Annotated in this window: 118 protein-coding genes and 1 pseudogene (1 of these 119 only partly in view); 51 read left to right on the top strand and 68 right to left on the bottom strand. The window is 72.6% G+C overall.

Annotation, left to right across the window (positions count from 1 at the left end):
• The 6 genes from ACQPYE_RS39065 to ACQPYE_RS39090 form a co-directional block, all read left to right on the top strand.
• On the top strand, positions 1–224 hold the 3' end of the coding sequence (locus ACQPYE_RS39065; protein WP_498718119.1) for a sulfurtransferase. It extends 622 nt beyond the left edge of the window; only the last 224 of its 846 coding nucleotides appear in the window; its start codon lies off the left edge, out of view; the stop codon is at positions 222–224.
• A 2-nt stretch (positions 225–226) separates the two neighbouring features.
• Positions 227–529, top strand: a complete 303-nt coding sequence (locus ACQPYE_RS39070) for a DUF1416 domain-containing protein (RefSeq protein ID WP_230566272.1) — start codon at positions 227–229, stop codon at positions 527–529.
• Between the two features lie 215 nt (positions 530–744).
• The gene (locus ACQPYE_RS39075; RefSeq protein ID WP_498718120.1) at positions 745–1,380 is read left to right on the top strand and encodes a heme-binding beta-barrel domain-containing protein; all 636 of its coding nucleotides are present in this window, start codon (positions 745–747) and stop codon (positions 1,378–1,380) included.
• 106 nt (positions 1,381–1,486) lie between these two features.
• Positions 1,487–2,092: a 5-oxoprolinase subunit B family protein gene (locus ACQPYE_RS39080; RefSeq protein ID WP_498718121.1), complete on the top strand. Its 606-nt coding sequence runs from the start codon at positions 1,487–1,489 to the stop codon at positions 2,090–2,092.
• 86 nt (positions 2,093–2,178) lie between these two features.
• Positions 2,179–3,021, top strand: coding sequence for a 5-oxoprolinase subunit C family protein (locus tag ACQPYE_RS39085; protein ID WP_498723075.1), 843 nt, complete (start codon positions 2,179–2,181; stop codon positions 3,019–3,021).
• Positions 3,022–3,154: 133 nt separating this feature from the next.
• Positions 3,155–5,716 (top strand): glycosyl hydrolase family 18 protein, encoded by a 2,562-nt coding sequence (locus ACQPYE_RS39090; protein WP_498718122.1) that lies wholly within the window; start codon positions 3,155–3,157, stop codon positions 5,714–5,716.
• A gap of 108 nt (positions 5,717–5,824) precedes the next feature.
• On the opposite strand, the gene ACQPYE_RS39095 is transcribed toward ACQPYE_RS39090, so the two are convergent.
• Positions 5,825–6,667, bottom strand: a complete 843-nt coding sequence (locus ACQPYE_RS39095; RefSeq protein WP_498718123.1) for an aminodeoxychorismate lyase — start codon at positions 6,665–6,667, stop codon at positions 5,825–5,827.
• Positions 6,668–6,701: 34 nt separating this feature from the next.
• Between ACQPYE_RS39095 and ACQPYE_RS39100 the strand changes: the two genes are divergently transcribed.
• From ACQPYE_RS39100 to ACQPYE_RS39120, 5 genes are all read left to right on the top strand, one after another.
• The gene (locus ACQPYE_RS39100) at positions 6,702–7,145 is read left to right on the top strand and encodes a Fur family transcriptional regulator (protein ID WP_308199066.1); all 444 of its coding nucleotides are present in this window, start codon (positions 6,702–6,704) and stop codon (positions 7,143–7,145) included.
• On the top strand, positions 7,142–8,233 hold the full coding sequence (ygfZ, locus tag ACQPYE_RS39105; protein ID WP_498718124.1) for a CAF17-like 4Fe-4S cluster assembly/insertion protein YgfZ: 1,092 nt from the start codon (positions 7,142–7,144) through the stop codon (positions 8,231–8,233). Before ACQPYE_RS39100 ends, ygfZ begins: the two co-directional genes overlap by 4 nt.
• Before the next feature lie 103 nt (positions 8,234–8,336).
• Positions 8,337–9,185, top strand: coding sequence for a beta-keto acid cleavage family enzyme (locus ACQPYE_RS39110; protein WP_498718125.1), 849 nt, complete (start codon positions 8,337–8,339; stop codon positions 9,183–9,185).
• 60 nt (positions 9,186–9,245) lie between these two features.
• Positions 9,246–9,827 carry an RsiG family protein gene (locus ACQPYE_RS39115; RefSeq protein WP_498718126.1) on the top strand — a complete coding sequence of 194 codons (582 nt, stop codon included), beginning with the start codon at positions 9,246–9,248 and terminating at the stop codon, positions 9,825–9,827.
• 58 nt (positions 9,828–9,885) lie between these two features.
• Complete coding sequence (locus ACQPYE_RS39120) at positions 9,886–11,082, top strand: MFS transporter (RefSeq protein ID WP_498718127.1); 1,197 nt, start codon at positions 9,886–9,888, stop codon at positions 11,080–11,082.
• On the opposite strand, the gene ACQPYE_RS39125 is transcribed toward ACQPYE_RS39120, so the two are convergent.
• On the bottom strand, positions 11,035–11,916 hold the full coding sequence (locus ACQPYE_RS39125; protein ID WP_498718128.1) for a DUF8083 family protein: 882 nt from the start codon (positions 11,914–11,916) through the stop codon (positions 11,035–11,037). The two genes, ACQPYE_RS39120 and ACQPYE_RS39125, sit on opposite strands and share 48 nt — an antisense overlap.
• A 162-nt stretch (positions 11,917–12,078) precedes the next feature.
• On the opposite strand from ACQPYE_RS39125, the gene ACQPYE_RS39130 reads away from it, so the two are divergent.
• Positions 12,079–12,264, top strand: a complete 186-nt coding sequence (locus ACQPYE_RS39130; RefSeq protein ID WP_123745067.1) for a DUF3073 domain-containing protein — start codon at positions 12,079–12,081, stop codon at positions 12,262–12,264.
• A 75-nt stretch (positions 12,265–12,339) separates the two neighbouring features.
• Here ACQPYE_RS39130 and ACQPYE_RS39135 read toward each other — a convergent pair whose 3' ends face one another.
• Positions 12,340–13,401, bottom strand: coding sequence for an NADH:flavin oxidoreductase/NADH oxidase (locus ACQPYE_RS39135; protein ID WP_498718129.1), 1,062 nt, complete (start codon positions 13,399–13,401; stop codon positions 12,340–12,342).
• 346 nt (positions 13,402–13,747) lie between these two features.
• Here ACQPYE_RS39135 and ACQPYE_RS39140 point away from each other — a divergent pair, with 346 nt between their 5' ends.
• The 3 genes from ACQPYE_RS39140 to ACQPYE_RS39150 all read left to right on the top strand — a co-directional run bounded on the left by ACQPYE_RS39140 (position 13,748) and on the right by ACQPYE_RS39150 (position 15,767).
• Positions 13,748–14,434 (top strand): Crp/Fnr family transcriptional regulator, encoded by a 687-nt coding sequence (locus ACQPYE_RS39140; RefSeq protein WP_241828468.1) that lies wholly within the window; start codon positions 13,748–13,750, stop codon positions 14,432–14,434.
• A 105-nt stretch (positions 14,435–14,539) separates the two neighbouring features.
• The gene (locus ACQPYE_RS39145) at positions 14,540–15,385 is read left to right on the top strand and encodes a hypothetical protein (RefSeq protein WP_498718130.1); all 846 of its coding nucleotides are present in this window, start codon (positions 14,540–14,542) and stop codon (positions 15,383–15,385) included.
• A gap of 1 nt (position 15,386) precedes the next feature.
• Positions 15,387–15,767 (top strand): hypothetical protein, encoded by a 381-nt coding sequence (locus tag ACQPYE_RS39150; protein ID WP_498718131.1) that lies wholly within the window; start codon positions 15,387–15,389, stop codon positions 15,765–15,767.
• Here ACQPYE_RS39150 and iolD read toward each other — a convergent pair.
• The 9 genes from iolD to ACQPYE_RS39195 all read right to left on the bottom strand — a co-directional run bounded on the left by iolD (position 15,758) and on the right by ACQPYE_RS39195 (position 25,635).
• On the bottom strand, positions 15,758–17,605 hold the full coding sequence (iolD, locus tag ACQPYE_RS39155) for a 3D-(3,5/4)-trihydroxycyclohexane-1,2-dione acylhydrolase (decyclizing) (protein WP_498718132.1): 1,848 nt from the start codon (positions 17,603–17,605) through the stop codon (positions 15,758–15,760). The genes ACQPYE_RS39150 and iolD overlap by 10 nt on opposite strands.
• A complete protein-coding gene (gene iolB, locus ACQPYE_RS39160; protein WP_498718133.1) occupies positions 17,602–18,573 on the bottom strand; it encodes a 5-deoxy-glucuronate isomerase in 972 nt (323 codons plus the stop codon). The genes iolD and iolB overlap by 4 nt, the downstream gene beginning before the upstream one ends.
• Entirely contained in the window at positions 18,570–19,559 is a 990-nt protein-coding gene (locus tag ACQPYE_RS39165) for a Cgl0159 family (beta/alpha)8-fold protein (protein ID WP_498718134.1), read from the bottom strand. Before ACQPYE_RS39165 ends, iolB begins: the two co-directional genes overlap by 4 nt.
• Positions 19,560–20,010: 451 nt before the next feature.
• Positions 20,011–20,940, bottom strand: coding sequence for a 5-dehydro-2-deoxygluconokinase (gene iolC, locus ACQPYE_RS39170; protein WP_498718135.1), 930 nt, complete (start codon positions 20,938–20,940; stop codon positions 20,011–20,013).
• Positions 20,937–21,710: an ATP-binding cassette domain-containing protein gene (locus ACQPYE_RS39175; RefSeq protein WP_498718136.1), complete on the bottom strand. Its 774-nt coding sequence runs from the start codon at positions 21,708–21,710 to the stop codon at positions 20,937–20,939. The genes iolC and ACQPYE_RS39175 overlap by 4 nt, the downstream gene beginning before the upstream one ends.
• A complete protein-coding gene (locus ACQPYE_RS39180; protein ID WP_498718137.1) occupies positions 21,707–22,753 on the bottom strand; it encodes an ABC transporter permease in 1,047 nt (348 codons plus the stop codon). Before ACQPYE_RS39180 ends, ACQPYE_RS39175 begins: the two co-directional genes overlap by 4 nt.
• Before the next feature lie 11 nt (positions 22,754–22,764).
• Positions 22,765–23,757 carry a sugar ABC transporter substrate-binding protein gene (locus tag ACQPYE_RS39185; protein ID WP_498718138.1) on the bottom strand — a complete coding sequence of 331 codons (993 nt, stop codon included), beginning with the start codon at positions 23,755–23,757 and terminating at the stop codon, positions 22,765–22,767.
• Positions 23,758–23,776: 19 nt separating this feature from the next.
• A complete protein-coding gene (locus ACQPYE_RS39190) occupies positions 23,777–24,637 on the bottom strand; it encodes a TIM barrel protein (protein WP_498718139.1) in 861 nt (286 codons plus the stop codon).
• On the bottom strand, positions 24,634–25,635 hold the full coding sequence (locus ACQPYE_RS39195; RefSeq protein WP_498718140.1) for a Gfo/Idh/MocA family protein: 1,002 nt from the start codon (positions 25,633–25,635) through the stop codon (positions 24,634–24,636). Before ACQPYE_RS39195 ends, ACQPYE_RS39190 begins: the two co-directional genes overlap by 4 nt.
• Positions 25,636–25,784: 149 nt before the next feature.
• Here ACQPYE_RS39195 and ACQPYE_RS39200 point away from each other — a divergent pair, with 149 nt between their 5' ends.
• Positions 25,785–26,780, top strand: coding sequence for a LacI family DNA-binding transcriptional regulator (locus ACQPYE_RS39200; protein ID WP_498718141.1), 996 nt, complete (start codon positions 25,785–25,787; stop codon positions 26,778–26,780).
• On the opposite strand, the gene ACQPYE_RS39205 is transcribed toward ACQPYE_RS39200, so the two are convergent.
• Positions 26,767–27,075, bottom strand: coding sequence for a DMT family transporter (locus ACQPYE_RS39205; protein ID WP_498718142.1), 309 nt, complete (start codon positions 27,073–27,075; stop codon positions 26,767–26,769). The two genes, ACQPYE_RS39200 and ACQPYE_RS39205, sit on opposite strands and share 14 nt — an antisense overlap.
• A gap of 2 nt (positions 27,076–27,077) precedes the next feature.
• Positions 27,078–27,812, bottom strand: coding sequence for an SDR family NAD(P)-dependent oxidoreductase (locus ACQPYE_RS39210; RefSeq protein WP_498718144.1), 735 nt, complete (start codon positions 27,810–27,812; stop codon positions 27,078–27,080).
• An 83-nt stretch (positions 27,813–27,895) separates the two neighbouring features.
• On the opposite strand from ACQPYE_RS39210, the gene ACQPYE_RS39215 reads away from it, so the two are divergent.
• Positions 27,896–28,450 carry a TetR/AcrR family transcriptional regulator gene (locus tag ACQPYE_RS39215; RefSeq protein WP_498718145.1) on the top strand — a complete coding sequence of 185 codons (555 nt, stop codon included), beginning with the start codon at positions 27,896–27,898 and terminating at the stop codon, positions 28,448–28,450.
• Positions 28,451–28,498: 48 nt separating this feature from the next.
• On the opposite strand, the gene ACQPYE_RS39220 is transcribed toward ACQPYE_RS39215, so the two are convergent.
• Genes ACQPYE_RS39220 through ACQPYE_RS39230 form a run of 3 tightly spaced genes read right to left on the bottom strand, consistent with a single transcriptional unit; the run spans position 28,499 to position 31,549 of the window.
• A complete protein-coding gene (locus tag ACQPYE_RS39220; protein ID WP_498718146.1) occupies positions 28,499–30,031 on the bottom strand; it encodes a tripartite tricarboxylate transporter permease in 1,533 nt (510 codons plus the stop codon).
• Between the two features lies 1 nt (position 30,032).
• The gene (locus ACQPYE_RS39225) at positions 30,033–30,572 is read right to left on the bottom strand and encodes a tripartite tricarboxylate transporter TctB family protein (protein WP_498718147.1); all 540 of its coding nucleotides are present in this window, start codon (positions 30,570–30,572) and stop codon (positions 30,033–30,035) included.
• On the bottom strand, positions 30,569–31,549 hold the full coding sequence (locus ACQPYE_RS39230) for a Bug family tripartite tricarboxylate transporter substrate binding protein (RefSeq protein ID WP_498718148.1): 981 nt from the start codon (positions 31,547–31,549) through the stop codon (positions 30,569–30,571). Before ACQPYE_RS39230 ends, ACQPYE_RS39225 begins: the two co-directional genes overlap by 4 nt.
• 113 nt (positions 31,550–31,662) lie before the next feature.
• Here ACQPYE_RS39230 and ACQPYE_RS39235 point away from each other — a divergent pair, with 113 nt between their 5' ends.
• Entirely contained in the window at positions 31,663–33,210 is a 1,548-nt protein-coding gene (locus ACQPYE_RS39235) for a sensor histidine kinase (protein ID WP_498718149.1), read from the top strand.
• Positions 33,207–33,869 (top strand): response regulator, encoded by a 663-nt coding sequence (locus tag ACQPYE_RS39240; RefSeq protein WP_498718150.1) that lies wholly within the window; start codon positions 33,207–33,209, stop codon positions 33,867–33,869. The genes ACQPYE_RS39235 and ACQPYE_RS39240 overlap by 4 nt, the downstream gene beginning before the upstream one ends.
• Here the strand turns inward: ACQPYE_RS39240 and ACQPYE_RS39245 are convergent.
• The 8 genes from ACQPYE_RS39245 to ACQPYE_RS39280 form a co-directional block, all read right to left on the bottom strand.
• Positions 33,851–34,519 (bottom strand): class I SAM-dependent DNA methyltransferase, encoded by a 669-nt coding sequence (locus ACQPYE_RS39245; RefSeq protein WP_498723076.1) that lies wholly within the window; start codon positions 34,517–34,519, stop codon positions 33,851–33,853. The genes ACQPYE_RS39240 and ACQPYE_RS39245 overlap by 19 nt on opposite strands.
• Before the next feature lie 49 nt (positions 34,520–34,568).
• The gene (gene arfB / locus ACQPYE_RS39250) at positions 34,569–34,997 is read right to left on the bottom strand and encodes an alternative ribosome rescue aminoacyl-tRNA hydrolase ArfB (protein WP_498718151.1); all 429 of its coding nucleotides are present in this window, start codon (positions 34,995–34,997) and stop codon (positions 34,569–34,571) included.
• 9 nt (positions 34,998–35,006) lie between these two features.
• Complete coding sequence (locus ACQPYE_RS39255) at positions 35,007–35,795, bottom strand: hypothetical protein (protein ID WP_498718152.1); 789 nt, start codon at positions 35,793–35,795, stop codon at positions 35,007–35,009.
• Positions 35,792–36,286, bottom strand: a complete 495-nt coding sequence (locus ACQPYE_RS39260) for a SigE family RNA polymerase sigma factor (RefSeq protein ID WP_498718154.1) — start codon at positions 36,284–36,286, stop codon at positions 35,792–35,794. The genes ACQPYE_RS39255 and ACQPYE_RS39260 overlap by 4 nt, the downstream gene beginning before the upstream one ends.
• A 59-nt stretch (positions 36,287–36,345) precedes the next feature.
• A complete protein-coding gene (gene purM, locus ACQPYE_RS39265) occupies positions 36,346–37,422 on the bottom strand; it encodes a phosphoribosylformylglycinamidine cyclo-ligase (RefSeq protein WP_498718155.1) in 1,077 nt (358 codons plus the stop codon).
• A 59-nt stretch (positions 37,423–37,481) separates the two neighbouring features.
• A complete protein-coding gene (gene purF / locus ACQPYE_RS39270; protein ID WP_498718156.1) occupies positions 37,482–39,014 on the bottom strand; it encodes an amidophosphoribosyltransferase in 1,533 nt (510 codons plus the stop codon).
• Between the two features lie 115 nt (positions 39,015–39,129).
• Positions 39,130–39,861 carry a maleylpyruvate isomerase N-terminal domain-containing protein gene (locus tag ACQPYE_RS39275; RefSeq protein ID WP_498718157.1) on the bottom strand — a complete coding sequence of 244 codons (732 nt, stop codon included), beginning with the start codon at positions 39,859–39,861 and terminating at the stop codon, positions 39,130–39,132.
• A gap of 171 nt (positions 39,862–40,032) precedes the next feature.
• Positions 40,033–41,028 carry a hypothetical protein gene (locus ACQPYE_RS39280; protein WP_498718158.1) on the bottom strand — a complete coding sequence of 332 codons (996 nt, stop codon included), beginning with the start codon at positions 41,026–41,028 and terminating at the stop codon, positions 40,033–40,035.
• Between the two features lie 168 nt (positions 41,029–41,196).
• Between ACQPYE_RS39280 and ACQPYE_RS39285 the strand changes: the two genes are divergently transcribed.
• Complete coding sequence (locus ACQPYE_RS39285) at positions 41,197–41,502, top strand: DUF2563 family protein (protein WP_498718159.1); 306 nt, start codon at positions 41,197–41,199, stop codon at positions 41,500–41,502.
• A complete protein-coding gene (locus ACQPYE_RS39290; RefSeq protein WP_498718160.1) occupies positions 41,499–43,481 on the top strand; it encodes an alpha/beta hydrolase in 1,983 nt (660 codons plus the stop codon). Before ACQPYE_RS39285 ends, ACQPYE_RS39290 begins: the two co-directional genes overlap by 4 nt.
• On the opposite strand, the gene ACQPYE_RS39295 is transcribed toward ACQPYE_RS39290, so the two are convergent.
• From ACQPYE_RS39295 to ACQPYE_RS39320, 6 genes are all read right to left on the bottom strand, one after another.
• A complete protein-coding gene (locus ACQPYE_RS39295; RefSeq protein ID WP_498718161.1) occupies positions 43,478–43,819 on the bottom strand; it encodes a hypothetical protein in 342 nt (113 codons plus the stop codon). The two genes, ACQPYE_RS39290 and ACQPYE_RS39295, sit on opposite strands and share 4 nt — an antisense overlap.
• A gap of 14 nt (positions 43,820–43,833) precedes the next feature.
• Complete coding sequence (locus ACQPYE_RS39300) at positions 43,834–44,211, bottom strand: sterol carrier family protein (RefSeq protein ID WP_123745042.1); 378 nt, start codon at positions 44,209–44,211, stop codon at positions 43,834–43,836.
• Between the two features lie 167 nt (positions 44,212–44,378).
• Positions 44,379–45,185 (bottom strand): ESX secretion-associated protein EspG, encoded by an 807-nt coding sequence (locus ACQPYE_RS39305; RefSeq protein WP_498718162.1) that lies wholly within the window; start codon positions 45,183–45,185, stop codon positions 44,379–44,381.
• Between the two features lie 77 nt (positions 45,186–45,262).
• Positions 45,263–46,576, bottom strand: coding sequence for a PPE domain-containing protein (locus ACQPYE_RS39310; RefSeq protein ID WP_498718163.1), 1,314 nt, complete (start codon positions 46,574–46,576; stop codon positions 45,263–45,265).
• 83 nt (positions 46,577–46,659) lie between these two features.
• A complete protein-coding gene (locus ACQPYE_RS39315) occupies positions 46,660–47,052 on the bottom strand; it encodes a transcriptional regulator (protein ID WP_498718164.1) in 393 nt (130 codons plus the stop codon).
• 107 nt (positions 47,053–47,159) lie between these two features.
• Entirely contained in the window at positions 47,160–47,744 is a 585-nt protein-coding gene (locus tag ACQPYE_RS39320; protein WP_498718165.1) for a DUF3558 domain-containing protein, read from the bottom strand.
• Between the two features lie 153 nt (positions 47,745–47,897).
• Here ACQPYE_RS39320 and ACQPYE_RS39325 point away from each other — a divergent pair, with 153 nt between their 5' ends.
• Both ACQPYE_RS39325 and ACQPYE_RS39330 read left to right on the top strand, forming a co-directional pair.
• The gene (locus ACQPYE_RS39325) at positions 47,898–49,745 is read left to right on the top strand and encodes a glycoside hydrolase family 15 protein (protein ID WP_498718166.1); all 1,848 of its coding nucleotides are present in this window, start codon (positions 47,898–47,900) and stop codon (positions 49,743–49,745) included.
• Positions 49,742–50,764 carry a glucose 1-dehydrogenase gene (locus ACQPYE_RS39330; RefSeq protein WP_498718167.1) on the top strand — a complete coding sequence of 341 codons (1,023 nt, stop codon included), beginning with the start codon at positions 49,742–49,744 and terminating at the stop codon, positions 50,762–50,764. Before ACQPYE_RS39325 ends, ACQPYE_RS39330 begins: the two co-directional genes overlap by 4 nt.
• Here ACQPYE_RS39330 and ACQPYE_RS39335 read toward each other — a convergent pair.
• Together ACQPYE_RS39335 and ACQPYE_RS39340 are read right to left on the bottom strand one after the other, a co-directional pair.
• Positions 50,761–52,920, bottom strand: coding sequence for a putative bifunctional diguanylate cyclase/phosphodiesterase (locus ACQPYE_RS39335; protein WP_498718168.1), 2,160 nt, complete (start codon positions 52,918–52,920; stop codon positions 50,761–50,763). The two genes, ACQPYE_RS39330 and ACQPYE_RS39335, sit on opposite strands and share 4 nt — an antisense overlap.
• A 96-nt stretch (positions 52,921–53,016) precedes the next feature.
• Positions 53,017–53,838, bottom strand: coding sequence for an SAM-dependent methyltransferase (locus ACQPYE_RS39340; protein WP_498718169.1), 822 nt, complete (start codon positions 53,836–53,838; stop codon positions 53,017–53,019).
• A gap of 149 nt (positions 53,839–53,987) precedes the next feature.
• Here ACQPYE_RS39340 and ACQPYE_RS39345 point away from each other — a divergent pair, with 149 nt between their 5' ends.
• The gene (locus tag ACQPYE_RS39345; protein WP_498718170.1) at positions 53,988–55,103 is read left to right on the top strand and encodes a pentapeptide repeat-containing protein; all 1,116 of its coding nucleotides are present in this window, start codon (positions 53,988–53,990) and stop codon (positions 55,101–55,103) included.
• A gap of 1 nt (position 55,104) precedes the next feature.
• Positions 55,105–56,067 carry a pentapeptide repeat-containing protein gene (locus ACQPYE_RS39350; protein WP_498718171.1) on the top strand — a complete coding sequence of 321 codons (963 nt, stop codon included), beginning with the start codon at positions 55,105–55,107 and terminating at the stop codon, positions 56,065–56,067.
• Here the strand turns inward: ACQPYE_RS39350 and ACQPYE_RS39355 are convergent.
• Positions 56,011–56,895, bottom strand: coding sequence for a LysR family transcriptional regulator (locus ACQPYE_RS39355; RefSeq protein ID WP_498718172.1), 885 nt, complete (start codon positions 56,893–56,895; stop codon positions 56,011–56,013). The genes ACQPYE_RS39350 and ACQPYE_RS39355 overlap by 57 nt on opposite strands.
• Positions 56,896–57,004: 109 nt before the next feature.
• Between ACQPYE_RS39355 and ACQPYE_RS39360 the strand changes: the two genes are divergently transcribed.
• From ACQPYE_RS39360 to ACQPYE_RS39370, 3 genes are all read left to right on the top strand, one after another.
• The gene (locus ACQPYE_RS39360; RefSeq protein WP_498718173.1) at positions 57,005–57,850 is read left to right on the top strand and encodes an aldo/keto reductase; all 846 of its coding nucleotides are present in this window, start codon (positions 57,005–57,007) and stop codon (positions 57,848–57,850) included.
• 83 nt (positions 57,851–57,933) lie between these two features.
• Positions 57,934–58,746 (top strand): lysozyme, encoded by an 813-nt coding sequence (locus tag ACQPYE_RS39365; protein WP_498723077.1) that lies wholly within the window; start codon positions 57,934–57,936, stop codon positions 58,744–58,746.
• 110 nt (positions 58,747–58,856) lie between these two features.
• A complete protein-coding gene (locus tag ACQPYE_RS39370) occupies positions 58,857–59,666 on the top strand; it encodes a lysozyme (RefSeq protein WP_498718174.1) in 810 nt (269 codons plus the stop codon).
• Between the two features lie 47 nt (positions 59,667–59,713).
• On the opposite strand, the gene purL is transcribed toward ACQPYE_RS39370, so the two are convergent.
• The 3 genes from purL to purS are packed head-to-tail and all read right to left on the bottom strand — an operon-like array spanning position 59,714 to position 62,888.
• Positions 59,714–61,981 carry a phosphoribosylformylglycinamidine synthase subunit PurL gene (purL, locus tag ACQPYE_RS39375; RefSeq protein ID WP_498718175.1) on the bottom strand — a complete coding sequence of 756 codons (2,268 nt, stop codon included), beginning with the start codon at positions 61,979–61,981 and terminating at the stop codon, positions 59,714–59,716.
• Entirely contained in the window at positions 61,981–62,652 is a 672-nt protein-coding gene (gene purQ, locus ACQPYE_RS39380) for a phosphoribosylformylglycinamidine synthase subunit PurQ (protein WP_498718176.1), read from the bottom strand. Before purQ ends, purL begins: the two co-directional genes overlap by 1 nt.
• The gene (gene purS / locus ACQPYE_RS39385) at positions 62,649–62,888 is read right to left on the bottom strand and encodes a phosphoribosylformylglycinamidine synthase subunit PurS (protein ID WP_033428368.1); all 240 of its coding nucleotides are present in this window, start codon (positions 62,886–62,888) and stop codon (positions 62,649–62,651) included. Before purS ends, purQ begins: the two co-directional genes overlap by 4 nt.
• Positions 62,889–63,348: 460 nt before the next feature.
• Between purS and ACQPYE_RS39390 the strand changes: the two genes are divergently transcribed.
• Complete coding sequence (locus ACQPYE_RS39390; RefSeq protein ID WP_498718177.1) at positions 63,349–64,320, top strand: NAD-dependent epimerase/dehydratase family protein; 972 nt, start codon at positions 63,349–63,351, stop codon at positions 64,318–64,320.
• Positions 64,321–64,350: 30 nt separating this feature from the next.
• Complete coding sequence (locus tag ACQPYE_RS39395; RefSeq protein ID WP_498718178.1) at positions 64,351–64,962, top strand: MBL fold metallo-hydrolase; 612 nt, start codon at positions 64,351–64,353, stop codon at positions 64,960–64,962.
• Here ACQPYE_RS39395 and ACQPYE_RS39400 read toward each other — a convergent pair.
• Positions 64,884–65,603 (bottom strand): DUF2334 domain-containing protein, encoded by a 720-nt coding sequence (locus ACQPYE_RS39400; protein ID WP_498723078.1) that lies wholly within the window; start codon positions 65,601–65,603, stop codon positions 64,884–64,886. The two genes, ACQPYE_RS39395 and ACQPYE_RS39400, sit on opposite strands and share 79 nt — an antisense overlap.
• Positions 65,604–65,674: 71 nt before the next feature.
• Positions 65,675–66,571, bottom strand: coding sequence for a phosphoribosylaminoimidazolesuccinocarboxamide synthase (locus tag ACQPYE_RS39405; RefSeq protein ID WP_498718179.1), 897 nt, complete (start codon positions 66,569–66,571; stop codon positions 65,675–65,677).
• A 62-nt stretch (positions 66,572–66,633) separates the two neighbouring features.
• On the opposite strand from ACQPYE_RS39405, the gene ACQPYE_RS39410 reads away from it, so the two are divergent.
• The 4 genes from ACQPYE_RS39410 to ACQPYE_RS39425 are packed head-to-tail and all read left to right on the top strand — an operon-like array spanning position 66,634 to position 69,552.
• Positions 66,634–67,485, top strand: a complete 852-nt coding sequence (locus ACQPYE_RS39410) for an ABC transporter substrate-binding protein (protein ID WP_498718180.1) — start codon at positions 66,634–66,636, stop codon at positions 67,483–67,485.
• The gene (locus tag ACQPYE_RS39415) at positions 67,482–68,312 is read left to right on the top strand and encodes an amino acid ABC transporter permease (RefSeq protein WP_498718181.1); all 831 of its coding nucleotides are present in this window, start codon (positions 67,482–67,484) and stop codon (positions 68,310–68,312) included. Before ACQPYE_RS39410 ends, ACQPYE_RS39415 begins: the two co-directional genes overlap by 4 nt.
• Positions 68,309–69,058 (top strand): amino acid ABC transporter ATP-binding protein, encoded by a 750-nt coding sequence (locus ACQPYE_RS39420; protein WP_498718182.1) that lies wholly within the window; start codon positions 68,309–68,311, stop codon positions 69,056–69,058. Before ACQPYE_RS39415 ends, ACQPYE_RS39420 begins: the two co-directional genes overlap by 4 nt.
• 56 nt (positions 69,059–69,114) lie before the next feature.
• The gene (locus tag ACQPYE_RS39425) at positions 69,115–69,552 is read left to right on the top strand and encodes a hypothetical protein (protein WP_498718183.1); all 438 of its coding nucleotides are present in this window, start codon (positions 69,115–69,117) and stop codon (positions 69,550–69,552) included.
• 31 nt (positions 69,553–69,583) lie between these two features.
• On the opposite strand, the gene purB is transcribed toward ACQPYE_RS39425, so the two are convergent.
• The 7 genes from purB to ACQPYE_RS39460 all read right to left on the bottom strand — a co-directional run bounded on the left by purB (position 69,584) and on the right by ACQPYE_RS39460 (position 74,738).
• Positions 69,584–71,017 (bottom strand): adenylosuccinate lyase, encoded by a 1,434-nt coding sequence (purB, locus tag ACQPYE_RS39430; protein ID WP_498718184.1) that lies wholly within the window; start codon positions 71,015–71,017, stop codon positions 69,584–69,586.
• Positions 71,018–71,064: 47 nt separating this feature from the next.
• The gene (locus ACQPYE_RS39435) at positions 71,065–71,862 is read right to left on the bottom strand and encodes a hypothetical protein (protein WP_498718185.1); all 798 of its coding nucleotides are present in this window, start codon (positions 71,860–71,862) and stop codon (positions 71,065–71,067) included.
• Entirely contained in the window at positions 71,859–72,389 is a 531-nt protein-coding gene (locus ACQPYE_RS39440) for an RNA polymerase sigma factor (protein WP_498718186.1), read from the bottom strand. The genes ACQPYE_RS39435 and ACQPYE_RS39440 overlap by 4 nt, the downstream gene beginning before the upstream one ends.
• Before the next feature lie 47 nt (positions 72,390–72,436).
• Positions 72,437–73,021 (bottom strand): TetR/AcrR family transcriptional regulator, encoded by a 585-nt coding sequence (locus tag ACQPYE_RS39445; RefSeq protein ID WP_498718187.1) that lies wholly within the window; start codon positions 73,019–73,021, stop codon positions 72,437–72,439.
• A 13-nt stretch (positions 73,022–73,034) separates the two neighbouring features.
• The gene (locus ACQPYE_RS39450) at positions 73,035–73,358 is read right to left on the bottom strand and encodes a DMT family transporter (protein ID WP_498718188.1); all 324 of its coding nucleotides are present in this window, start codon (positions 73,356–73,358) and stop codon (positions 73,035–73,037) included.
• An 85-nt stretch (positions 73,359–73,443) separates the two neighbouring features.
• Positions 73,444–74,202: a hypothetical protein gene (locus ACQPYE_RS39455; protein ID WP_498718189.1), complete on the bottom strand. Its 759-nt coding sequence runs from the start codon at positions 74,200–74,202 to the stop codon at positions 73,444–73,446.
• Positions 74,203–74,219: 17 nt separating this feature from the next.
• Positions 74,220–74,738: a SigE family RNA polymerase sigma factor gene (locus ACQPYE_RS39460; RefSeq protein WP_498718190.1), complete on the bottom strand. Its 519-nt coding sequence runs from the start codon at positions 74,736–74,738 to the stop codon at positions 74,220–74,222.
• A 153-nt stretch (positions 74,739–74,891) separates the two neighbouring features.
• Here ACQPYE_RS39460 and ACQPYE_RS39465 point away from each other — a divergent pair, with 153 nt between their 5' ends.
• The gene (locus ACQPYE_RS39465; protein WP_498718191.1) at positions 74,892–75,911 is read left to right on the top strand and encodes a threonine aldolase family protein; all 1,020 of its coding nucleotides are present in this window, start codon (positions 74,892–74,894) and stop codon (positions 75,909–75,911) included.
• A gap of 1 nt (position 75,912) precedes the next feature.
• Positions 75,913–76,494: an HAD family hydrolase gene (locus ACQPYE_RS39470; RefSeq protein WP_498718192.1), complete on the top strand. Its 582-nt coding sequence runs from the start codon at positions 75,913–75,915 to the stop codon at positions 76,492–76,494.
• A gap of 92 nt (positions 76,495–76,586) precedes the next feature.
• On the opposite strand, the gene ACQPYE_RS39475 is transcribed toward ACQPYE_RS39470, so the two are convergent.
• The 12 genes from ACQPYE_RS39475 to ACQPYE_RS39530 all read right to left on the bottom strand — a co-directional run bounded on the left by ACQPYE_RS39475 (position 76,587) and on the right by ACQPYE_RS39530 (position 87,954).
• Positions 76,587–77,339: a potassium channel family protein gene (locus tag ACQPYE_RS39475; protein WP_498718193.1), complete on the bottom strand. Its 753-nt coding sequence runs from the start codon at positions 77,337–77,339 to the stop codon at positions 76,587–76,589.
• Positions 77,340–77,408: 69 nt separating this feature from the next.
• Positions 77,409–77,582, bottom strand: coding sequence for a hypothetical protein (locus ACQPYE_RS39480; RefSeq protein ID WP_498718194.1), 174 nt, complete (start codon positions 77,580–77,582; stop codon positions 77,409–77,411).
• Positions 77,583–77,649: 67 nt separating this feature from the next.
• Positions 77,650–78,804 carry a pyridoxal phosphate-dependent aminotransferase gene (locus ACQPYE_RS39485; protein ID WP_498718195.1) on the bottom strand — a complete coding sequence of 385 codons (1,155 nt, stop codon included), beginning with the start codon at positions 78,802–78,804 and terminating at the stop codon, positions 77,650–77,652.
• Positions 78,805–79,428: 624 nt separating this feature from the next.
• Positions 79,429–79,959, bottom strand: coding sequence for an ESX secretion-associated protein EspG (locus ACQPYE_RS39490; RefSeq protein ID WP_498718196.1), 531 nt, complete (start codon positions 79,957–79,959; stop codon positions 79,429–79,431).
• Positions 79,960–80,064: 105 nt separating this feature from the next.
• Positions 80,065–80,832, bottom strand: coding sequence for an ESX secretion-associated protein EspG (locus tag ACQPYE_RS39495; protein WP_498718197.1), 768 nt, complete (start codon positions 80,830–80,832; stop codon positions 80,065–80,067).
• 1 nt (position 80,833) lies between these two features.
• Positions 80,834–82,108, bottom strand: a complete 1,275-nt coding sequence (locus tag ACQPYE_RS39500) for a PPE domain-containing protein (protein WP_498718198.1) — start codon at positions 82,106–82,108, stop codon at positions 80,834–80,836.
• A gap of 10 nt (positions 82,109–82,118) precedes the next feature.
• Complete coding sequence (locus ACQPYE_RS39505; RefSeq protein ID WP_498718199.1) at positions 82,119–82,721, bottom strand: DUF3558 domain-containing protein; 603 nt, start codon at positions 82,719–82,721, stop codon at positions 82,119–82,121.
• Complete coding sequence (locus ACQPYE_RS39510; protein ID WP_498718200.1) at positions 82,711–83,163, bottom strand: hypothetical protein; 453 nt, start codon at positions 83,161–83,163, stop codon at positions 82,711–82,713. The genes ACQPYE_RS39505 and ACQPYE_RS39510 overlap by 11 nt, the downstream gene beginning before the upstream one ends.
• A gap of 148 nt (positions 83,164–83,311) precedes the next feature.
• Complete coding sequence (purD, locus tag ACQPYE_RS39515; RefSeq protein ID WP_498718201.1) at positions 83,312–84,568, bottom strand: phosphoribosylamine--glycine ligase; 1,257 nt, start codon at positions 84,566–84,568, stop codon at positions 83,312–83,314.
• 28 nt (positions 84,569–84,596) lie between these two features.
• On the bottom strand, positions 84,597–85,589 hold the full coding sequence (locus tag ACQPYE_RS39520; RefSeq protein WP_498718202.1) for a TAXI family TRAP transporter solute-binding subunit: 993 nt from the start codon (positions 85,587–85,589) through the stop codon (positions 84,597–84,599).
• Entirely contained in the window at positions 85,570–87,567 is a 1,998-nt protein-coding gene (locus tag ACQPYE_RS39525; protein WP_498718203.1) for a TRAP transporter permease, read from the bottom strand. The genes ACQPYE_RS39520 and ACQPYE_RS39525 overlap by 20 nt, the downstream gene beginning before the upstream one ends.
• A gap of 126 nt (positions 87,568–87,693) precedes the next feature.
• The gene (locus ACQPYE_RS39530; RefSeq protein WP_498718204.1) at positions 87,694–87,954 is read right to left on the bottom strand and encodes a UBP-type zinc finger domain-containing protein; all 261 of its coding nucleotides are present in this window, start codon (positions 87,952–87,954) and stop codon (positions 87,694–87,696) included.
• A gap of 28 nt (positions 87,955–87,982) precedes the next feature.
• Here ACQPYE_RS39530 and ACQPYE_RS39535 point away from each other — a divergent pair, with 28 nt between their 5' ends.
• Both ACQPYE_RS39535 and ACQPYE_RS39540 read left to right on the top strand, forming a co-directional pair.
• Entirely contained in the window at positions 87,983–89,533 is a 1,551-nt protein-coding gene (locus ACQPYE_RS39535; protein WP_498718205.1) for a Na+/H+ antiporter, read from the top strand.
• 138 nt (positions 89,534–89,671) lie between these two features.
• Complete coding sequence (locus tag ACQPYE_RS39540; RefSeq protein ID WP_498718206.1) at positions 89,672–90,775, top strand: glycerophosphodiester phosphodiesterase; 1,104 nt, start codon at positions 89,672–89,674, stop codon at positions 90,773–90,775.
• Between the two features lie 124 nt (positions 90,776–90,899).
• Here ACQPYE_RS39540 and ACQPYE_RS39545 read toward each other — a convergent pair whose 3' ends face one another.
• The 5 genes and pseudogenes from ACQPYE_RS39545 to ACQPYE_RS39565 form a co-directional block, all read right to left on the bottom strand.
• On the bottom strand, positions 90,900–92,102 hold the full coding sequence (locus tag ACQPYE_RS39545) for an LLM class flavin-dependent oxidoreductase (protein ID WP_498718207.1): 1,203 nt from the start codon (positions 92,100–92,102) through the stop codon (positions 90,900–90,902).
• Positions 92,099–93,052 carry an ABC transporter substrate-binding protein gene (locus ACQPYE_RS39550; RefSeq protein WP_498718208.1) on the bottom strand — a complete coding sequence of 318 codons (954 nt, stop codon included), beginning with the start codon at positions 93,050–93,052 and terminating at the stop codon, positions 92,099–92,101. Before ACQPYE_RS39550 ends, ACQPYE_RS39545 begins: the two co-directional genes overlap by 4 nt.
• Positions 93,036–93,737, bottom strand: coding sequence for an ABC transporter ATP-binding protein (locus ACQPYE_RS39555; RefSeq protein WP_498718209.1), 702 nt, complete (start codon positions 93,735–93,737; stop codon positions 93,036–93,038). The genes ACQPYE_RS39550 and ACQPYE_RS39555 overlap by 17 nt, the downstream gene beginning before the upstream one ends.
• A pseudogene (locus ACQPYE_RS39560) lies at positions 93,722–94,545 on the bottom strand (ABC transporter permease). Before ACQPYE_RS39560 ends, ACQPYE_RS39555 begins: the two are co-directional and overlap by 16 nt.
• Positions 94,546–94,697: 152 nt before the next feature.
• A complete protein-coding gene (locus ACQPYE_RS39565) occupies positions 94,698–95,984 on the bottom strand; it encodes an adenylosuccinate synthase (protein WP_498718210.1) in 1,287 nt (428 codons plus the stop codon).
• A gap of 95 nt (positions 95,985–96,079) precedes the next feature.
• Here ACQPYE_RS39565 and ACQPYE_RS39570 point away from each other — a divergent pair, with 95 nt between their 5' ends.
• The 3 genes from ACQPYE_RS39570 (at position 96,080) to ACQPYE_RS39580 (ending at position 97,774) form a co-directional block, all read left to right on the top strand.
• A complete protein-coding gene (locus ACQPYE_RS39570; RefSeq protein WP_498718211.1) occupies positions 96,080–96,751 on the top strand; it encodes a hypothetical protein in 672 nt (223 codons plus the stop codon).
• 108 nt (positions 96,752–96,859) lie between these two features.
• Positions 96,860–97,519: an HNH endonuclease family protein gene (locus ACQPYE_RS39575; RefSeq protein ID WP_498718212.1), complete on the top strand. Its 660-nt coding sequence runs from the start codon at positions 96,860–96,862 to the stop codon at positions 97,517–97,519.
• Between the two features lie 6 nt (positions 97,520–97,525).
• Entirely contained in the window at positions 97,526–97,774 is a 249-nt protein-coding gene (locus ACQPYE_RS39580; RefSeq protein WP_498718213.1) for a hypothetical protein, read from the top strand.
• On the opposite strand, the gene ACQPYE_RS39585 is transcribed toward ACQPYE_RS39580, so the two are convergent.
• Entirely contained in the window at positions 97,771–98,868 is a 1,098-nt protein-coding gene (locus ACQPYE_RS39585) for an FUSC family protein (protein ID WP_498718214.1), read from the bottom strand. The genes ACQPYE_RS39580 and ACQPYE_RS39585 overlap by 4 nt on opposite strands.
• A gap of 4 nt (positions 98,869–98,872) precedes the next feature.
• The gene (locus ACQPYE_RS39590) at positions 98,873–99,280 is read right to left on the bottom strand and encodes a DUF3151 domain-containing protein (protein ID WP_498718215.1); all 408 of its coding nucleotides are present in this window, start codon (positions 99,278–99,280) and stop codon (positions 98,873–98,875) included.
• A gap of 294 nt (positions 99,281–99,574) precedes the next feature.
• Here ACQPYE_RS39590 and ACQPYE_RS39595 point away from each other — a divergent pair, with 294 nt between their 5' ends.
• A complete protein-coding gene (locus ACQPYE_RS39595; protein ID WP_498723079.1) occupies positions 99,575–100,690 on the top strand; it encodes a hypothetical protein in 1,116 nt (371 codons plus the stop codon).
• An 85-nt stretch (positions 100,691–100,775) separates the two neighbouring features.
• Positions 100,776–101,957 carry a serine hydrolase domain-containing protein gene (locus ACQPYE_RS39600; RefSeq protein ID WP_498718216.1) on the top strand — a complete coding sequence of 394 codons (1,182 nt, stop codon included), beginning with the start codon at positions 100,776–100,778 and terminating at the stop codon, positions 101,955–101,957.
• 63 nt (positions 101,958–102,020) lie between these two features.
• Here the strand turns inward: ACQPYE_RS39600 and fbaA are convergent, their stop codons facing one another.
• Complete coding sequence (gene fbaA / locus ACQPYE_RS39605; RefSeq protein WP_498718217.1) at positions 102,021–103,055, bottom strand: class II fructose-bisphosphate aldolase; 1,035 nt, start codon at positions 103,053–103,055, stop codon at positions 102,021–102,023.
• Between the two features lie 94 nt (positions 103,056–103,149).
• Here fbaA and ACQPYE_RS39610 point away from each other — a divergent pair, with 94 nt between their 5' ends.
• Complete coding sequence (locus ACQPYE_RS39610; RefSeq protein ID WP_123744985.1) at positions 103,150–103,437, top strand: DUF427 domain-containing protein; 288 nt, start codon at positions 103,150–103,152, stop codon at positions 103,435–103,437.
• On the opposite strand, the gene ACQPYE_RS39615 is transcribed toward ACQPYE_RS39610, so the two are convergent.
• The gene (locus ACQPYE_RS39615; RefSeq protein WP_498718218.1) at positions 103,434–104,258 is read right to left on the bottom strand and encodes a TIGR03620 family F420-dependent LLM class oxidoreductase; all 825 of its coding nucleotides are present in this window, start codon (positions 104,256–104,258) and stop codon (positions 103,434–103,436) included. The genes ACQPYE_RS39610 and ACQPYE_RS39615 overlap by 4 nt on opposite strands.
• Before the next feature lie 109 nt (positions 104,259–104,367).
• On the opposite strand from ACQPYE_RS39615, the gene ACQPYE_RS39620 reads away from it, so the two are divergent.
• Positions 104,368–105,300 (top strand): aldo/keto reductase, encoded by a 933-nt coding sequence (locus tag ACQPYE_RS39620; protein WP_498718219.1) that lies wholly within the window; start codon positions 104,368–104,370, stop codon positions 105,298–105,300.
• Between the two features lie 72 nt (positions 105,301–105,372).
• Positions 105,373–106,236, top strand: coding sequence for a short-chain dehydrogenase/reductase (locus tag ACQPYE_RS39625; RefSeq protein ID WP_498718221.1), 864 nt, complete (start codon positions 105,373–105,375; stop codon positions 106,234–106,236).
• On the opposite strand, the gene ACQPYE_RS39630 is transcribed toward ACQPYE_RS39625, so the two are convergent.
• Complete coding sequence (locus tag ACQPYE_RS39630; protein WP_498718222.1) at positions 106,233–106,511, bottom strand: YciI family protein; 279 nt, start codon at positions 106,509–106,511, stop codon at positions 106,233–106,235. The genes ACQPYE_RS39625 and ACQPYE_RS39630 overlap by 4 nt on opposite strands.
• A 66-nt stretch (positions 106,512–106,577) precedes the next feature.
• Here ACQPYE_RS39630 and ACQPYE_RS39635 point away from each other — a divergent pair, with 66 nt between their 5' ends.
• The 5 genes from ACQPYE_RS39635 to ACQPYE_RS39655 all read left to right on the top strand — a co-directional run bounded on the left by ACQPYE_RS39635 (position 106,578) and on the right by ACQPYE_RS39655 (position 110,618).
• Entirely contained in the window at positions 106,578–107,156 is a 579-nt protein-coding gene (locus tag ACQPYE_RS39635; protein ID WP_498718223.1) for a SigE family RNA polymerase sigma factor, read from the top strand.
• A gap of 443 nt (positions 107,157–107,599) precedes the next feature.
• Complete coding sequence (locus ACQPYE_RS39640; protein WP_498718225.1) at positions 107,600–108,499, top strand: ROK family protein; 900 nt, start codon at positions 107,600–107,602, stop codon at positions 108,497–108,499.
• Positions 108,496–109,680 carry an N-acetylglucosamine-6-phosphate deacetylase gene (gene nagA, locus ACQPYE_RS39645; protein ID WP_498718226.1) on the top strand — a complete coding sequence of 395 codons (1,185 nt, stop codon included), beginning with the start codon at positions 108,496–108,498 and terminating at the stop codon, positions 109,678–109,680. The genes ACQPYE_RS39640 and nagA overlap by 4 nt, the downstream gene beginning before the upstream one ends.
• Before the next feature lie 4 nt (positions 109,681–109,684).
• Positions 109,685–109,870 (top strand): hypothetical protein, encoded by a 186-nt coding sequence (locus ACQPYE_RS39650; RefSeq protein ID WP_498718227.1) that lies wholly within the window; start codon positions 109,685–109,687, stop codon positions 109,868–109,870.
• Positions 109,871–109,880: 10 nt separating this feature from the next.
• Positions 109,881–110,618, top strand: a complete 738-nt coding sequence (locus ACQPYE_RS39655; RefSeq protein WP_498718228.1) for a DedA family protein — start codon at positions 109,881–109,883, stop codon at positions 110,616–110,618.
• Positions 110,619–110,653: the final 35 nt, after the last annotated feature.

Here is a 110,653-nt window from a genome sequence, read left to right on the forward strand (position 1 = left end):
TCCGGTCCAACGAGGAACTGGCCGAGATCTACGGCGAGGCCGGCTTCGACGGCTCCCGCAAGACGATCGCCTACTGCCGCATCGGCGAGCGCTCGTCGCACACGTGGTTCGCGCTGCACGAGCTGCTCGGTCACGAGGACGTGAAGAACTACGACGGTTCCTGGACCGAGTACGGCTCGCTCGTCGGCGTGCCGGTCGAGCTCGGCAGCGGCAAGGAGGCCTGATCATGAGTCTGGACGGTTGCGGCGCGCCCGAGCAGGGCGTGGACATCCAGGTCGGCGCGAACGAGGTCGTGCTGTCCGGCAAGGTCCGGTCCGAGGGCGCTCCGGTCGGCGGGGCGTTCGTGCGCCTGCTGGACGCCTCGGGCGAGTTCACCGCCGAGGTCGTGTCCTCGGCCGACGGCGACTTCCGGTTCTTCGCCGCGCCGGGCACGTGGACCATCCGCGCGCTGCACCGTTCGGGCAACGGGCAGGCGTCGGTCAGCGCGGAGGGGCCGGGCGTGCACCCGGTCGAGGTCGCGGTGGCCTGAGACCACGTCCTCTGAGACACGGGGAGCGCACGGGCTGCCCCGGCGCTACCCCTCGCCGACCCCGGTGGCGTTCGCCACCGGGGTCGGCGGCGTCCGGGGGCAGGTGCCTAAACTGGGCGGGTGGAACACTTCTTCACAGGACTCCTGGTCCTCGTGTCCCTGCTGGTCGTGTGGTTCGCCGGGTACGTGGTGTACCGCCTGTTCTCCGACCAGCGGTGAGCGACAACGGGCCCGTTCCGGGCAGTGGTGACGCGGCCGTGCAGGCCGCCGCTTCGCGCGCCTCGGTGACCGGGGCGCGCAACCTGCCGCAGTTCGACGACCTGCCGATCCCGGCGGACACGGCGAACCTGCGCTCCGGTCCCTCCCTGCACGACGCGTGCCTCGCGCTGCTGCCGCTGGTCGGCGTGTGGCGCGGCGAGGGCGAGGTCGTGTACCCGACGATCGACGGCCCGTTCCGGTACGGGCAGCAGATCACGTTCGCCCACGACGGCCGGCCGTTCCTGTACTACGAGGCCCGCGCGTGGCTGCTGGACGCCGACGGCGGCGTGATCCGCCAGGCGGCGCGGGAGACGGGCTTCTGGCGCCCGCAGCCGGACGACACGATCGAGGTGCTGATCACGCACAACACCGGGATCGTGGAGCTGTACTACGGCAAGCCGCGCAGCCAGACGTCGTGGGAGATCACCACGGACGCGGTGGTGCGCACGGCGACCGCCAAGGAGGTCACCGGCGCGCAGCGGCTGTACGGCGTCGTCAACAACGGCGACCTGGCGTACGTCGAGGAGCGGGCCATGGTGGGCCAGCCGCTCCAGCCGCACACCTCGGCGCACCTGAAGCGCATCGTCGGCTGAGGTCGACCGCGCCGCCCCCCGGCGTCGCGGGGTCGGTCGCCCGGAACTCGCGGGGTCGGCCGACGTCGGATTGGATTGTTCAACAATCCTCATCTAATCTGGACCCATGCGGCTGCGGCAGTGCGGCGACGACGCGGTGCTCGTCGAGGTGGGCTCGCTCGGCGAGGTGGAGGCCGTGCGCGCCGCCGTCGAGGCCGCCGGGCTGCCGGACGTGGTCGAACTCGTCCCGGCCGCCCGCACCGTCCTGGTCGTCACCCGGCCGGGCGGGCTGCGCGCCGTCCGCGAGGTCCTGACCACTGCGGACCTCGTCCACCGCGCGGGGGCCGTCGGCGACGAGGTTGTCATCGGCGTCCACTACGACGGTCCCGACCTGGACCTGGTCGCCGAGACGGCGGGCCTGAGCACGGCCGAGGTGGTCGCGCTGCACACCGGCGCGGACTACCGGGTCGCCTTCTGCGGTTTCGCGCCCGGCTTCGGCTACCTGACCGGCCTGCCCGAGCCGCTGCGCCAGCCACGCCTCGACTCGCCGCGCACCAAGGTCCCGGCGGGCTCGGTGGGCGTGGCGGGCGAGTTCACCGCCGCCTACCCCCGCGCCACCCCGGGCGGCTGGCGGCTCATCGGCCGGACGGACGCGCCCCTGTTCGACCCGCGCCGCCCCACCCCGGCCCTGCTCACCCCCGGCGACCGCGTCCGCTTCGAGGCCCTCCGATGACCACCCGCTCCCGCGAGAGTCCTACGTCCACGCCGCGAGAGTCCTACGCCCAGGACCCCCGAGTTCGCCGCTCGCGCACCCTCACCGTGCTGCGCACCGGCCCGCAGGCCCTGGTCCAGGACCTGGGCCGGCCGGGCAACGCGCACCTGGGCGTCCCGCCCTCCGGCGCCCTGGACCGGCCCTCGCTCACGCTCGCCAACCGCCTGGTCGGCAACCCCGAGGACGCCGCAGGCCTCGAAGTGCTCCTCGGCGGCCTCTCCCTGCGCGCCAACGCCTCCTGCACGGTCGCCGTGACCGGCCCGGCGACACCCGCCCTGGTCAACGGCGTCCCGCGCGACTCCCCGCTGCACCTGGCGCCCGGTGACACCCTCACCCTCGGCCCGCCCGACGGCGGCCTCCGGACCTACGTCGCGGTCTCCGGCGGCATCGCGGTCCCGGCCGACCTGGGCAGCCGGTCGACCGACCTGCTCTCCGGCCTCGGCCCCGCCCCGCTGCGGCCCGACGACGAACTGCCCCTCGGCGACCCGACCGGCGTGCCGGTGGGCGTGGACGTGCTGGTCGGCGTCCGGGTGCCCGCGGAGCTGGTCGTGCCCGTCCTCCTCGGTCCGCGCGACGACTGGTTCGACGACCCGGCACGCCGGCTCCGGGACGGCCGCTGGACGGTGTCCGACCGCAGCAACCGCGTCGGCCTCCGCCTCACCGGCACCGCGCTGGACCGGACCGCGCGCCGGGTCGGGCAGGAGCTGCCGAGCGAGGGCCTGGTCACCGGCGCGGTGCAGGTCCCGGCCGACGGCAACCCCGTCGTGTTCCTCGCCGACCACCCGACGACCGGCGGTTACCCGGTGATCGGCGTGGTCGCCGCACGCGCCCTCCCGCTGCTCGGCCAGGCGCCGCCCGGCACGCGGCTGCGCTTCGCCCCGCAGGGCTGAACGGGCGCAATTGGTCTAGACCCATTGTCAACGACCGGCGCACGACCTACGTTCGGAGGAGTTCCGGGAAAGACCGGCACGACACCAGGCCGCCGTGGTTCTCGACCGTCCCCGTATCGAGAGGCACACCCTGATGCGCCGACCCGCCATCGCGCTCCTGGCCTTCCTGCTGGCCACCGCAGCGCTGTCCGCACCGGCCGCCGCGGCGACCGGCCTGACCGCCGCCTTCGGCAGAACCGGGACCACCGGCAAGTTCGTGGTCGCCAACCCGACGACCACCGCCGTCTCCGGCTGGACGATCAGGTTCGACCTGCCCGCCGGCGTCACCGTCAGCGGCGCGCAGCACGCCACCACCACCCAGACCGGCACGCGGGTGACGCTGACGCCCGCGTTCTACATCGCCACCCTCCAGGCGGGCCGCACCACCGACCCGTACAGCCCGACGTTCACCCTCAGCCAGGCCGTCGACCCGACGACGTGCACGGTCAACGGCGCGAACTGCGACGGCAGCGGCCCACCGCCGCCGCCACCCGCGCCGACCACGGCCGAGTTCAGCCTCACCGGCTCGACCGGCAAGTTCGTGGTCACCAACAACACCGACGCCGTGCTCGCCGACTGGTCGATCACCTTCACCCTGCCCGCCGGCGTCACGGCGAGCGGCGCGCAGCACGCCACGGTCGGCCAGACCGGCAACGCCGTCACGCTCAACCCGGTGCACTACAACCGCAGCGTGGGCGCACGCCGTTCCACCGAGCCCTACAGCCCGACCTTCACGCTCAGCCGGGCGGCCGAGCCCGTCACCTGCCGGGTGAACAACGCCAACTGCGACGGCACGCCCGACACACCGCCCACGCCGCCGGCCACCCTGCACTCACCGGTGAAGACGACCAAGACCGTCTCGCTGGCATGGACCGCCTCGACGCCCGGCTCCCTGCCGATCGCCGGGTACGAGGTCTACCAGGGCACGACCCCGGCCACCACGGTCACGTCGACCAGCGCCACCGTCACGGGCCTCGTCCCGAACACCGCCTACAGCTTCACGGTGAAGGCGAAGGACACCAAGGGGACGTTGTCCGCGGCGTCCAACGTGCTGACGACGACCACCAACAACCCGGCCGACGACACCCAGCCGCCGACCACGCCGGCGAACCCGCGCGGCACCGCGAAGGACGCCGGCAGCATCACCTTGAGCTGGGACGCGGCCACCGACAACCGGGGCGTGGCCAACTACGACGTCTACCAGGGCGCCGCCGTGAAGGCGACCGTCACCGGCACGACCGCGCGCGTCGACGGCCTGTCGCCGTCCACCGCCTACACGTTCACGGTCCGGGCCAGGGACCTGTACGACAACGTGTCCACCGCGAGCAGCCCGATCACCGTGTCCACCTCGGACCTCGTCGACGGCTACGCGCGCGTCGGCTACTTCGTCCAGTGGGGCATCTACGGCCGCCAGTTCTTCGTGAAGAACCTGGACACCAGCGGCACGGCGGCCAAGCTCACGCACCTGAACTACGCGTTCGGCAACATCGACCCGGTCAACCTGACCTGCCTGCACGGCGTCACCAAGGGCACCTCGCCCAACCCGCAGGACCCGAACCAGGGTGACGGCGCGGGTGACGCGGAAGCCGACTACAGCAGGCCGTTCGGCGCGGCGCAGTCCGTGGACGGCGTCGGCGACACCGGCTGGGAGCCGCTGCGCGGCAACTACAACCAGCTGCGCAAGCTCAAGGCCAAGCACCCGCACCTCAAGATCCTGATCTCGCTGGGCGGGTGGACGTACTCGAAGTACTTCTCCGACGTCGCGGCCACGGACGCGGCGCGCGAGAAGTTCGTCAGGTCCTGCCTGGACGTCTACATCAAGGGCAACCTGCCCCTGTACAACGCCGCGGGCGGGCCGGGCACGGCGGCCGGCGTCTTCGACGGCATCGACCTCGACTGGGAGTGGCCGGGCGCGGAGGGCCACGCCGGCAACCACGTCGGGCCGGACGACAAGCGCAACAACACCCTGCTGATCGACGAGTTCCGCCGCCAGCTCGACGAGCTGGGCGGGCAGACGGGCAGGCGCTACGACCTGACCGCGTTCACCCCGGCCGACCCGGCGAAGATCGAGGCGGGCTGGGACCTGCCGCAGGTGGCGAAGTCCCTGGACGTCTTCAACGTGCAGGGCTACGACTTTCACGGCGCGGGCAGCGACGACTCGTGGGAGCCCGACCGCACCGGCCACCAGGGCAACCTCCACGCCGACTCCGACGACCCGTACCCGTTCCGCTTCAGCGTGGAGAACGCGGTGGACGCCTACACGTCGGTCGGGGTGCACCCGCGCAAGATCACCATCGGGCTGGCGTTCTACGGCCGCGGCTGGCAGGGCGTCCAGGCCGGCGCGAAGAACGGCGAGTGGCAGTCGGCGACCGGGGCGGCTCCGGGCCAGTTCGCCGAGGAGGCGGGCACGCGCGGGTACTCGAACCTGCTCGCGAGCGTGCCCGGCTGCGCGGTCCACCACGACGAGGCGGCCGTGGCCACGTCCTGCTTCACCGGCAACGGCGGGCAGTGGTGGACGTTCGACGACGTGTGGGCGATCCAGCGGAAGACCGCGTGGCTCAAGCAGCGCGGCCTGCTCGGCGCGATGATCTGGGAGATGTCCGGCGACACCGCCGCCGGCACCCTGATCAACGCCGTGGACGCCGGCCTGAGGTGAGGCGTCGGGGCCCCGGGCGCGGAGGTCCGGGGCCCCGGCTCCGCGAGGACGCGAACGATCGACTCCCAGGCGACCGAGCCGCCGTCTGCGAAGCAGCGGCCATCGAACTCAGTACTCCGACTCGTAGAGGTCGGCCAGCTCGGCGTGCAGGTCGGCGGCGTCCGGCAGCGTCTTGCCGTCCAGCGTGTGCACGCGGGTGATCTTGCGGACGCTCGACACCAGGAACACGCCGTCCGCCGAGTACAGCTCGTCCACCTCGACCGGCCGCACCTCGACCGTCCAGCCCTCGCGCTCGGCGGCCCGGAACAGCGCGGCCTGCGTGGTGCCGGGCAGGATGCCCAGCTCGGCGGGCGGCGTGGTCAGGGTGCGACCGCGGGCCGTGATCAGGGTGGAGGTAGGGCCCTCCAGCACCGAGCCGGACGACGTGGCGAACACGACCTCGGCCGCGCCGCGCCGTTCCGCCTCGCGGAGCGCCGCCATGTTGACCGCGTAGGACAGCGACTTGGCGCCCAGCAGCAGCCACGGCGCGCGGTCCACCAGACCCGGCTCGACGCCCCGGTCGAGGGTGACCGCGGCGATGCCCTCGGCCCGCTGCGCCAGCACCTTCGGCGAGATGTCCGCGCCGAGCGCGAAGCCGGTCGGCGTGCCGTCGCCGCCCTCGACCCCCCGCGTGTGGACGAGCTTGAGCGCGACCTCCGCGCCGCCCGTCCAGTTGGTCAGCACGAGGTCGACGGCGCGTTCGAACGCCGCGCGGTCGGGCTCGGGCAGGTCCAGCATCGCCGCCGAGCGGGCCAGCCGGTCCAGGTGCGGAGCCAGTTCCCGGGGCTTGCCGTCGACGACGAGGATGGTCTCGAAGACACCGTCGCCGCGCATCAGGCCGAAGTCGTCGACCCGGATCAGCGGGGCGTCGGGGTCGGCCAGCGTTCCGTCCAGTAGTGCGAGCACGCGCATACCGTGAGACTACTCACGGCCTACCATCGGTTTCGTGGACACCGCCAGCGCTCCGAAAGCCCTGCGCAAGACGCTGCACGAACGCGGCATGCGGATGACACCCCAGCGCCAGCTCGTGCTCGACGCCGTGCGCGAGCTGGGGCACGCCACGCCCGAGCAGATCTGCCAGCGCGTCCAGGTCACCGCGCCCACGGTCAACATCACCACGGTCTACCGCACGCTCGACCTGCTCGACCGGCTCGGCCTGGTCCGGCACACCCACCTCGGGCACGGCGCGCCCAACTACTCGGTCGACGCGCACGAGCACGTGCACCTGGTCTGCCACCGGTGCGGCCGGGTGGACGAGGTGCCGTGCGAGTTGCTCTCCCCGCTCGGGGGAACACTGCGGGACGAGTACGGGTTCGAACTTGATGCGAGCCACCTCGCGCTGTCCGGCACGTGCCGCGAGTGCCTGAGCGCACCGAAGGAGTCCGAGTGAACTCACCGCTGTTGACCGCCCCCGGCGCCGTCGCCCCGTTCGAGGGAGCGCCCGACCAGGGCGTGCCGTGGCACTTCGGCGACCCGTTCGCCGAGCAGCGCTCGGCGGCGCGGTCGGTCGCGGTGTTCGACCGGTCGAACCGGGCCGTGCTCGCGGTGCCCGGCGCCGACCGGTTGACCTGGCTGCACTCGCTGACCAGCCAGCACTTCACCGCGCTCGGCGAGGACGAGGGCACCGAGGCGCTGATCCTGGACGTGCAGGGCCGGGTCGAGCACCACGCCGTGGTGGCGAACGTCGGCGGCGTCGTCTACCTCGACACGGAGGCGTCGCGGGCGGCCGAGCTGCTGGCGTACCTGACCAAGATGGTCTTCTGGTCGAAGGTCGAGCCGCGGGACGCGACGGCCGAGCTGGCGGTGCTGACCGTCGTCGGCCCGGAGGTCGTCCGCCTGTTCGAGGAGCTGGACCTGCCGCTGCCCGCCGGCCCGCACGGCGTCCTCGCCCTGGGCGACGGCTTCGCCCGCCGCATGACGTGGCCGGGCCAGGACGCGGTCGACCTGGTCGTCCCGCGCGGCGAGATCGCCGACTGGTGGGCCAGGCTCACCGCCGCGGGCGCGCGCCCGGCCGGCAGCTGGGCGTTCGAGGCGCTGCGGGTGGAGTCCCTGCACGCCCGGCTCGGCGTGGACACCGACGAGAGGACCATCCCGCACGAGGTGAACTGGATCGGCGAGGCCGTGCACCTCGACAAGGGCTGCTACCGGGGCCAGGAGACGGTCTCGAAGGTGCACAACGTCGGCCGGCCGCCGCGCCGGATGCTCCTGCTCCACCTGGACGGGTCACGCGAGGTGCAGCCGGAGACCGGCGACCCGGTGCTGGTCGAGGACCGCGTGGTCGGCCGGGTCGGCAGCGTCGCCCTGCACCACGAGCTGGGCACCGTCGTGCTGGCGCTGGTCAAGCGGTCGGTCTCGCCGGACACCGAGCTGCTGGTCGGCGCGGAGGACCGGCGCGTGCAGGCGAACGTCGACCCCGACTCGGTGCCGCCGGACACCCCCGGTCTCGGCCGCGAGGCGGCGCGCAACCTGGGCCGCTGATCATCCGGACCGGAAAACCGGCGACCTCGCCCGCCTGCGGTTCCCGGCCCGACGGGCCCCGCTGACCCGCTGGTCCGAACGGGTTCTGTGCCAGGATCACGACATGTCCCGACCCGGATCCCACGGCACGCTGATCACGGTCGCGCCCACCGGCGCCGAGCACGCGAAGGCCGACGTGCCCCAGCTGCCGGTCACGCTGGAGGAGCTGGTCGCCGCCGCACGGGCGTGCGAGCAGGTGGGCGCCGCGATGGTGCACGTGCACATCCGCGGCGCGGACACGAGGCCGTCGCTGGACCTCGGGCTGCTCAAGGAGTCGGTGGCCGCGCTGCGCGAGCAGACGGACCTGGTCGTGCAGCTGTCCACGGGCGGCGCGGTGACGGACCCGGAGGCCGACCGGCTCAAGGTGCTCGACGCCCTGCCCGACTCGGCGTCCTGCACCATGGGCACGGTGAACTTCGGCGACGACGTGTTCCTGAACCGCTGGGAGTTCGTCGTCGCGTTGCACAAGGGAATGCAGGAGCGGGGCATCGTCCCGGAGTACGAGATCTTCGACATCGGCCAGCTGGCGTCGCTGCGGCGGCTGCTGGACCAGCACGGGCTGCCCGCGGGCGGCAAGGTGCACGTCGACCTGGTGATGGGCGTGCCGGGCGGCATGCCGGGCGACGCGGAGACGCTGGTGGCGGCGTTGCGGCTGCTGCCGGAGGGCGCGTCGTTCTCGGCGACGGGCATCGGGCGGACCACCCTGCCGGTGATGCTGACGGCGTTGGCCGCCGGCGGTCACCTCCGGGTGGGCATGGAGGACACCGTGTCGTACGCCAAGGGCCAACCGGTCCGGGACAACGCGCAGCTGGTCGCCCGGGCGGCGGGGCTGGCGAAGATCGCCCAACGACCGCCGCTGTCGCCCGCGGACGCACGTGCACTCCTGGGCGTGCGCAGTCCGGTACAGGTTTGAGACAACTTTGGAAGCAGGTTTGTGTTGGCGGGTGGACACGAACTACCTCAGGATGAGTACGTGATCGAGGTGCGTCCTGGCGGGCGCCGCCGTATCGACCGGGTGCTCGCCCCCGACTACGCCGAGGGGGTCGAGCGGCTCCCGCTCGCCGAGGTGCGCGCGCTGCGCGACGAGGCGGCGCAGGAGGAGACCGACCTGTCGTACCTGCGGCGGCTGCTGCACGCGCGGATCGACATCGTGCGGGCCGAGCAGGAGCGCCGGACGTCCGGCGGTTCGGCGGTGGTCGACCAGCTGGCGACCATCCTCGCGTCGAACGCCGTCGGGCCCGCCACGGGCCTCGGGCGTTACCAGACGCAGGAGCCGTCGCGGGCGGAGGCGCACCGGCGGCACGTCGAGGCCCTGGTCTCCGACGTCGACCTGTCGGACGTGAGCGCGCTCACGGACGACAAGCTGATCATGGCGCTGCGGGTGTTCATCGGCGAGGAGGCCTCGGTCTCGTCACGGCGGCGCGAGGTGCAGGCCGTGGTCGACTCCCTCAACGCCGAGATCGCCGGTCGTTACCAGAGCGGCAGCGCCTCGGTCGACGAGCTGCTGGCCGCCGAGCGCGGGTGGCCCGCCAACCCGGGCCGCACCAAGGAGTAGTCCACCCACCGGGAAAGGCCTCCCGCCATCTGGACGGGCCGCTTATCGTGGCCGGTTGATGGCACAACAACGGTCCGCCTCGCCCGGTTACCGGTGGGTGGTGCTCGCGGTCGGCGCGGTCGCCCAGGGCGCCAACGCCGCGGTGTTCCTGGGCCTGCCGGCGATCACCCCGCAGCTGCGCGCCCACTTCGGGCTGTCGTTGCCGCAGGTCGGGATGCTGCTCGGCGCGGTCAACCTGGGCACCATGCTCACCCTCGTGCTGTGGGGCACGGCGGCCGACCGGCGCGGTGAGCGGCTGGTCATGGCCATCGGCGGCTTCGGCGCGGCCGGGTGCCTGGCCCTGGCCGCGTTCGACGGGCCGGTGGTGGCCGGGGTGGCGCTGGTCGGCGTGGGCCTGTTCGGCGCGAGCGTGAACGCGGCCAGCGGCCGGGCGGTGCTCACCTGGTTCCCCGCGCGGCGGCGGGGGCTCGCCATGGGCATCCGGCAGACCGCCACCCCGCTCGGCGCCGCCCTGGCCGCCGCCGTGCTGCCGGTGGTCGTGCTCCGGGCCGGCGTGCCGGTGGCGTTCCTGGTGCTGGCGGGCTTCACCGGGTTCGTGGCGGTCGCGGTGGCGCTGTGGGTCCGGGAGCCGCCGTGGGCCGTGCGGTCCGAGCGGGGGCGGCACGGGGTCGTGCTCAAGGACCCCGACCTGATCCGGCTCAGCGCGGCCAGCGGCTTGCTGGTCGTGCCGCAGTTCACCGCCGCCGCCCTCATGGTCGAGCTCCTGCACGACCACCGCGGCGTGGCCGTGGGGCTGGCGGCCGGGTTGTTCGCCGTCGCCCAGGTCAGCGGCGGTGTCGGCCGGCTGGTCGTCGGCGTGTGGTCGGACCGGTCGGCCACCCGGGTCCAGCCGCTGAAGGTGCTCAGCGTGCTGATCGCGATCGGGTTCGCGCTGTGCGCCGCCCTGGACCAGGCGCCGGTGTGGCTCCTGGCCGCGGTGTTGATCCCCACGGCCGCGCTGGCGCTGTGCTGGAACGGCGTCGCCATCACCGCCGCGGGCGAGCTGGCGCCGCCCGGCCGGACCGGCATCGCGCTCGGCATGCAGAACACCGCGAACTACCTGAGCGCCACCGTCACGCCACCGCTGGCCGGGTTGGTCGCGGTGGGCATCGGGTGGCCCGCCGCCCTGCTCGTGGCCGCGGCGGCGGCCGTGGGCGCCCGCGTGCTGCTAGCCGTGCCGTTCGCGGCGCGCGAGCTCGCCCCAGAACTCCCGTAGCCGCTCGTACCGGAGGGCGACCTCCTCGGCGTCACCGGTCTCCAGGGCGTCCAGGATCGCGTTCACGTCGGTCGCGGAGCTGTCCTCCAGCAGGTCCTGGTCGTCGATGAGCTGCACCAGCCCGCCGTAGTCGAGCTCGACGGCCGAGTCCGGCGCGAAGTGGTCGAGCCAGCGCCCGGTGTCGTGGAGCACCTTGGCCGGACCCGCCTCGCCCAGCGAGCCGGTCACCACCCGGTGCGCCCTGGCCACCCGCGCGCGGGCGTCCGCCATGGACACCCGCCACGAGACCTGGCGCTCCGGGTCGGACTTCGGCGCCGGCACGATCCGCCGCGCCTCCGGCTCCACCAGCGCGAACCAGGGCAGCGGCACCGTCCAGGTGGTGGAGATGACGTGCACCGCGCCCGCGGTCAGCTCGGCCATCACCGCCGACGCCCGGGACCGGATCGCCTCCGGCTCGACCGCCACGGCCTCCTCCCGCAACGGGCCGGTGGCCGTGGCCAGGAACCCCACCAGCGCGGCGGCCGACCTGGCGCGCAGGTCGAGGGGGCAGACCAGGGGACCTGGTCCGACCTCCCCCGGCACCTCGGCGGGGCTGATGGTCATCACGTCGAACGGCGCGTCGGGCGGGACGCTGCCGTCCGACCGCTCACCGGGCAGGAGGCGGCGCGGCCGGGCGAGTTGTGATCGCAACCACAGCTCCCGTTCGCGCGCGCCGACGTCCGCCCGGCTCAAGACCCCGTTTTCCAGGGCTTTTCGCACCTGATCCGCCAACGGTGCGTCAAGAGCCGACAGCGGTTCGTACACCCTGAGGTAGGCGACGAACGGTCTAGGCACCCGCGCATCCTCCCACGGTGAGATTTGGCGGCACGTGTCACGCCTACCGCGTCGCGGGGAACCCCTTCGACACGGTACGGTAGTTACCAGGAACTAGTTGTCGAGACGAGTGGGGCCGCCGTTCCCCCGGCCGCCCCCGTCCCTGTGCGAGGGGGTCGAGCCATGGGGCGCGGCCGAGCGAAGGCCAAGCAGACCAAGGTGGCGCGGGAGCTCAAATACAGCTCTCACAACATCGACGTCGACGCCTTGCAACGCGAGCTGTCCGGCGGCGAGTCCGCAGGTGTTCGCCGAAGCGAAGAACGCTTCGACGACCCGTCGGACGACGAATACGACGACTACCGTCGCTGACACACACAACACCCGCTGCTGAGGTTGGGCTGCCGGTTATCCAGACCGGCAGCCCGACCTTTGCAGCGGGTCCAACTACGCCCTGGCGTACTGCCTCGGCGGGCTGACCTGCACCCCCAACTGCTGAGCCGCGTGCAACGGCCAGTACGGGTCGCGCAGGAACTCCCGGCCGAGCAGCACCAGGTCGGCCGAGCCATCGGCGAGGACCTGCTCGGCCTGCCGGGCGTCGGTGATCATGCCGACGGCCCCGGTGGGCACGTCGGCCTTCCGCCGCACGGTCTCGGCGAACGGCACCTGGTAGCCGGGGCCGGTCGGGATGTCCGCCGTGGGCGTGTTGCCCCCGGTGGACACGTCGACCACGTCGGCGCCCAGGGCCGCGAGGTCGCGTGCCAGCACGACGCTGTCCTCCGCGGTCCAGCCGCCCTCGACCCAGTCGGTGGCGGAGATGCGCACGAACACCGGCACGTCCTCGCCGACGGCCTCCCGGACGGCGGCCGTGACCTCGCGCACCAGGCGGGTCCGGTTCTCCGGGGAACCGCCGTAGGCGTCCGTGCGGTGGTTGCTGAGCGGCGACAGGAACTCGTGCAGGAGGTAGCCGTGCGCGGCGTGCACCTCGACCACCCGGAAGCCGGCCGCCAGCGCGCGCCGCGCCGCCGCGGCGAAGTCGGCGACCACCCCGGCGATGCCCTCCTCGTCCAGCTCGACCGGCGTCCGGTAGGTCTCGTGGAACGGCACGGCGCTCGGCGCGACGGGTGTCCAGCCGCCGTCGGCGTCCGCGACCCCGCCCCGTCGTTCCGCGAACGGCGCGTAGGTCGAGGCCTTGCGGCCGGCGTGGGCGAGCTGCACGCCGGCGACGGCGCCGTTCGCGTGGATGAAGTCCACGATCGGCCGCCACGACTCGACGTGCGCGTCGTCCCACAGCCCGGTGTCCTCGGGGGAGATGCGCCCGACGGCCTGCACGGCGGTCGCCTCGGTGAGCACCAGGCCCGCGCCGCCGACCGCGCGCGAGCCGAGGTGCACGAGGTGCCACTCGTCCGGGTGACCGTCCTGCGCCGAGTACTGGCACATCGGACTGACCGCGATGCGGTTGGGCAGCGTGACGGTGCGGAGGGTCAGCGGGCTGAACAGCAGGCTCACGTGGGGCTCCTGGAGACGTTCCGGTATGACAACGGCCCTGCGGCGCGTCACCAGGTCCAAGCCCGCCGGATCGGCCCCTTGTTCCCCGGTGTGGCGGCCGTCCCACCTCGCGGGAGCTGCGCAATTCCATTCGGATCGGTATTGCGCGTGCATTCGCACGTGATCTTCAATGGGAGGTCGGCGGGCAAAACGCCGAACATGAGGACACCAGTTACGCCCATTCGGGTGTACTGTCCGCATCACGTTCGGGGAGACCATCACTTGCCGCCCGACGCGGGTCGGCCCATTGGAAGTTCCCGCCGGTCACGACAGTAACAGGATCCACATGCTGCCCATGCCGACCACGATGACGCAGGATCCAGGGTGGCCCAGCAACAGCCTCCTGGGTCGCCTCCGAGACAACACCCGACAAGAGCTGCTGAACATCGGCACGGTCGTGCGGTACACGGCCGACCGCGAGGTCATCGAGCAGGACGCGAAGGACACTCACGTCCTTCTGCTGCTCGACGGCGTGGTCAAGGTGCAGACCACGGACGAGACGGGCGACACGGCGCTGCTCGCGATCCGGGTCGCGGGCGACCTGGTCGGCGAGATGGCCGCGCTGGACCAGAAGCCGCGCTCGGCCACCGTCGTCACGTGCGGCGACGTGGTCGCGAAGCTGATCACCAGCGGTGAGCTGATGAGCTTCCTGCACCGGCGCAACGACGTGTTCGTCGAATTGATCGGGATGATCAACGACCGGCTGCGCTGGGCGAACCAGCGCCGGCGCGATTTCCTGTCCCACCCGGCCGCCGAACGGGTGGCCCGGGTGCTGGCCGAATTGGTGCAGACCTACGGGCGCGAAGAGGCGCACGGGTGGACGTTGGGAATTCCGCTGACGAAGGTGGAACTCGCCTCGATCGCCGGGATGAAGCCCAGAACGGCCGAGAAGGCCTTCTCCGATCTGCGAAAAGCGGGGGTGGTGGTGAGTCACCTGAGGCGTGACGTGCTGGTGCCGGATCTGGCGGGGCTGAGGAAATTCGCGGGCTTCTGACGCGAGACCGCAATTCTGCGGTATTCCCGCCGATGCAGTAGTCCACAGTGACTCTGCGCAGTCGTGTGTCCGCAGTGCGTCAGCACCCGTCGAAAGGCTTGGCCCATGAGCTTCCAGCGCAGTCTGCTGGTGTGTTGTGACCTGAGGAGCTACGGCTCGGCCGACGACCTGCTCCAGCGCGAGCTCCAGGAGCTGCTGGTGCGCAGCCTGGACCGGGCCGGGGAAGCCGCCGGTCTCGACCGCTCGACGTGGCGGCGGCAGGCCAAGGGTGACGAGGAGTGGGCCGTGCTGCCCGCCACGGCGTCGGAGGGCGACGTCGTGGACCGGTACGTGCGCGCGCTGGACGCCGAGCTGTCCGCGACCAACCGCTACCGGGTGCCGGAGGCCAAGCTGCGGATGCGGATGGCGATCCACTTCGGCACCACGGTCGAGGGCGCCAACGGCTACCCCGGGCAGGACGCCGTGCTGGTCAGCAGGCTGCTCAACAGCGAGCCGGCGCACGCGGCGCTGGAGCAGTCGCCGGGCTCGGACCTCGTCGTGGTGCTCTCGGACACCCTGTTCACGTCGCTGGTCGCGGCCCGGTACACCACGCTGCGACCCGAGGACTTCCGGCGCGTGGACGTGCGGGTGAAGACCTTCCGGGGGCACGGGTGGATGTGGCTGCCGAGCGGTGACGTGCACTCGCTGGTCCTGGCCGGCGCGCCGGACGCCGAGCCCGTCGGGGTGGCCGAGCCGGGTGTCGCGGCCGGCCCGGTCTCGCCCGTGGTCGACTCGCCGGCGTCGGTGAACCAGCACGCGGTGGCCTCCGGCGGGTCGACGGTGATCCAGTCGGGCCGCGACGCGCACGTGACCAACCAGAAGGCCGACGTGATCCAGCACTTCGACCGCAACGACCAGCGGGGCTCGCACTTCGGCCCGACCTACCGCAGGGACACCGACGAGAGGGCGTGAGGTGCGCGAGCAACCGCTGAGACTCCTCGCCGGCGCCGCCGCGGGCGCGCTGGCGACGGTGGCGGACACCGAGCAGTGGCCCGACCTGCGGACGCGAGTGGCCGTGGCCCTCGCGCCCGACCTGGTCGAGCTGGTCAGCGCCCGGATGGACGAGGCGCGCAGCCGGCTCGTCGCCGTGCCGAGGGTGCGGCTGGAGCTGGCGCGGGCCGAGTTCACCACCGAGTGGCGCGGTTCGATCCACACCATGCTGTGGGAACGCCCGGAGGCCGCCGGCCCGCTGCGCGCGGTGCTGCACGACGTGAGCCCGGCCCTGCCGCGGGTGGCCGAGGACTTCGCGGCGGACGCCGCGGTGAGACCACCGGTCCGCTCGGGTCAGAGGTAGCGGAGCTGCTTCGCCTTGCCGCCGGCCACGTCGTCGTGCGCCGCGGTGATCTCCGGGCGGTGCGCCACGTCCGGCACGCCGACTTCCCACCACGCGCCCGCCTCGGTCCACGCGGACGGGTGGGTGCGGATCACGACCACGGCCGGGCGGTGTCCGGTCCTCGCGACTTCCCGCGCTTCGCGGTAGGCGGCGCGGAGGCCGTCGAGGTCGTCCACCGGGAAGGTCGCGCACCCCATCGAGGCGGCGTGCGCGGCGAAATCGGTGCGAGGTGGGTGCGCGTGCCGTGTCGTCACGTCGTCGTAGAGGTTGTTGAAGCCCGCGCCGCCCTGACCGGTCTGGAGGCGGTGGATCACGGCGTAGCCGTCGTTGTCGCACACCACGGCCACGAAACCGTGCCCGGCGAACGCCGCCGAGAACAGCTCCGAGTTGAGCATCAGGTAGGAGCCGTCGCCCAGCAGCGCGGTCACCACGCCGTCCGGGCGGGCGATCGCCGCGCCCCACGCGCCGGCCAGCTCGTAGCCCATGCAGGAGAAGCCGTACTCGACGTCCACGGTCGCCTCGCCGACCGCGCGCCAGCCGCCGATCAGCTCGCCGGGCAGGCCGCCGGACGCCGTCAGCACGTAGTCCTCCGGCGTGGACTCCTCGTTCACCACGCCGACGACCTGCGCGTACGTCGGCGTGCCGCCGGGGGCGCGGAGGCCGTCGACGTGCACGTCCCACTTGCCCCGCTCCTCGGCCGCGCGGGCGGCCCAGACCGGGTCGGCCCGCCAGTCGCCCAGGTCGTCGGTGAGCTCGCGCAGGCCCTCGTCGGCGTCGGCGACCAGGGACAGCGCGCCGTGCTTCACCGCGTCGAACCGGGCGGTGTTGAGGGAGACGATCCGGACGCCCGGCGCGAAGACCGTCCACGACGCGGTGGTGAAGTCCTGCAGGCGGGTGCCGACGGCGAGGACGACGTCGGCCTCGGCGGCCAGGGCGTTGGCGGAGGCCGAGCCGGTGATGCCGAGCGGTCCGGCGTGCAGGGGGTGCTCGTGCGGGACCTCGGTGCGGCCGGCGGTCGTCTCGGCGATGGGGACGGCGTGCCGTTCGGCGAAGCGGATCGCGCGGCCGGCGGCGCGGGAGTAGCGGACGCCGCCACCCAGGACGAGCAGCGGTCTGCGCGCGGCGCGGAGGGTGGCGGCGGCCTCGGCGAGGGCCCGGGTGTCGGGGCGCGGGCGTTGCGGGCGGTGCAGGACGGTGGCGAACAGGGCGTCCGGGAAGTCGAACGACTCGGCCTGCACGTCCTGCGGGAGGGCGAGCACGACCGGGCCGCAGTCGGCCGGGTCGGTGAGCACGCGCGCGACCTGCGGGAGGGTGTTGAGCAGCTGCTCGGGACGGGTCACGCGGTCGAAGTAGCGGCTGACCGCGCGGAACGCGTCGTTCACCGTGGTGGTCGGGTCGCCGAAGTGCTCGACCTGCTGGAGCACCGGGTCGGGCGCGCGGCTGGTGAACGTGTCGCCGGGCAGCAGGAGCAGGGGCAGGCGGTTGGCGTGGGCGACGCCGGCGGCGGTGACCATGTTCAGCGCGCCCGGGCCGATGGAGGACGTGGCGACCCCGACCTGGCGGCGGTGGGTGGCCTTGGCGATGCCGACCGCGGCCAGGGCCATGCCCTGCTCGGTGTGGCCGCGCCAGACGGGGAGGGTGTCCCTGACCTCCTCCAGGGCGTTGCCGAGGGCGAGGACGTTGCCGTGGCCGAAGATCGCGAAGACGCCGGGGAACAGCGGTGCCCGCCGGCCGTCGGGCAGTTCGGTGTGCTGGGCGGTGAGCCAGCGGACCAGGGCCTGCGCGGTGGTGAGCCTCATTCCACCCGTCCTCCGGCGGTCGTGCCTCGGGCCGTCGTTCCTTCGGCGGTCGTGGCTTGTGCGGTCGTGGCTTGTGCGGTCGTTCCTTCGGCGGTCGTTCCTTCGGCGGTCGTCACGGGACAGCGGGGATCGAGGTCCTGGCTCGCCCAGGTGTCCCGGATCCAGGTGTGCGCCGGGTCGTCGCAGAACGCCATGGAGCGCTCGGCGTTCGGACCGGCCAGGACGTTCAGGTAGTACATGGGGTAGCCGGGGGCGGCGACGCAGGGGCCGTGGTAGCCGCGCGGGATGAGGAAGACGTCGCCGTCGCGGACGAGCACGTCCTCGTCGATGTCGCCGTCGTCGGTGTAGGTGCGGTGGAAGCCGAACCCCTCACGCGATGGGGTGATCTTGTCGCGGCCGGCGATGCGGAAGTAGTAGATTTCCTCGTTGACGACGTCGCAGGTGTGGTCGTGCTTGTGCGGCGGGTAGGAGGACCAGTTGCCGTCAGGGGTGATCAGCTCGCAGGCGATGAGCTTGTCGGCGTGGTCCCAGACGCCGGGCACGCCGAAGTTGGTGACCTGGCGGGTGGCGTTGCCCGCGCCCCTGACCTCGACGGGGACGTCCTCCGCCGGACCGTACTTCGGGTCGAGCCTGCGGTCGCACCGGGCCATCGGCAGCGCGACCTCGACACCGTCCTTCGTGGACAGGCGGACGGTGGCGTCCCGCGGCAGGTAGGCGAAGTCCGTGACGCGGGTGAAGACGGAATCCCGTCCCCGCACCTCGAACCGCTCGCCGTCGACCTCGACCACGCAGCCGCCGGAGAGCGGAAGCACGAATGCCTCGTAGCCACCGGTCTCGAACGTGGTCACCCCACCAGCGGGCAGCAACAACACACGCAACCCTGCGTGATCCCACCCGGCAGCGTCAGGGGTGAGCTCGACCGCGTTCTCCCCTCGCGCCAACGTGCCCAACGGCCGATGCAAGCTCATCCCGCCACCCCCTCTCCCACTCCGCCCTCTCCCTCTTTCGCTCCCTCCTCCTCTCTCGCTCCCTCTCCCGCAGCCTTACTTCCCGCCATTCCGCTCTCTTCTCGCGCCGTTCTCAACACCCGCGCCGCCGCCTCGACCGCCGCCGCCACGTCACCGTCCGGCGGGTAGAGCAGTGCCCGCCCGACCACCAGCCCGCGCACGGTCGGGTGACGCAGCGACCGACCCCACGACGCCAGGTCATCACTCAACCGGGCCGACGGCACACCACCGAGCACGAGCGCGGGCAACGTCGTCGCACCCAACACCTCATCGGGTGACGGTGGCAGCTTCAACCAGGTGAACGCCGACGTCGCCCCCAACCCGGCCGCGACACTCCCGGCCCGCGCCAACGCGGCGGCGTCCCTCTGCAACTCCAACTCCCCCACCGCGTTCCGCGCGTACGGCAATGGCTCGACCAACGCCATCAACCCGCGTTCCGCCAACGCCGACACCGCCGCCGCGCAGCCCTCCAGCGTCGCCGCGGTGCCGGGATCGGAGTCCACCAGCCGCAGCAACATCTTCCCGCCGTCCAACCCGTTGCCCGCGATCGACGTGGGGTCGTAGGCCGTGAACCGGTCGTCGATCTCCCACTCCGCCCCCGCCAACCCACCGCGGTTCATGGAGCCGATGACGACCTTGTCGTGCAGGCCGTCGAGCAGCAGCAGCTCTTCGATCACGTCCGGCGTGCCGAGCACCCCGTCCACCGCCGGGTTCGCCAGTGCGGTGAGCAGGCGGTCCAGCAGGGAGCGGCGGTCGGCCATCGCCAGCGGGTCACCGCCGACGCCGAGCGCGCCCCGGGCCGGGTGGTCGGCCGCCACCAGGAACAGGGTGCCCTGATCGGACAGCAGCTGCGTCCGTCGGCGGCGGGCCTGGTAGGCGCGGCGGATGGCGGCCGGGTCGGTCGCCCTGGTGTCCAGCAGCGCCGTCCACTGCTCGTCGGCGATCATCTGCCACCTCCCGCCGGGACCGGTGGCCGTGCTGCGGTCGGCGGGGCCGGTGGGTTCGGCAAGCGCGTTGCGGTCGCCTGGATCAGTGCGGCCGGCAAGTGTGCTGCGGCTGGCGGGAGTGCTGCGGTGGCTGTGGTAGCTGGGCGCGGTTGGGAGGTGGTCGGGTTGGACGGGGTGAGGGTCGGGGTGGTTGTGGAGGAGGTCGGGGTGGAGGGGGGAGCGGGGGTCGGGGTGGGAGTGGGGGTGGCGATGGTCGGGGGGTGGGTGGGTGATCGGGGGGTTGTGGGTGGGTATGGGGGGTGGTTGTCGGGCGCTCGGTCTTCGTTTAACCGAGGGGCGGTAACGGTGTTTCCGTACATTTTCGGGCCATGTTCACCCGATCGTGTCGCCAGGTGGATCGGGGGCGATTGATCTTGGCACGGGGTGGGGGTTGGTGCCTGTCGAGGTGTTCTCACAGGTGGGCCTCGATCTCGGGCTCGGTCGGCATGGCGTCGGCGCAGGCCAGGCGGGCCGCGACCAGGGCGCCGGCGACGTTGGCGTAGCGGGCGGTCCGGTCCGGGGGCCAGCCCGACAGGAGGCCGTGGGCCAGGGCTCCGCCGAACGCGTCGCCCGCGCCCAAGCCGCAGACCACGTCCACGGGATGCGGCGGAACGGTCCAGGAGTCGGTGGCGGTCGCGACGAGGACGCCCGAGCCGCCCAGCTTCACGACGGCCAGGCGGACGCCGCGGGACAGGAGGCGGGTGGCGGCTTCCTCCGGGTCCGACGTCCCCACCGCCACCTCGACCTCGGTCCGGTTGCCGACGGCGACCGTCACGTGGTCGAGCATCCAGTCGATCTCGCGGCGCGCGGTCGAGGGGTCCGGCCAGAACATCGGGCGGTAGTCCAGGTCCAGGACGGTGTGGGTGCGGCGGGAGCGGTGGCGCAGGATCTGTCGTTGGGTTTCCCGGGCGGGTGAGGCGGAGACGCCCGTGCCGGTCACCCAGAGCAGTGGGACGTCGGCCACCAGGTCCCACGGCACGTCCTCCGGGGTGAGGGAGAGGTCCGGGGCCAGGGGCGCGCGGTAGAACAGCAGTGGTGGGTCTTCCGGTGGGTCCAGGGCGCAGAACACGACCGGGGTTTGCAGGTCAGGGGCGGTTCCCACGTACGAGGACGACACGCCGAAGGATTCCAGCGCCGAACGCACGTAGGGGCCGAAGCCGTCCGGCCCGACCTTCGTCAGCACCGCCGACGAGCGGCCCAGCCGCGCCGCCGCCACCGCCACGTTCGTGGCCGTCCCGCCGAGCGACTTGGCGAACGTCCGCACCTCCGCCAGCGGCACGCCGCTCTGCTCGGGGTAGAGGTCCACCCCGACCCGGCCCACGGTCAGCACCTCGACCGTCATCCGTCGACCCCGCGCAGCTCGTGGGCCAGCGCCTCCAGCTCCGCCCCACCCGCCATCTGCCTGGTCAGCTCCTCCAGGCCGATCCGCGACTTCTCGTGCGTCCCCAGCGCACGCCCCCGCTTGAGCAGCAGGAACCGGTCGCCGACGGGGTAGGCGTGGTGCGGGTTGTGGGTGATCAGCACGACCCCGAGCCCGCGGTCGCGCGCCCGGGCCACGTGCTTGAGCACCACCCCGGCCTGCTTCACGCCGAGCGCGGCCGTCGGCTCGTCCAGGATCAGCACCTTCGCCCCGAAGTGCACGGCCCGCGCGATCGCGACGCACTGCCGCTCGCCGCCGGACAGCGTGCCCACCGGCTGCTCGACGTCCCGCAGGTCGATGCCCAGCTCGGCCAACGCCGTGCGCGTCACGTCGCGGGCCCGCCGCCGGTCGAGGAAGCCGAACCGGGTGGTCGGCTCCGACCCGAGGAAGAAGTTGCGCCACACGCTCATCAGCGGCACCACGGCCAGGTCCTGGTGCACGGTGGCGATGCCCCGGTCGAGGGCTTCGCGCGGCGACGAGAAGCGCACCGGGGAGCCGTCGACCAGGAGCTCGCCGGCGTCGTGCCGGTGCACGCCCGCCAGGACCTTGATCAACGTCGACTTGCCCGCGCCGTTGTCGCCCAGCACGCAGGTGACCTCGCCGGCGTTGACGACGGTCGACACGTCCCGCAGCGCGATCACGCTGCCGTACGTCTTGCCGATCCCGCGCGCCTGCAGCAGTGGAGCCGTCATCGCCGCACCCTCTCCGCCCGCCGCCGCAGGGCGTTGTTGACGAGCACGGCGGCCAGCAGCATCACGCCGAGGAACAGCTGGAACCAGTCCGAGTCCCAGTTGGCGTAGACGATGCCCTGCCGGGCCATGCCGAAGATCAGCGCGCCGATCGCCGCGCCGACGGCCGAGCCGAACCCGCCGGTCAGCAGGCACCCGCCGATCACGGCGGCGATGATGAACTGGAACTCCAGCCCGATGCCCTGGTTGGCCTGCACGCTGGTGAACCGCAGGATGTTGATCGACCCGACCAGCCACGCCGCGCCGGCGGTGGTCATGAACAGCAGCACCTTCGTGCGCGCCACGGGCACGCCGACCGCGCGTGACGAGAGCGGCGACCCGCCGACGGCGAAGATCCAGTTGCCGAACCGCGTGCGCAGCAGCACGGTCGCGGCGACGACCGTGCACAGCACCCACCACGCGATGGACACGTAGAACCCCGTGCCGCCCAACGTGAACGTCGACGCGAACAGGAACCCGGCCGACGCGTAGCCTTCCGCGGCTCGCATGCCGGACACCTGGACGGACCCGGTGACCAGGCGGGTGATGCCGAGGTTCAGCCCTTGCAGGGCGAGGAACGTCCCCAGCGTCACGATGAAGCTGGGCAGCCCGGTGCGCACCACCAGCCACCCGTTCAGCGCGCCGACCGCCAGCGCGAACACCAGCGACGCGAGCAGCGCGAGCCACACGTTCCAGCCGAGGCGGGTCGCGAGGATCGCCGTGACGAGGGCGGTGGACGCGGTCAGCACGCCGGCCGACAGGTCGAACTCGCCGCCGATCATGAGCAGCGCCACCGCGACCGCCATGATGCCGAGCGTGGACGCGTCGTCCAGCCAGGTCGCGACCCCGCCGGCGCTGAGGAACCGCTCGGTCGCCGCGGAGAAGAACGCGAAGACCAGCACGGCGCCGAGCAGCGATCCGATCTCGGGTCGCAGCACCAGCCGGTCGAGCAGCCGGGCGGGGCCGACCCGCTCGTCCGGGGGCGCCGCCGCGGGCGCTGTGGTCACCGGTGTCCTCCTCAGCGGGTGCCGCGCTCGGCGTACTCGGCGACCTTGTCCACGGTGGACCGGTCGACGAAGCCGGGTCCGGTGAGGACCGGCTTGCCGCCGCCGACGGTGTTGGCGTTGTCGCGGTAGAGCTTGAGCATCACGACGGGCAGGTAGCCCTGCTCGTACTGCTGCTGGTCGACGGCGAAGAGCACGTCGCCTGCCTTGATCGCGGCGGTGACGTCGGCGTTGAGGTCGAACGTGGCCACCACCGCCGTCGAGGACGCGCCCTTGACCGCGTTCACCGAGGACACCGCGACCTGGGGGTTCAGCGCGAGCACGCCGTCGACCGACGGGTCGGTCTGCAACGCGCCCTTGATCCGGGACTCCACGTCGGTGGGGTTGTTGATGTCGACCTGGAGGGTGGTGACGGCGCCGCCGAACCCGGCGCGCGCGCCGTCGCAGCGGTCGTTGAGGCCGACGTTGCCTGCTTCGTGGATCACGCAGAGCAGCTTGGTCCGGCCCGCTTCCTTGAGCTTGCGCCCGGCCTGCTCGCCGGCGACGGCCTCCTCCTGGCCGACGTGGGCGAGCGCGCCGAACGACGCGCTGCGGTCGGAGCCGGAGTTGATGGTGATGACCGGGATGCCCGCCTTGACGGCGTTCTCGACCGAGGTCTTCAGCGCGTCGGGGTTGGCCATCGAGACCACGATGCCGCCGACCCGCTGCGACACCGCGTTGTCGATCAGGGTGGACTGCCGGCCGGGGTCGCCGTCGGAGTTGTAGTCGACGGTGACGCCGAGCTGCTCGCCGGCGGCGGTGGCGCCGTTCTTCACCACGTTCCAGAAGGCGTCGCCGGCCGTGCCGTGGGTGACGACGGCGACGCGCAGGTCACCGGTGGGCGCCTGGGCCGGCGCGGCGCCGGTGGTCGCGGCGGTGTTCTCCGCGCCGGGGCCGCTGCACGCGGCCAGCAGCGCGAGCCCGGTCAGGGCCAGTCCCGCGCGCAGGGCCGTTCGAGTGGACGTCATTGTCTCTCCTCGCTGGGATTCAGGCGGTGATCCGGGTGAGGTGCGCGAGGCTGCGCGCGGTGTCCCGCAGCGGTGTGCCGGGCGGGGTGTCGTCGCCGAGCGCGGTGTCCTGCTCCAGGACGTACCAGCCGGTGTAGCCGGCGTCCCCGAGGAACGCCACCAGGGCCGCCACGTCCACGTCGCCGTCGCCCAGGGGCACGTACATGCGCTGCCGCACGGCGGCCGTGTAGCCGATGCGCCCGTCACGGACGTCGGCCGCGATGTCGGCGCGGACGTCCTTGAGGTGCACGTGCCCGATCCGCCGGGGGTGGCGGCGGGCCAGGTCGACCGGGTCGGTGCCGCCGATGAGGAGGTGGCCGGTGTCCAGGCAGAGGTCGAGGTCGGAGTCGGCGAGGAAGCGCTCGACCTCGGCGGCGCGTTCGACGTGGGTGCCGACGTGCGGGTGCAGCGCGGTGCGCAGGCCGTGGCGGGCGGCGTGGTCGCGGATGAGGGCGGCGGTGTCGACCAGGGTGCGCCACTCGTGGTCGGTGAGGGCGGGGCGTTCGTCGTAGCCGTCGAGGCCGGTCGCGGCGGCCAGCACCAGGACTTCCGCGCCGGCGGCGGCCAGCAGCGCGGCCACCCGGCCGGCTTCGTCCACCGCGGACTCCGCGCCGGTGTGCAGCGGGACGGCCAGGAAGCCGCCGACGAGCGCGAGGCCGTGCTCGTCCAGCAGGGACTTCACCGACGACGGTTCGGCGGGCAGGTAGTCGGGCGGACCGAGTTCGGTGGCCCGCAGTCCCAGGGACGCCATCTCCGCCAGCACCGAAGCGGGGTCGAGCACCTCGCCCCAGCCCGGCACCTCGCACACACCCCACGAGATGGGCGCACCGGCGATCTTCACGCGGCGACCTCCGTCCCGATCCGGACGGGTGCGCCCGAGCGCCGCGACCGCTCGCACGCCTCGGCGAGCCGGAGGCTGACCAGGCTCTCCCGGGCGGGCGACGGGTTCGCCGCGGCGCCCGCCACGACCCGCGTGAACACGGACACCTCGGCCAGGTAGGCGCGGTGGAAGCGCTCGGCGAAGCCGGGGTAGGCGTCGGCCGCCTTCGGGCCGTCCGGCTCCAACGACGTCAGCGGCGTGCGCGGGTCGAGGCCGACGGCCAGCGAGTCGCGGCTGCCCAGCACCTCGATGCGGTGGTCGTAGCCGAGCGGGTCGTGCCGGCCGCCGGCCAGCACGGCGTGCGCGCCGCCCGCGAACTTCAGCAGCACCACGGCGTTGTCCACGTCGTCGGCGTCCGCGAACGCCTGGTCCACCAGGACGGACCCCGACGCGTACACCTCCACCACCGGTTCGCCGACCAGCCACGGCACCGCGTCCAGGTCGTGGATGAGCAGGTCGCGGAAGATGCCGCCGGACCGCGGCAGGTAGGACGGGTCGGGTGGTCGGGCGTCGTTGCCGAGCGCGCGGACCAGGTAGAGGTGGCCGACGTCGCCCGCGCGGACGCGCCGGTGCAGTTCGGCCACCGCCGGGTCGAACCGGCGCTGGAACCCGACCAGCACCTCGACGCCGGACGCCTCCACGTCGTCCACCAACGCGCGCATCTCGTCCAGGTGGCTCGCGATCGGCTTCTCGCACAGCGCGGGCACGCCCGCCGCGACGGCCGCGCGCAGCAACGCCGGGTGCGTGGTGGTGGGCGTGGCCAGCAGGACGCCGTCACTGCCGGTGAGCAGGGTGTCGAGGTCGGGCACGCTCCTGGTGCCGGGCAGGAGGGCCGACGCCCGCGCCGCGCGGCCGGGCGCCGGGTCGAACAGCAGCACTTCGTCGACCTCGTCGAGGGTGGCCAGGTTGGTGGCGTGCATGGTGCCGATCCGACCTACTCCGGCGACTCCGATGCGCATCCCGCTCGTCTCCGTCCTGGTAGAGGTGCTCGTGCGTTAGAGCGCTCTATTCGTTGGAGCGCTCTAAGGCTGTAGCGTCCGTCACACGGGTGTCAAGGGTGCGTTCCCCGCTCGTGACGTCCGCCGGCGCGCCCGGGAGGGAGACACCGTTGGCCAGACCCACGATGGACGACGTCGCGGCGCGCGCCGGGGTGTCCCGGGCTCTGGTGTCGTTGGTGATGCGGGGGTCACCGAAGGTGAGCGCCCAACGGCGGGCGGCCGTGATCGAGGCGGCCGGCGAGTTGGGGTACTCGCCGCACGCGATGGCGCGCTCGTTGGCCAGCCGCACCTCGCACGTGCTCGGCGTGATGGTGTCGGACCTGCACAACGCGTTCTTCGCGGAGGTCGTGGACGGGCTGGACGCGGTGGCGACCGGGCACGGCTTCGACCTGATCCTCAACACGGGCGGGCGCGGTCCGGCGCGGGAGCGGCGGGCGTTGCTGAGCCTGCTGTCGTTCCGGCCAGCGGGGCTCGCCCTGCTCTCGCCCGTGGTGCCGGCGGCGGACATCGGCCGGGCGGCGGAGCAGACGCCGGTGGTGCTGGTGGCGCGGTCGTCCCGGCTGGCCACCGTGGACACGGTGAACGACGACGGCGAGCGCGGCATCGCGTTGGCCGTCGACCACCTGGTGTCGTTGGGGCACCGGCGGATCGCGCACCTCGACGGCGGCGGGGGCTCGCAGTCCGCGCCCCGCCGGCGCGGGTACCTGGCCGCGATGGCGGCGCACGGGCTCGCGCCGCGCGTGGTGGCCAGCGAGTACACCGACGTGGGCGGCGCGCGCGCCGTGCGGGGGTTGGTGGGCGACCTGCCGACCGCGATCGTCTCGTGCAACGACTTCAACGCGGTCGGCGCGATCTCGGCGCTGGAGGAGGCCGGGTTCCGCGTGCCGCGGGACGTCTCGGTGGTCGGGTACGACAACACCTCGCTGGCGGCCCTGCGGCACGTCTCGCTGACCACGGTCGACCAGCCGCGCAACGAGTTCGGCCGGCTCGCCGCCGAGGCCCTGCTGCAACGGGTGCGCGGCGAGCGGACCGAGCCGGTGCGCCACCTGCTGCACCCGTCGCTGGTGGTCCGCTCGACCACGGCCCCACCGGTCAGGTCAGCTTGAGCCCCACCACGCCGAGGACGATCAGCGCCAGGCACGCCAGTCGCAGCGGTGACGTGCCCTCGCCGGCGGCGATGCCCACCAGGACCACGCCGACGGCGCCGAGCCCGACCCACACCGCGTAGGCCGTGCCGACGGGCAGGTCGCGCATGGCGGTCGCGAGCATCGCGAAGCTCGTCACCGCCGCCGCGATCCCGATCCCGGTGGGCCACGGACGGGTGAAACCGTCCGACCGGCCCACCGCCGTGGCCCACACGACCTCCAGCAACGCCGCGCCGAGCAGCAGCCACCAGGCCACGGCTACGCCACCGCCCCCGCGTCGACCACGAACGCCGCGCCGGTGATGTTGCGCCCACCGTCGCCGACCAGGTGCGCGACCGTCGCGGCCACGTCCTCCGGGTCGCAGTACCGGCCCAGCGCGGTGTGGCGGCGCTCCTCGTCGGCGTCCGGGCCGTCGGCCGGGTTCATCTCGGTGTCGGTGGAGCCGGGGTGCACGAGGTTGACCGTGATGCCGCGCGGGCCGAGGTCGCGGGCCAGGCCCTTGGTCAGCCCGATCAGCGCCGACTTGCTCATCGCGTAGAGCGCCCAGCCCGGGTACGGCACCCGTTCGGCCAGGCTGCTGCCGATGCCGACGATCCGGCCGCCCGCCGTCATGTGCGGCACGGCGGCCTGGGCCAGCACGAACGCCGCCCGGGCGTGGATCGCGAGGACCCGGTCGACCTCGTCGGCGGTGACGTCCTCGAACGGCCCGCTGACGGCGACGCCCGCGTTGCTCACCAGGACGTCCAGCCCGCCGAACGCGGCCACCGTGCGGGTGACGGCGGCGCGCAGGGCGTCGGCGTCGGTCGCTTCGGCTCGCACCGCGAGCGCCCGCGCGCCCATCGCCGTGATCTCGTCGACCACTTCCTCCGCGCGGTCGGCCGAGCGCGCGTACGTGATCACGACGTTCGCGCCGTCGCGTGCCAACCGCTTGGCGATCGCCGCCCCGATGCCGCGGCTGCCGCCCGTGACCAGTGCCGATCTCCCTGCGAGCATGTGCTTCCCCCAATAACCGGAACTGGTTCCGCTTGAGCTTAAACGGAACCAGTTCCGGTTGTCGAGGTCGTTAAGCTGCCGAGGTGACGCGCGAGCGGGCCGACGCCGCCAAGAACCGGGCGAAGATCCTGGCCGCCGCCGCCGACATCGTGGCCGACCGGGGCATCGAAGGGCTCGCGATGGCCGAGGTCGCCGCCGCGTCGGGCGTGGGCGTCGGCACCCTCTACCGCCGCTTCGGCGACCGCTCCGGACTGGCCCACGCGCTGATCGACGCCTCGGAGCGGGAGTTCCAGGCCGCGTTCCTCACCGGCCCGCCGCCCGTCGGCCCCGGCGCGCCGCCCGCCGAGCGCGTCCGCGCCTTCCTGCACGCGTTGGTCGACCGCACGCTCGCCCAGCTGGACCTGCTGCTGATGGCCGAGACCACCGGCCCGTTCGCCCGCTTCGGCGGCGCGTACGACGCGCACCACCGCCACCTGACCGCGCTGATCGCCCAGGCCCGCCCGGACGTGGACGCCGCGTTCACCGCGGACGCCCTGCTCGCCCCGCTGGCCGCGAACCTGGTCTCCCACCGGGCCGACGGGGCCGCCAGGATCAAAACCGGCCTGGACGTGCTGCTGGACGGCCTGCTCACCGGCTAGGCCGAGGCCGGCCGGGCTCCTGGCACGGAGCCCGGCCGGCGGGTCGGGTCAGGCGTCGACCTTCGGCCGCTCCGGTTCGGGGGAGGCCCCGGTCGGCGGGGTCGGCTTGCGGAGCAGGCGGTGGATCAGGGGCCAGAGCAGCAGGACCACCACGATGCCGTAGACGACCAGCGCGAACGGGGTGTTGACCAGGCCCGTCAGGGAACCGTCCGACAGTTGCAGGGCACGGCGCATCTGCTGCTCGGCGGCCGGGCCGAGGATCACGCCGATGATCGCCGGCAGCACGGGCAGGCCGTAGCGCCGCATCACGAAGCCGAGCACGCCGATCACGAACATCACCAGCAGGTCGAACACGTCGGCGTTCACCGCGTACGCGCCCACGCTGGCGAAGAACAGGATGCCCGCGTACAGGTACGGCCGGGGGATGCGCAGCAGCTTCGCCCACACCGGCGCCAGCGGCAGGTTGAGCACCAGCAGCAGGCACAGGCCGATGAACAGCGACGCGATCAGGCCCCAGACCAGCGCGGACTCCCGTTCGAACAGCAGCGGCCCCGGCTGGATGCCGTACTGCTGGAACGCCGCCAGCATCACCGCCGCCACCGCCGTGGTCGGCAGGCCCAGCGTCAGCATCGACACCAGCGTGCCCGCGGCCGACGCGCTGGCCGTCGCCTCCGGACCGGCCACGCCCTCGATCGCGCCCTTGCCGAACTCGTCGCGGTGCTTGGACAGCCGCTTCTCCGTCACGTACGACAGGAACGTCGGGATCTCCGCGCCGCCGGCCGGGATCGCGCCGAACGGGAACCCGATCAGCGGACCGCGCAGCCACGGCTTCCACGACCGCCGCCAGTCCTCCCGCCCCAGGAACGCGCGGCCGACCGGGATCGGCCGGGCCGGGTTGCGCCGCAGGTGGGCGGCCACCCACAACGACTCGCCGACCGCGAACAGGGCCACCGCGACCACCACCACGTCGATGCCGTCGGCCAGGTGCAGCGAGCCGAACGTGAGCCGCTGCTGGCCCGTCATCTCGTCCAGCCCGACCAGGCCTATGGTCAGGCCGATCAGCAGGGAGGCGAAGCCGCGCACCCGGGACGCGCCGAGCACGGACGTGACCGCGATGAACGCCAGCACCATGATCGCGAAGAAGTCCGGCGCGCCGATGTCCACCGCGAACTCCGCCACCGTCGGCGCGAGCAGGACCAGCAGGACCGTGCCGATGAGGCCGCCGACGAAGTGCCCGATGGCCGCCGCGGCAAGCGCTTGCGAGCCGCGGCCCTTCCGCGCCATCGGGTTGCCGTCGATCGCCGCGACCACCGCCGCGCTCTCACCCGGCGTGTTGAGCAGGATGGACGTGGTCGAGCCGCCGAACATGCCGCCGTAGTAGATGCCGGCGAACATGATGAACGCCCCGGTCGGCTCCAGGCCGTAGGTGACGGGCAGCAGCAGCGCCACCGCCATCGCCGGGCCGATGCCCGGCAGCACGCCGATCGCCGTGCCCAGCAGCACGCCCAACGCCGCCAGCGCCAGGTGCGTCGGCGTCAGCGCGGTCGCGAAACCCTCGATGAGGTTGGTGAACGAGTCCACGTCAGAACATCCCAATCAGCGGCCCGCCGGGCAGCGGCACGCCCAGGAGGTTGTTGAACAGCACGAACGTCGCCACCGACAGCCCGGCGGCGAGCAGCGGGTCGCGCACGAAGGCGCGGCTGCCCAGCGCGTAGGCCGCGCCCCAGAACAGGATCGCCCCGGAGACCGGGAAGCCGACCACCCCGATCAACGCCGCGTTGGCCAGGAACGCGCCGCACAGCAGCAGCACCGTCCGCCAGTCGGCCGGCGCGGAGAGGTCGACGTCCTCGCCGCCCTCCGCCTCGCCGCGCCCGCCGCGCAGCACGTCCCGCGCCAGCAGCGCGGCGACCACGACCAACCCGACGCCGACCACCACCGGCACCGCCTTCGGCCCCACCGGGCCGCGCTGCGCGAAGTCGGTGTGGATCCGGATCGCGTCGACCAGGACCAGCACGCCCAACCCGACCAGCACCGCGGACACGCCCAGCTCCGACCGCTCCCGCAGCCACGCCCGGCTCAAGGGCTTGTTCACCGCCTTGCGCACGCCCAACCCTCCACTCATGCCAACCCCAGGTCCTTGAGCACGGTCGCCACCCGGTCGTTCTCCTCGCGCAGGAACGCGCCGAACTCGTCACCCGGCGCGAACGCGTCCGTCCAGCCGTTGCGCGTCAACGCCTCCCGCCACTGCGGCGTGCCGTGCAGGTCGGTGAACAGGTCCACCAGCCGGGCCCGGTCCGCGTCGGAGATGCCCGGCGGGGCCACCACGCCGCGCCAGTTGTTGAACTCGACGTCCACACCGGACTCGCGCAACGTCGGCGCGTCCACGCCGGGCAGCCGGTCGCCGCTGGTCACCGCCAGCACCCGGAGCTGCCCGGCCTCGATCTGGTCGCGGTACTCGCCGACGCCGGACACGCCGAACGCCACCTTCCCGCCCAGCACCGACGCCAGCAGCTCGCCGCCGCCGTCGTAGGGGATGTAGTTGACCCGCCGCGGGTCGAGCCCGACCGCCTTGGCGATCAGCATCGGCGCCAGGTGGTCCGGGCCGCCGGGCGACGAGCCGCCGCCGACCGTGACCCCGCCCGGGTCCGCCCGCCACGCCCGGACCAGCTCGTCCAGCGTCCGGTACGGCGAGTCCGCGCCGACCACCACGATGTCCGGCTCCTCGATGAGCTTCGCGATCGGCGTGGTGTCCAGCAACGACGACGGCGCCTTGTTCGTGTAGACGCTGCCGACCACGCCGAGGCCCATGGACATCACGAGCTTGCCGTTGCCGCGCTCGCTGACCGTCCGGCCGAGGCCGACCGTGCCGCCCGCGCCGGGCAGGTTGAACACCTCGGTGTTGCGGATCAGCTCCGCGTCCTCCATCGCCTTCGCGGCGGTGCGCGCCGTGACGTCGTAACCGCCGCCCGGCGCATTCGGCACCAGCACGCGCAGGCTGCGCAACGACGCCGTGGTGTCCGCGCCGGACGTCAGCAGCGGCGGCACGAGGACGACGACCGCCAACGCCCCGGCGACCGCGACCCAGTTCCTGATCCGCACTGTGATCCCCACCTCTCTTCCGCGTGGTTGGACATGTTGCACTCGTGTAAACAGGGATGTCCCGCTTGCGCGCCTAAGGGTTCTTTTGTTCTTTCTGGTCACGGGAGGTGCTGATGGGTGCTCGGGGATCGCTGGCCCGTCAGCTGCTGGTGTGGCAACTGGTGGTGGTCGTGGCGCTGCTGTGCGCGGTGGGGGTGCTGTCGGTCGTCCAGGCGGGGAACAACTTCCGCACGACCGAGGGACGCCGGATGCTGTCCGTGGCCGAGGACGTGGCCGCGACGGCGGGCGTGCGGGCGTCGCTGGCCGACCCGCTGCGGCACTACGCGCTGGCCCCGTTCGCGGCGAGCGCCCGCAGCCTGTCCGGCGCCAGCTACGTGATCATCACCGATCCCGACCGCGAGGTCCTGACCTCGCCCGATCCGAGCCAGGTCGGCGAGGTGCTGGACGTCGGCGGCAGCACGGCGGCGCACGGCCGGTCGTGGGTGGGCGAGCTGGCCGGCGCGACCGCGGCGCACGTGCCGGTGATCGGCGACGACGGCGCGGTGATCGGGCTGGTCGCGGCCGGCCGGCAGGCGCCGGGGTTCTGGGACGGTGTGCTGGACTCGCCGGACAACGCGCTGCGGCTGCTCGGCGTGGCGCTGGTCATCGGCGTCACGGGGTCGCTGCTGCTCGCGCGCCGGGTGAAGAACCAGACGCTGGGCTTGGAGCCGCACGAGATCACCGCGCTGGTCGAGTACCGGGAGGCACTGCTGCACGGCATCAAGGAGGGCGTCGTCGCGCTCGACCCGCAGCACCGGATCACGCTGGTCAACGACCACGCGCGCGACCTGCTGGCGCTGCCGCCGGACGCGGTCGGCCGGTCGCTGCCCGAGCTCGACCTGGACGAGCGGCTGCGCGACGTGCTGACCGGCCGGGCCACCGGCGTCGACCAGCTCGCGCTGACCGGCGGCCGGGTGCTCACGCTGAACTACATGCCGCTGGACGTGCACGGCGCCGTGGTGACCCTGCGCGACCGGACCGAGCTGACCACGTTGCGCGACGAGCTGGACGCGAACCGGCACGCCACCGACACCCTGCGGGCGCAGGCGCACGAGTTCAGCAACCGCCTGCACACCATCGCGGGCCTGGTCGAGCTCGGCGAGTACGACGAGGTGCGCGGCTTCATCAGCCGCCTCAACAAGGCGCAGGGGGCGTGGCGCGCGGAGGTCGGCTCGAAGGTCGCCGACCCGGCCGTGGCGGCGTTGCTGATCGCCAAGTCCAGCCTCGCCGCCGAACGCGGCATCGGGCTGCGGATGGCGCCGGACAGCGCGCTCGGCGAGGTGGACGAGGCGTTGTCCACGGACCTCGTGACGGTGATCGGGAACCTGGTGGACAACGCGCTGGACGCGCTGTCGGAGCGCGGGTGGATCGAGGTGGCGGTGCGGTCGACGTCCGGGGAGGTCGTCGTCGTGGTCCGGGACTCCGGGCCGGGCGTGGCGGCGGGGCTGGCCGAGGAGGTGTTCCGGCACGGGTTCACCACCAAGGCCGCCGAGCACGGCGGGCGCGGGCTCGGCCTGGCGCTGACCCGGCAGACCTGCCTGCGGCGCGGCGGCTCCGTGCGGGTGCACAACGAGGACGGCGCGGTGTTCACCGCCCGGCTGCCCGTGGAGGTGCCGGCGTGATCAGGGTCGTGGTGGTGGACGACGACTTCATGGTCGCGAAGGTCCACAGTGGATACGTGGCGCGGACGCCCGGGTTCGAGGTCGTCGGCGTGGCGCACAACGGCGCGGACGCCGTGCGGCTGGTGCGCGAGCTGCGGCCGGACCTCGTGCTGCTGGACGTGTACCTGCCCGACGTCGACGGGTTGGCCGTGCTGCGGGAGCTGCGCGGGGTGGCCGACGACGTGGACGTCATCGTGATCACGGCGGCGACGGACGTGGAGACGGTGCGCAGCGCCATGCGCGGCGGGGTGCTGCACTACCTGATCAAGCCGTTCGAGTACGCGGCGCTGCGCGACCAGCTCGCCCACTTCGCCGCGCTGGACCGGCGGCTCGACCAGCTCACCTCGGCCGGGCAGGCCGACGTGGACCAGGTGTTCGGCGCACGGCCGAGCAGCGCGCCCGTGCTGCCCAAGGGGTTGACCGCGCAGACCGCCGCCCTGGTGGAACGCGTGCTGCGGGAACGCCCGGTGACGGCCAGCGAGTGCGCGGACGCCACCGAGCTGGCCCGGGTGTCCGCGCGGCGGTACCTGGAGCACTTCGTGAGCACCGGGAAGGCCGAGGTGCGGCTGAAGTACGGCGGCACCGGGCGGCCCGAGCGCCTCTACGCCTGGCTGGGCTGACCGGACGCGTCGGGCTCACCGGACGGGTCGGGCCGACCGCCCTTGCGCACGATCAGGTAAGCCTGCGGCGTCTTCTCCCACTTCGGGTCGAGCGGCTCCCGCTCCAGCCGGGTGTGCGGCTCGAACCCGGCCTCGACGAGCTGGGCGAGCACCCGGTCGGGGTCGAGCCGGAACACGTCCAGCAGGATGTCGTGCCCGTAGCCCTGCTCGTACCGCCGCACCTCGTCGCCGACCTGGAACGCCAGCACCAGCAGGCCGCCGGGCGCGAGCACCCGGTGGAACTCGGCGAACACCTCCGGGTGCCGCTCCCACGGCACGTGGATCACCGAGTACCAGGCCAGCGCGCCGCCCAGCGAGCCGTCCGGCAGGTCGAGGTCGAGCATCGAGCCCACCTCGAACCGCACGTCCGGGTGGTCGCGGCGGGCGACGGCGACCATCCCGGGCGACAGGTCGACGCCGAACACGTCCACGCCCAGCCGCTTGAGGTGGCCAGAGATCCGGCCGGGGCCGCAGCCGACGTCCGCGACGCGGCCGCGCACCAGCTCGGCGAACAGGCCCAGCACCGCCCGGTCCGCCGGGATCTCCGCGAGGAGGTCGCGCGCGAGGTCGGCGTAGCTGTCGGCGACGGTGTCGTAGGCGGTGCGCGCCATGGTGAGGAACTCCGGCTCGGTCACGCCCCGACGGTACCGACCCCGCCGGCTAGTCCCAGCCACCGCCGCGACGGCCCTGCTTCGTCTGGGCGCGGCGCTTCTTCTCCGCGATGCGGCGCTCCTTCGAGCCCCTGGTCGGCTTGGTCGGCCGGCGCACCGGCGCGGGCGCGGCGGCGGCGTCACGCAGGAGGCGGGCCAACCGCTCGCGAGCCGCCTGCCGGTTCTGCAACTGCGCCCGGTGCTCGCTCGCGGTCACCGTGAGCACGCCGTCCACCAGGCGTTTTTCGAGGCGGCCGAGCATCCGGGCGCGCAACCACTCCGGCACGGACGGCGAGGCAGCCAGGTCGAAGCTCAGCTCGACCCGGCTGTCCGCCGTGTTCACACCCTGGCCACCGGGGCCGGAGGACCGGGAGAACCGCTCGCTCAACTCGGCCGCCGGTATCACCAGCGTCCGCGTCACGGTCAAGTCCTCGGCCACCCGTACAGGTTAGAAGACCAGACCCGGGACGGTCGCCAGCTTTACCAGCTCGTCCATCGTCAGCGGTTGCGAGCCGACCGAGCCGGGCATCCGGTCGTAGGGCCCGTTGCTGCGGTCCTCGATCCCGGAGGAGGACACCATCAACGTGTTGCCGTCCGGGAGTCTCAGGATGACCGCGAAGGGCTCACCCGGGAAGTCCGGGGCCGACTCCACCTTGTACTCGCGGCCGTCGTCCGTGGTCCGCTCCTCACACGTCTCGGCACCCGATGTCGGGAAGCTCGACTCCTCGCAGCCCTTGTAGGCATACCGGGACAGCCTCACCCACACCTGGACGCTCCCCCTGGCGCCGAACATCTCGGCCCCGGCCTGGTAGTCGGACTCCGACGGCTCGAACTCCCAGTTGTCGGCCGTCGCCTTGGGCGAACGCGGCACCGGGGTGAAGCCCTCCGGGATCACGCCGGCCCCACGCAGGATCTCCGTCAGCTCCGCCGCGTGCTCCGCCGTGGCGGGATAGGGGTTCGGGGGAGGCCCGATCAGGTCCGAAGGCGTGACGACGCGGGCCGGCGACGGCGTTGTGCTCACCTGCCCCGCGTCCGGACCTCCACCACCACCGCCGCCGCCGGGCATCGTCACGGCGGGCACCACCACCACGGCCACCGCCGCGACCGCGGCCAGGGCGACGAACGCGTAGCGGGTGGTGACCCCACGCCTGCCCGCCTTCACCAACGCGGGCTTGTCGATGGTCATCGGCGGCTCGTCGACGAACGCGGTGGCCAGGACTTCCTTGATGTCGCTCATCGCTGCTCCTCCAGGACGTCGTGCCCGAGAAGGTCGCGCAGCGCGGCCAAGCCCTTGGCCGACTGGCTCTTCACGGTGCCTTCGGTGCGACCGAGGAGACGCGCGGTCTCGGTGACGCTCAGGTCTTCCCAGTAGCGCAGCACCACCACCGTCCGCTGCCCCACCGGTAACGAGGCCAGCGCGCGGCGCACGTCGAAGTCGGACGACGACGTGCCGGCCACCGCGGTGTCCGGGACCGCGTCGACCACCGTCTCCCGCCGCCGGAACGCCCGCCGCGAGTCGTCGATGGCCGCGCGGACCAGCACTTTCCGGGCGTAGGCATCGGGTGAGACGTCCCGCCTGACCCTCGGCCAGGCGACGTACAGCTTGGTCAGCGCCGTCTGCACCAGGTCTTCGGCGCGGTGCCAGTCGCCGCACAGCAGGTACGCGGTCCTCCGCATCACCAGCGCGCGGGCGTCGACGTACTCGTCGAACTCACGATCGCGATCCACTCGGCCCCTCCTCGGTCGCCGCTTAGTACGCGGCGGCGACCGCTGGAGGTTGCCGTCGGCTAGAACCGCGGGTGCTCGCCCACCAGGGCGGCGCCCGGCTGGTCCGAGCGCACCACGTCGCCGAGCACCCACGCGGGCACGTGGCGGGCCGTGAGCACGGCCAGCGAGCGGTCGACGTCCTCGGGCGCGACCACGGCGACCATGCCGACGCCCATGTTGAACGTCTTCTCCATCTCCTCGCGCTCCACCCGGCCGCGCTGCGCGATCAGGGCGAACACGGGGGCGGGCGTCCAGGTGCCGCGGTTCAGCTCGGCGCGCAGGCCCTCGGGCAGCACGCGGGCCAGGTTCGCGGCCAGGCCACCGCCCGTGACGTGGGCGAACGTGCGCACCTCGGCCTCGGCGGCCAGCGCGAGGCAGTCCTTGGCGTAGATCCGGGTCGGTTCGAGCATCTCCTCGCCGAGGGTGCGGCCGAACTCCTCGACGTGGCCCTCCAGCGGCATCCGGGCGATGTCCAGCAGCACGTGCCGCGCCAAGGAGTACCCGTTCGAGTGCAGGCCGGACGAGCCCATGGCGATCACCACGTCACCCGCGCGCACCCGGTCCGGGCCGAGCATCGCGGACGCCTCGACCACGCCCACGCCCGTGCCGGAGATGTCGTAGTCGTTCGCGCCCATCAGGCCCGGGTGCTCGGCGGTCTCGCCGCCCAGCAGCGCGCACCCGGCCAGCACGCAGCCCTCGGAGATGCCCTTGACCAGCGCCGCGACCTTGTCCGGGTCGACCCGGCCGATCGCGATGTAGTCCTGCATGAACAACGGCTCCGCGCCGCACACCACGAGGTCGTCCACGACCATCGCGACCAGGTCGATGCCGACCGTGTCGTGCTTGTCCAACGCCTGCGCGACCGCGATCTTGGTGCCGACGCCGTCGGTCGAGGACGCGAGCACCGGCTCCTTCCAGCGGTCGAGCTTGAGCTGGAACAACCCCGCGAAGCCGCCGATGCCACCGAGCACCTCGGGACGCTGCGCCTTGGCCGCCCACGGCTTGAGCTTCTCCACCGCCTCGTCGCCGGCTTCGATGCTTACTCCAGCTGCGGCGTAGGTCGCCTTGGCGCTGTCCGTCACGTCTCTGAGCTCCACGTTCCAGGCATCCACATTCAGGGCATCTGTCTCGGGCGAGCGCCCGGCACCGCCGACGATCAGGGGCGTTGCAGGGCGTCCTCGGCACCGTACCCGTTCGTCAGGACGGGGGTCGCCGAGCCCGCGACGCCCCGGATCCCCTCGAGCAGGTGCTTGCCGATCAGCGCGTCGTCGGGCAGCGGGATCGGGTACTCGCCGTCGAAGCACGCCGTGCACAGCCGCGTCTTGGGCTGCTCGCTGGCCGCGATCAGCTCCTCCAGCGACACGTAGCCCAGCGAGTCCGCGCCGACCGAGCGGCGGATGCCGTCGGTGTCCAGGCCGTTGGCGATCAGCTCGGCCCGGGAGGCGAAGTCGATGCCGTAGAAGCACGGCCACTTGACCGGCGGCGACGCGATCCGCACGTGCACCTCCAGCGCACCCGCCTCGCGCAGCATCCGGACCAGGGCGCGCTGCGTGTTGCCGCGCACGATCGAGTCGTCCACCACGACCAGGCGCTTGCCGCGGATCACGTCCCGCAGCGGGTTCAGCTTCAGCCGGATGCCCAGCTGGCGGATCGTCTGCGACGGCTGGATGAACGTGCGGCCGACGTAGGCGTTCTTGACCAGGCCCGAGCCGTACGGGATGCCGCTGGCCTGCGCGTACCCGATGGCGGCCGGTGTGCCGGACTCGGGCACCGGGATGACCAGGTCGGCCTCCACCGGGTGCTCCACGGCCAGCCGGCGGCCGATCTCGACGCGGGTGGCGTGCACCGAGCGGCCGGCGATCGTGGTGTCCGGTCGGGCCAGGTAGACGTACTCGAAGATGCAGCCCTTGGGCTCGGGGGTGGCGAACCGGCTGGACCGCAGGCCGTTCTCGTCGATCGCGATCAGCTCGCCCGGCTCGACCTCGCGGACGAACGACGCGCCGACGATGTCCAGCGCCGCCGTCTCGCTGGCGACGACCCAGCCGCGCTCCAGCCTGCCCAGCACCAGCGGGCGCACGCCCTGCGGGTCGCGGGCCGCGTAGAGGGTGGACTCGTCGGAGAACGTGAGGCAGAACGCGCCGCGCAGCGTCGGCAGGAGCTCCAGCGCCGCCTGCTCGATGCCGATGTCGGCGGCCTGCGCGGCGAGCAGGCCGCAGATCAGGTCGGAGTCGGTGGTGGCGCCGTGGCTGGTGTCCACGCCGACCTCGCGCGCCTTCACCATCAGCTCGGCGGTGTTCACCAGGTTGCCGTTGTGGCCGAGCGACAGGCCCGAGCCGGTGGCCGTGGTGCGGAACGTCGGCTGCGCGTTCTCCCACGTGGTGGAGCCGGTGGTGGAGTAGCGGCAGTGGCCGACGGCGACGTGGCCGCGCAGCGCCTGGAGCACCTGCTCGTCGAACACCTGGCTGACCAGCCCGAGGTCCTTGAAGACCACCACCTGGCTGCCGTCGCCGACCGAGATGCCGGCGGCTTCCTGGCCGCGGTGCTGCAGGGCGTAGAGGCCGAAGTACGTGAGCTTGGCGACCTCCTCGCCGGGCGCCCACACGCCGAACACCCCGCATTCTTCGCGGGGTTCGCGTTCTTCCTGGGTGTCGGGGTCAATGCGGCCGGTTGCTGAATGGTCGGTGACCACCGGGTTGCTCCCTAACGACGAGGGTGGGCTGCACCATCGAGTGTAAGGCTGTCGGGGGGTGCACCACCCCCCTCAGCCCCCCTCCGACGTGACGAAACGCACCCTCGCCGGTCGGTCAGTCGAGCTTCAGCGCGAACCAGACCCGCTCGTCACCGGTGTGCTTGAGCGGCAGGCGGCCCCACAGCCCGTAGTGCACGAGCTGCGCCTCGCCGGTGACCTGGAGGTCGGTCTCCTCGCCCGGCCAGGCCGCCCGCACCTCCGGCACGACGCCCGGCGCGAACGTCACCACCCACGCCTCGGGCACGTCCGTGAGCTGGACCAGGGCGGTGCCCCCGGTCCTCGGCGGCACGTCGGTCGCGTACTTGGCGGCGAGGAGCGTGGTGAGCGCCTCGTCGATGCCGTCCACGGCGAAGTCCGCGTCGCCCACCACCAGTTCCCGCAGGGCCGCCTGGGCGTCCCAGCGGCGGAGGTCCAGCTCGTGCGCGATCCGCCGGTGCCAGACCCACGCGAGGTCCGGCGCGGCGGGCGAGAACGTCCAGGTCGCCCGGTTGCCCGGGATGACGGGCAGCAGCTCGGCCGCCTTGGCGAGCTGGGTGTCCAGGTACGCCAGCGGCTCCACCTCGGCCGGTGGGCGCGGCAGGCGGAGCTGGACGGGGCTGCCGGTGCGGAGGTACTCCAGCGACGTCTCCAGGAACCTGCCGACGTGCAGCGCCAGGTCGGTGAACGTCCAGCCGGGGCAGCTGGGCACCTTGGCGGTGGGGTCGGCCTTCCCGACCGCCGCCCGGAACATCTCCGCCTGCGCGGTGAAGACCTCGGTCCACCGCTGGGTGGTCCAACCTCCAGGCACGTCCAGCCTCCCGCTTGAGTCGATCGGTGCGCGGCCATCGTGCCGCACGGGACGCCGTCCCGGCGGTGGAAGGCCGACCTTCCCCCTTGTCGACGCGGGGACCGGGCCGCCGGTGCCGTCGGATCACGACGACCTCCCGGTGCGACCCGGTGGGACGCGGGCGGACCCCGGTCACCAGGGCCGGTCGGGGTCTTCGCCGCGGGCCACGGCGTCCAACCGCGCCACGGCCTCGTCCCACCACCGGGCCAGGTCGCCGACCTCGAACTCCCAGGCGAGCGGTTCCACGATGGTCGTCTCGGCGTCGGTCTCGGGCTCGACGGCTCCAGCGCGCTCGACGGGTTCGACGGGTCCGGTGGCGGGCTCGGCGGCGGGCTCGGCGGCGACGTGGGCGTACACGCGCTCGGTGAACGCGGGCCAGGCGGCGGGCGACTCGGTGACGCCGGGCCGGTCGAGGGTGTGGGCGAACCGCGACCCGCCCGCGACGGGGTGCGCGTGCACCGGCTCGTGGAGGTGACCGGCGAAGAACGCGTCCGCGTGCTCGCCGCGCGGCTCGGACCACGGCTCGGCCCACGGCCCGGACCGCGGTTCCGCGCACGGCTCGACCCACGGCTCGGCGCACGGTTCCGTCCACACCTCCGACCACGACTCGGCGGACTCGGACCACGCCTCCGCCCACGGCTCGGGCACCACCTCGGACGTGGTCTCGAGCGCGGTCTCGGGCGCGGTCCGCACCCACGCCTCGGGCCACACCTCGGGCTCCGCCGGGTCGTGCGCCGCGCCGTTCGGCAACGCGTAGTCGCTCGCCGGCGCGTGCTCGTCGATCCACCGGCGGTCGTCGGGGTGCAGCGGATCAGGGGATTGGGCCGTTCGGGGTGGCGGGTCCAGCGCGCCCCACGCCGGCGTGCGCGAGGCCTCGCGGCGGTCGCGCACCGGGGTGCGCGGCCGTGGCACGGAGCCGGTCGGCAGGTCGACGAGACCGGTGGCGACGTAGTCCGCGAGCTCGGACTTCCAACGACGCCAACGGATCTGGCCGGGGGTGAGCATCCGGTGGCGCGCCTTGGCGGGCTTGCGGATCAGGAAGACCACGAGGAATCGGCGGAGCCGGTCCGTCGCGTCGCGGAGCGCGTGGAAGGCCACGACCCGGGGTATCGGGAGCAAAAGTGTCATGTGTCAATGGTCGAACTGCTGTTCGACGCAGGCAAGATCACCTTCGAGTGATCACCAACGGGGGGCTTGCGCCACCTCCTTGGCCCGAGGGGCGGGGAACCGGGAAGGGTGACGATGCGTCACATCGCCAGCGGCTAGCGGCACGAAGGGTGGGCAATCGTGTTCGGGGTGCGACCAGAGACGTTGCGCGAGGCGTCCAAGCAGTTCCACGAAGGCGCGGACGCGGCCGGGGACGGCGCGGAGATGATCTCCATGCTGAGGCTGGACGCCGACGCGCTCGGCCAGGTGCCCGCGGCGGCGGAGTTCGTCGACGCGCTGGCCAAGTGGTCCGGCGAGCAGTCCGACGACCTGCGCCGGGGCAGCGCCTGGTACCGCGACGCCGGTGACGGCCTCAACGAGAACGCCGAGGCCTACCAGCGCGCGGACGACGACTCGAACACCTCGTTCCGCGGCATCGAAGGGGGCATGGCGTGAGCTACACCGACCCCGAGGTCCTGTACGGGCAGCTGGCCGCGGGCGACGCGGGCCGGGTCGCCGCCGCCGCCGACCCCATCACCGGCGCGATGAGCGCCGTCGAGCGCGCGGGGCAGTCGGTCTCCTCGGGTGGCCGCACGGCGACCTCCACCTGGCAGGGCGACGCCTCGGCGAGCTTCGGCGCCCGCGCCGAGCTGTCCACGAAGTCCGCCACCGTCGCCGGTGAGCGGCTGGGCGCCGGCTCGGACATCGTCCAGGCCGCGTCCCGCGCCTACGGCCAGATGCGCGGCAGCGCCGACCAGCTGATCGACTTCTGGCGCGGACGCTCGCCCGCGTTGGACGAGGCGCAGACCCGTGAGCTGGCCGGCCGCGTCAACGAACAGCTCAACAACGTCAAGACCGGCTACGAGCGCGTGCTCCGCTCGTACGCCGACGCGCTCACCAAGGTCCGCCCCGGCTTCGAGGAGACCGCGGGCAAGGACTCCGGGTGGAACACCGCCGTCGCGGCCATGCGCACCGGCGCGACCGTGCCCGGTCCGGGCGCCGACCCCAAGCAGGTCGCCGCCTGGTGGAAGTCGCTGACCAAGGAGCAGCAGGACGAGCTGCTGCGCACCAGGTTCCAGGAGCTCGGGCAGCTGCGCGGTCTCCCGTCCGGCGTGCTGGACCAGGCCAACCGGATGCGCATCGAGGACGACGTCCAGCGCTTCGGCGACCAGCGCGACCAGCTCGACGCGGAGCTGGCCGCGCGGGCGCGGGAGCTGGGTCTGGACCCGGACGACTCCGGCGACATGACCAAGCTCCTGAACGACGAGCGGTACGCGTCGCTCACCGAGCAGCGCCAGGAGGTCGCCACCAAGGCGGAGAACGCGCAGAAGGCGCGGAGCAGCCTCGACGAGGCGATCACCATCGCCCGTGACAAGGGCTGGGACGCGAGCGACGTCCGCGTGCTCGCCTACGACCCGTACGGTCCGCGCGGCGACGGCGGCATGGCGGTCGCGTACGGCGACCCCGACACCGCGGCGAACCTCGCGGTCTGCGTGCCGGGCACCGGTTCCGACATGGGCAGCTTCGGCCTCGGCCAGTCCGCGAACCTGCGCGAGCAGATGGGCGCGAACGGCAACGCCACCATCCAGTGGCTCGGTTACGACGCGCCCGGCTGGGCGCCCGGCGAGGTCGACAACCCGGCCCAGGCCCGCGAGGGCGGCGCGAACCTCGTCGCCGACGTCAACGGCTACCGCGCCGCCGCCGAGGCCGCCGGCCACGACCCGCACGTCACGGTGATCGGTCACTCCTACGGCTCCACCGCGGTCGGCTACGCGGGCATGAACGGCCTCGCGGCGGACGACATCGCGTTCGTCGGCTCGCCCGGCGTCGGCGCGTCGAACGTCGGCCAGCTCTCCGCCGGCCCCGGTCACGTCTACGTCGGCGCGACCGAGCACGACCCGGTGGTGCAGGGCACCAGCTCCAGCTGGTTCACCGAGGACGGCTCCTCGATCGGCCCGTACGACGACCGGTTCGGCGCGCGGACCTTCGGCACCACCGACGGCACGTCCCTGCTCGGCGCGCACTCCGAGTACTACACGAAGGACTCGGAGTCGGTGCAGAACCTGGCCCGGATCGCGACCGGCGACGGCGGCTCGGTGACCTCGCAGGACTGGGACGAGAACCCGCTCGGCCCGTCACTGCCCGGCTCGCACCTCCCCGGCGTCGGGCCGGTGGTCGACTTCGTCGGCGGCACGGCCGTCGGCGCGGCGGACCTGGCGGTCGACGCGGGCACCGGGCTCTGGAACGCCGGTCGCGAGGCGGTGAGCGGCAACTGGTCCGAGGCGGGCACCGGCCTGCTCAACACGGGCAAGGAGGTCGTCAACGACGCCGTGGACGTGGTGGTGGGCGGTGTCGGCGACGTGGTCGAGCTGGGCCGCGACGCGGTCGAGGGCGTCGGCAAGGCCTGGGACAAGACCGTCGGGTCCTGGTTCTAGGCCTGCCGGCAGGGCCCGACCTCGGTCTTCGGCTCGACGCCGTCGAGGTTGTTGTCCTCGACCTGGCGCACCTTGCAGATCACCGCGTCACCGACCTCGACACCCGCCGGGAACTGGTCGAGGTCCGCCCCGGCCGACGGGATGGACACGATGGCGCCGGGGTCCTCCTGGTCGAGTTCGAGGACCGCGCGGGCCGGCAGGGTGCGGTTCGGGGTCACCTCGGTCGCCTCGGTGATCCGGGTGACCTTGAACCGGACCTCCTCCTCCCACTCCGCGCCGCAACCGACGAGCAGGGTGCCGACCGCGAGGGTGGCGAGACACGCCTTGAGCGCCTTCACGCGGTCGAGCTTAGCTAGAAGCGGAGCACCGGGAGGAGGGTTGAGAGATCGGCCCGGCTCCCGGACGCGGTGACCTTCGCGTCCCCGACCGCGTCCGCCCACCCGAGCCGGCCGACGGCCAGCTCCAGCCACGTGCGCGGGTCGGTCTCGACCACGTTCGGCGGCGTGCCCCGGGTGTGCCGGGGACCGGCCACGCACTGCACGGCGGCGAACGGCGGCACCCGCACCTCCACGCTGCGGCCCGGCGCGACCTGCTCCAACGTCCGCAGGCTCAGCCGCACGGCCGCCGCGAGCACCGGTCGGGCCGGCTGCTCCGCCTCGCCGGCGAGCCAGGGCAGCACGGCCTCGACCGCGGCGCGAACCTCGTGGGGGTCAACGGACTTCGACGGCATCCGCCCAGGCTATCGCCGCACGCACGACCACCGGGCACACGACCACCGAGCGCGATCACCGGGCGTACAACCACCGGGCACACGACCACCGGGTGCGTGACCGCCGCGCACGACCGCCATGCGCGCGGTCGTCATCAGGCGTTGTCGTGCAGGGTGCAGGCGCGGGGTCAGATCTTTGCCGCGCGCACCGCTTCGGCGAGCAGTTCCTCGACCTGGTGCACGAGCCGGCGCGAGTCGGTCGGGCTGAACGTGCTCCAGGGCGCGGTGCCGTTCGACGCCCGCCGCTGTTGCAGGTAGCGGCCTTCCTCGGTGTCGAAGAACGCGACCACGCGGTCCGGCCGGCACCGCTTGCCGTACCGGTCGCGGGCCGCCGCGCCGAAGTTGCCGGTGTGCACGAGCCCGGTGAACATCTTCACCAGCGTGGCGGCGTCCTCCTGGCGCACGCCGTGTCGGCGCAACGAGTTCTCCAGGCCCTTGGGCGAGCCGTCGGACTCCTTGACCGCGGCCTCCAGGTCGGCGCTCGGCATGGTGACCGAGTGCCCGGCGCCGGCCGGGTGCGAGGGCAGCGCGCCCAGCACCGCCGACGGCAGGCCGCTGCCCGCCGCGCGTCGGAACGTGAGCCGGTTGTCGGCCAACGTGGCCACCGCGCCGTCGTCGCCGTTGGCCACGGCCAGCACCCGCACGCTCTTGCCGATCCACACCCGGCCGTCGACCTCGCGCTCCGGCCTGTTGAACAGCCGCAGCAGGTGGTCGAGCTCCGGGTGCAGCCCGGTCGGGCCGCCGAGACCGCGCGCGCCGATGCCCTGCCAGACGCGTCGTTCGAGGTCGGCCCGATCGGCGTGGGTCCTGCCCGGCGACGGCACCTTGATCACCAACGGCATCTGGCCCAGGTCGAGCCGCTCCCAGAGCACGTCGAACTCCTCGGCCGAGAGCTCGACCGGCTCCCGCTCCGCGGTCCCCCCGAAATACGTCACCGACATCCCCGTCCCCTGAACGCCGGACACGGGCCCGCGTCGTGTCGACGCGAGCCCGTGCACCGGAGGATCGAACCCTACTGGGGCACTTCCCCGATCACCGGCGGCGCGACGAGCCGGTCGTCGCCGAACACGTCGTTCGTCTCGACCAGGTAGTCGGCTGCCTTGTGCTCGATGTCGTCCTCGCCGTCACCGCCCTGCGCGCCGGCCGCCCCACCGGCCATGCCGGGACCGCCCGCACCCGGACGACCCGCCGCGCCGGGACCACCGGCGTGGGGACCGAAGCCGCCCGCGCCCGCGGCGCCGCCACGACCGGGCAGACCGGACGGGTTGGCGCCGCCGGGCACACCGCCGCCCGCACCGGGCATGCCGGAGCCGGGCACACCGCCCATGCCCGGCACACCGGGGCGCACACCGCCGGGACCACCAGGACCACCGGGACCGTGGGGGCCGGGACCGCCGGGCATGCCCGGCATGCCGGGTCCACGACCGGTCGGCAGACCGGGACGCGGAGGACCACCGGGACCGGTCGGCACCCTCGGCGGGACCTGCGGGCCGCTGGTCGGCGGCTTCGGCGGGGTCCACGTGGGAGGCGGCAGCGGGCCGACGACGGGCGGTCGCACCGGCGGGTTCACCGGCGGCGTGACCGAAGGCGGCGGCACCGTCGGGGTGCCGGTCGTCGGCGGCGCCCACGAGGTGTTCGTGGTGCCACCCGTGCCGGGCACGAAGCCGGGCTGCGACACGGGCGCGCCGGTCGACGGCGGGGCCCACGACGTGGTCGTCGTGCCACCCCCACCACCCGGCGGCGTCCACGTCGGGGTGGAGTTGTAGCTCGCGCTCGTGTTGTTGAACTCACCCGCGCCGGCCGGCGGCGGGGTGTCGATCACGACCTTCGGCGGCGGGACGAACTTGCCCAGCGTGTCGGCGTTCCACTCGCTGCTGGACTGGTAGTTGTTCATCACCTCGACAGCCTTGGCCTCGGCGTTGTCCTGCGCCGCTTCCTGCTGCTCGTGGTCCTGCTGCTGCTTGATGACGTGCATCATCCCGACGGGACCGGTCAGCCCGCCGAGGAGCTTGTCGCCGAGGGACGGCGCCTCGGTGGTCACCGGGACCGGCTCGGGCATCTCCTTGCGGGCGTTCGCGATGTAGTCCGCCTGCAACTGGGCGGAGGTCTCCATCGTGCCCGAACCCCGCTGGGCGTCCGACGCCCACTCGGCGAGCGGCGACAGCGTGGCCGTCGTGGAGTCGGCGGTGTCGCCCTCCCAGCTCGCGCCGAGCTTGGCGAGCCCCTGCTGGATCGAGGTGTCGATCTCGCCCAGGGCCTCGGACAGGGACTTCCAGGAGTCCTCGAGCGGCCGGGACGCGGCGACGCCCGGTCCCTCGTTGATCATCCGGTGGAGATCGGGGTGGGCATATCCGCGCCAGCGGTGGTCACCCATCGTGCTCGCCCCCTCGGGTGCGTAGGTCGGCAAGGTCAGCGGTTGTCGATGCGTCCCCAGGACGCGGTGTTGTCGCCTTCGACCTGCCGGTAGTCGGCCTCGATCGCGGTGAGCTGGTCGACCACGAGCTGGAGCTGCTCGCGGTAGGCCTTGAGGGCCGTCAGACCGGCCGTGTCACCCGCTTCGAAGGTGTCCTGGTTGAACCGGTCGGCGGTCTCGTTGCTCACCGGGTCGCCCGCCCACGGCTTCGCCCTCAGCTGCGCGATCGCCACCCGGAGCTTCCCGTCCAGCTGGTTCAGCGCGTCCGTGAACACCTTCCGCGCGTCCGGGATCGCCGAGGGCTCGATGCTGAGCTTCCGCTGCGCCCCGCTGTAGTCGGGAAGCGTCGTCGGCGTCGATCCTCCGCCACCACCATCCGCGATGAACACGGCACACCCCTCCTCAGTGCTGCACATACCCCAGCGTGTGCATCTGGGACGACTTTAGCTCTGATGCGTGACGCGGGTGAGCGGTTCCCTCCGCAAAGGGAGCAGTTCTACTTGGCCACGTTGGTCACGACGGCCGCGGCGAGTGGCTGAACGATCCGGCAGAGGGCCGTGAGGTCGACCTCGCCGAGGCTGAACGCGCCCACGTCGACCACCTGGCCGTCCGAGACGTCCACCGTGACCGAGCAGGACAGGCCGAGGGCGGTGTCCGCCTCGACCAGCAGCGCGGGGAAGCCGCCGACCTGGAGCCTGGTCACCTTGCCCTCCGACTCGGCGTAGTCGTCGATGCCGGCGGTGGTGTCGGCGGTGATGCCGACGAAGTGCTCGCGGTCGCCGCGGCTGATCGTGCAGCTCTTCTTGCCGGGCGCGTCGTCGTTCGGCTGCGGCGGCTGGTCCAGGCCGAACTCCGCGCGCTGCGCGTCCGTCAGCAGCGCGCACGGGTCGACGTCCTCGACGTCGACCGCCTTCGGGCGCTCGGCCGGCTCCGCCGCGGTCGAGCTCGGCTCGCCCGACCCGGACGTCCCGGCGGCGGTGGTCGTCGGCGTCGACCCGCCGGGGTTCGCCGACCCGTCCGTGGATTGCGAGCAGCCCCCGAGCAGGGCCAGGGCGGCGATGAGCGGCACGACACGGCGCATGAGGACCAACGTATCGGATCACCCTCACCCGCAAGGCGCATTGCCGACAACGCGACGCCCGGCCGGTGGTCGGCAGCCCGCGCAGCGGCACACCGGTCGTTCCGGGCGCGCAGCGCTGCGCGTGGGCGAACGCGGGTACGTAGGGTCGGCGGGGTGGGAGACACGGGACCTGGACGGATCGAGGACTACGCGCTGCTGTCGGATCTGCGGACGGCGGCCCTGGTGGGACGGGACGGGTCGATCGACTGGCTGTGCATGCCGCGGTTCGACTCGCCGTCCTGCTTCTCCCGGCTGCTCGGCACGGAGGACGACGGGCACTGGCGGATCGCGCCGACCGGCGAGGTGGTGTCGGTGCGGCGGTCCTACCGGGACGGCAGCCTGGTGCTGGAGACCGAGTTCGAGACCGTGGACGGCGTGGTGCGGCTGATCGACACCATGCCGCCCGAGCAGGACGACTGGGACGCCGACACGCGGGTGGTGCGCGTGCTGGAGGGCGTGACCGGGCAGGTCGAGATGTCGTTGCGGTGGGTGCTGCGGTTCGCCTACGGCGACTCGGTGCCGTGGGTGCGGCGCGGTGAGCGGGACGGGCAGGAGTGCATCGTCGCGCTCGCCGGCCCGTCCGCGGTCGCGCTGTACGGCGACCGGCTGCCGTACCGGGTGCACGGCAAGCGCGCGCACGAGGCGGAGTTCACCGTCTCGGCGGGCGAGCGGTTGTCGTGGGTGATGGAGTTCGCGTACTCGCCCGACGAGCCGCCCGCGCCGGTGGACGCGATGGCCGAGGTGGCGCGGTCCGAGGCGTTCTGGCTGGCCTGGTCGTCCCGGATCGGCTACGACGGGCCGCACGCGGCGGCCGTGCGGCGGTCGCTGATCACGTTGAAGGGCCTGTCGTACGCGCCGACCGGCGGGATCGTGGCCGCGCCGACCACGTCGCTGCCGGAGACGTTCGGCGGCGAGCGCAACTGGGACTACCGGTACTGCTGGCTGCGCGACGCCACGTTCACGTTGCTGGCGCTGGACAACTTCGGCTGCACGGACGAGGCGGCGGCGTGGCGCAAGTGGCTGCTGCGCGCCGTGGCGGGCGACCCGGCCGACCTCCAGATCATGTACGGCCTCGGCGGCGAGCGGCACCTGGTCGAGTGGGAGATCGACTGGCTGCCCGGCTACCGGGGTGCGAAGCCGGTGCGGGTCGGCAACGCCGCCTACCGGCAGTTGCAGCTGGACGTCTACGGCGAGGTGATGGACGCGCTGCACCTGGCCCGGGAGCGCGGGCTCGGCGAGACGCCGGACTCGTGGGCCATGCAGCGCGGCATGATGCGACACCTGGAGAAGGTGTGGGAGCAGCCGGACAAGGGGCTGTGGGAGGTGCGCGGGCCGGACCGGCACTTCACCCACTCGCGGGTGATGTTGTGGGTGGCGTTCGACCGGGCGGTGCGCGCGGTGGAGGAGTTCGGCCTGCCCGGTCCCGTGGAGCGGTGGCGCGAGCTGCGCGAGGCCGTGCACGCCGAGGTGCTGGCGAAGGGCTGGAACACCTCGCTGGGCGCGTTCACGCAGTACTACGGCGGCACCGGGCTGGACGCGGCCACGTTGCTGATCCCGGCCGTGGGCTTCCTGCCCGGCGACGACCCGCGCGTGATCGGCACCCTGGACGCGATCTCCCGGGTGCTCAAGCACGGCGACCTGGTGGACCGGTACGACACGGGGCACGGCCAGTCCGAAGTGGACGGGTTGGTCGGTGTCGAGGGAAGCTTCCTGGCGTGCTCGTTCTGGTACGTCGACGCGCTGGCGTTGGCCGGACGACGTGAGGAGGCGTTGGCGATGTACGACCGGCTCGTGGGCCTGTGCAACGACGTGGGGCTGTTGGCGGAGGAGTACGACGCGGGCACCGGGCGGATGCTCGGCAACTTCCCGCAGGCGTTCAGCCACCTGGCGCTGGTGAACAGCGCGGCCGTGCTGTTCGGCGGCCACACCCGCGACGAGCGCGACCGCGGCGGTGCGGCGTGAGGGCGGCGGAGGTCGTGCCCGGCGAGCCGTCGGCGTCCCGGGTGGTGGACCGCGAGGTCGCCCCGGTCGACGGCGAGCTGCTGGTGCAGGGCCTGCTGGCGGGCGTGTGCGGCACCGACGTGGAGATCGTGCGCGACGGTTTCGGCTCGTTGCCGCCAGGCCGGGAGCACATCGTGCCGTTCCACGAGTCACTCGGCCGGGTGATCAGCAGCCCGACGCCCGGGTTCGCGCCGGGCGACCTGGTGGCCGGGGTGGTGCGCCGACCCGACCCCGAGCCGTGCCCGGCGTGCGCGGTGGACGCGTGGGACTTCTGCCGCAACGGCAAGTACACCGAGCGCGGCATCAAGGAGCTCGACGGGTACGGCGCGCAGCGCTGGACCGTGCCGCCGAAGTTCGCCGTGAAGCTCGACCCGTCGCTGGGTGACGCGGGCGTGCTGACCGAGCCCGCGTCCGTGGTGGCCAAGGCGTGGGCGCAGGTGTCGGCGGTGGCCGAGCGGTCGCACCTGCCGGTCCGGTCGGCGCTGATCACCGGCGCGGGACCGATCGGCCTGCTGGCCGCGCTGCTCGGCGTGCAGCGGGGCTTGGCGGTGCACGTGGTGGACCGCGTCACCGACGGCCGCAAGCCGGACCTGGTCACCACGCTGGGCGCGACCTACCACTCCGACCTGGCCAAGGTCACCGCCGAGGTGGACGTGGCGATCGAGTGCACCGGCGTCCCGTCCCTGATCTGGGAGTGCGCCCGCCGCGCGTCGGTCACCGTCGTGGCGGGCATCTCGGGCGACCACGACCCCGTGCCGCTGGACCCGAGCGTGTTCGACGGCATGGTGCTGGGCAACAAGACGGTCTTCGGCACGGTCAACGCGGGCCTGCCGGACTACCTCGCGGCGGCCACGGCCCTCTCCGAAGCCAGCCGCCCGTGGCTGAACGGCCTGCTCACCCGCCGCGTGCCGCTGGACCGCTTCCCCGACGCCCTGGAGAAGGAGCCCGACGACGTGAAGGTGGTCGTCGACCTGGCCTAGCGGCGCAGGAGGTCGTCGATCTCCTCCGGCTTCATCGGCTTGGCGAAGAACCAGCCCTGGCCCGTGTCGCAGCCGATCCGGTGCAGGCGCTTGGCCTGCGCCGGGGTCTCGACGCCCTCCGCCGTGACGCCCAGTTGCAGCGCGTGGGCCAGCTGCACGAGCGTCGAGACGATCTGGGCGTCCACCGCGTCCTCCTCGTCCGCCGCGCGCAGGCCCTCCATGAACGAGCCCGCGATCTTCAGCTCGTGCACGGGCAGGTGCTTGAGGTAGGCCAGGTTCGAGTAGCCCGTGCCGAAGTCGTCGATCGCGATCCGCACGCCCATGTCCGACAACGCCCGCAGCGCCTCCAGCGGCTCGTCGGCGGTGCCCATGATGGCGCTCTCGGTCAGCTCCAGCTGGAGGTGGTGCGGCGGCAACGCGCACTCGTCCAGGATCCGCTTCACGTCCCGCACCAGCTCCGGGTCGCGGGACTGGCGCACGGCCAGGTTCACCGACACGAACGGCGCGGAGTCGCCGAACTCCTCCAGCCACCGCCGGGCCTGCTCGCACGCCCGCCGCAGCACCCACCGGCCCAGCGGGACGATCAGCCCGGTCTCCTCGGCCAGCTCGATGAACCGGTCCGGCGCCAGCCGCCCGAACTCCGGGTGCTGCCAGCGCACCAGGGCCTCGACGCCGACCACGGTGCTGTCCTCCAGCCGCACCAGCGGCTGGTAGTCCACGTAGAACTCGTCGCGCTCCAACGCCGCCGGCATCGTCGCCGACAGGGTGAACCGGGCGACCTCCTTGGCGTTGCGCTCCGGGTTGTACAGCGCCCACCGCGACTTGCCGTCCGCCTTCGCCCAGTACAGCGTGATGTCCGCGTCGCGCATCAGGTCGGCCGCCGTGGTGCCGGACAGCGCGCGCTCCACGATGCCGATCGACGCCGACACCGTCAGCTCGTGCCCGCCGATCCGGATCGGCGACTCCAGCTCCCGCAGCACGCGGTCGGCGACGTCGACGATGTCCTGCGTGTCCCGCGAGCCCTCCACCAGGATGACGAACTCGTCGCCACCCATCCGGGCGACCAGCTTGCCCTCGCCGGACACCGAGTGGTCCAGCCGCCGCCCCACCTCGACCAGCAGCTGGTCGCCGATGTCGTGGCCGAGGCTGTCGTTGATCACCTTGAACCCGTCCAGGTCCAGGTAGCACAGGCCGGCGCGGTGGCGCGCCCGGTTGTTGAACACGCGGCCGAGGCGCTCCAGGAACAGCGCCCGGTTCGGCAGGCCGGTCAGCGGGTCGTGCAGCGCCTGGTAGCGCAGCCGGTTCTGCAGCAGGTGCCGGTCGGTGACGTCCTCGATCATCGCCACCTGGTACTGCGGGTCGCCGTGGTCGTCGCGCACCAGCGACAGCGTCAGGTGGGTCCACACCTGCTCGCCGTCGGCCCGGCGGAACCGCTTCTCCACCCGGTAGTGGTCGCACTCGCCGGTGGTGAGCTGGTCGTACAGCCGCCAGACGCTGCCGCCGTCCTCCGGGTGCATCAGGTCGCGGATGTTGTACTGCCGCATCTCCTCGACGCTGAACCCCAGCATGTCCTGCAACGCCTGGTTCACGTCCAGGATCCGGCCCTCGACGTCGGCGATGCCGATGCCGATCGCGGCCTCGGTGAACATCGCCCGGAACCGCGCCTCGGACGCGCGCAACGCGGCCTCGGCCTGGTCGCGGGCGTCCAGCACGGCCGCGCGGATCGCCTCCTGCTCGGCCAGCGTGCGTTCGCGCAGCGCGCGGGCGTACCCGGCGGCCAACGCGCCCTGCAACGCGGCCAGCCGCGAGCGCATCAGCTCGTCCGGCTGGATGCCCAGCTCGACGAGCAGGTCGTCGCCGAGCAGCTGCACGGTGCGGCCCAGCGTGTCCGTGCCGGTGAAGTGCGCCTCGACCAGGCGCGCGCCGATCTCGTAGCCGGGCGCGGTGCGGAACGGGCTGGCGTGCAGGGCGTGCACCAGCACCTCGGTCAGCGCCTGGAGGTGCTCGGCGACCTCGGCCCGCGTCATGGGGACGTAGCTGCTCCCGATGACGGCGGTCGCCCAGGTGCGGGCGAAGGACTCCGCCCCGGCCAGTACGGCGGGGTCGAGGTTCGATCGGCCCGGTGCTGCCACCCGATGGTCAACCTGTTCCGTCATGTCCGCCGGCCTACCGCCACAACCCAGAGGATACGGCCGGTCGCGGGGCGCGGTCGACAACCCGGCCGGGCGCGTGACCGACGCCGTGGCCGTCCATCAGGCCTTCCGCCCGACTCCGCCGAAGCTGATGAAGCGCGCCGCGTTCTCGTCGACGTCCTCGGGCGACTCCGGCCGCCACAGCGGCAGCCGCGCCACACCGGGCTCGACCAGGTCGAAACCGTCGAACATGGCCACGACCTCGTGCCCTCGCCGGAAGCACATCTCGCTGACGCCGCGGTTGTAGACGCCGCGCGCGTCGTCCCACGCCGGGTCCCAGTCGCCTTCCTCGAACCCGGCGTGCGAGATCGCCAGGTAGCTGCCGTCCGGGAGGGCGTCGCGGTAGTCGGCCACGACCCCGCGCGGGTCCTCGGCGTCCGGCACGAAGTGCAGCAGCGCGATCATCAGCACGCCGATCGGCTCGTCGAAGTCCAGCAGGCCCTGCACCTCGGGCGAGGCCAGCACCTGCTTGGCGTCGCGCACGTCGGTCTGCAGCACGTTCACCAGCTCGTTCCCGGTGAGGATGGCCCGGCTGTGCGCGACCGCGACGGCGTCCACGTCGACGTACACGACGCGGGCGGCCGGGTCGGCGGCCTGGGCGATCTCGTGCACGTTGCCGACCGTGGGGATGCCGGAGCCCAGGTCGAGGAACTGGCGGATGCCCCGCGACAGCATGAACCGCACGGCCCGGCGCAGGAACGCCCGGTGGTTGAGCACGATGCTCTTGATCACCGGCACGTCGCCGAGCACCTTGTCCGCGACGGCCCGGTCGACGGCGAAGTTGTGCGCCCCGCCGAGCCAGTAGTCGTAGACCCGCGCGATGCTCGGGCGGGCCAGGTCGATGTCACCCGGCGCCCAGTTGGGCCGATCCACGCTCTCCACCCGGAAGCTCTCCTCTGACGTGCTCGTGTTCCCACCGTTGCGGTGACACCCACATCATGGGCCAATCCGGTGAGTTAGCACACCGTCGGATTGCGCGAGTTCTTCAATCGCCCACCCCCGAACTGATCACCGGGAAGAATGACGGCCTTGTGAGGCACCTGTGGATCGCGGGCGCGGCCGTCTCGGTGGCGGCGCTGGTCTGGCTCATGATCAAGCACCGCCGGCGGCGTGGCCTGGTCAAGCCCGTCGTGCTGGGCGCTATCGGCGCGTTCCTGCTGGTCACGGGCTGGTTGTTCGTCACGGACCCGGCCGCGCCCAAGCAGGAGGCGATCAAGACCGGCGGCCTGGCCGCGGGCGCCATCGTGGCCCTGTACGCGCTGTGGCTCAACGACCGGAGGCGGCGCACGGACGAGGACCGGCAGCGGATCGAGTCCAAGCGGCAGGAGTTGGAGATCGAGCGGGCCGAACACGACCGGTCGCGGGTCGCCGACGAGCGGTTCGCCCGATCGGTGGAGCTGCTCGGTCACGACGCGGAGCAGGTCCGAGTGGGCGCGATGCACGCCCTGGCGGGTCTGGCGCGGTCGCGCGGGGAGTACACCCAGACCGTGCTGGACGTGCTGTGCGCGTACCTGCGGCGGCCCTTCGACGTGGCGCGGGAGGGCGACGAGCCGGTGCGGGACGAGCGCGAGCTGGAGGTCCGCCTCACCGCGCAGCGGCTGGTCGCCGACCTGCTGCCGCGGGCCGACGCCGCGCACCCGGCGCGCTACCACCTCGACCTGACCAGGGCTTACCTGGAGTACTTCGACCTGTCGCACCGGCAGGTCGGCGACCTGGTCCTGCGCGCGGCGCACCTGCGCGAGTCCAACTCGTTCCACCACGCGGTCGTGCACGGCGGCGCGTGGTTCACCGACGCCACCAGCGCCGGGCGGCTGCACCTGCACGACATGGTCGTGCACGGCAAGGCGTGGTTCAGCCGGTTCCGGTGCCGGCGGGCCGCGGACTTCACGGCGACGCGGTTCCTGGGCCCGAGCAAGTTCGCCGGGGCCGCGTTCACCGGGCCGGTGACGTTCCGGGGCTGCGAGTTCGCCGAGCCGGTCGACTTCGAGGACGCGGACTTCACCGGCGGCCTGGACCTGGCGCTCGCCAAGCCCGTCGAAGTGCGCAGGCGGGGCATGCGCGTGTCGCTGGAGCACGAGAACGCCCTGCCCGACGGCTGGGTGGTGGAGGGTCGCGGTGACGGCGGCCTCGGACTGGTCGGGAGCTGACGTGCGGGGACGCTGGTTGCTGGTGGCGAGCGTGCTCGCCGCGGTCGTGGTGGCGGTCGTGACGACCGCCGTGCTCGTCCTGGTCGACCCGAGGCAGCCGAAGGCGGAGGCCATCAAGACCGGCGGGCTGGCCGGCGGCGCGGTCGTGGCCCTGTACGCGCTGTGGCTCAACGACCGGCGGCGGCGCACCGAGGAGGCGCGGCACGAACTGGAGAGCGAGAAGGTCGCCGACGAGCGGTTCGCGCGGGCCGTCGAGCTGCTCGGCAACGAGGCCGACCAGGTCAGGGTGGGCGCGATGCACGTGCTCGCGGGTCTGGCGCACACCACGCCGCGCTACAAGCAGACCGTGCTGAGCGTGCTGTGCGCGTACCTGCGGCGGCCGTTCGAGCACGCGGCGATCAAGGAGAAGCCCGAGGACCCCGACCAGGCGTTCTTCGGCGAGGAGCGCGCGGTCGAGCCGGCCGAGGACCACGAGATGACCGTCCGGATGACCGCGCAACGGCTCGTCACGGACATGCTGCCGTGGGGCGAGGACCCCGACGACACGCCGTACCAGCTGGACCTGACCGGGGCGAAGCTCGTGCACTTCCGGCTGGAGGGCCGCCGGTTCGGCCGCATCGTCGCCCGACGGGCGCAGTTCTACGGCATCACGCGGTTCGGGAAGGCCGTGCTCACCAAGCCCGCGCTGTTCTCCGGCGCCGCGTTCCACGGCCGGGTGGACTTCCGGGACGGCAGGTTCGACGGCGGCATCTCGTTCCAGGACACCGCGTTCCACGGGGCGGTCGACGTCACGGGGGCCAGGGTCGGCACGTTCCTGCACGTCTCCCCGCGACCGCCGGCGGAGCTGGTCGGCGCGCTCGACGTGTCGGCGGGCACCGCGCTGCGCGCCGACCCGGTGGGCTGGCGGCTAACCGGCGACGGGCAGTCCCCGGCCCGCCTCCACGACCATGTCGAGCAGGACTGACGCCGCCGCGCTCACCGTCGGCGTGGTCACCACGGCGGTCTCGGCGGTCGGCGCGTCGACCAGCTCCACGAACCGCGCCCGGGTCTGCTTGGCCGCGAACGACGCCGGCACCAGCGCCACCCCGAGGCCGAAGCCGACGAAGTCCAGCAGCGAGTGCACGTCGTTGACCTCGACCGCGATCCTCCGGTCCACGCCGGCGGTGGCCAGCGCGCGGTCCACATCGTCGCGCGTGCCCCAGTCGGGGTTGAAGTCCACGAACGGCTGACCGGAGAGCTCGGCCAGCCGCACCGACTCCCGTTCGGCGAACGGCAGCTCCGGCGCGCACGCCAGCACCAGAGGTTCACTCGACAGGGTGGACACCGCCAGGTCGTCGCCCACCCGGCCGGACGTGACGAACGCGAGGTCGAGCCGGCCGGCGCGGACCAGGTCGACCAGCTCGACCGAGCCACCCTGCCGCAGCCGCAGCTCGACGCCGGGGTGCAGCTCGTGGAACCGGGCCAGCACGGCGGGCAGGTGCACGGCGTGCAGGCACTGGGTGCTGCCGACGGCCAGCGTGCCGCGCAGCAGCCCCTGCACCGCGGCCACCGCGTCCCGCGCCGCGTCGATCGTGCCGAGCACCCGCCGCGCCTCGACCAGCAGCGCGCGCCCGGCCTGGGTCAGCTCGACCTGGCGGGTGCTGCGCACGAACAGCGGCGCGCCCAGCTCCACCTCCAGCGCCCGGATCGACGCGGAGAGCCCCGACTGGGCGACGTGCATGCGCCGGGCGGCACGGGTGAAGTGGCACTCCTCGGCCACGGCCACGAAGTACTCGAGCTGGCGGAGTTCCACGATTCATCACCCGTACTGCTGAATGGCATCAGGTTCTTCTGTTGGACAGCTTAATGCCTACCGCCCAAGCTGGGGGACGCACAACCGTGACAGACGGAGGTACTGCCAGATGTTGACCCGCCGAATCGGAGGAGTCGAGGTCAGCGCCATCGGCCTGGGCGCGATGCCGATGTCGCTCGACGGCCGCCCCGACCGCAGCCGGTCGATCGAGACGATCCGCGCCGCCCTGGACAAGGGCGTCACGCTGATCGACACCGCCGACGCCTACTCGGCCGACGACAGCGACTTCGGGCACAACGAGGAGCTGATCGCCGAGGCGCTCAAGGGCGTCGACGGCGTCGTGGTCGCCACCAAGGGCGGCCACACCCGCGTCCCCGGCGGCGGGTGGGCGGTCGACGGCCGCCCGGAGTACCTGAAGGCGGCGTGCGAGGCGTCGTTGCGGCGGCTCGGCGTGGACGCGATCGACCTCTACCAGTTCCACCGGCCCGACCCGGCGGTGCCGACCGCCGAGTCCGTCGGCGCGCTGGCCGACCTGCTGGACGCGGGCAAGATCAAGCTCGCGGGCGTGTCCAACTTCGACCCGGCGCAGATCCGCGAGGCCCACGAGGTCCTGGGCGGCCGGTTGGCGAGCGTGCAGAACCAGTTCTCGCCCGCGTTCCGCTCCAGCGAGCCGGAGCTGGCGCTGTGCGCCGAGCTGGACGTCGCGTTCCTGCCGTGGAGCCCGCTGGGCGGCATCAGCGCGGCCGGGCAGCTCGGCGAGCGGTTCGGTGCCTTCGCCGAGGTCGGCCGGGCGCACGGGGTGAGCCCGCAGCAGGTCTGCCTCGCCTGGATGCTCGCCAAGGCGCCGCAGGTCGTGCCGATCCCGGGTTCGTCGCGACCGGCGAGCATCGCCGACTCGGCGGACGCGGTGCACCTGCGGCTGTCCGAGGAGGAGCTGAAGCGCCTGGACGGGTGACACCCTGCGGATGCGGCGGAGGACGTCCGGCCTGACTATCTAGGCCGGACGTACCAGCCATGCCGACCGAATGGGGGGCGTTGATGGCGACGCACACCCGGCTGCGCACCCTGATCACCCGACTGGGTGCCGTCACGATCACGTTGGCGATCGTCCCGGCGCCCGACGCCCGAGCGCTGCCCGAAGGGTCAGCGGACCACTTCGCGGGCTCGCAGATCGCCGCGCACGAGGGCCGGGGCCGCGCCGCGCGGTCCCGGCCCCTGCTCGACGGCTCCGTGCCCGGCATGGACGTCAGCAGCCACCAAGGCGACGTCGACTGGGCGCGGGCGTGGGCGGACGGCGCGCGGTTCGCCTACGTCAAGGCGACCGAGGGCACCGGGTACCGCAACCCGCACTTCGCCCAGCAGTACAACGGCTCCTACGACGTCGGCATGATCCGCGGCGCGTACCACTTCGCGCTGCCGGACCGGTCGGACGGCGCGGCGCAGGCCGACTTCTTCGCGTCCAACGGCGGCGGCTGGTCGCGGGACGGCAAGACCCTGCCCGGCGCGCTGGACCTGGAGTACAACCCCTACGGCGACACGTGCTACGGCCTGAGCCAGGCCGCGATGGGCGCGTGGGTGCGCGCGTTCAGCGACCGCTTCTTCGGGCGGACCGGCCGGCACCCGACCATCTACACGTCCACGACCTGGTGGAACCGGTGCGTCGGCGAGGCGGACCGGTTCGGCGACACGAGCCCGCTGTGGGTGGCGCACTACGCCGACGAGCTCGGGCCGCTGCCGCACGGGTGGGACTACGAGACGATCTGGCAGTGGCGGGCGGCCGGGTTGTTCCCGGGCGACCAGAACCTCTTCAACGGCAACGACGAGCAGTTGCTCAGGGTGGCGCTGGGGTAGCGGCGTTGCTCCGTTTTCGTGACCAATTAACAAGAACCTTGGTGAAGTGGTTAGTCGTGCCTCACACTGCCCAACGAGTCAACCCCCTGCACTGACTCGAGGAGTCACCCATGAACAACCTCGCACGCACCGCCACCGCCCTCCTGACCGCCGTCGGACTGGCCGTGCTCGGCTTAGCCGCGCCCGGATCGACCGGCGCCGCCCAGGCCGCACCCGTCGTCGAAGACCACGCCATGGGCTCGCAGATCGCCAAGCACGAGGGCGGCGGCGGCCGGCGCGTCGCCATCCCGACCGATCCGAGCGCCCAGGCCGTCGTGTACGGCATCGACGTCAGCGGGCACCAGGGCAACGTCGACTGGAACTACTGGTGGGGCCAGGGCAAGCGGTTCGCCTACGTCAAGGCCACCGAGAGCACCACCTACCGCAACCCGTACTTCGCCCAGCAGTACAACGGGTCCTACAACGTCGGCATGATCCGCGGCGCGTACCACTTCGCGCTGCCGGACCGGTCCGCCGGCGCCACCCAGGCCGACTACTTCGTCGACAACGGCGGCGGCTGGTCCCGGGACGGCAAGACCCTGCCCGGCGCGCTGGACATGGAGTACAACCCCTACGGCTCGACGTGCTACGGGTTGTCCAAGGCGAGCATGACGTCGTGGATCCTGTCGTTCAGCGACCGCTACCACGCCCGCACCGGCCGCTGGCCGGTCATCTACACGTCCACGAGCTGGTGGAACCAGTGCGTGAGCGGCGACTTCAGCTCCACCAACCCGCTGTGGGTCGCGCGCTACTCGTCCACCGTCGGCACCCTGCCCTACGCGTGGCCGTTCTACACGATCTGGCAGTACTCGTCGTCGCCGATCGACCAGAACCAGTTCAACGGCGCCTACGACCGGCTCCAGGCCCTGGCCAACGGCTGACCACGGGTGGCCGGCCGGGCGATCCCCGGCCGGCCACCCCTGCTCGCTCAGTCGAACAGCGCCGGGAGGGTGCCCTCCCAGGCCTCGCGCAGCTCGGCCAGCGGCAGTGAGCCCAGGTCCTGGACCTCCAGCGCGTCGGACTCCGGGTCCACCACGCCGACCTTGCGCCACGGCAGGCCGCGCGCGGTGCACATGTCGGTGAACCGCAGCTCCTCCGTGCGCGGCACGGCGACCAGCACGCGGGCCGTCGACTCGCTGAACAGCTCGGTGAACAGGTCCCCTTCGAGGAACACCCGCGCGCCGACCTCGCCGATCAGGCACGTCTCCACCAGCGCCTGCGCCAGGCCGCCGTCGGACAGGTCGTGCGCGGCGGACAGCATGCCGTCGCGCGAACCGGCCACCAGCACCTCGCCGAGCAGCTTCTCCCGCGCCAGGTCCACCTTCGGCGGCAGGCCGCCCAGGTGCCCGTGCACGACGTGCGCCCACTCCGAGCCGCCGAACTCCTCGCGCGTCTCGCCGAGCAGCAGCAGCGTCTCGCCGGCCTCCGCGCCGATCCCCGTCGGGATGCGGCGGCGGACGTCGTCGATCACGCCGAGCACGCCCACCACCGGCGTCGGCAGGATCGCCGTCGAACCGGTCTGGTTGTAGAAGCTGACGTTGCCGCCGGTCACCGGGATGCCCAGCTCGACGCACCCGTCCGCGAGACCCCTCACGGCCTGCTCGAACTGCCACATCACCGCCGGGTCCTCCGGCGAGCCGAAGTTCAGGCAGTTCGTGACCGCGACCGGCGTCGCGCCCGTGGTGGCCACGTTCCGGTACGCCTCGGCCAGCGCCAGCTGCGCGCCCGCGTACGGGTCCAGCTTGGCGTAGCGGCCGTTGCAGTCCGTGGACAGCGCCACGCCCCGGTTGGTCGACTCGTCGATCCGGATCATGCCCGAGTCGGCGGGCTGCGCGAGCACCGTGCCACCGCGCACGTACCGGTCGTACTGCTGGGTCACCCACCGCTTCGACGCCAGGTTCGGCGACGCGGCCATGGACTTGACCAGCGGCAGCAGGTCGTCCTTCGCGGGACGGGCCAGCCGGTCCGGGGTGTCGGCCTGCATCGCGTCCTGGTCGGCCGGGCGCTCGATCGGCCGGTCGTACACCGGGCCCTCGTGCGCCACCGTGCGCGGCGGCACGTCCAGCACGACCTCGTCGTGCCACGTGATGACCAGCCGGTCACCCTCGGTGACCTCGCCGATCTCGGTCGCGATGACGTCCCACTTCGCGCAGACCGCCAGGAACGCGTCCAGGTCCTCCGGCCGCACGACCGCGCACATGCGCTCCTGCGACTCGCTGGACAGGATCTCCGCCGGCGTCATGCCCGTGGCGCGCAGCGGCACCCGGTCCAGGTAGACGTGCATGCCGCCGTCACCGGCGCTGGCCAGCTCCGACGTCGCGCACGCCAGGCCCGCGCCGCCCAGGTCCTGGATGCCGACGACGATGCGCTCGGCGAACAGCTCCAGGCAGCACTCGATCAGCACCTTCTCGGTGAACGGGTCGCCGACCTGCACGCTGGGCAGCTTCTTGCGCTTGCCCGCGCCCGCCGTGTCGTCGAAGGTCTCCGACGCCAGCACCGACACGCCGCCGATGCCGTCCAGACCCGTGCGGGCGCCGAACAGGATGACCTTGTTGCCGGTGCCCGAGGCGTGCGCCAGGTGCAGGTCCTCGACCCGCATCGCGCCCACGCACAGGGCGTTGACCAGCGGGTTGCCCGCGTAGGTCGCGTCGAACACGACCTCGCCGCCGATGTTGGGCAGGCCGAGGCAGTTGCCGTAGCCGCCCACGCCGGCCACGATGCCCGGCAGCACGCGGCGGGTGTCCGGCGCGTCGGCCGGGCCGAAGCGCAGCGGGTCCATCACGGCCAGCGGACGCGCGCCCATGGCCAGGATGTCGCGCACGATGCCGCCCACGCCCGTCGCCGCGCCCTGGTACGGCTCGACGTAGGACGGGTGGTTGTGGCTCTCGGCCTTGAACGTGATCGCCCAGCCGTCGCCGATGTCGACCACGCCCGCGTTCTCGCCGATGCCCGCGAGCATCTTCTCGCGCATCTCGTCGGTGGTCGTCTCGGAGAAGTACTTCAGGTGCACCTTGGACGACTTGTAGGAGCAGTGCTCGCTCCACATCACCGAGTACATCGCCAGCTCGGCGTCCGTGGGGCGGCGGCCCAGGATCTCCTTGATGCGGGCGTACTCGTCGTCCTTCAGGCCCAGCTCCTTGTAGGGCTGCTCCTGGTCGGGCGTGCTCTCCGCGTTCTTCACGGTGTCGACGGTCATCAGGCACCCACCACCGAGTCGACGAGGGAGAGGAACATGCCGAGACCGTCGTCGGTCGGCCCGGTGAGCGCGTCGATCGCGTGCTCCGGGTGCGGCATCAGGCCGACGACCCGGCCGTTGGCGCTGGTGATGCCCGCGATGCCGTTGCGCGAGCCGTTCGGGTTCTCGCCGACGTAGCGGAACACCACCCGGCCCTCTCCCTCCAACTCGTCCAGCGTGGACCGGTCGGCCTGGTAGCCGCCCTCGCCGGACTTCAGCGGCACGAGGACTTCCGCGCCCTGGTCGTAGCGGGACGTCCAGGCGGTCGAGTTGTTCTCGACCTTCAACCACTGGTCGCGGCACACGAAGTGCAGCTTGTGGTTGCGGATGAGCGCGCCCGGCAGCAGGTGCGCCTCGCAGAGGATCTGGAAGCCGTTGCAGATGCCCAGGACCGGCATGCCCTTCTTCGCCGCGTCCACGACTTCCTGCATGACCGGGGCGAACCGGGCGATCGCGCCGCAGCGCAGGTAGTCGCCGTAGGAGAACCCACCGGGCACGATGACCGCGTCGACGTCCTTCAGGTCGTGATCGGCGTGCCAGAGCTTGACCGCCTCCCCGCCCGCATACCGGACCGCGCGCTCGGCGTCGACGTCGTCCAGCGTGCCGGGGAACGTGATGACCCCGACCCTCATGCCTCGACCCGCCTCACGACCCAGTCCTCGATCACGGGGTTGGCGAGGAACGTCTCGGCGATCTTCGCGAGCGTGGCGTCGTCGACGTCGTCGGCGACCTCCAGCTCGAAGTGCTTGCCCTGGCGGACACTGGTGATTCCGTCGAACCCGAGACGGGGCAGCGCGTTGGCCACCGCTTGTCCTTGCGGGTCGAGGATTTCGGGCTTCGGCATGACGTCGACGACGACTCGGGCCACGACAGGCTGCTCCAAGCTAGGAGGGCTGGCGGTACTCGCGGAGCCTACCTGACCTGTGTGTTCATCAACTTCCCGCGTGGCGGGTGGCACACGTTCACCTGAGACCACCCGATCGTGATGCAGCGTTCCAGGGCCGGCTCCTGCTGATCTGATCTCGCCAAGGCCCCGTAGGCCGAGGAAGTGAGCACGGCACCCGTCCGGACGGTCGGCGGCCGTGCTTTGCGCTTTCCAGGGCCAATCGAGCCGGATCACCGAGCCGATCACCGGTGTGACACGGCGCGTCCAATCACCGGCCCTCGACGTCAAGCAGGTCGTTGGTCAGTCTCGCCAGGCACACTTGCCGATTCACTCATCAGTAATCGGATCTTCGACGCATTCTTCGCCGAGGTCCAGGCAGCCGGGCGTTCGCTATCGGCGGACGTGGTGGCGGCGCGGGCGGGGGCACCGCAGGGTGGGGGCCATGCGCATCCTCGTGCTCGGTGGGACGGTGTTCCTCAGCAAGGCGACGGCCGCCGAAGCGGTGCGGCGGGGGCACGAGGTGGTCTGCGCGGCGCGCGGGGAGTCCGGGCAGGCGCCGGACGGCGCGGTGCTCGTCCCCGTGGACCGGGACGTCGACCTCGGGCCGTTGGAGGGCGCGCACTTCGACGCGGTGGTGGACGTGGCCAAGATGTCGGTCACCTGGGTCCGCCGGGCGCTGAGGGCGGTGACCGCCGACCACTGGACGTTCGTCTCCAGCTGCTCCGTCTACGCCGACCACGCCGTCCCCGGCGCCACGGCCACCCTGGACCCGCTGGAGGACGACCCCGACGCGCCGATGTCGTCCGACCGCTACGGCGCGATCAAGGTGGCCGGTGAGCACGCCGTCCGCGACGCCGTCGGCGACCGGGCGTTCATCGTCCGCGCCGGCCTCATCACCGGCCCCGGCGACCCGAGCGACCGGTTCGGGTACTGGCCCAACCGGTTGTCCCGGGGCGGCCGGGTCGCCGTGCCCGACGCGCCCGACCAGCCCGTGCAGCACGTCGACGTGCGCGACCTCGCCGCCTGGATCGTGGACGCCGCCGAGCGGCGCACCGCCGGCACCTACGACGCGATCGGGCCGGCCAACCCGTTGTCGCTGGTGCTGGGCGAGATCGCGGGCGCGGTCGCGCCGCCGGGGACGGTGCTGGTGCGCATACCCCCGCCCGTCCTCCAGCGGCACGAGGTCGAGCCGTGGGTGGGTGCGAGGTCCCTGCCGCTGTGGCTGCCGCCGACGCACCGGGCGATGATGTTCCGGGACGCGGGTCCCGCGCTGGCCGCCGGCCTCCGGGTCCGACCCACGGCCGAGACGGCGGTGGACGCGTTGGCGTACGAACGGGCCCTGGGCCCGGACCGCACCCGACGCGCGGGACTGCCGCCGGACGTGGAGGACGCGCTGCTGCACGACGTGGGCTGAGCGTCCGCCGGTGAGACGAGAGGAGCGCTCATGCTGATCTCCCACTTCGGGCACTCGTGCCTGCTGGTCGACACCGGCGCCGCGCGGCTGCTGTTCGACCCCGGCGTCTACTCGTCGGGCTTCGAGGTGGTCGAGGGCCTCGACGCGATCCTGGTGACGCACGAGCACCGCGACCACGTCGACCCCGGCAGGCTGGCCGCCGTCCGCGCGGCCAACCCCGGCGCACGCCTGGTCGCCCCGTTCGACCTCGAGGGCGCCGAGCTCGTCGGGCCGGGTGACGTGCTGGAGCTGGGCGGCGCGGTCGTCACCGTCCTCGACGCGCCGCACGAGGTCATCCACGAGCGGATCGAGCTGCCGGTCAACGTCGGCTACCTGGTCGACCACGGCGCGTTCTACCACCCCGGCGACTCGCTGACCGTGCCCGAGCAGCGCGTCGACGTCCTCGGCCTGCCCACGGCCGCGCCCTGGATGAAGGTCTCCGACGCGGCGGACTTCCTGGCGCGGGTCGGCCCGCGCAAGGCCGTGCCGATCCACGAGGCGATCCTGGCGCAGACCGAAATCTTCTACCGCGTCCTGGTCGGCACCGCGCCCGAGGGCGTCGAGGTCGTCGTGCTGCCCCGGGGCGAGGCGGTCGAGCTGTAGGTCGTGGGCGACGCGCCGTGGTGCAGGGCCAGGTCGACGGCCTCCAGCAGGGTCTCGCGCGGCCCGAGCCGGTCCAGGTCCGCCGCGTCGACGCCGATCCGCACGAGCCCGCCGCGCCGGGCCGCCCGGCCGACGCCGAGCAGGTAGCTCCAGTGCTCGCCGAGCATCCGCACCCGGCCCGGCCGCACGTCGCCGGTGCGCAGGTCGCGCACGCCCGCCATGTCGGCGCACACCGCGAACCGGTGCCGGCGCAGCGCGACCACCGTGCCGGGTGACGCCAGCCACCCCGGCGGCGCGAACAGGTCCGTGGTCAGTGCCAAGCGCGCCAGCGCGGCACGTGCGGCGACCAGCCGGAGGCCGGCTTCGTGCGCGGGCAGCGCGGAGAACTCGGCCCGGCGGCGCAGCGACACGGCCCGGCGCGTCGGGTCCGGCTGGTGGTCGGAACCGTGCAGGACCAGCGCGTCCCCGGCGGCCACGCGGCGCAGCACCCAGTCCACCGCCTCGCCGGGCACGGCCTTGCGCGGCGCGAGGAGCAGCGACAACGGCACCCGCCGCCGGTCCAGTTCGGCGGCGAGGTCGGCGCACCGGGCGAGCGTGCTCGGCCCGATGCCGGACAGCGAGACCACGAGTTGGGCGACCATGCCACCAGTGCGCAGCACCGGTGTGTCGTCCGCTCCAAGACGAGGTGACGACGGGATGCGGAGCCGGCGAACTATTCCGCGCTCGTGCCGGGCCAGTCCGCGAACGAACGACCGGTGATCAGCTCGTACGCCTGCACGTACCGCGACCGGGTGGCGGCCACGACGTCGTCGGGCAGCGGTGGCGGCGGGGTGTCGGACGCCCGGTCCCAGCCGGAGGCGGGCGAGGTCAGCCAGTCGCGCACGTACTGCTTGTCGAACGACGGCTGCACGCGCCCCGGCTCGTACCCCTCCAGCGGCCAGTACCGCGACGAGTCCGGCGTCAGCACCTCGTCGCCGAGCACCAGCGCGCCGGACCGGTCCAGCCCGAACTCGAACTTCGTGTCCGCCAGGACCACGCCGCGCGACCGGGCGAACTCGCGGGCCGCGCCGTAGACCTCCAGCGTGACGTCGCGCAGCCGGGCCGCCAGCGAGGCGCCCACCTCCGCCTCGACGTGCTCGAACGACACGTTCTCGTCGTGCGCGCCGAGCTCCGCCTTGGTCGCCGGCGTGAAGATCGGCGGCGTCAGCTCCGACGCCTCCACCAGGCCGGCCGGCAGCTCGACGCCGCACACCGACCCGGTGCTCCGGTACTCGGCCATGCCCGACCCGGTCAGGTAGCCGCGCGCCACGCACTCCACCTGGACCATCTCCAGCCGACGCACGAGCAGCGCCCGGCCACGCACCTCGTCGGGGATGCGCGGGTCGTCCCACGCCACCAGGTGGTGGGGCACCAGGTCGGCGAACCGCTCGAACCAGAACACGCTCATCGCGGTGAGCACGCGGCCCTTGTCGGGGATCGGCGTGGTCAGCACGTGGTCGAAGGCGGAGATCCGGTCGGACGCCACGAACAGCAGCAGGTCCTCGTCCACCTCGTGGATCTGGCGGACCTTGCCGGCGGCGACCTGGCGGTAGTCAGCGAGCTTGGGCACCGCCGAAGCGTACTTGTCCCAGCTCGTGGGCCGCCCTTCCCACCTGCGGCAAGATGCCTCCCATGCGTGCACCCGGACTGATACTCGCCGTGACCGCCGTCCTCGCGGTCGCCTGCGCCCCCGCGGACGAGACCGCGACGCCGACCAACCAGGTGGACGGCGTGGCCTGCACGAAGGACAAGCTGCCGACGCTCACCGCCGGCAAGATCACCTTCGGCACGGACCAGCCCGCGTACGAGCCGTGGTTCGTGGACGACGACCCGACCAACGGCAAGGGCTTCGAGTCCGCCATCGCCTACGCGCTGGCCGAGGAGCTCGGCTACGCGAAGACCGACGTGGTCTGGACGCGGGTGCCGTTCAACGCGGCCATCCAGCCGGGCCGCAAGACCTACGACATGGACCTGAACGAGTTCTCGATCACCGACGAGCGCAAGCAGGCCGTCGACTTCTCCGCGCCGTACTACGACGTGGACCAGGCCGTGATCACGCTGGACTCGTCCAAGGCCGCGTCGGTGAGGACGCTGGCGGAGCTCAAGCGGGTCAAGATCGGCGCGCAGGTCGGCACGACCAGCTTCGACGCCGCCCAGCGCCTGCAACCCGAGCAGGACGTCGCGGTCTACAACACCAACGACGACGCCAAGGCCGCGCTGCGCGCCGGGCAGATCGACGCGCTGGTGGTGGACCTGCCGACCGCGTTCTACATCACGTCCGCGGAGCTGGAGGACGGCCTGATCGTCGGCCAGGTCCCGGCGGGCGACGGCAAGCCCGAGCAGTTCGGCATCGTGCTGGACAAGGGCAGCCCGCTCACCGCGTGCGTCTCGACGGCGGTGGAGAACCTGCGCGCCGAGGGCGCGCTGACCAGGATCGAGCAGGAATGGCTGTCCTCCGCGGGCACCGCACCCGAGCTGAAGTGACGAGCGAGCTGCAGCGGGAGCGCTTGGCCTACAAGCGCTCCCGCTCGCGGCGGTCCACCCTGGTCGCCCTGCTGTCGACCGCCGTGTTCGCCGTCGCGGTCGGGGTCACCGTCACCGGCGCGCCGGGCTGGCCGCGCGTGCGGCAGTCGTTCTTCGACGTGGAGATCGCGTGGCGCTCGCTGCCCTCGATCGTCGAGGGGCTCTGGCTGAACCTGCGCGTGCTGGTGGTGTGCGGCGCGCTGATCGTGGTGCTGGCGCTGGTCGTGGCGATGTTGCGCACGCTGCGCGGCCCCGTGTGGTTCCCGCTGCGCGCGCTGGCCACGGTGTACGTGGACCTGTTCCGCGGCCTGCCGCTGATCATCCTGCTGTACCTGGTGGGGTTCGGCCTGCCCGCGTTGCGGCTGACCGGCGTGCCGAACGACTTCGTGGTGCTCGGCGGCGCGGCGCTCGTGCTCGCGTACACCGCGTACGTGGCCGAGGTGTTCCGCGCCGGCATCGAGTCGGTCCACCCCTCGCAGGTCGCGGCGGCGCGGTCGCTCGGCCTCGGTCCGCGCCAGACGCTGCGGCTGGTCGTGCTGCCGCAGGCGGTGCGGCGGGTGATGCCCGCGCTGCTCAACGACTTCGTGGCGCTGCAGAAGGACTGCGGGCTGATCTCGGTGCTCGGCGCGGTGGACGCGGTGCGCGCGGCGCAGATCGAGCAGGCGCGGTCGTTCAACTTCACCCCGTACGTGGTCGCGGGGCTGCTGTTCGTGCTGCTCGCGGTCCCCACGGCGCGGTTCGCCGACGCCCTGGGCCGCCGGCTGGAACGCCGTCAGGGGGGACGATGACCGACCCGGTGCTCAGCGTGCGCGGTGTCGTGAAGCGCTACGGCGACCGCACCGTGCTGGACGGGGTCAGCCTCGACGTGCGCGAGCACGAGGTCGTGACCGTGATCGGGTCGTCGGGGTCGGGCAAGTCGACCCTGCTGCGGTGCGTGAACCTGCTGGAGGAGCTGGACGACGGCCAGGTGCTGCTCGACGGGGTGGACGTGTCCGACCCGCGGGTGGACGCCGACGTGGCCCGGCGCGGCATGGGCGTCGTGTTCCAGGCGTTCAACCTGTTCCCGCACATGAGCGTGCTGGACAACGTCACCCTCGCGCCGCGCGTGGTGCACGGGGTGGCCCGTGACGAGGCCGAGCGCAACGCCCTCGACCTGCTCGACCGGGTCGGCCTCGCGGACCGGGCGCGCAGCTACCCGGAACGGCTGTCCGGCGGGCAGCAGCAGCGGGTGGCGATCGCGCGGGCGTTGGCCTACTCGCCGCGGTTGCTGCTGCTGGACGAGATCACCAGCGCGTTGGACCCGGAACTGGTCGGCGAGGTGCTGGCGCTGGTCAGGGAGTTGGCGGAGGGTGGTCGGACGATCTTGATGGCCACCCACGAGATGGGGTTCGCCCGGCAGGTCGCCGACCGCGTGGTGTTCCTCGACGGGGGCAGGCTGGTCGAGTCCGGACCGCCCGGGCAGGTGCTCGGCGAGCCCGTGCACCCGCGCACCCGGCAGTTCCTCCGGCGGATCATCGAGGCCGGCCGCCTCTAGGCCGCTCGGGAGACTCCACTTGGGGTATCGGACGAGTGACCCCTACGCTGCTTGGCGTGGTCCATCCGAAGGCATTTGTGGCACCCGTCGCGGCAAGTGGCGGACTGCTCCTGCTGCTGCTCACGGGAGCCTGCGCGAAGCCGTCGGCGAGCCCGGAACCGGTGGTGCTCCCGACGGTGTCCAGCTCGGCGCCGGTGACCTCGGTCCCGGCGGTGGCGAACATCTCCGTGCTCCCGGCGGCGACCACCACCACGCCGCCGCCACCACCTCCGACGGTCGCCGCGACGACCGAACCGCCGCCACCGCCACCGGCGGAGGTCCAGCCGCCGCCCCGGCAGACGGCCGAGCCGACCACCACCCCGCCCCGGTTCGACCAGGTGGCCCTGGAGGGCTTCCCGTGCGACGAGGAGGGCGCGACGGCGGTCGACCCGACGGGCCGCGCCCTGGTGTGCGAGAAGACCCGCCGCGGCCGCCTGGCCTGGGACAGGGCCTGACGGCCGCGGTCGCGCGGACGGCGGGGGCGCGTCAGAGGATGGGTTCCGGCACGTAGCCGGCCGCGGTCGGGTACTCCGCCAGCACGTCCTCGACCTGCCGCACCACGTCCGCGACCTGGTGCTCCGCCACGCCGGTGAACGACAGGCGGTCGGCCAGCAGGGCGTCCAGCGCGGCGCGGTCCAGCGGCAGTCGGTCGTCGGCGGCGAACCGGTCCAGCAGGTCGTTCTCGGCCAGGCCCTGCTCGCGCATGGCCAGCGCCACCGCGACCGAGTGCTCCTTGATGACCTCGTGCGCGGTCTCCCGGCCGACGCCCGCGCGGATCGCCGCCATCAGCACCTTCGTGGTCGCCAGGAACGGCAGGTAGCGGTCCAGCTCGCGGGCGACGACCGCCGGGTACGCGCCGAACTCGTCCAGCACCGTGATGAACGTCTCCAGCAGGCCGTCGAAGGCGAAGAACGCGTCCGGCAGCGCGACCCGGCGCACGACCGAGCACGACACGTCGCCCTCGTTCCACTGGTCGCCCGACAGCTCGCCGACCATGGACAGGTAGCCGCGCAGGATGACCGCGAAGCCGTTGACCCGCTCGCACGACCGGGTGTTCATCTTGTGCGGCATCGCGCTGGAGCCGACCTGGCCCGGCTTGAAGCCCTCGGTGACCAGCTCGTGGCCCGCCATCAGCCGGATCGTCTTGGCCAGCGACGACGGTCCCGCGGCCAGCTGCACGAGGGTCGACACGACGTCGAAGTCCAGCGACCGCGGGTAGACCTGGCCGACGCTCGTCAGCACGGTGGTGAAGCCGAGGTGGCCCGCGACGCTCCGCTCCAGCCCGACCAGCTTGTCCCGGTCGCCGCCGAGCAGGTCGAGCATGTCCTGGGCGGTGCCGACCGGCCCCTTGACGCCGCGCAGCGGGTAGCGGGCGATCAGCTCGTCCAGCCGGCGGAACGCGGCCAGCAGCTCGTCGGCGGCCGTGGCGAAGCGCTTGCCGAGCGTGGTGGCCTGGGCGGCGACGTTGTGCGAACGGCCCGCCATCACCAGGTCGGTGTGCTCGGCGGCACGGCGGGCCAGGCGGGCGAGCACGGCCGCCGTCTTGCCGCGCACGTGCTCCAGCGACCGCAGCACCTGCAACTGCTCGACGTTCTCGGTGAGGTCGCGCGAGGTCATGCCCTTGTGCACGTGCTCGTGCCCGGCCAGCGCGTTGAACTCCTCGATGCGCGCCTTCACGTCGTGCCGGGTGACTCGCTCGCGCTCGGCGATGGACGCCAGGTCGACCCGCTCGACCACCCGCTCGTAGTCCGCGACGGCCTCGGCGGGCACGTCGAGGCCGAGCTCGGCCTGCGCCTTCAGCACGGCGAGCCACAGCCGCCGCTCCAGCACGATCTTGTGCTCGGCGGACCACAGCGTGGCCAGCTCGGTGGAGGCGTAGCGACCGGCGAGGACATTGGCGATGCGGGGCTTGACCGTCACGTGACCAGCTTATTTCGCCCGGACGGGCGACCGGACGCCGGGGAGCGTCAGGGCACGGTCAGGTTCGGGTCGGTGGCCAGCAGCACCAGTTGGTCGACCGTCAGCGCCACCTCCCGCAGCTCCGACCCCGGGCCCGGGTCGTACCCGTAGGTGGTGACCTGCACGACCGTGCCGTCCGCGCGCAGGTGCGCCACCGCGCGCGCCACCAGCGCCTTCGAGGTCGGGTCGGTGCTCGTGCCGGTCGCGAGCCGGGTGCCGTCGTCCCGCCGCTGCGGGTCGTCGCACCGGACCTCGGCGCAGAACCGGTCGAAGGGCTCCCGCCCCGACGGCGTGGTCAAGCGCACGACCACCCCGCTCTGGCCGATCCCGTCGATGAACCGCACGACCCCGGTGAAGTGCCGCGGCTCCTGCTCGCGCACCTCGTTGAAGTCGACGCTCACCACCTTCGCCGCGGGCACCACCTGGTTGAACCGCCCGCTCAGGTACCCCGAGAGGAACGACTTGACGCCGGGCGCGACCTGCGCCTCGGTGGTGGACGGCGCCAGGGCGGTCTCCGACGGCGGTGCGGACGCGGACGGCGGCGCGGACCGCGGTGCGGACGCGGACGCCGTGGTCGTCAGCACCGAGCCGGTCGCCGCGTCGACGTCGCGCCGCTGGTCGAGGACGCCGGGCAGGGCCAGCACCGTGCCGGTGAGGGTGAGCGTCGCCACCGCCACGGCCACCAGCGCGCGACGACGCCTGCGCACGTGCTGGGCGCGTCGGATCAGCTCGTCGGCGTCGAAGTCCAACGGCGGCTCGTCGCCGACCGCGGCCCGCAGCCCTTCCCGCAGGTCTGCCTCGCTCACGACGCCACCACCGCCCCTCGCTCGAGTTCCTCGATCGCCACGCGCAGCGCCACGAGCCCGCGTGCCGTCTGGCTCTTGACCGTGCCCTCGGTGCACCCCATCGCCACCGCGACCTCGCTCACCGGCAGGTCCTCGAAGTACCTCAGCACCAGCACGGCCCGCTGGCGCGGCGGCACCCGCAGCAGCGCCGCGTGCACCAGGTCTCGCGCCCACAGCCGTTCACCGGTCCGCTCCGGGTCCGCCGCCAGGTCGGCCACGTCCGGCACCTCGCCGTCGCGCTGCTCGGCCCGCCGCCACGGTCTGCGCTTCTCGTCCAGCCACGTGCGCAGCAGCACCTTGCGGGCGTACCCCGAGGCGGTGTCCCGCCACTCGATCCGGTGCCACGCCTGGTACAGCTTGAGCAGGCTGGCCTGCATCAGGTCCTCGGCCGTGTGCCAGTCGCCGCAGAACAGGTACGCGGTGCGCCGCAGCGAAGCGGCGTGGGCCACCGCGAACTCGCGGAAACCCTGCTCGTCGGCCGTGCGCATGCGATCCGATCCCCTTCCCCGCCCCCACCCCTTCAACGCGGTGGGGGTCAGCGGGGTTGCATCGACTTGCCGAGCATCCGGCGGGCCGCCGCCCTGGGGTCCGGGCTGATCTCGATGAGCGCGTTCACCACGGCGCCGTCGACCAGCGCGATCAGCTCTTCCACGCGTTCCCGGCTGACCGGTTTGCCCGCCCGGGCGAAGATGTCGAACAGCAGGGAGTGCAGCTCGCCGGACATCCGGCGCATCAGCGGTCGCAGGTAGGGCCGCCTGCCGGTGGCGACCAGGCGCTCGTAGCGCAGCAGCACGGCTTCGGCGTCCCGGTCGCCGGAGGGCCCGAGCAGCAGGTCGAGCACGAGTTCGACGAACGCGTCGTCACCGCACTCGGCCGGGTCCAGCTCGTCCAGCCTGGCCTTGCCGTAGGCCAGCTCGGCGTCGCCCTGGAACTCCAGGGCCGCGGTCACCAGCTCGTCGAGCGAGTCGAAGTAGTACGTGGTGGAGGCCAGCGGCAGGCCCGCGCGCTCGGCGACGGCGCGGTGCCGGATCGCGTCGAAGCCACCGTCGACCAGGAGGCCGGCGGCGGCTTCGACCAGCGCCTGGCGCCGGCGTTCGCCCTTCGGCGTTGCGGCTGTCATTGCAGGAAAGGTACTAGTGCCCGCCACCGGTCAGGTTGAGGCCGATGACACCGCTGACGATGAGGCCGAGGGAGACCAGCTTGATCGTGCTGACCCCGTCGCCGAGCCAGACCATGCCGATCACGGCGGTGAGCGCCGCGCCGATCCCCGTCCACACCGCGTACGCCGGTCCGGCGGGCAGCTGCTTCATGGCCCACGCCAGTCCGGCGAAGCTGATCAGCGCGAACACCGCGAACGCCACGGTCCACCACAGCCTGCTGAAGCCGTCGGACAGCTTCAGCGCGACCGCCCAGCCGGCCTCGAAGAAGCCGGACACGATGAGCACGGCCCACGCCATGACGACCACCTCCCAATCTGGTACGAACGTACCAGATTTATGGTACGCCAGTACTAGAATGGGTGGTGATCCCGCTCTCCGCGACTCAGAACCGGGCGGCGAGCCGTTCCGCGAGCTCCGCCAGGTCGTCCGTCAGCGGACCTTCCGACGAGCCCTCCCGCGGCCGGCTCAGCACGTAGAGCTCCTCGCCGCCGGACGTCCTCGCGCTCGCGTACGCCCCGGAACCGGCCGCCACCAGCGCGGCGTCGCCCTCCCGTGCGAGCACCGCGGACACCGTGCCCTGGACGTCGCCGTCACGCACGAGGAAGCTCGCGCCGCGCGCGCCGACCGGGCAGTCGGCCGCGGCGGGCGCGGCCTGGTCGGCGTTGGCGACCGGGAGCTCGTCGGCGAGGGCGACGGCGAGCTCCCGGTCCACCTCAACGCACCCGCGTTGGGCGCTGCCGACCGCTGTGCGGCCGGCACTCCCCGATGGATCGTCCCCCTGCGTAGACGGGTCCTCGGGGATGCTCTCGAGCGGATTTCCACCGCTGCGGTCGGCCGGCGTGCCCTTCGACCGCACATCCGGCTCGGCCGCGCTGAAAGGAGTGACCACGTTAGGGGACGAAGCGTGCTCAGCGGAACCCGCGGCGGCCGTGTCGCTGCCCGTGTCCCGCGCGAAGTTCGCGGAGACCACCAGACCGCCGAGCACGAGCGCGAGCGCCATGGCGGAGCCGACCGCGACGGCCGACCTGCGCCGGGCGGTCGCCCGCGCCGAGGCCGACCGGACGGCGTCCACGTCGAAGGACGGGGGCGGCGCGGCACCGGCCGCGTCGCGGAACAGCTCGCCGAGCTTCTGCTCGTCCACCTACCTCCTCCTCCCGCTCACGACGCTGGCCGCAAGTCTTCGATCGTGTCGCCCAACGCCTCGCGGAGGGCTGCCAGACCCCGGGAGGTCTGGCTCTTCACCGTGCCCTCGGAACACCCGAGCGCCTCGGCCGCCGCCGCGACGTCCAGGCCCTCCAGGAACCTGAGCACGAGCACCGCCCGCTGCCTCGGCGGCACCCGCCGCAAGCCCGCGACCAGCGCCTCGCGCGTCGCCACCGAGTCGGCCACCTCGCCGTCGCCCGAGGGCCGCTCCGGGACCTCGTCCACGAAGCGCTCCCGCCGCCACGGCCGGCGCGACTCGTCGATCACCGCGCGCACCAGGGTCCGGCGGACGTAGGCGTCCAGGGCCTGCTTGTCCCGGACCTTGCGCCACCTGCGGTGCAGCGCGACGAACGCGGTCTGCGCGAAGTCGTCCGCCCGGTGCCAGTCACCACAGAGCAGGAACGCCGTTCGGCGCACGGCCTCCCGGCGAGCCACGAAGTACTCCGCGAACTCCTGCTCGTCGCGCTGATCCACGCGGACTCTCTCCGCTCGTCGTGCTTGCACTTACCGGACGGAACCGGTGGCGCCCACGGTTGCACGCCGGTTCACCGAGACTTGCGTCACCCCCCATCGTGGTACCGCCGACGCGACCGGGGCAGGACTTGCCCGGTGTGATGTGATCCATTCGTGACCCAGCTCTCGCCGCTCGACTTCCGCTCCGACACCGTCACCCAGCCGGACGAGGCCATGAGACTGGCGATGTCCAGTGCCGAGGTCGCCGACGACGTGCTCGACCACGACCCCACCATGCGCCGGCTCGAGGAACGCGTCGCGGAGCTGCTGGGCGTGGACGCGGCGCTGTGGGTGCCGTCGGGGTCGATGGGCAACCTGATCGCGCTGACCGTGCACCTGCGGCCCGGCGACCGGTTCCTCGCGCCGCGCGGCGCCCACGTGCTCGACAACGAGCTCGGCACGGCGGCGTGGATCGCGGGCGGGATGCCGCACCCGCTGGAGTGCGACGCGGGACCCGGCCGGGCGTCACCCGACGCGGTGCGCGCGGCGGCCGGCACGTCCGGGCCGTACTACACGCTGCGCACGACGCTCCTGTGCCTGGAGAACACGCACAACGCCGCCGGCGGGGCCGTGACGCAGCCCGACGAGCACGCGTTGCTGGTGTCGGCGGCCAAGGAGACCGGCCTGCGCGTGCACCTCGACGGCGCGCGGTTGTGGAACGCGGCCGTGGCGCTGGGCCTGCCGCCCGCCGCGTTGACGGTCGGGGTGGACACGGTGCAGGTGTGCCTGTCGAAGGGCCTCGGCGCGCCGGTGGGCTCGGTGGTGGCCGGGACGTCGTCGTTCGTCGCGGAGGCGCGGCGGGTGCGCAAGATGCTCGGCGGCGGGGTGCGGCAGGGTGGCGTGCTGGCCGCCGCCGGGCTGGTGGGGCTGGGGCGCATCGACGACCTCGCGCACGACCACGCGAACGCCCGCGCGCTGGCCCGCGGCCTGACCGGGCTCGGCTGGCAGGTCGACGAGCCGGAGACCAACATCGTGCTGGCGGGCGTGCCGGACCTGGAGGTGACGTTGACCGGACTGCGGCACCTGGGCGTGTTCGCCGGGCCGATGGCGGGCAAGGTGCGGTTCGTGCTGCACCGCGACGTGAACGCGGACGACGTGGCCGAGGCGTTGCGCCGGATCGGGTCGGCGAGCTGACGTGCGCTGGGTGGTGTTCGACTACGGCGAGGTGCTCAGCGAGCCGACCCGGGAGCTGCCCGCGCTGGCCGCGCTGCTCGGCGTGCCGGTCGAGGACTTCTCGCGCGGGTACTGGGGCGCGCGGGAGGCCTACGACGCCGGTCAGCCCGACCTGGCGTACTGGCGCGCGGTCGGTGCCGCCGTGGACGTGCCGGTGGACGAGGCGCTGGCCGGGCGGCTGACCGAGGTGGACGTGCGCGGGTGGCTGCGGCCGGCGGCGGGCGCGGTGGAGCTGGTGGCCGAGCTGGCGTCGGCGGGGGTGCCGTTGGCGCTGCTGTCCAACGCGCCCGTGTCGTTCGCGCGGACCGCCGAGCGGGAGCCGTGGACCAGGCACTTCCGGCACCTGGTGTTCTCCGGCGACCTCGGCGTGGCCAAGCCGGACCCGCGGATCTTCGCCGCGTTGGCGGAGCGGATCGGGGCGCGGCCGGCGGACTGCGTGTTCTTCGACGACCGGCAGGTGAACGTGGACGGCGCGGTCGCGGCCGGGCTCCGAGGTGTGCTGTGGCAGGGGCCGGTGCACGCGCGGCAGGTGCTCGGGGACTAGCGACCGCGGTCGGGGTCGTCGGCGGTCGGCTGTCGGCGGTCGGGTCGTCGGCGGTCGGGTCGTCGGCGGTCGGGTTGTCAGCGGCCGGGTCGTCAGCGGCCGGGGTCGGACCTCGCCGCGCGCAGCTCCTCGCGCAGTTCGGCCAGCTCCGCCCGGACCAGGCGGAGCTCGGCCGCCGTCGCCTGCTCGGCCTCCGCCACCGAGCCCTCGACGCCGCTGAGCCGTTCGACCAGCCAGGACGCGATCGTGCCGGTGATGACACCCAGCAGGGCGATGCCGCCGATCATCAGCAGGGCGGCGACCAGGCGTCCCTCCCAGGTCACGGGGTAGCGGTCGCCGTAACCGACGGTGGAGATCGTGGTGAGCGTCCACCACGCGGCGTCACCGAAGGTGGTGATGGAGGCGTCCGGGTGGTCGCGTTCCGCGTCCAGCACGGCCAGTGAGGCGCACAGGCCGACCAGGAAGGTGACACCCGCGGCGTAGACGCCGACGCGTTGCCGGAACCTGCCCGCGAACCGCTTGTTGAGCACCCTGAGGACGCTGATCAGCCGCAGCACGCGCAGCTGGCGGACCATCGGCAGCAGGACCACGAGCAGGTCGAACAGGTGGGTGACGACGAACCTGCGCTTGTCGACGGCGAGCTTGAGGCGCACGGCGTAGTCCACCGCGAAGACCAGCCAGATCAGCCAGAGGACGACTTCCAGCACGGCGTGCACGCCGGGGGTCGAGCGGCCGTCGAGGACCTGCCAGGCGTAGACCACCACGAAGAGGACCGCCAGGCCCGTCAGCGGCCACTCGGCGCGGCTCTCCCACCGGGCGAGGCGTCGTTCATCGGTCTCGAACACCGACCCATGGTGCGGGTCCGGTCGGCGTTTTACCAGCTCGTGGGGTCGATCAGGAGGTTCGGGGCGGGCTCAGGGCCCCTTGATGCCCTTCGGGCGCTTGCTGCTCTTGATGGCGCCGTACGCGGCCGTGCCCAGGAACAGCACGCCACCGATCACCGCGAGCCAGAAGACGCCCTCGATCACCGCGCCGAGCACGGTGATCACGAGCCAGGCCGCGAGCAGCCACACGATTATCCGGACCATGTCATCCGAACGACTGAACCACCTGATCAGTTCCCCACCCCGGCCCGGATCAGGAGTACAACTGTCATCATGATGACGACAACCAAGCACCCAATCGCCGCAACGCCTCCTCGATGTCGGGGGCGGCCCCGGCGAAGGACATCCGGATGAACTCGTGCCCGCGCACGGGGTCGAAGTCGACCCCCGGCACGATCGCGACGCCCGTGTCGTCCAGGAGGCGGCGGCAGAAGTCCATCGAGTCGTCGGTGAGGTGCGAGACGTCGGCGTAGGCGTAGAAGGCGCCGTCGGCCGGGGCCACCTTGTCGATGCCGAAGTCGGCCAGGCCCTTGAGCAGCACGTCCCGGTTGAGGCGGTACCCCTCGACCAGTCGCTCGGTCTGCGCGTACGACTCGGGCTCGAACGCGGCGACGGCCGCGTGCTGGGCCAGCGCGGGCGGGCAGAGCGTGAGGTTACCCGTCAACCGGTCCACCGCCCGGCGCAGGTCGGGCGGCAGCAGCATCCACCCCAACCGCCAGCCGGTCATGGCGAACGCCTTGGAGAAGGAGTTGACCACGATGGAGTCACGGTAGGTCTGCCACGCGCTGGCGAGGGGCGCGCCGTAGCTGATGCCGTGGTAGATCTCGTCGCTGACGAGCCGCACGTCGTGCTCGGCGCACCAGGCCGAGAGGTCGGCCAACTCGTCGGGGGACAGCACGGTGCCGGTCGGGTTGGCCGGGCTGGCGACCACGAGCCCGGCGAGCGGACCGGCGTCGTCCAGCATCGCCACCGTGGGCTGGAACCGCGTCTCCGGGCCGCAGGGCAGTTCGACCACCTCGCACCCCAGCGCGGTGAGGATGTTGCGGTAGGCGGGGTAGCCGGGCCGGGCCAGCGCGACCCGGTCGCCGGCCTCGAAGGCGGCGAGGAACGCCAGCAGGAACCCGCCGGACGAGCCGGTGGTCACCACGACGTCGTCCGCCGAGACCTCCAGCCCGTACTGCCGGGAGTAGTGGCCGGTCAGCGCTTCCCGCAGCTCCAGGATGCCCAGCTGCTCGGTGTAGCCCAACGTCTGCTCGCGCAGGGCGCGGTGAGCGGCCTCCAGCACCGGCGTGGGCGCCGGACTGGACGGCTGCCCCGCCGCCAACGACACGACGTCCCCGACCACCCGCTGCCGCCGCGCCGCGGCCGACAACACCTCCATGACGTGGAAAGGAGGCACATCCGCACGTCCCGCGACACCGACCATGCCGGCCAGGTTAATCGAACGCCGACAAGATCCCGCAGGTCACCACTACTGCCACCACTCCACTACCGTCGCCGATCACTGCCCCACCACGCACCGCAGCCGCGTCCACACCCCCGCTGATCGACACACCGCGCGCCGAGGCCACCGCGTTCTGGTCCGCCACCCTCGGCGCGACCGAGGTCCCACCGACCTGGTCGAGTCCCAGTCCAATCCTGGCCGCGACCCTCGTCACCGACCCGCGCCCAGCCCCGACAACCACGCCACCGCCGGAACCCGAACCCGAGGGCGTCCACTCGATCGCCTTGCCCTGCGCGAGCGTGCCGGAGCCACCCCGTCCTCCACCCCGTCCTCCACCCCGTCCTCCACCGCGCCCGGAGCCACGGTCAGCGCGTCGGTCGGAGCATTTCCCGCTCTTGGTGAATCCCGCCCTGTGCGCGACAACCCCGTCGGCCGAACCGCCCCGCCACGCGCCGGCCGGGCGGTGTCGACCTTGCCCGCGAGCTGCGCCGACACCTACCCGCCGGACCGCGCCACGACCTCGGCACCCGTCACCCACCGCGCCGAATCACCCCGCTTGCGCGCTCACCGCGCTCCGGCACCGCCCCATCGCCTCGGCGTCGACCGTCATCGCTGGAATTCCTCCAGCAGAACGGTGATCCTCTTCCGCAGCACGTCGGGGTCGACCGGTCCGTGGAAGTCGACCACGTCCGCCGCGCGCCGGCGCCGCCCGCTCCGGTCGATCGCCGCGGCGCCGAACTGGCCGCGCAGGTCGGGTCGGCCGACCAGGCCGTCGGCGAGGCCCGGCAGCAACCCGACCAGCGCGGTGGCGAGGTCGTCGTCCACTTCCCGCACGGTGAGCAGGTCCCCGGTCAGCACGGCCAGCATCGAGCCCGAGCCGGTGGACGCGGCCAGCGCGCGCACCGCGGCCCTGCCCAGGCCCAGCCGCAGGTCCGCCGACCGCGGCGGATGGGCGATGAGCTTGAACGCCGCGCCGAGCCACGGGTCGAGCTCGCCGCCGCGTGCCAGTCCTTGGGCGGTGAGGTGGCTCCACGGCGCGGGGTCGTCCGGCACGTGCAGCACGATCGGCATGGCGCCGAGGTCGAGGTGTTCCCAGGCGGTGCGGAACGCGGTGGCGCTGAGGGTCGCTTTGGTCACCAGACGTCACTCCCGAATGACGGCGGGCATTGCTCCGGCCCCCCAGGCCCGCTCCGGGAACTGACGTCGCCGAGGACGCGCGGGTTCCGTGCCGGCGCGGGGAACTCAGACCTCCTGCACCAGCTCCCACACGCACCCGGCGAGCCGGGCGTTGTCGATCGGGGTGATCGTGCTCCAGTTGCGGCCGTCCGAGCTGGGTCGGACCTGGTGCAGGTACCGGCCGGACGGCGTGTCGTGCCAGGCGACCACGCGGCCCGCGCGCACGGGCGGGCCGCCGGGCCGGGCGCGTTCGACGCCGAACTGGCCGCGGGTGCTCATCCCGTCGCACATGCCGGCCAGCTCCTGCGCCTCGTGCAGCGGCAACCCCTGCCGCTCCAGCGCCAGCACCAGCTTCTCCGCGTCCCGCCCGGACTCCTCGGCCGCCGCGCGCAGCACGTCGTTCGGCAGGCTGATCGACCGGCCGTACCCGGCGGGCATGTCGCCGGCGACGGACACCGCCGACTCGGCCAGCGCGCTGCCCCGTGACTCGATCAGCCACACCTCGTCGCCGTCGACCACGGCGAGGACGCCCTCGTCACCGGCCGCCGCCGCCAAGCCCTTGATCTTGCGGCGGTCGACCCAGATCCAGAGGTCGATCGACACCTGCGGGTTGGCCAGCAGCGCGAACGCGTCGGCCAGCTCAGGCATCAACCGCCGGTTCGCCGCCAGCCCGCGCTCGGCGAGCGAGGCCCACGCCTGCTCGACGAACACGGCGCGCTCGGTGTGCGTGATGCCCGGGCTCGGCACGTCCAGCGCGACGTTGCGCCGGGCAAGTCGCTCACCCTCCCACGCGACGTCGAACTCCAACGTGGACAGGACAACCGTGCCGCTCACTTCACTTCTTCTCGGACTCGTCGCCGATGACCGACTGCACGACCATCCGCTCGTCGCCGAACACGTCGTCGGAGTCGACGCCGTACTTGCGGACGTGCTCGCCGTCCTCCTCGCCCTCGCCGCCCTTGGCGCTGGCCGCCGGCTGCAACATCGAGGAACCCGCGCCGCCCCTGCCCGCGACGCCACCGGCCGCGCCACGACCGGGCACGCGCTCGTCGGGGTCGATGGCGCCGATCGTCGCGGAGATGCCGGACTTCCCGGTCAACGTGCCGGGCATCCCGGGCACACCGCCCTTGCCGCCGCCACCGCCGCCGGTCCCCTTGCCACCGGCGGGACCTTCGGGCGCCTTGCCGCCGCCGGGCATCGCCGGGGCGGTGTTGCGCACGACCCGCCCACCGCGCGCCTGCGTCGCCGCGAGCCCCAACCCGAGCCCGCCGGCCAACCCGAGCCCGAGCCCCAAGCCGAAGTTGGACCCACCCGGCTTGCCGCCCAACGCGGCCGGCGGCAGCACCGCCTGGCCACCGGGCGTGCTCGGCAACAACCCGGTCGAACCACCCGGCACCTGACCGGGCACCTGCGGCGGCAGACCGACCGTGCCGCCACCGGGCAGGTGACCGGACCCACCGGGAACGCCGCCCGGCACACCGCCGGCGATCCCGGGCGTGGTCCCACCGGGCAACCCGACCGAAGCGACCGGCGTGCTGACGCTGGACGTGGCCGTCACGTCGAACTGCGGCGGCTTGTTCATGCCCTGGTACTGGTTCAGCGCGTCCCGACTGGCCTCGGTGTACTGGTCGAGCCCCCGAATCGCCTGCTCCCGCGCCGCCTGCGTCTCCTTGACCTCTTTGGCGTGGTCGGTCTCGTGCCCGAAGAACCCGAGGAAGTCGTCACCGATGTGCGTCTCGGTGTCACCGCGCAACTTCTGCGGCTCGGGCATCCCGTTCCGGGTCTGGCTGTAGGACTCGCCCTGCACCCGCGTGGCCATGGAGTTCTGCCTGCCGGCCTCGTCCGCCTCGGTCGCGTAGTCGGCCATGACGGTGGTCTTCTCGCTCGCCTGGTCGCCGGCGGCGCCCTGCCAGTCGATGCCCAGCTTCTTCAGTTCCCGGCGCAGGGTCTCGTCCACCTCGCCGAGGCTGGCGGACAACTCGCGCAGCGTGTGCGAGGCGTCGCTGAACTTCTGCGCGGCGTCACCCGACTGGAACTGCTGGACGAGGGTGGCCAGCGCCTGGTTGTCGTAACCCTCGAACCGGAAGTCGGTGATGTCTCGGTACCCCATGGCTTCCCCCTCACACCAGAGTCGGCAAGGTGACGAGCGCCAGCTCAGCCGCCTTCTTCGCGTTCTGACACATCTTGTCCTGCGAGAACTCGTCACCGAGCGGGTTGAAGTCCACGAGCAGCTGCTGTCCGTCCGCGACGTCGACCGCGATGGAGCACAGGACGTCGTCCGTCCCGGAGAGCACCACCTGAGCAGCCGGGTAGCCGCTCACCTCGGTGCGCTCGACGTCGACGTTGCCGTTGCCCTGCCAGTGCTCGATCCCCTTGCTGGTCACCAGGCCGACGCCGTACCCGAATCGCGGGGAGCTGGTGCTGGAGTAGTCGCAGAGGGGGAACTTCCCGAGGCCGCTCAGCTCGGTCTCCTGCAGCTCCGGTTCCGCCACCGCCAGCTGCTTCATCTGATCGGCCGTCAACGCCTGGCAGGGGTCGAGCCCGTCGAGCTTGATCGCTTCCGGCCGGGAGGAACGCGTGGTGGTCGGCGCCTCGGAAGCGCTCGACGTCGACCCGTCACCGGAGCTCGGCCGCGGATCACCCGGTTCCTCGGCGGTGCAGCCGACCAGGAGGAGGCTCGCGGCGACGGCCAGCACCAGACCACCTCGGGGACTACTGCGCACCGGCTGCTCCAAAGGCCGAGGTGACCTCGTCCTCGGTGAACCCGTACTGGGTAGCGACGGCCCTCAACTGCACCACCAGCTCATCGAGGCTGTCGATGTACTGCCGCACCCGGCCGACGTAGGTGTCGTCACCATCGACCAACCGGGAGTTCCAGGCCGCGGCGATGCTCTCGTTGACGGGGTCCGTGCCGGGAGGCAGGTCCACCTGGAGAGGCCGTTCACTGCGCCGGAGGCTTCGTGCGAGCACCTCGGCCTGATCACTGATGATCTTGCCCGCCTGGAGCACGGTGTCCTTGCTGACCTGGAACCTCTGGCCCGACGCCGGGCCGGCGGCCATGGTGTCGCCCAGCCGCTTCTCCGCCGCGAAGATCTCACCGACCGCCCTGCCGACGGCTCCCCCCGCGGCGGCGACGGCTCCTAGTAGGCCGGTCTCCTGTTCCACGACGTCCTACCCCCGTACGGTCGGTAACGGATTGAACCCGGGTCGAGGCTACCAACGACCGCGTGAACCGGGTCTGAGGTTGGACGAAGAAACGTCCGGTCCGGTTCCCGCGGGTCGGCGGCGGTCGACCGTGAGGTCCGCGACCGGGTCAGGGGGCGGTGATCTCGCCGTTCGCCGCGCGCAGCGCGATGTCCGTGCGGTGGTGGGAGCCGGTCAGGTGGACGCCTTCCAGGCGGCGGTAGGCGTCGGTCCGGGCGTCGGCCAGGGTCTCGCCCGTGCCGACCACCGAGAGGACCCGGCCGCCGATCGAGACGACGGCGCCGTCCTCGCGGCGGCGGGTGCCCGCGTGCAGGACGCCCTCCCCCTCGGACCCGCTGATCACGTCCCCCGTGCGCGGCCGGCCGGGGTAGCCCTCGGCGGCGATCACGACGGTCACGGCGTGGCCCTCGGCCCAGTCCAGCTCCGGCGCGGACGCGAGGTCGCCGGTGGCGGCGGCGTGGAACAGGGCCGCCAGCGGGGTGCGGAGCAGCGCCAGGACGGCCTGGGTCTCCGGGTCGCCGAACCGGCAGTTGAACTCGATGACCTGCGGGCCGGTGGAGGTCAGGGCCAGGCCCGCGTACAGCAGGCCGGTGAACGGGGTGCCGCGGCGCGCCAGCTCGTCCACAACGGGCTGGACGCAGGTCGACACGATCGTGTCCACGAGGTCGGGCGCGGCCCAGGGCAGGGGCGAGTACGCGCCCATGCCGCCGGTGTTGGGGCCCGAGTCGCCGTCGCCGACGCGCTTGAAGTCCTGCGCGGGCAGCAGCGGCACCACGGTGGCGCCGTCCACCAGGCAGAACAGCGACACCTCCGGACCGTCGAGGAACGACTCCAGCAGCACCGGGTGGCCGTGGTCGAGCAACGTCATGGCGTGCGCGCGGGCCACGGCGCGGTCCGCGGTGACGACCACGCCCTTGCCCGCGGCCAGGCCGTCGTCCTTCACGACCCACCACGGGCCGAAGCGGGTCAGCGCCGAGTCGAGCCGAGCCGGGTTGTCGACGATCTCCGACACGGCGGTCGGCACGCCGGCGGCGGCCATGACGTCCTTCGCGAACGCCTTGGAGCCCTCGATCCGCGCCGCCGCGGCCGACGGGCCGAAGCAGGGGATCCCGATCGCGCGCACGGCGTCCGCCGCACCCGCCACCAGGGGCTGCTCCGGCCCGACCACGACCAGGTCGGCGTTCCACTCCTTGGCCAGGGCCGCCACGGCGTCCCCGTCGGTGACGTCGACCCCGTAGGTCTCGGCGACACCGGCGATGCCGGCGTTGCCCGGCGCGCAGGCCAACGCGATCACCGAAGGATCCCGCGACAAAGCGAGGACAAGGGCATGTTCACGGGCGCCAGACCCGATGACCAGGACACGCACGGTGCGGAAGCCTAGATGACCCGCCCGGTCAGTCGCCCAGTGCGTCCAGCGAGCCGGGGTGCAGCGGCACCGGGTCGGTCATCCCGGCCTGCTCCCGGCGGATGTCCTTCACCGCCGGGTGCACGGCCTCCAGGTCCGACTTCTTCTCGTGGATGAGCTTGGTCACGGCGCACGCGTCGCCCTCCGGGAAGTCCGCGCGCACGAGCAGGACGTTGGGCACGGCCACGGTCGGCACGTCCGCCGGCTGCCCGTAGGTCGCGGCCGGGATGACGCCCCGGTCGTACACCTCGTTGACCTTCTTCAACGCGTCCAGCTGCGGCGTGATGTCGATGAACTTGACCTTGTCCCGCAACGACGTGGTGATGTCGGTGATCTGCGCGGTGGGCAGGCCGCCGGACCAGACGAGGCCGTCGATGCTGCCGTCCTTCATCCCGTCCGCGGTCTTGGCCAGGTCGAGCCGCTGCGCCCGCACGTCGGTCTCCGGGTTCAGCCCGGCGGCGGTCAGCAGCCGCTGCGCGATCACCTCCGTGCCCGACTTGGGCGACCCGGTCGAGATCCGCTTGCCGCGCATGTCGGCCACCGAGTCGATCCCGGCGTCGGCCCTGACCAGCACCTGCGTGTAGTTCGGGTACAGCCTGGTCAGCGCCCGCACCTGCTGCGGCTTGCCGTCGAACGCGCCCTTGCCCGCGACCGCGTCCGCCGCCGTGTCGGCCAGCGAGAACGCCATGTCGTAGTCGCCCGCGACGAGCTGCTGGATGTTCTGCACCGACGCCCCGGTCTCCGCGGCGGTGGCCTTGAGCTTGGTGTTGTCGCTGATCAGCTTCGCCAGCCCGCCGCCGACGACGTAGTACACGCCGCCGGAGTTGCCGGTCGCGATGGTGATCCGACCGTCCGCCGCCTCGCAGGCGGCCCCGCCCGGGTCGCCGCTCGACGCGGCCGGTGTCTGCTTGCCGCCGCACCCGGCGGCGACGAGGCCGACCGAGAGCACGCCCGCGGCGACCTTAAGCGTCCAGCTGCGCATGCTGTTCCTCTCCCGAGTGGATCTTCCGGCGTAGGACGACGTGCACCGCGACCGCGGCCAGCAGGAAGCCGAGGCCGACGGCGATGGTGACGGGTTGCAGGTAGAGCAGGGCGACGGCGGCGGGCGCGCACAGCACGCGTTCCGGCCACCGCGCGCGGCCGAACATCCAGCCGCCGGTGAGCACGGCCAACGCCGCCACGCCCAGCGCGGAGACCACGAAGACCCACGCGCTGTCGAGGAACGACGTGCGCAGCAGCAGCCCGGCGCCGTTGTCGGTCAGCACGAACGCCAGCGGCACGAGGAACGCGGGCAGCGTGTACTTCCACGTCCGCCACATCGTCTTCATCACGTCGCCGCCGGTGATCGCGGCGGCGGCCACGGCGGCGAGCGCCGTCGGCGGCGTCACCTCGGACAGCACCGCGTAGTAGAAGATGAACATGGCGGCTTCCTCGGGCGCCACGCCCAGCTCGATCAGCGCGGGCCCGATGACCACCCACGAGATGATGAACGACGCCGTCACCGGCACGGCCAGGCCGAGCAGGCTCACCGCGACCGCCGCCAGCACCACCGTGACGAACAGCACCGCGGTCGGGTCGGACGAGATCGCGCCGGCCACGTCGACCAGCATCGACGCCAGCACCTGGCCGAGCCCGGTCTTGGTGATGGTGGACGTGATCACGCCCGCCGCCGCGCACACCGCGATCACCGGCAACGCCGACCGCACCCCGGACGACAGCGAGTCCGCCATCGCCCGCAGCCACGCCCGCACGTCGCCGCGCACGGCCGCCAGCGCGAACAGCGCCGCGACGCCGGTCGCGTAGACGACGGCGGAGAACACCGGGATGTCCAGGGCGAGGAACACCACGATCACCGCGAGCGACAGGAAGTGGTACCCGCCCCGCTTGAGCAGCGCCCACGGGCTCGGCGAGTCGATCTCCACCGGCTTCGCGCCGAACTTGCGCGCGTCGATCTCCACGGCCAGCGCGATGCCCAGGTAGTACAGCAGGGTCGGCAGGATCGCCCAGATCAGCACCTGGAGGTAGGACGTCTCCAGGAACTCGGCGATGATGAACGCCGCCGCGCCGAGCGTCGGCGGCGACAGGATCGCGCCGATGCCGGACGCGGCGAGCAGGCCGCCCGCGTTCTCCTTGGGGTAGCCCGCCTTCTCCAGCATCGGCCAGGTCACCGCGCCCAGCGACACGGTCGTCGCGGTGCCCGAGCCGGACACGGTGCCGAGCAGGAACCCGGCGGTGGCGGCGGTGCGGCCCGGCGCGGTGCGCGACTTGCGGAACGCGGAGAAGCTGATGTCCACGAAGAACGCGCCGGCGCCGGACGCGTTGAGCACCGAGCCGTAGATCGTGAACAGCACGATGTACGTGGCGGCGACGTCCAGCGGCGTCCCGTAGAACCCGGTCGCGTCGTTGTAGAAGCCGTTGACGATCTGCGAGAAGTCCACGCCGGCGTGCGAGATCGTCCAGGACGGCGGCAGGAACCCGCCGTAGTAGGCGAACGCGATGAACGCGACGCAGACGATCGGCAGCACCCAGCCGGTGGTCCGCCGGCACGCCTCCAGGATCAGCACCAGCAGCAGGGACCCGGCGACGACGTCGAGCGCGGTCAGCTGCCCCTGGCGGTCGAGGAACGCGTCGAACCCGCCGAACAGGGGGTACGCGCCCACCACGAACGCGCAGGTCGCCGCCACCCAGTCCACGACGCCGGGATCGTCGGCGCGGCCACGCCTGCCGCGCGGCCGGTAGCAGAGGAAGACCAGCGGCAGCGTGACCGCCAGGAAGATCACCAGGTAGTACTGGCCACCCTTGGCGAACGGCCAGAACACCTGCTTGAGCACGAGCAGCGCGATGGCGAGGCCCGCCACCCGCACGCCCAGCTCCCAGCGCCGGGACAAGGCGCGCGACGGGCGCTCCTCGTCGTGCTCGGCGATCAGTTCATCGACTTCGACCTGCGGCTTGGTCGGCACGCGCACCCCTTCGTGTCGCGCTGGGTGAAGCGCTCACGAAGCTACTTGTGTCGCCGGTCACAGCCATAGGGCAACCGTCTAAAGGGACTGTAAAGACCTGCCGGGCAGAGCGGGCACGGCCGCCGGTCACACGATCCGGGCGTCGACGTAGCACCACCGCCAGTCCTCCTCGGGCTCGAACGACCGCATCACCGGGTGCTCCGAGGCGTGGAAGTGCGCGGTCGCGTGCCGGCGCGGGCTGGAGTCGCAGCACGCGACGTGGCCACAGGACAGGCAGATCCGCAGGTGAGCCCAGTTGTGCTCGTCGTGGGCGAGGCAGTCGGCACAGCCCTCCGGGTTGTCCGGGGCGACGGATTCCGGGAGCTCTGAGACGTGAGGACAGGTCATACCGGTCATCATCACGCAAGATTGCGCCATGCACGGTCCGGAACTGCTCCTGCTGCTCGTCGGCGCGCTGCTCGTCACGGCGGCGGCGAAACGCCTCAACTGGTCGGCCCCGCTGGTGCTGGTGGGCGTCGGGCTCGCGGTCTCGTTCATCCCCGGCCTGCCGGAGTTCGCCCTCGAACCGGAGCTGATCCTGGTCCTGGTGCTGCCGCCGCTGCTGTACTCGGCCGCGCTGGACAGCTCCTACCACAACATCAGGGCGAACCTGAGGCCGATCGGCCTGCTCGCGGTGGGCCTGGTGCTGGCCACCACGACGGCCGTCGGCTGGGTCGCGCACCTGGTGCTGCCCGGGCTGTCGCTGCCCGCGGCGCTGGTGCTGGGCGCGGTGGTGGCGCCGCCGGACGCGGTCGCGGCGGTCGCGGTCGGCCGGCGGCTCAACCTGCCGCGCCGGACGATGACGCTGCTCACCGGCGAGAGCCTGATCAACGACGCGACCGCGCTGACGGCCTACAAGGTGGCCGTCGCGGCGGCGGCCGGCGCCGCCGCGACCTGGGTGGACGGCACCCGCACGTTCGTGGTCAGCGCCGGTGGCGGCGTGCTCGTCGGGTTGGCGATCGGCTGGGGCGTGCGCCGGATCCGCGACCGGCTCGACGACGGCGTGATGGAGAGCGCGCTCGGCATGCTGGTGCCGTTCGGCGCGTACATCTTCGCCGAGGAGCTGCACGCCTCCGGTGTGCTCGCGGTCGTCATCGCCGGGCTCTACATCGGGCACAACGCGCCCCGCAGCTCGTACTACACGCGGTTGCAGGACACGGCGGTGTGGCGGTCGGTGGACGTGCTGCTGGAGTCGTTCGTGTTCGCGTTGATCGGCTTGCAGCTCAACAGCGTGGTGCGGGACGTGGACATCACCGCCGGGCTGGTGTGGGCGGCGGTGGCCGTGCTGGCGGCGACGATCCTGGTGCGGTTCGCGTGGATGTACCCGGCCGCCTACCTGCCCCGGCTGCTGTCGAAGCGGATCCGGGAGCGCGAGCCCGCGCCGGGGTGGCGTGGCGTGACCGTGCTGTCGTGGGCCGGGATGCGCGGCGTGGTGTCGCTGGCCGCGGCGAGCGCGTTGCCGCTGGACCTGCCCGGGCGCGAGGTGATCGTGTTCTGCGCGTTCGTGGTCACCGTGGGCACGCTGCTCGTCCAGGGCCTGTCGCTGCCGTTCGTGATCCGCAAGCTCGGGTTCCACGGCGACGAGGAGCGGACCGACGCGCTGGCCGAGGCCCAGGTGCAGCACGCCGCCGCGCAGGCCGCCGTGCGCAAGCTGGACGAGATGATCGGCGACGACGACACGTCGAACGACGTGGTGGACCGGCTGCGGATCATGGCCGAGCACCGGGGCAACGCGGCGTGGGAGCGGCTGGGCAGGCAGGAGGACGAGAGCCCGGCCGCGTCCTACCGGCGGCTGCGGCGCACGATGCTGGAGGCCGAGCGGCAGGTGTTCGTCCAGGCGCGCGACGACGGGCGGATCGACGACGAGGTGCTGTTCCGGGTGCTCCGCGAACTCGACCTGGAGGAAGCGGCCATATCCAGGGAGTGACGAACACCGAACCACTCACCACGCGTTCACCGTGACGTGGCCGGCACTTCGCCCTAGCGTGTTCGGGACGTCGCGGTGCGCGACGAGGCTGCCGCGCGTCAGGAGTCTCCGGGCAGGAACCCTTTGGGGAGGTCGGCGATGGTGCGGACGAGGATCGTCGGGGTGGCGCTCGCGGCGCTCGCGGTGGCGGGGGCGGCGGTGCTGCCGTCGGCGTCGGCGAGCGGTGACGCGGAGGTGGCGTCGTCGCGCAGGGGGCCGCTGGTGATCGGCCACCGCGGCGCGTCGGGCTACCGGCCCGAGCACACGCTGGCCGCGTACGAGCTGGCCGCGCGGATGGGCGCCGACTACGTCGAGCCCGACCTGGTCGTGACCAAGGACGGCAAGCTGGTCGCCCGGCACGAGAACGAGATCGGCGGCACCACGGACGTGGCGGCGCGCCCGGAGTTCGCCGCGCGCAAGGCCACCAAGGTCATCGACGGCGCGTCGATCACCGGCTGGTTCACCGAGGACTTCACGCTCGCCGAGCTGAAGACGTTGCGGGCGGAGGAGCGCATCCCCGAGGTCCGGCCGCGCAACACCCTCTACGACGGCCGGTTCGAGGTGCCGACGCTGGAGGAGGTCGTCGACCTGTCCCGCCGGCTGACGCGCGAGCTCGGCCGCGACATCGGGATCTACCCGGAGACCAAGCACCCGACGTACTTCCAGGACATCGGCCTGCCGCTGGAGCCGCGCCTGGTCGACGTGCTGACGAAGGCGGGCCTGAACCGGCCCGGCGCGAAGGTGTACGTGCAGTCGTTCGAGGTGGCCAACCTCAAGCAGCTCAAGGGGAAGCTGCGGGTGCCGCTGGTGCAGCTGATCAACGGGTCGGGCGCGCCGTACGACTTCGTGAAGGCCGGCGACAAGCGCACCTACAGCGACCTCGTGACGCCGGAGGGGCTGCGCGAGATCCGCACGTACGCGTCCGGGATCGGCGCGGCGAAGGACCGGATCATCCCGCGTGACGCGGCGGGTTTCCTGCGCGAGCCGACCACCCTGGTGCGGGACGCCCACACGCGTGGCCTGATCGTGCACGCCTGGACGTTCCGCAACGAGAACACGTTCCTGCCGGCGGACTTCCGCAAGTCCACCGACCCGGCCGCGTACGGCGACGCGTTCGGCGAGTACGCGAAGTTCTACGCGACGGGCCTGGACGGCGTCTTCGCCGACAACCCCGACACCGCCGTGGAAGCCCGCAAGGGCTGACGCGCGCTCCCGTCGCTCCGGGGGTCCGGCTGGGTGACCACCCGGCCGGACCTCCGCGGCCGCACGACGATCGCCTGATCGTCGGAGGGATGCCCGCGCTCCGCGAGTGCGGGCACCCCCGTGATCAGGACCCGCCGTGCGCGGCTTCGCGAAGGTCCCCGCCAAGGGGAACCCTTGCTGTGATTCTACCGACGGGGTCCGACAATTCGGGGTGCTCGTGCGCCGACGGCCCCGCGAGCAGGCCGCGCCGGGCCAGGATCGGGAGGACGCCCTCGCCGAACCAGTAGGCCTCCTCCAGGTGCGGGTAGCCGGAGAGCACGAACTCCTCCACGCCGAGGTCGTGGTACTCCCCGATCAGGTCTGCCACCTCCTCGTGGCTGCCGACCAGCGCCGTGCCCGCGCCGCCGCGCACCAGCCCGACGCCCGCCCACAGCCCGGGGTGGACCTCCAGGCCGCGCACGCCCCGGCTGAGGTCGCCGCCGTGCAGCGCCACCATCCGCTGCTGACCCACCGACTGCGACGTCCGCAGCTGCTCCTGCGCCTTGGCCACCTGCTCGGGGTCCAGCGCCGCCAGCAACTTCTCCGCCTCCCGCCACGCCTCGGCGGACGTGTCGCGGCTGATCGTGTGCAGCCGCACGCCGAACCGGATCGGCCGGTCGCCCGCCAGCGCGCGCACCCGGCCGATCTTCTCGGCCACCTGCGCCGGCGGTTCGCCCCACGTCAGGTACACGTCGGCCCGCCGCGCCGCGACCGGCAGCGCCGCGTCCGACGACCCGCCGAAGTAGATCGGCGGCACGGGGTCCGGCGCGGCCATCACCGTCGCGCCCGCCACCCGGTAGTGCTCGCCGTCGAAGTCCACCGGCCGCCCCGACCACACCGCCCGCACCACGTGCAGGAACTCGTCGGTCCGCGCGTAGCGCTGGTCGTGGTCGAGCCAGTCGCCGAACCGGCGCTGCTCCACCTCGTCACCGCCGGTCACCACGTTCAGCAGCAGCCGCCCGCGCGAGATCCGCTGGTACGTCGCGGCCATCTGCGCGGCCAACGTCGGCGAGATCACCCCGGGCCGGAACGCCACCAGGAACTTCAACGTCGACGTCCGCGCGAGCAGCGCCGCCGTGGTCAGCCACGCGTCCTCGCACCACGTGCCGGTCGGCGTCAGCACGCCGGCGAACCCGTTGCGCTCGGCCGCCTGCGCGATCTGCGCCAGGTAGTCGACGTCCGGCTCGCGCAACGCCGCCGCGCCCGGCGACCGGTTGGCGTGGAAGCGCTCGACGACGGTCCGGCCGTCACCGGACGTGGGCAGGAACCAGTGCGGCACCACGCTCATGACAGCTCCTCCTGGAAACGGGTGTCCACGAACTTCCGGAAGTCCACCTTGCCCGGCAACGTGCCCTCCGCCGTGAACGCGTCGGCCAATTCCTGCTCGGACGCGATCACCGCGTCGTCCAGCGCCACCGGCAGGTCGCCGCCGCGCTCCACGGCCGCCCGCGCCACCTCGATCTTCAGCCCGGTCTCCGCGGCCCACGCCTTCGCCCACTCCTCGCGGTGCGTGTCGGCCCACCGCTGCGCCTGGCTGATCCGCTTCACGAACTCCTTGATCGCCTCGCTCTTGCCCGGCGACGCCAACGCCGCCCGACCGGCCACCTGGAACATGTAGCCGTTCGACTTGCCGCGCCCGTCGGTGAGCACCCGCGCGCCGGCCTCCTGCTCCGCCTGCGCCGTGTAGGGGTCCCAGACCGCCCACGCGTCCACCCGCCGCTGCGTGAACGCCGAGTACGCATCCGACGGCTGGAGGAAGTTGAGCGTGACGTCCTTGGTCGTCAGCCCGGCCGAGGCGAGCGTCAGCAGCACCTGGCCGTGCGCCGAGCTGCCCTTGGCCACCGCGATGCCGCGCCCCTTGAGGTCCTGCACCGTCCGCAACGGCGAGTCGGCGGGCACCAGCAGCGCGTCGCTCTCCACGTTGCCCTTCGCCGAGTACACCGCGGCGATCTTCGCGTTCGCCGCCGCCGCGAAGATCGGCGGCGTGTTGCCGACACCGCCGACGTCGATCGCGCCCGCCGACGCCGCCTCCAGCAACGGCGGACCGGACGTGAACGTGGACCACTCGATCTCGTGCGGGAAGTCGTCGAGCAGGCCGGCGGCCGTCAGCAGCGCCTTCGAACCGCCCTTCTGATCGCCCACCTTGAGAACCACCGGACCGTCTGCCGAGGACGACGACGTGCCGCAGCCCGACAGCGCCAGCACCCCGACCACCAACGCGCTAAGCAGCTTCGACATCGTCCACCCCCAGGTCCGACAGCACTTGCGACCGCAGGTCGGCGAACGACGCGCGGCGCCGCGGTCGCGGCAGGTCGACGCGGTGCTCGGCCACGATCCGACCCTCGTCCAGCACCACGACGCGGTCGGCCAGCAGCAGGGCCTCGTCCACGTCGTGGGTCACGAACAGCACGGCGGGCCCGTGCTCCCGCCACAACCGCTCCACCAGGTGGTGCATGGCGAGCCGGGTCAACGCGTCCAGCGCGCCGAACGGCTCGTCCAGCAGCAGCAGCTCCGGCTCTCGCACCAACGCCCGCGCCAACGACACGCGCTGCGCCTCGCCGCCGGACAACGTCAACGGCCACGCGTCGGCGTGGTCGGCGAGCCGGACCTCCGCCAGCGCCTTCGCCGCGACCGAGCGGCCGTCGACGCCCCTCAGCCCCAGCGAGATGTTGCGCCACACCCTCCGCCACGGCAGCAGCCGGGGCTGCTGGAACGCGACGGACACCCGTTCGGGCACCGAGAACGTCCCCTCGACGTCGGGGTCGAGCCCGGCCAGGACGCGCAGCAACGTCGACTTGCCGCACCCGCTGCGCCCCAGCAGGGCCACGAACTCGCCGTCCGCGACGTCCAGGTCGAGCCCGGCCAGCACCCGGCGCGGCCCGAAGTCCTTGACCAGTCCCCGGATCCTCACCGCGTCCGCCACCGCAGCACCCTCCGTTCCAGCGCGCGCACCAGGGCGTCCGTGGTCAGCCCGAGCAGCGCGTAGACCAGCAGGCCCACCACGACGACGTCGGTGCGCAGGAACTCGCGCGCGTTGTTGATCAGGTAGCCGATGCCGCGTCCGCGTTGATCTGCTCGCCGACGATGAGCGACAGCCACGCCGTGCCGAGCGCGATCCGCAGGCCCACCAGCGTCTGGGGCACCGCCGACGGCAGCACGACGTGCGCGACCCGGTCGAACCGCGAGTAGCCGAGCACGCGCGCGGCTTCCAGCAGCGCCGGGTCGGTCTGCCGGATGCCCGCGTGCAGGTTCAGGTACAGCGGGAACGCCACGCCGGCCGCGACCAGCGCCAGCTTCGGCTCCTCGCCGATGCCGAACCAGAGGATGAACAGCGGGATCAGGCCGAGGTGCGGCAGCGTGCGCAGCATCTGCACCGGCGGGTCGAGCAGCCGTTCACCCCAGCGGGACAGCCCCGACGCCAGGCCGAGGACGCCGCCGACGACCGCGCCCAGGGCGAACCCGACCGCGACGCGGCTCGACGACACCAGGAACGCGTCCACCAGCTGCCCGTCCACGATGAGCTCGTAGGCGGACCGGAACACCGTCGCGGGCGACGCGAGCTTGTCCGGCGGCAGCAGGCCCGTGCTGCTCGCGGCCTGCCACAGCAGCACCAGCCCGAGCGGGCTCAGCCACCGGCGCAGGTCGGGCCACTTGCGCTGCCTCGTGGCGGGTGCGCGCGCGGTGGCGACCGGATCAGGGCGCGCGAGGACACCCGCGGTGGAGATCGACACGGATTTCTCCCAGCGGACGGGGAACGTCGGACGCGCTGATCAGCACGTCCGAGTTTCGATATCCGGCCGGAACAAGTCAACGCGTCCCGAATTGTGAAAGTGCCTCCGATGCCGATTGCTTCGGCGTCGGAGGCACTTCTCGCCCGGTCGGGTCAGATGATCCGGTGCCGCACGATGGTCTGGTCGCGGCCGGGGCCGACGCCGATCGCGGACATCCGGGCGCCGGAGATCTGCTCCAGGTGCTCGACGTACGCGCGCGCGTTCGCGGGCAGCTCCTCGTACGTGCGGCAGTGGCTGATGTCCTCGAACCAGCCCGGCAGCTCCTCGTACACCGGCACGGCGTGGTGCACGTCGGTCTGCGACATCGGCATCTCGTCGACCCGCTCGCCGTCGATCGTGTAGCCGACGCAGACCGGCACCTTCTCCAGGCCGGACAGCACGTCCAGCTTGGTCAGGAAGTAGTCGGTGATGCCGTTGACGCGCGCCGCGTACCGGGCGATCACCGCGTCGAACCAGCCCGTGCGCCGGGACCGGCCGGTCGTGACGCCGAACTCGCCGCCGGTCTTGCGCAGGTGCTCGCCCATCTCGTCGTTCAGCTCGGTCGGGAACGGGCCCGAGCCCACGCGGGTCGTGTACGCCTTGAGGATGCCGATCACCGTGGTGATCCGCGTCGGCCCGATGCCCGAACCGGCGCTCGCGCCGCCCGAGGTCGGGTTCGACGACGTCACGAACGGGTAGGTGCCGTGGTCGACGTCGAGCAGGGTGCCCTGCGAGCCCTCCAGCAGCACCGTCTCGCCGCGCTCCAGCGCCTGGTTGAGCAGCAGGCGGGTGTCCGCGATCCGGGAGGTGAACTTGGTGCCGTGCTCCAGCACGCTGTCCACGACCTGCTCGGGGTCGAGCGCCTTGCGGTTGTAGACCTTGACCAGCACCTGGTTCTTGAAGTCGAGCGCGGCCTCGACCTTCTGCCGGAGGATCTTCTCGTCCAGCAGGTCCTGCGCGCGCACGCCGACGCGGGCGATCTTGTCCTGGTAGCACGGGCCGATGCCGCGACCGGTGGTGCCGATCTTGGCCTTGCCCAGGTACCGCTCGGTGACCTTATCGATCGCCACGTGGTACGGCATGATCAAGTGCGCGTCCGCGGAGATGAGCAGCTTGCTGGTGTCGACCCCCTGGGAGTCCAGGCCCGCCAACTCCTCGAGCAGCACGCCGGGGTCGACCACGACACCGTTGCCGATGACGCTGGTCACGCCAGGGGTGAGGATGCCGGAGGGGATCAGGTGCAGGGCGAACTTCTGGCCGTCGGGCAGCACCACGGTGTGCCCGGCGTTGTTGCCGCCCTGGTACCGGACCACCCACTGCACCCGGTCACCGAGCAGGTCGGTTGCCTTGCCCTTGCCCTCATCGCCCCACTGGGCACCGATCAGCACGACGGCCGGCATGTGAAACTCCAAGCGGTTGGACGGGTAAAGAGCCGAATGCCTGCGACGGCCGAGCCGTCAGTGGACGGCTGTTGAGGGTAGACCAGGAGATGAAGGTGCGCGGAATCGTGCTGGCCTGCGGAAACTCGCAGTCGCCAATGATCACGGACGGTGACCGTTTCGAGGTCCGCCGAGTGGCGGAACGGCCCGGAAAGGCCGAGGTGGACGCGGTTCTCGCCGATTCGGGTGACAAACGTCTCGTCGTGCACGGCACGGACGGCGACCTCAACGCGGTCGTGCTGCGGCTGCTGCGCACCGAACGGCTCGCCGACGTGCCGGTCGGGTACGTGCCCGTGGACCCGCGGTCCGAGGTGGCCGCGCTCTGGGGCCTGCCGACCGATCCGGGCCGCGCGCTCGACCTCGCCCTGTCGGGTGACCCCGACCGGGTGCCACTCGTCCGCGACGACGTCGGCGGCGTGCTCGTCGGCCTCGGCTCGCTCGGCCCGGTGCGCGGGGTCGGCTACGGGGACGACACGGTGGTGCTCCGGGGCCAGGCGTCCCGGCTGGAGGTGACCCCGGACCCGGAGGGCGGGCCGGGGCTGGTCGTCCGCGTCATCCACAAGCGGCTGTTCGGGCGGAAGGTGACCAGCACGCCGGCGCGCGCGTTCCAGCTCGGCTGCCTGCCGGTGCAGGTCGACTCGGACGGCGTCCCGCACCCGCGGCCGATGGGCAAGTGGACCTGGTACCGCCACACGGAGGACCTGCGGCTGATCCGCGGGATGCAGTGACGGAGGAATTTTCTCGGCCGCCATTCAGGCGTCACTCGAAAGCGTTGTAACGGACGGAGAATTGACCCAAGGTAATTCCGACAGCTTCCAACTAGGAAGGTCGGAATTATGTCAACGGTCAACAAAACCACGCGATTCACCGCATCCCCGCGACTTCCGGCTCTTTCCCTGCTCCTGGCTGGTGCGCTGGCGTTCGGCCTGGTCACCCCCGCCCAGGCGACGCCGCCCGACATCCCGAGCACGTCCACCGCCCTGGCGGAGCTGGCCGCGCTGAGGGTGGCCACCGAGGGGTCGACCAGCGGCTACTCGCGGGACCTGTTCCCGCACTGGAGCACCGTGTCGGGCGCCTGCAACACCCGCGAGACCGTGCTCAAGCGCGACGGCACGGGCGTGGTCACCGACTCCGCCTGCGCGGCCACGTCCGGCCGCTGGCACAGCCCGTACGACGGCGCGACGTGGACGGCGGCCTCCGACGTGGACATCGACCACGTCGTGCCGCTGGCCGAGGCGTGGCGCTCCGGCGCGTCGTCGTGGACCACGTCGCGGCGGCAGTCGTTCGCCAACGACCTGAGCGGCCCGCAGCTGATCGCCGTCACCGACAACGTCAACCAGGCCAAGGGCGACCAGGACCCGGCGCTCTGGAAGCCACCGCTGACCTCCTACTGGTGCACGTACGCGAAGATGTGGACGCACTCGAAGCACAAGTGGGGTTTGAGCGTGAACTCGACGGAGAAGTCTGCACTGCAAAGCATGCTGGGGAGGTGCTGACGACCGATGGCCGACCTGTCTTCCGCCTTCGTGGCCGGACCCGGCGGCGTCATGACCGACGAAGTCGGCGTGGTGACCGGCGACCTGGAACTGCGCACCACGCTGGACGGCGGTGAGCTGCGCGCGACCGTGCGCTACGAGGGCGCGGAGGAGTGGTACGCCATCACCGGCGCGTCGTGCGAGCTGGCCGACCCGGCCGACCACGAGGCGGTGCACGCCGTCCTGCTCGGCGTGCTGAACCGCCCCGAGGGCTAGGGGTCGTTGCCGCTCTTGCGCGTCAGGGGCGGCAACGACTGCGCGGCCTCCACCCGGGAGAGGCCGGTCGCCTGGAGCAGGTCGACGGCCACCGAGCGCACCTGTGCCAGCACCACCTTCGTGGAGAAGCCCTCGCCGCCCAGGTGCTGCGCCGTGGCGCAGGCCGCCGCGGCGCACACGGCCGCCCGCGCCCGCTTCGGCTCGACACCGCGCTCCAACTCGCCCCGCAGCACGTCCACCGCGTCCGCGTACTGCCGCAGCACGTCGGGCAGCACGTCCGGCATCCGCTCGCCGTCCCGCAGCGCGGCCAACGCCCGCCGGGCCAGCACCCGGGCGTTGCGCAGCGCGTAGTCCACCGGCGTGGCGGCCGTCTCGTACCGGCCGAGCTCGTGCCGCCTGCGCCAGCGGATCGGCGCGATGGTGGCGATCTCGCCGCCGGTCTTCAACGCCGACGCGAACTCGTCCACCGCCTCCTGGCTGCCGCGCAGCCGCGCCAGCACGCTGGCGGCCTGCACGGCGTCGGACTCGGCCACCGCCGTCGCCACGCCCCGCAACGCCTCGGTCAGCTCGCCGAGCACCACCTTCGCCTGCCGGTGCGCGACGGTCAGCGGGTTCGCCGGCAGCAGCGCCGTCACGGCCAGCCCCACCAGGCCGCCGACCAGCGCGTCCACCATCCGGTCCAGCCCGCCGCCGGCGCTGGGCGGCAGCAGCGTGGCGACCAGCACCGCCGACGAGCCGGACTGCAGCGCGATCACCGCGCCACCGTCGAGCAGCACCGCCGTGGACATCGCCAACGCCACGACCAGCGCGATCTGCCACGGCCCCGACCCGATCAACGAGATCAGCACGTCGCCGACGCCGACGCCGACGGACACGCCGACGACCAGCTCCACGACGCGCCGCAGCCGCTGCCCCAGCGACACGCCGAGGCAGACGACGGCGGCGATCGGCGCGAAGAACGGGTGCGCGTGGCCGACCACCTCGGTGGCGACCAGCCAGGACAGCCCGGCGGCGAGCGCGGCCTGGCCGATCGGCAAGGCCGTGCTCCGCCACCGCTTCAGCCTGCGCGCCACCTCGTCGCGCACGGCCCCCACGTGCTCAGCTCAGGCCGAGCGCGGCGGGCGCCGCCGGGTCGCTGTCGCCGAGGAACTTGCGGCAGCGCTCGTACTCCTCGGTCTCCCCGATCTCGTCGGCGGCCCGCGCCAGCGCCGCCAGCGCGCGCAGGAAGCCCTGGTTGCCGCGGTGCGACCAGGGCACCGGGCCGTGGCCCTTCCACCCCGAGCGGCGGAGCTGGTCGAGACCGCGGTGGTAGCCGGTGCGCGCGAACGCGTAGCCGGCGACGGGGTCGCCGGTCTGCAACGCCCGCTCCGCGAGCAGCGCCCACGCCTCGCTGAAGTCGGGGTAGGCGCGGACGATCTTGGCCGGGTCGGTGCCGGCCTCGGCGGCGGCCTGCGCCTCCGGGCGGTCCGGCAGCAACGTGGGTTCGGGACCGAGCAGGTTGTCCATGCCCTCAGCTTAGGAATACCCGGGCCACCGCAGCGACCAGTGTCAGCACCAGCGCGGTGACGATGACGCCGGCGACGACCTTCTTGCCCATGAAAGCGCTCCTCGGTTCTCAGTGAACTCTCAGGACCGCACCTTTCCCGTTGCGGCTATTCGGAGCAACGAACATCACCTGTTAGCATGAGTCGACTCGGAATACGCTGGTCATGGTCATCCCCTAAGGGATGTTCCGGGAAAATTCCAGGGCGGGGCACCCTTCCAGCCACCCCAGCCGGGACGCATCATGGGCGGGTGAACATGGGGGTAACCAATCGCGTCGCGCGCTTCCGCGACCAGTACTGGGAGCGCGGCGAGCCGGGGCGTGAGACGCCACCGGCGCTCGTCGCCGCGCTCTACAAGCTCTGGCTCGTCGGTCTGCTGCTCAAGCTGATCGGCTCCTCGTGGGACGTGGCCTGGCACTTCAAGTGGCTGCGCGACGAACTGGCGCCACCGCACATGATCAACACCTTGGGCACGGTGATCGTGGTCGGGTTGACGCTGTTCCACACCTACACCGGCTACGGCGCGGACAAGACCGCGCTGCGGCTGATGCAGTGGGGCACCGGCGTCTTCCTGGTCGCGCTGCCCATCGACCTGATCAACCACCGGATCAACGGCCTCGACATCACGTCGTGGAGCGGGTCGCACGCCCTGCTGTACCTGGGCACCGCGATCATGATGGCGGGCGCGCTCCGCGGCTGGATCGCGCTCTTCCCGGCCGGCGGCCGGTGGCGGGTGCTCGGGCTGACCGGGCTGTGGCTGCTGTTCCTGGAGAACATGTGGTTCCCGAACCAGCACCAGGAGTACGGCGTGCTGGAGATCGCCTCGTGGGACCGCGGCGACCCGTACGCCGAACCGAGCCTGCTCCAGTTCGCCGCCGACCAGATCGGCCGGCCCGTGGACCGCGAGTCGATCGTCCAGTTCTCGCTGCCCATCCCGGACTGGGTCTACCCGGTGTGGGGCCTGGTCGCGGCGGCGCTCGTGCTGGTCATCGCCCGGCGCACGATCGGCGTGCCGTGGGCCGCGACGGCGGTGGCGGGCGGCTACGTCGCCTACCGCCTGCTGATCTGGCCGCTGCTCGGCGTCGCCGACTTCCCGCTGTCGACCGTGCCGGTGTTCCTGCTGCTCATCGGCCTGGCCGTGGACGCGGCGCACCTGGGCAGGCTGCCCGCGCCGCTGGCCGCGGTCCTCGGCTCCGCGGCCGTCACGGGCCTGGGCTACGGCGGGATCTGGGTGCTCCAGGCGCTGGACGCCGCGCCGCCGATCCTCTACCCGTCCGCGGCGGCGACGTTCGTCGCGCTGACCGCGCTCTGGCTCCTCGCCGACCGGGTGAAGGTGGGGCAGACCCCCGGACGACCGCTGGTGGTCGCCTGATTCCGAACGCCTCCGTTCCCCCCGAGGATCGACCGGGCACGACCCGGACACCGGGTACGACCCGAAATCCTTGGGGGGAACTCTCATGCGCCGACTTCTCCGCGCCGCCGTGGCCGGGGCGCTGGTCCTGTCCCTGACCGCGACCACCGCGGGCCTCGCGACCGCCACCGCGCCGAACCGGCTGACCAGCGCGGTCGACCAGGCCCTGGCGGCGGGTGTCCCCGGTGTCGTCGTCCGGGTGGACGACGGGCGCGGCCGGCCGGTGGAGGTCGTCCGGCAGGCCCGCTGGACCCTCGCGGACCACCGGCTCCGGTCCGACGACGGGTTCAAGATGGCGTCCAACACCAAGACGGTGTCCGCGACCCTGGTCCTGCAACTCGTCGCCGAACGGCGGATCGGCCTGGACGACCCGGTCGAGCGGTGGCTGCCGGGCGTGGTGCCGAACGGCTCGGCGATCACGCTGAGGATGCTGCTCAACCAGACCAGCGGCCTGTTCGACTACCTGGAGGACCTGCGCCTGCAAGGCCTGCTCACGGGGCAGCGGCCGAGGGCCTGGACGCCCGCCGAACTGGTCGCCGTGGCCGTGTCGCACCCGCCGCTGTTCGCGCCCGGCGAGCGGTGGGACTACAGCAACACCAACTACACGCTGGTCGGCATGGTGCTGGAGGCCGCGACCGGCCGGCCGTACGCCGAGCTGGTCGAGCGGCGGATCCTCCGGCCGCTCGGGATGGACGACACCTACTTGGCCGACGGGATCGGGTTGCGCGGCCGGCACGCCCACGGGTACGAGCCCGACGTGGCGCACCTCGGCCCGCTGCTCCCGCCCGGCATGCCCGTCGGCGACGGCTTCGCCGGCCCGCGGCACCACGAGCACGTCAACGTGACCGGGATGGACCTCAGCCCCGCCTGGGCCGCGGGCGGCCTGGTGTCCACGGCGGAGGACTGGCGCCGCTTCCTCACCGCCCTCATGTCCGGCCGGCTGGTCCCCCGGCACCTGCTCGCGGAGATGCGCGACGCGGTGCCCCAGGGCGGCGCCGGCGCGAACGGCTACGGCCTGGGCCTCATGGAGGTCAAGACGTCCTGCGGGACGGTCTGGGGCCACTCGGGCGGCTTCCCGGGCTACCGCAGCCACAACTACGCCGACGTCACCGGCGACCGCACCGTCACCGTGCTGATGACGACCACCTTCGCCCTCGCCGCACCGGACGCGGCGGCGGCGCAGGCGGAGCTGGTGGACGCCGCCGTCTGCCGCGTGAACCGCGAGTAGTCCGCACACGCGGAACGGCCCCCTCCCGGAACCGGGAGGGGGCCGTTCGCCGTGCGGGACGTCTCAGCCGGCGATCATGCGGCCGGAGGACTTCAGGTGCTCGCACGCCTGGGCGATGCGGGCGGCCATGCCCTGCTCGGCGGCCTTGAGGTAGGACCGCGGGTCGTAGGCCTTCTTGTTGCCGACCTCCCCGTCCACCTTGAGCACGCCGTCGTAGTTGGCGAACATGTGGCCGACGATCGGCCGGGTGAACGCGTACTGCGTGTCCGTGTCGATGTTCATCTTGATCACGCCGTACGTCAGCGCCTCGTGGATCTCCTCCAGCAGCGAGCCGGAGCCGCCGTGGAAGACCAGGTCGAACGGCTTGGAGCCGGCCGGCAGGCCCAGCTTCTCGGCCACCACGTCCTGGCCCTGCTTGAGGATCTCCGGGCGCAGCTTCACGTTGCCCGGCTTGTACACGCCGTGCACGTTGCCGAACGTCGCCGCGACCAGGTAGCGGCCCTTCTCACCGGCGCCGAGGGAGTCCACCGTCTTCAGGTAGTCCTCAGGGGTGGTGTAGAGCTTCTCGTTGATCTCGGCGACGACGCCGTCCTCCTCGCCGCCGACGACGCCCACCTCGATCTCGAGGATGATCTTCGCCTTGGCGGTGAGGTCGAGCAGCTCGGAGGCGATCTTCAGGTTCTCGTCGAGCGGCACGGCCGAGCCGTCCCACATGTGCGACTGGAACAGCGGGTTGAGCCCGCGGTCCACCCGCTCCTGGCTGATCGCGACGAGCGGCCGCACGTAGCCGTCGAGCTTGTCCTTCGGGCAGTGGTCGGTGTGCAGCGCGATGTTCACCGGGTACTTCTCGGCGACCACGTGCGCGAACTCCGCCAGCGCAACCGCGCCGGTCACCATGTCCTTGACCTTGGTGCCCGAGGCGAACTCGGCACCACCGGTCGAGACCTGGATGATCCCGTCGCTCTCGGCTTCCGCGAAACCTCGCAGGGCCGCGTTGAGGGTCTCGGACGAGGTGACGTTGATCGCGGGGTAGGCGAACTCGTTCGCCTTCGCGCGGTCGAGCATCTCGGCGTAGACCTCGGGGGTTGCGATGGGCATCTGTGGGTCCTCCTCGGGTGCCCGGAACGCGGTGTCGGCAGCATCCTACGGGCACGGGCCGGCAAGCGAAGATGATCAACGGCATAGTGGTGTCATGGCGATCGCACGGTGGAACGGCGAGATCATCGCCGAGAGTGACAAGACCGAGATGGTGGAGGGGAACCACTACTTCCCCCTGGAGTCGGTGCACGCCCAGTACCTCAGGCCGTCGGACACCACGTCGGTCTGTCCCTGGAAGGGCACCGCGAGCTACTACACGCTGCACGTGAAGGGCCAGGACAACGCCGACGCGGCGTGGTTCTACCCGACGCCCAGCGAGGCCGCGGCGAACATCAAGGACCACGTCGCGTTCTGGAAGGGCGTGGAGGTCTCCGAGAACTAGTCCTCCAGCGCGGCGGCGACGTCGCGCAACGCCTGCTGGGCGTCGGGGGCGCCGACCACCTGGACCGCCACGTGGTCGGCGCCCGCGTCGTGGTGCTCGCGCAGGCGCCGCGCGACCCGTTCGACCGGGCCCCACGCGACCAGGGCGTCCACCAGCCGGTCGCTGCCGCCGCCGGCGAGGTCGTCCTCGGTGAAGCCGTGCCGCAGCCAGTTCCGGACGTGGTTCGGCCTGCCCAGGTACTCGGCCAACGCCTCCCGCCCCAGGTCACGGGCCCGTGCGGGATCTGCTTCGAGCACCACGTGCTGCTCGGGGGCGAGCAGCACGCCCTCGCCGACGGTCTCGCGCGCTCTCGCCGTGTAGTCGGGCGTCACCAGGTAGGGGTGCGCGACGCTCGTCCGGGCGGCGGCGAGCCGGAGCAGTCGCGGGCCCAGCGCGGCCAGCGCCAGTCGGTCGCGCGGCACGTCCAGCTCGTCCAGGTAGTGGATCAGCTTCTGGTAGGGGCTGTGATGCACCTCACCCACGAGGTCGCCGTGCCCGGCGCCGATGCCGACCAGGAACCGGTCGGTCCACGCCAGCGCCCGGTAGCCGTCGTTGACCTCGCCGGCCGGTGTCGTCCAGACGTTCATCACGGCGGTCGCCACGGTGATCTTCTCGGTGGCCTCCAGGAGCTCGGAGACCGTGGTCATGACGCTGCCGTCGGGCGACCCGCCCAGCCAGAGCGCGCCGAACCCGAGCCCCTCCAGCTCCGCGGCGTCCTCGCCGCGGCCCACCCAGCGCGCGGCCCGGTCCCACACGCCGTACCTGCCCAACTCGACCGTCATTTCGTCTCCCCGCGAACTAGGTTCTGACGACTGCCAACCGCGCCGCGCCACCATTTAGTCCTGGCTTCGCCGTTCGGCGCGATCGGACCAGCGCGTTTAGGTTCGCGACATGACGAAACTCGGAACCAGCGACCTCGACGTGTCGCGCCTGTGCCTGGGTGGCAACGTGTTCGGCTGGACCGCCGACGAGGACGCCTCGTTCGCCGTGCTGGACGCCTTCGCGCGGGCCGGCGGCAACTTCGTGGACACCGCCGACTCGTACTCGGCGTGGGCCGAGGGCCACGTCGGCGGCGAGTCGGAGACGATCATCGGCAGGTGGCTGCGCAGCCGCGGCAACCGGGACTCGGTCGTCGTCGCGACCAAGGTCGGCATGCTCCCCGGCCTGGACGACCTCAAGGCCGGCACGATCGAGCGCGCCGCCGAGGACTCCCTGCGCCGCCTCGGCGTGGACCACATCGACCTGTACTACGCGCACAAGGACGACCTCGACACGCCGCAGGAGGAGACGCTGGCGGCGTTCGACCGGCTGGTCCGCGCGGGCAAGGTCCGGCACGTCGCCGCGTCCAACTACACCGCCGAGCGGCTCACGTCGGCGCTCGCCGTGTCCGAGCGCGAGGGCTTCGCCCGGTTCGTCGCGCTCCAGCAGGCGTACAACCTCGTGGACCGCTCCTACGAGGGCGAGCTGTCCCGCGCGGTGGCCGACCACGGGCTCGCGTCCGCGCCGTACTGGGGGCTGGCGAAGGGCTTCCTGACCGGCAAGTACCGGCCGGGCGTCGAGGTGGAGAGCGCGCGGGCCGCCGCCGCGTCGAAGTACCTGGACGAGCGCGGCCTGCGGGTCCTCGCGGCGCTGGACGAGATCGCGGCCGGTCACGGCACCACCCAGGCGGCGGTCGCCCTGACGTGGCTGGCGGAGCAGCCGACGGTCGCCGCGCCCATCGCGTCCGCCCGCACCGCCGACCAGCTCGCCGCCCTGCTCCCGGCCCTGGAACTGGAGCTGGCGGCGGACGAGGTGGCGGCCCTGACCGCGGCCAGTTCCGTTTAACTCCCCAGTAGCTTACTGGCGGTAAGTTGCGTTACGGTGGCCTCCCTGGCTGGACGGGCTGAGGAGGTCACCGTGGACGTTGCGGGCAAGGTTGTCCTGATCACTGGCGCGGCGAGGGGCATCGGCGCGGAGGTGGCGCGGCGGTTGGCCGCGAAGGGCGCGAAGCTCGCCCTGGTCGGGCTGGAGGGCGACCAGCTGCGGCAGGTGGCCGAGGAGTGCGGCGGCCGGGCGTGGGAGGCCGACGTCACCGACCGGGCGGCGCTGGAGGCCGCGGTGACCGGCGTGGTCGACCACTACGGCGGCATCGACGTGGTCGTCGCCAACGCGGGCGTCGCCGCCACCGGTTTCATCCGGTCGATGGACCCCGCGGCCTTCGAACGGGTCATCGAGGTCAACCTGCTCGGGGTGTGGCGCACGGTCCGGACGTGCCTGCCGCACCTCGTCGCGAGCCGCGGCTACTGCCTCGTCGTGTCGTCGCTGGCGGCGATCGTGCACATCCCGGGCAACGGGGCCTACTCCGCCGCCAAGGCGGGCTGCGAGGCGTTCGCGGACAGCCTGCGCGCCGAGGTGCGGCACCTGGGCGTGGACGTCGGGGTGGCGTACTTCTCGTGGATCGCCACGGACATGGTCGACAGCGCCGACCAGCACCCCGTGTTCGGCCCGATGCGCAGCGGGATGCCGGGCTTGGCGGGCAAGAAGTACCCGGTGTCGGACGTGGGCAAGGCCGTGGTGCGGGCGATCACCCGGCGGTCCAGGGCCGTGCACGTGCCGGGCTGGGTCGGCGGCCTGAAGCTCTTCCGCGCGTTCACCCCGCGGGTGGTCGACCGGCAGGCGCGGAAGTCGGTGCCCGCCGCCGACCGCGAGATGGCGGCGAACGACCTGTCCGGCCTGGTCGGACCGGGTGGCTCGGCCGCCGCCTCGGCGAAGAAGGGCTAGAGCCAGACGCCCATCAACGCCTGCCACTCGTGCACGCGCGTCTCCTTGACGACGCCGGCGGGCGTGTACGGGTCGGCGGCGAGGACGTCGCGCAGCTCCGCCTCGTCGGCGACCTCGTAGACCAGCAGGGCGCCGGACTGGTCGGCGTAGGGGCCCGACACGAGCAGCACACCCCGTTCGACCAGCGTCGCCAGGTAGTCGCGGTGCGCGGGCCGGACCGCCAGCCGCTCGTCCTGGTTGTCGCCGAACACCAACTCGACCGCGAACCGAGCCATCGAATGCCCACCTCCGTTGTGCAGCGCCGCACCGAAGCTACCCCGTGAGGAGGTAACGTCTTTTCCGTGGTCGGTCCCGATCGGAACAGCGGCGGCATCGCGCGTGTGCAGGACACGCTGACGAACCTGCGGATCCAGGACGGCGCGGCACCGCCCCCGACCGGCCCGCTGACGCTGGAGGACCTGTACCGCCAGCACCGGATGCGGCTGGTCCGGCTGGCGCTGCTGCTGGTCGACGAGCCCGCCACGGCGGAGGACGTGGTCCAGGAGGCGTTCACCGGCCTGTACCGGAACTGGAAGAACCTGCGGGACGCGCAGGCCGCCGTCGGCTACCTGCGCACGGCGGTCGTCAACGGCTCGCGCAGCGTGCTCCGCCGCCGCAAGACCGCCCGCGACTACACCCCGCCGCACGTGGCGAACGCGCGTTCGGCGGAGAGCCTCGCCATGCTCACGGCCGAGCACCAGGCGGTCGTGCGGGCGCTGTCCCAGCTGCCGCCGAGGCAGCGCGAGGTGCTCGTGCTGCGCTACTACGGCGACCTCTCGGAAGCCGAGATCGCCGAGGCCACCGGCATCAGCAAGGGCACCGTGAAGAGCACGGCGAGCCGCGCGCTGGACGCCCTGCAGAAGATCATGGCCGGCAACTAGCCACCGGCCCGCACGGCGCCGCCGCCCCGCCCGCACCACGGCTCCGGCCGGGCACCGCGTTCCAGCCCCGTCACTGCCGCGACCTGCCGGCGCACCCACGGCATCGGATCATCAAGCGGGCGGCAGGCGACGCCGGGACCTCGAGCGGGTGGCAGGCGACGACGCCGGGACCTCGAGCGGCCGGACCACCCCGGCGGACGATCGTGGTCAGCGCCCTGGCCACCGCCCTCCAGGACTCGCTCCGCAGGGGTCCCCGCCCAGGGGATCCCTGTTCTTGATCCTGCCACCGCGCACCGACGAAACCGCCCCGCCGACCGCGGCCTGTGGACAACTCGCGCCCGGCCCCCGGCTGGGGCTCCGGCACGTGCGCGGCCGTACCCGAGTCGGCCAATCGGACACTTGGTATAGACCAATGGCGGTCGGATGGCGCAGTATCGGTCCTCGTGGCGCGCACAAGGCACGTGATAGCCGTCGACGTCGGCGGGACCGGGACGAAGGCTGCCCTGGTCAGCGGCGGTCCCGGCGGGGTGGTGGCGGTGCGGCGGCAGCGGCGCGCGACCAGGCACGGCGGTGACGCCGTGGTCGAGGACGTGGCCCTGCTGGTCGACGAACTGCGCGCCGAGCACCCGGTCGACGCGGTCGGCGTGGTCGTGCCGGGCATCGTGGACGAGGCGACCGGCACCGGCGTCTACTCGGCCAACCTCGACTGGGCGGACTACCCGTTCCGCGACCGGATCGAGGCGGCGACCGGGCTGCGCACCGCGTTCGGCCACGACGTGCGGGCCGGTGGCCTGGCCGAGCTGCGCCAGGGCAACGCCCGCGACCTGACCGACGCGGTGATCATGCCGATCGGCACGGGCATCGCCGCCGCCCTCGTCCTGGACGGCCGGATCTCCACCGCGCCGGGCGAGGTCGGGCACGTGGACGTCGGCCACGGCGACCCGTGCGGCTGCGGCCAGACGGGTTGCGTCGAGGCGCGGGCGAGCAGCGCCGCGATCGCCCGCCGCTACACCGAACGCACGAACCGCCACGTCAGCGGCGCGGCGGACGTGGCGAGGCTGCTCACGGAGGGCGACGACGACGCGGCGGTGGTGTGGCGCGAGGCCGTCGACGCGCTCGCGAAGGGCATCCTGCTGGTAGCCGCGCTGCTGGGTCCGCGAGCCGTGGTGCTCGGCGGCGGCCTGGCGCTGGCGGGTCCGAAGCTGACGGATCCGCTGGGCGGACGACTGGACGAGCTGATCACGTTCCAGCGACGCCCGGAACTGCGGTTGGCCGCGTTGGGCGACGAGGCCGGGTGCCTCGGGGCCGCGCTGCTGGCCATCGACATGCTGGAGGACAGATGAGCACGTGGGGTGGACCCGTGGACGTGACCCTGACCGGTGGTCGGGTCGTCACGCCCGACGGGGTGCTCGAACAGGGGTGGGTGGCGGTGCGGGACGGCCTGATCGCGGCCGTCGGCGAGGGGGCGCCACCGGACGGCCCGACCGCGGACGTGAACGGCGGCTGGCTGGTGCCGGGCTTCGTCGACATCCACTGCCACGGTGGCGGCGGTGAGGCGTTCACCAGCGCCGACCCGGCCCGGGTGAGCAAGGCGGCGAACGCGCACCGCAGGCACGGCACCACCACGCTGCTGGCGAGCCTGGTGTCCAGGCCGATCCCGGAGCTGGCCGACCAGGTCAAGGCGCTGACCGAGCTGGTGCGGGACAACGTGCTCGCGGGCATCCACCTGGAGGGCCCGTTCCTGTCCGCCGCGCGCTGCGGCGCGCACGACCCGGCGATCCTCCGCCCGCCGGACCGCGCCTCGATCGACGAGCTGCTCGACGCGGGCGGCGGCGCGGTCCGCATGATCACCGTCGCGCCCGAGCTGGAGCACGGCGTGGACGCGGTGCGCCACCTCGTCGCCAACGACGTCCTGGCCGCGATCGGCCACACCGACGCCACCGAGGCGCAGATCCGGCCGGCCGTCGAGGCGGGCGCGACCGTCGCCACCCACCTGTTCAACGGGATGCGCCCGCTGCACCACCGCGAGCCGGGCCCGATCGGCGCGCTGCTGGACGACGAGCGCGTCACCGTCGAGCTGATCTGCGACCTGGTGCACCTGCACCCCACGGCGGTGCGCCTCGCCGCGCGGCACGCGGGCGTGGGCCGGACCGTGCTGGTGACCGACGCCATCGCGGCGGCGGGCGTGGGCGACGGCGTCTACGACGTGGGCGGCCTGGAGGTGCGGGTGGTGGACGGCGTGCCGACGCTGGCCGGTGGCGCGTCCCTCGCGGGCAGCACGCTGACCATGGACGCCGCGTTCCGCAACGCGGTGCAGTCGTGCGGCCTGACCATCGAGGAGGCCGTGCACGCCACCTCGACGCGTCCCGCGCGGCTGCTCGGGCTCCAGGGCCGCACGGGTGAGCTGCGGGCCGGTCTCGCGGCCGACGTCGTGGTGCTGGACACCGAGCTGAAGCCGCGCGAGGTGATGAGCCGGGGGGCGTGGGTAGCCTCTGCGGGAGCAGGTAGTCAGACGAAGGACTGAGCCGGTGCCCGAAGACCACGAGAAGCTGGTGGCCGACGCTTTGCGCGCACAGGCCACCAGCTCCGGCGCGCACCTCCACCTGCCCGTGCGGCGGACCCGCCCGGCGTTGGGCGCGGGGTGGGTGCTGCTGCTGGCGGTGCTGCTCGGGCTGGCCGCGGGCACGGTCGTGGCGGTCATGACGCTCGGGTAGTGCCTGTACCGTGGGCGCCGTGACTGTCGCGCTCACCTCCACGGTTGCCCTCGGTCCGGACTGGCTCGACCCGGCGATCCTGCTCAAGGGGCTCGGGCCGTACATGCTGGTCGGCCTGTGCTTCATCATCTTCGCGGAGTGCGGCCTGCTGGTGGGCTTCTTCCTCCCCGGCGACTCGCTGCTGTTCACCGCGGGCCTGTTCGTGGCGTCGGGGGTGTTGGAGTACCCGCTGTGGCTGGTGTGCCTGCTTCTGACGGTGTGCGCGCTCGCGGGCAACGTGGTCGGCTACTGGATCGGCCACCGGGCCGGACCGGCGCTGTTCGCCAAGCCCGAGTCGAAGATCTTCAAGAAGGAGTACGTCGACAAGACGCACGAGTTCTTCGACAAGTACGGCGCCCGCGCGATCGTGATGGCCCGGTTCGTGCCGATCGTGCGCACGTTCATCACCGCCATGGCGGGCGTCGGCCGGATGGACCCGCGCAAGTACTTCACGTACTCCCTGATCGGCGGCGTCGCGTGGGCCGCGGGCCTGACGGTGCTCGGCTACTTCCTCGGCCAGATCCAGTTCGTGCGCGACAACCTCGAGATGATGCTGATCCTGATCGTGCTGCTCTCGGTGGTGCCGATCATCATCGAGGTCGTCAAGGCGCGGCGCGAGAAGAAGTCCCTGATCGCGCAGGAGGCGGACGACATCACCCAGGTCATCGACCGGGTGGACGACACGCAGCGCATCAGGCCCGTCGACTGAGCACCGCCCCGTGCGGTCGCGTCGGTCGTCTCCCA

It is taken from the genome of Actinosynnema sp. CA-299493 (assembly GCF_050946825.1).
Lineage (GTDB): Bacteria > Actinomycetota > Actinomycetes > Mycobacteriales > Pseudonocardiaceae > Actinosynnema.

Excerpts from the sequence above, each read along its gene's own strand:
- ACQPYE_RS39620 (WP_498718219.1), top strand. The coding sequence starts at position 104,368 with ATGACGAAACTCGGAACCAGCGACCTCGACGTGTCGCGCCTGTGCCTG.
- ACQPYE_RS39080 (WP_498718121.1), top strand. The coding sequence starts at position 1,487 with ATGCGGCTGCGGCAGTGCGGCGACGACGCGGTGCTCGTCGAGGTGGGC.
- ACQPYE_RS39335 (WP_498718168.1), bottom strand. The coding sequence starts at position 52,920 with ATGACGGAACAGGTTGACCATCGGGTGGCAGCACCGGGCCGATCGAAC.
- ACQPYE_RS39235 (WP_498718149.1), top strand. The coding sequence starts at position 31,663 with ATGGGTGCTCGGGGATCGCTGGCCCGTCAGCTGCTGGTGTGGCAACTG.
- ACQPYE_RS39120 (WP_498718127.1), top strand. The coding sequence starts at position 9,886 with ATGGCACAACAACGGTCCGCCTCGCCCGGTTACCGGTGGGTGGTGCTC.
- ACQPYE_RS39130 (WP_123745067.1), top strand. The coding sequence starts at position 12,079 with ATGGGGCGCGGCCGAGCGAAGGCCAAGCAGACCAAGGTGGCGCGGGAG.
- ACQPYE_RS39165 (WP_498718134.1), bottom strand. The coding sequence starts at position 19,559 with ATGATCGCCGACGAGCAGTGGACGGCGCTGCTGGACACCAGGGCGACC.
- ACQPYE_RS39450 (WP_498718188.1), bottom strand. The coding sequence starts at position 73,358 with ATGGCGTGGGCCGTGCTCATCGTGTCCGGCTTCTTCGAGGCCGGCTGG.
- ACQPYE_RS39630 (WP_498718222.1), bottom strand. The coding sequence starts at position 106,511 with ATGGCTCGGTTCGCGGTCGAGTTGGTGTTCGGCGACAACCAGGACGAG.
- ACQPYE_RS39365 (WP_498723077.1), top strand. The coding sequence starts at position 57,934 with ATGGCGACGCACACCCGGCTGCGCACCCTGATCACCCGACTGGGTGCC.
- ACQPYE_RS39255 (WP_498718152.1), bottom strand. The coding sequence starts at position 35,795 with ATGAGCGACATCAAGGAAGTCCTGGCCACCGCGTTCGTCGACGAGCCG.
- ACQPYE_RS39245 (WP_498723076.1), bottom strand. The coding sequence starts at position 34,519 with ATGGCGCGCACCGCCTACGACACCGTCGCCGACAGCTACGCCGACCTC.
- ACQPYE_RS39520 (WP_498718202.1), bottom strand. The coding sequence starts at position 85,589 with ATGCGCAGCTGGACGCTTAAGGTCGCCGCGGGCGTGCTCTCGGTCGGC.
- ACQPYE_RS39575 (WP_498718212.1), top strand. The coding sequence starts at position 96,860 with ATGTCAACGGTCAACAAAACCACGCGATTCACCGCATCCCCGCGACTT.
- ACQPYE_RS39540 (WP_498718206.1), top strand. The coding sequence starts at position 89,672 with ATGGTGCGGACGAGGATCGTCGGGGTGGCGCTCGCGGCGCTCGCGGTG.
- purQ (WP_498718176.1), bottom strand. The coding sequence starts at position 62,652 with ATGAGGGTCGGGGTCATCACGTTCCCCGGCACGCTGGACGACGTCGAC.
- ACQPYE_RS39390 (WP_498718177.1), top strand. The coding sequence starts at position 63,349 with ATGCGCATCCTCGTGCTCGGTGGGACGGTGTTCCTCAGCAAGGCGACG.
- ACQPYE_RS39565 (WP_498718210.1), bottom strand. The coding sequence starts at position 95,984 with ATGCCGGCCGTCGTGCTGATCGGTGCCCAGTGGGGCGATGAGGGCAAG.
- ACQPYE_RS39485 (WP_498718195.1), bottom strand. The coding sequence starts at position 78,804 with ATGGTCGGTGTCGCGGGACGTGCGGATGTGCCTCCTTTCCACGTCATG.
- ACQPYE_RS39600 (WP_498718216.1), top strand. The coding sequence starts at position 100,776 with ATGCGCCGACTTCTCCGCGCCGCCGTGGCCGGGGCGCTGGTCCTGTCC.
- fbaA (WP_498718217.1), bottom strand. The coding sequence starts at position 103,055 with ATGCCCATCGCAACCCCCGAGGTCTACGCCGAGATGCTCGACCGCGCG.
- ACQPYE_RS39370 (WP_498718174.1), top strand. The coding sequence starts at position 58,857 with ATGAACAACCTCGCACGCACCGCCACCGCCCTCCTGACCGCCGTCGGA.
- ACQPYE_RS39420 (WP_498718182.1), top strand. The coding sequence starts at position 68,309 with ATGACCGACCCGGTGCTCAGCGTGCGCGGTGTCGTGAAGCGCTACGGC.
- ACQPYE_RS39615 (WP_498718218.1), bottom strand. The coding sequence starts at position 104,258 with ATGACGGTCGAGTTGGGCAGGTACGGCGTGTGGGACCGGGCCGCGCGC.
- ACQPYE_RS39400 (WP_498723078.1), bottom strand. The coding sequence starts at position 65,603 with ATGGTCGCCCAACTCGTGGTCTCGCTGTCCGGCATCGGGCCGAGCACG.
- ACQPYE_RS39110 (WP_498718125.1), top strand. The coding sequence starts at position 8,337 with ATGTCCCGACCCGGATCCCACGGCACGCTGATCACGGTCGCGCCCACC.
- ACQPYE_RS39480 (WP_498718194.1), bottom strand. The coding sequence starts at position 77,582 with ATGGTCCGGATAATCGTGTGGCTGCTCGCGGCCTGGCTCGTGATCACC.
- ACQPYE_RS39280 (WP_498718158.1), bottom strand. The coding sequence starts at position 41,028 with ATGACACTTTTGCTCCCGATACCCCGGGTCGTGGCCTTCCACGCGCTC.
- ACQPYE_RS39550 (WP_498718208.1), bottom strand. The coding sequence starts at position 93,052 with ATGTCGAAGCTGCTTAGCGCGTTGGTGGTCGGGGTGCTGGCGCTGTCG.
- ACQPYE_RS39300 (WP_123745042.1), bottom strand. The coding sequence starts at position 44,211 with ATGCCGTCGAAGTCCGTTGACCCCCACGAGGTTCGCGCCGCGGTCGAG.
- nagA (WP_498718226.1), top strand. The coding sequence starts at position 108,496 with ATGAGCACGTGGGGTGGACCCGTGGACGTGACCCTGACCGGTGGTCGG.
- ACQPYE_RS39360 (WP_498718173.1), top strand. The coding sequence starts at position 57,005 with ATGTTGACCCGCCGAATCGGAGGAGTCGAGGTCAGCGCCATCGGCCTG.
- ACQPYE_RS39090 (WP_498718122.1), top strand. The coding sequence starts at position 3,155 with ATGCGCCGACCCGCCATCGCGCTCCTGGCCTTCCTGCTGGCCACCGCA.
- ACQPYE_RS39225 (WP_498718147.1), bottom strand. The coding sequence starts at position 30,572 with ATGAGTGGAGGGTTGGGCGTGCGCAAGGCGGTGAACAAGCCCTTGAGC.
- ACQPYE_RS39140 (WP_241828468.1), top strand. The coding sequence starts at position 13,748 with ATGACGCAGGATCCAGGGTGGCCCAGCAACAGCCTCCTGGGTCGCCTC.
- ACQPYE_RS39530 (WP_498718204.1), bottom strand. The coding sequence starts at position 87,954 with ATGACCTGTCCTCACGTCTCAGAGCTCCCGGAATCCGTCGCCCCGGAC.
- ACQPYE_RS39175 (WP_498718136.1), bottom strand. The coding sequence starts at position 21,710 with ATGACGGCTCCACTGCTGCAGGCGCGCGGGATCGGCAAGACGTACGGC.
- ACQPYE_RS39395 (WP_498718178.1), top strand. The coding sequence starts at position 64,351 with ATGCTGATCTCCCACTTCGGGCACTCGTGCCTGCTGGTCGACACCGGC.
- ACQPYE_RS39445 (WP_498718187.1), bottom strand. The coding sequence starts at position 73,021 with ATGACAGCCGCAACGCCGAAGGGCGAACGCCGGCGCCAGGCGCTGGTC.
- ACQPYE_RS39535 (WP_498718205.1), top strand. The coding sequence starts at position 87,983 with ATGCACGGTCCGGAACTGCTCCTGCTGCTCGTCGGCGCGCTGCTCGTC.
- purL (WP_498718175.1), bottom strand. The coding sequence starts at position 61,981 with ATGACCGTCGACACCGTGAAGAACGCGGAGAGCACGCCCGACCAGGAG.
- ACQPYE_RS39590 (WP_498718215.1), bottom strand. The coding sequence starts at position 99,280 with ATGGACAACCTGCTCGGTCCCGAACCCACGTTGCTGCCGGACCGCCCG.
- ACQPYE_RS39610 (WP_123744985.1), top strand. The coding sequence starts at position 103,150 with ATGGCGATCGCACGGTGGAACGGCGAGATCATCGCCGAGAGTGACAAG.
- ACQPYE_RS39095 (WP_498718123.1), bottom strand. The coding sequence starts at position 6,667 with ATGCGCGTGCTCGCACTACTGGACGGAACGCTGGCCGACCCCGACGCC.
- ACQPYE_RS39195 (WP_498718140.1), bottom strand. The coding sequence starts at position 25,635 with ATGCGCATCGGAGTCGCCGGAGTAGGTCGGATCGGCACCATGCACGCC.
- iolC (WP_498718135.1), bottom strand. The coding sequence starts at position 20,940 with ATGACGGTCGAGGTGCTGACCGTGGGCCGGGTCGGGGTGGACCTCTAC.
- ACQPYE_RS39185 (WP_498718138.1), bottom strand. The coding sequence starts at position 23,757 with ATGACGTCCACTCGAACGGCCCTGCGCGCGGGACTGGCCCTGACCGGG.
- ACQPYE_RS39545 (WP_498718207.1), bottom strand. The coding sequence starts at position 92,102 with ATGAGCGTGGTGCCGCACTGGTTCCTGCCCACGTCCGGTGACGGCCGG.
- ACQPYE_RS39210 (WP_498718144.1), bottom strand. The coding sequence starts at position 27,812 with ATGCTCGCAGGGAGATCGGCACTGGTCACGGGCGGCAGCCGCGGCATC.
- ACQPYE_RS39595 (WP_498723079.1), top strand. The coding sequence starts at position 99,575 with ATGGGGGTAACCAATCGCGTCGCGCGCTTCCGCGACCAGTACTGGGAG.
- ACQPYE_RS39440 (WP_498718186.1), bottom strand. The coding sequence starts at position 72,389 with ATGCGCACGGCCGACGAGCAGGGTTTCCGCGAGTTCGCGGTGGCCCAC.
- ACQPYE_RS39410 (WP_498718180.1), top strand. The coding sequence starts at position 66,634 with ATGCGTGCACCCGGACTGATACTCGCCGTGACCGCCGTCCTCGCGGTC.
- ACQPYE_RS39145 (WP_498718130.1), top strand. The coding sequence starts at position 14,540 with ATGAGCTTCCAGCGCAGTCTGCTGGTGTGTTGTGACCTGAGGAGCTAC.
- ACQPYE_RS39580 (WP_498718213.1), top strand. The coding sequence starts at position 97,526 with ATGGCCGACCTGTCTTCCGCCTTCGTGGCCGGACCCGGCGGCGTCATG.
- ACQPYE_RS39500 (WP_498718198.1), bottom strand. The coding sequence starts at position 82,108 with ATGGGGTACCGAGACATCACCGACTTCCGGTTCGAGGGTTACGACAAC.
- ACQPYE_RS39070 (WP_230566272.1), top strand. The coding sequence starts at position 227 with ATGAGTCTGGACGGTTGCGGCGCGCCCGAGCAGGGCGTGGACATCCAG.
- ACQPYE_RS39310 (WP_498718163.1), bottom strand. The coding sequence starts at position 46,576 with ATGATCAACGAGGGACCGGGCGTCGCCGCGTCCCGGCCGCTCGAGGAC.
- iolD (WP_498718132.1), bottom strand. The coding sequence starts at position 17,605 with ATGAGGCTCACCACCGCGCAGGCCCTGGTCCGCTGGCTCACCGCCCAG.
- ACQPYE_RS39320 (WP_498718165.1), bottom strand. The coding sequence starts at position 47,744 with ATGCGCCGTGTCGTGCCGCTCATCGCCGCCCTGGCCCTGCTCGGGGGC.
- iolB (WP_498718133.1), bottom strand. The coding sequence starts at position 18,573 with ATGAGCTTGCATCGGCCGTTGGGCACGTTGGCGCGAGGGGAGAACGCG.